The sequence below is a fragment of the Moraxella canis genome (assembly GCF_002014965.1).
Classification (GTDB): Bacteria; Pseudomonadota; Gammaproteobacteria; order Pseudomonadales; family Moraxellaceae; genus Moraxella; species Moraxella canis.
Genome location: NZ_MUXT01000008.1, coordinates 317,704 through 428,677, shown reverse-complemented (window position 1 = coordinate 428,677; position 110,974 = coordinate 317,704). Strand labels below are relative to the sequence as shown.

Annotated in this window: 105 protein-coding genes, 5 tRNA genes and 2 pseudogenes (1 of these 112 cut by a window edge); 68 read left to right on the top strand and 44 right to left on the bottom strand. The window is 44.6% G+C overall.

The window, feature by feature from the left end; translation table 11 throughout:
* Positions 1-2,557: GA-like domain-containing protein (locus tag B0180_RS10170; protein WP_167366936.1), on the top strand; the 2,557-nt coding region annotated here is incomplete at its 5' end.
* Between the two features lie 618 nt (positions 2,558-3,175).
* Here B0180_RS10170 and B0180_RS08110 read toward each other — a convergent pair.
* Positions 3,176-4,084 (bottom strand): LysR family transcriptional regulator, encoded by a 909-nt coding sequence (locus B0180_RS08110; protein ID WP_078256457.1) that lies wholly within the window; start codon positions 4,082-4,084, stop codon positions 3,176-3,178.
* A 174-nt stretch (positions 4,085-4,258) separates the two neighbouring features.
* Between B0180_RS08110 and B0180_RS08105 the strand changes: the two genes are divergently transcribed.
* The 5 genes from B0180_RS08105 to B0180_RS08085 all read left to right on the top strand — a co-directional run bounded on the left by B0180_RS08105 (position 4,259) and on the right by B0180_RS08085 (position 9,052).
* Entirely contained in the window at positions 4,259-4,669 is a 411-nt protein-coding gene (locus tag B0180_RS08105) for a DoxX family protein (protein ID WP_078256456.1), read from the top strand.
* Between the two features lie 291 nt (positions 4,670-4,960).
* A complete protein-coding gene (locus B0180_RS08100) occupies positions 4,961-5,506 on the top strand; it encodes an NADPH-dependent FMN reductase (RefSeq protein WP_078256455.1) in 546 nt (181 codons plus the stop codon).
* A 1-nt stretch (position 5,507) separates the two neighbouring features.
* On the top strand, positions 5,508-6,239 hold the full coding sequence (locus B0180_RS08095) for a YoaK family protein (protein WP_078256454.1): 732 nt from the start codon (positions 5,508-5,510) through the stop codon (positions 6,237-6,239).
* A gap of 368 nt (positions 6,240-6,607) precedes the next feature.
* Complete coding sequence (gene ycaC, locus B0180_RS08090; RefSeq protein ID WP_078256453.1) at positions 6,608-7,267, top strand: isochorismate family cysteine hydrolase YcaC; 660 nt, start codon at positions 6,608-6,610, stop codon at positions 7,265-7,267.
* Positions 7,268-7,426: 159 nt separating this feature from the next.
* Positions 7,427-9,052 carry a mechanosensitive ion channel family protein gene (locus tag B0180_RS08085; RefSeq protein ID WP_078256479.1) on the top strand — a complete coding sequence of 542 codons (1,626 nt, stop codon included), beginning with the start codon at positions 7,427-7,429 and terminating at the stop codon, positions 9,050-9,052.
* Between the two features lie 226 nt (positions 9,053-9,278).
* Here B0180_RS08085 and B0180_RS08080 read toward each other — a convergent pair whose 3' ends face one another.
* On the bottom strand, positions 9,279-10,676 hold the full coding sequence (locus B0180_RS08080) for an MFS transporter (RefSeq protein ID WP_078256452.1): 1,398 nt from the start codon (positions 10,674-10,676) through the stop codon (positions 9,279-9,281).
* Between the two features lie 17 nt (positions 10,677-10,693).
* The gene (locus B0180_RS08075; RefSeq protein WP_078256451.1) at positions 10,694-11,890 is read right to left on the bottom strand and encodes a M20 aminoacylase family protein; all 1,197 of its coding nucleotides are present in this window, start codon (positions 11,888-11,890) and stop codon (positions 10,694-10,696) included.
* 343 nt (positions 11,891-12,233) lie between these two features.
* Between B0180_RS08075 and B0180_RS08070 the strand changes: the two genes are divergently transcribed.
* Together B0180_RS08070 and dusA are read left to right on the top strand one after the other, a co-directional pair.
* Complete coding sequence (locus B0180_RS08070; protein WP_078256450.1) at positions 12,234-13,034, top strand: TatD family hydrolase; 801 nt, start codon at positions 12,234-12,236, stop codon at positions 13,032-13,034.
* A gap of 8 nt (positions 13,035-13,042) precedes the next feature.
* Positions 13,043-14,008 carry a tRNA dihydrouridine(20/20a) synthase DusA gene (gene dusA / locus B0180_RS08065; RefSeq protein WP_078256449.1) on the top strand — a complete coding sequence of 322 codons (966 nt, stop codon included), beginning with the start codon at positions 13,043-13,045 and terminating at the stop codon, positions 14,006-14,008.
* A 31-nt stretch (positions 14,009-14,039) separates the two neighbouring features.
* On the opposite strand, the gene B0180_RS08060 is transcribed toward dusA, so the two are convergent.
* Positions 14,040-14,807 (bottom strand): CPBP family intramembrane glutamic endopeptidase, encoded by a 768-nt coding sequence (locus B0180_RS08060; protein WP_078256448.1) that lies wholly within the window; start codon positions 14,805-14,807, stop codon positions 14,040-14,042.
* Between the two features lie 3 nt (positions 14,808-14,810).
* Positions 14,811-15,701, bottom strand: a complete 891-nt coding sequence (locus tag B0180_RS08055; protein WP_078256447.1) for an alpha/beta fold hydrolase — start codon at positions 15,699-15,701, stop codon at positions 14,811-14,813.
* A 266-nt stretch (positions 15,702-15,967) separates the two neighbouring features.
* Between B0180_RS08055 and glmM the strand changes: the two genes are divergently transcribed.
* The 19 genes from glmM to B0180_RS07960 all read left to right on the top strand — a co-directional run bounded on the left by glmM (position 15,968) and on the right by B0180_RS07960 (position 37,031).
* Positions 15,968-17,323 carry a phosphoglucosamine mutase gene (gene glmM, locus B0180_RS08050; RefSeq protein ID WP_078256446.1) on the top strand — a complete coding sequence of 452 codons (1,356 nt, stop codon included), beginning with the start codon at positions 15,968-15,970 and terminating at the stop codon, positions 17,321-17,323.
* Between the two features lie 54 nt (positions 17,324-17,377).
* Positions 17,378-18,013, top strand: a complete 636-nt coding sequence (gene pdxH / locus B0180_RS08045; protein ID WP_078256445.1) for a pyridoxamine 5'-phosphate oxidase — start codon at positions 17,378-17,380, stop codon at positions 18,011-18,013.
* Positions 18,014-18,358: 345 nt separating this feature from the next.
* On the top strand, positions 18,359-19,027 hold the full coding sequence (gene lolA / locus B0180_RS08040) for an outer membrane lipoprotein periplasmic chaperone LolA (protein ID WP_208609392.1): 669 nt from the start codon (positions 18,359-18,361) through the stop codon (positions 19,025-19,027).
* A 114-nt stretch (positions 19,028-19,141) separates the two neighbouring features.
* Positions 19,142-19,789: a DUF305 domain-containing protein gene (locus tag B0180_RS08035; protein WP_167366935.1), complete on the top strand. Its 648-nt coding sequence runs from the start codon at positions 19,142-19,144 to the stop codon at positions 19,787-19,789.
* Positions 19,790-19,916: 127 nt separating this feature from the next.
* Positions 19,917-20,129: a heavy-metal-associated domain-containing protein gene (locus tag B0180_RS08030; protein WP_078256443.1), complete on the top strand. Its 213-nt coding sequence runs from the start codon at positions 19,917-19,919 to the stop codon at positions 20,127-20,129.
* A gap of 179 nt (positions 20,130-20,308) precedes the next feature.
* On the top strand, positions 20,309-20,902 hold the full coding sequence (gene ndhC / locus B0180_RS08025; protein ID WP_049236135.1) for an NADH-quinone oxidoreductase subunit A: 594 nt from the start codon (positions 20,309-20,311) through the stop codon (positions 20,900-20,902).
* 202 nt (positions 20,903-21,104) lie between these two features.
* Positions 21,105-21,776, top strand: coding sequence for a NuoB/complex I 20 kDa subunit family protein (locus B0180_RS08020; RefSeq protein WP_049236134.1), 672 nt, complete (start codon positions 21,105-21,107; stop codon positions 21,774-21,776).
* A gap of 97 nt (positions 21,777-21,873) precedes the next feature.
* Positions 21,874-23,622 (top strand): NADH-quinone oxidoreductase subunit C/D, encoded by a 1,749-nt coding sequence (nuoC, locus tag B0180_RS08015; RefSeq protein ID WP_078256442.1) that lies wholly within the window; start codon positions 21,874-21,876, stop codon positions 23,620-23,622.
* A 2-nt stretch (positions 23,623-23,624) separates the two neighbouring features.
* Positions 23,625-24,200 (top strand): LysE family translocator, encoded by a 576-nt coding sequence (locus tag B0180_RS08010; RefSeq protein WP_078256441.1) that lies wholly within the window; start codon positions 23,625-23,627, stop codon positions 24,198-24,200.
* Between the two features lie 146 nt (positions 24,201-24,346).
* A complete protein-coding gene (gene nuoE, locus B0180_RS08005) occupies positions 24,347-24,856 on the top strand; it encodes an NADH-quinone oxidoreductase subunit NuoE (protein WP_049236297.1) in 510 nt (169 codons plus the stop codon).
* A gap of 11 nt (positions 24,857-24,867) precedes the next feature.
* Positions 24,868-26,280, top strand: coding sequence for an NADH-ubiquinone oxidoreductase-F iron-sulfur binding region domain-containing protein (locus tag B0180_RS08000; RefSeq protein WP_078256477.1), 1,413 nt, complete (start codon positions 24,868-24,870; stop codon positions 26,278-26,280).
* On the top strand, positions 26,280-29,324 hold the full coding sequence (nuoG, locus tag B0180_RS07995) for an NADH-quinone oxidoreductase subunit NuoG (RefSeq protein ID WP_078256440.1): 3,045 nt from the start codon (positions 26,280-26,282) through the stop codon (positions 29,322-29,324). The genes B0180_RS08000 and nuoG overlap by 1 nt, the downstream gene beginning before the upstream one ends.
* A complete protein-coding gene (gene nuoH / locus B0180_RS07990; RefSeq protein ID WP_078256439.1) occupies positions 29,324-30,355 on the top strand; it encodes an NADH-quinone oxidoreductase subunit NuoH in 1,032 nt (343 codons plus the stop codon). The genes nuoG and nuoH overlap by 1 nt, the downstream gene beginning before the upstream one ends.
* Positions 30,356-30,367: 12 nt before the next feature.
* Positions 30,368-30,916, top strand: coding sequence for an NADH-quinone oxidoreductase subunit NuoI (nuoI, locus tag B0180_RS07985; RefSeq protein ID WP_049236127.1), 549 nt, complete (start codon positions 30,368-30,370; stop codon positions 30,914-30,916).
* Positions 30,913-31,554, top strand: a complete 642-nt coding sequence (nuoJ, locus tag B0180_RS07980) for an NADH-quinone oxidoreductase subunit J (protein ID WP_078256438.1) — start codon at positions 30,913-30,915, stop codon at positions 31,552-31,554. The genes nuoI and nuoJ overlap by 4 nt, the downstream gene beginning before the upstream one ends.
* Positions 31,554-31,916, top strand: coding sequence for an NADH-quinone oxidoreductase subunit NuoK (gene nuoK / locus B0180_RS07975; protein ID WP_114800442.1), 363 nt, complete (start codon positions 31,554-31,556; stop codon positions 31,914-31,916). Before nuoJ ends, nuoK begins: the two co-directional genes overlap by 1 nt.
* A gap of 3 nt (positions 31,917-31,919) precedes the next feature.
* Positions 31,920-33,791, top strand: coding sequence for an NADH-quinone oxidoreductase subunit L (nuoL, locus tag B0180_RS07970; protein ID WP_078256437.1), 1,872 nt, complete (start codon positions 31,920-31,922; stop codon positions 33,789-33,791).
* A gap of 1 nt (position 33,792) precedes the next feature.
* Positions 33,793-35,550 (top strand): NADH-quinone oxidoreductase subunit M, encoded by a 1,758-nt coding sequence (gene nuoM, locus B0180_RS07965; protein ID WP_078256436.1) that lies wholly within the window; start codon positions 33,793-33,795, stop codon positions 35,548-35,550.
* 2 nt (positions 35,551-35,552) lie between these two features.
* Entirely contained in the window at positions 35,553-37,031 is a 1,479-nt protein-coding gene (locus tag B0180_RS07960) for an NADH-quinone oxidoreductase subunit N (RefSeq protein WP_078256435.1), read from the top strand.
* A gap of 147 nt (positions 37,032-37,178) precedes the next feature.
* Here the strand turns inward: B0180_RS07960 and B0180_RS07955 are convergent, their stop codons facing one another.
* Positions 37,179-37,928, bottom strand: coding sequence for a glutathione peroxidase (locus tag B0180_RS07955; RefSeq protein ID WP_078256434.1), 750 nt, complete (start codon positions 37,926-37,928; stop codon positions 37,179-37,181).
* Between the two features lie 221 nt (positions 37,929-38,149).
* On the opposite strand from B0180_RS07955, the gene B0180_RS07950 reads away from it, so the two are divergent.
* Positions 38,150-38,959 carry a ferredoxin--NADP reductase gene (locus B0180_RS07950; protein WP_078256433.1) on the top strand — a complete coding sequence of 270 codons (810 nt, stop codon included), beginning with the start codon at positions 38,150-38,152 and terminating at the stop codon, positions 38,957-38,959.
* A gap of 76 nt (positions 38,960-39,035) precedes the next feature.
* Here B0180_RS07950 and B0180_RS07945 read toward each other — a convergent pair whose 3' ends face one another.
* From B0180_RS07945 to B0180_RS07935, 3 genes are all read right to left on the bottom strand, one after another.
* Positions 39,036-39,395: an AzlD domain-containing protein gene (locus tag B0180_RS07945; protein ID WP_078256432.1), complete on the bottom strand. Its 360-nt coding sequence runs from the start codon at positions 39,393-39,395 to the stop codon at positions 39,036-39,038.
* Positions 39,396-39,403: 8 nt separating this feature from the next.
* Positions 39,404-40,093 (bottom strand): AzlC family ABC transporter permease, encoded by a 690-nt coding sequence (locus B0180_RS07940; protein WP_049236113.1) that lies wholly within the window; start codon positions 40,091-40,093, stop codon positions 39,404-39,406.
* A gap of 93 nt (positions 40,094-40,186) precedes the next feature.
* A complete protein-coding gene (locus tag B0180_RS07935; RefSeq protein WP_420866060.1) occupies positions 40,187-40,480 on the bottom strand; it encodes an ArsR/SmtB family transcription factor in 294 nt (97 codons plus the stop codon).
* Positions 40,481-40,608: 128 nt separating this feature from the next.
* Between B0180_RS07935 and B0180_RS07930 the strand changes: the two genes are divergently transcribed.
* The gene (locus B0180_RS07930; protein ID WP_078256430.1) at positions 40,609-41,019 is read left to right on the top strand and encodes a YeeE/YedE family protein; all 411 of its coding nucleotides are present in this window, start codon (positions 40,609-40,611) and stop codon (positions 41,017-41,019) included.
* 13 nt (positions 41,020-41,032) lie between these two features.
* Entirely contained in the window at positions 41,033-41,458 is a 426-nt protein-coding gene (locus tag B0180_RS07925) for a YeeE/YedE family protein (RefSeq protein WP_078256476.1), read from the top strand.
* Between the two features lie 92 nt (positions 41,459-41,550).
* On the opposite strand, the gene B0180_RS07920 is transcribed toward B0180_RS07925, so the two are convergent.
* The 13 genes from B0180_RS07920 to B0180_RS07860 form a co-directional block, all read right to left on the bottom strand.
* A complete protein-coding gene (locus B0180_RS07920; protein ID WP_078256429.1) occupies positions 41,551-42,249 on the bottom strand; it encodes a VIT1/CCC1 transporter family protein in 699 nt (232 codons plus the stop codon).
* A 143-nt stretch (positions 42,250-42,392) separates the two neighbouring features.
* Positions 42,393-44,120 carry an arginine--tRNA ligase gene (argS, locus tag B0180_RS07915; RefSeq protein WP_078256428.1) on the bottom strand — a complete coding sequence of 576 codons (1,728 nt, stop codon included), beginning with the start codon at positions 44,118-44,120 and terminating at the stop codon, positions 42,393-42,395.
* Positions 44,121-44,318: 198 nt separating this feature from the next.
* Positions 44,319-44,409: transfer RNA gene (locus B0180_RS07910), tRNA-Ser, on the bottom strand.
* Between the two features lie 26 nt (positions 44,410-44,435).
* Positions 44,436-44,526 (bottom strand) — tRNA-Ser (locus tag B0180_RS07905).
* A 156-nt stretch (positions 44,527-44,682) separates the two neighbouring features.
* On the bottom strand, positions 44,683-45,444 hold the full coding sequence (locus B0180_RS07900) for a YdcF family protein (RefSeq protein WP_078256427.1): 762 nt from the start codon (positions 45,442-45,444) through the stop codon (positions 44,683-44,685).
* Positions 45,428-46,504 (bottom strand): UDP-N-acetylmuramate dehydrogenase, encoded by a 1,077-nt coding sequence (gene murB, locus B0180_RS07895; RefSeq protein WP_078256426.1) that lies wholly within the window; start codon positions 46,502-46,504, stop codon positions 45,428-45,430. Before murB ends, B0180_RS07900 begins: the two co-directional genes overlap by 17 nt.
* 49 nt (positions 46,505-46,553) lie before the next feature.
* A complete protein-coding gene (locus tag B0180_RS07890) occupies positions 46,554-47,030 on the bottom strand; it encodes a low molecular weight protein-tyrosine-phosphatase (protein WP_078256425.1) in 477 nt (158 codons plus the stop codon).
* Between the two features lie 5 nt (positions 47,031-47,035).
* Positions 47,036-47,437 (bottom strand): RNA-binding S4 domain-containing protein, encoded by a 402-nt coding sequence (locus B0180_RS07885; RefSeq protein ID WP_078256424.1) that lies wholly within the window; start codon positions 47,435-47,437, stop codon positions 47,036-47,038.
* Between the two features lie 248 nt (positions 47,438-47,685).
* The gene (locus B0180_RS07880; RefSeq protein WP_078256423.1) at positions 47,686-48,069 is read right to left on the bottom strand and encodes an ASCH domain-containing protein; all 384 of its coding nucleotides are present in this window, start codon (positions 48,067-48,069) and stop codon (positions 47,686-47,688) included.
* Positions 48,066-49,061 carry a DNA cytosine methyltransferase gene (locus B0180_RS07875; protein WP_078256422.1) on the bottom strand — a complete coding sequence of 332 codons (996 nt, stop codon included), beginning with the start codon at positions 49,059-49,061 and terminating at the stop codon, positions 48,066-48,068. Before B0180_RS07875 ends, B0180_RS07880 begins: the two co-directional genes overlap by 4 nt.
* Positions 49,058-49,906 (bottom strand): NgoPII family restriction endonuclease, encoded by an 849-nt coding sequence (locus tag B0180_RS07870; RefSeq protein WP_078256421.1) that lies wholly within the window; start codon positions 49,904-49,906, stop codon positions 49,058-49,060. Before B0180_RS07870 ends, B0180_RS07875 begins: the two co-directional genes overlap by 4 nt.
* Positions 49,907-49,910: 4 nt before the next feature.
* Positions 49,911-51,455 (bottom strand): threonine ammonia-lyase, biosynthetic, encoded by a 1,545-nt coding sequence (ilvA, locus tag B0180_RS07865; RefSeq protein ID WP_078256420.1) that lies wholly within the window; start codon positions 51,453-51,455, stop codon positions 49,911-49,913.
* 112 nt (positions 51,456-51,567) lie between these two features.
* On the bottom strand, positions 51,568-52,317 hold the full coding sequence (locus B0180_RS07860) for a YebC/PmpR family DNA-binding transcriptional regulator (protein ID WP_078256419.1): 750 nt from the start codon (positions 52,315-52,317) through the stop codon (positions 51,568-51,570).
* 280 nt (positions 52,318-52,597) lie between these two features.
* On the opposite strand from B0180_RS07860, the gene B0180_RS07855 reads away from it, so the two are divergent.
* Both B0180_RS07855 and B0180_RS07850 read left to right on the top strand, forming a co-directional pair.
* Entirely contained in the window at positions 52,598-53,257 is a 660-nt protein-coding gene (locus B0180_RS07855; RefSeq protein WP_078256418.1) for a 2OG-Fe dioxygenase family protein, read from the top strand.
* A gap of 63 nt (positions 53,258-53,320) precedes the next feature.
* Positions 53,321-54,568, top strand: a complete 1,248-nt coding sequence (locus tag B0180_RS07850) for an aminotransferase class V-fold PLP-dependent enzyme (protein ID WP_078256417.1) — start codon at positions 53,321-53,323, stop codon at positions 54,566-54,568.
* A 116-nt stretch (positions 54,569-54,684) separates the two neighbouring features.
* On the opposite strand, the gene rimO is transcribed toward B0180_RS07850, so the two are convergent.
* The 4 genes from rimO to B0180_RS07830 all read right to left on the bottom strand — a co-directional run bounded on the left by rimO (position 54,685) and on the right by B0180_RS07830 (position 57,276).
* The gene (gene rimO, locus B0180_RS07845) at positions 54,685-56,187 is read right to left on the bottom strand and encodes a 30S ribosomal protein S12 methylthiotransferase RimO (RefSeq protein ID WP_233424957.1); all 1,503 of its coding nucleotides are present in this window, start codon (positions 56,185-56,187) and stop codon (positions 54,685-54,687) included.
* A 202-nt stretch (positions 56,188-56,389) separates the two neighbouring features.
* Positions 56,390-56,466: transfer RNA gene (locus B0180_RS07840), tRNA-Asp, on the bottom strand.
* A gap of 4 nt (positions 56,467-56,470) precedes the next feature.
* A tRNA-Val gene (locus B0180_RS07835) sits at positions 56,471-56,546 on the bottom strand.
* 247 nt (positions 56,547-56,793) lie between these two features.
* Complete coding sequence (locus tag B0180_RS07830; RefSeq protein WP_078256416.1) at positions 56,794-57,276, bottom strand: glutathione peroxidase; 483 nt, start codon at positions 57,274-57,276, stop codon at positions 56,794-56,796.
* A gap of 249 nt (positions 57,277-57,525) precedes the next feature.
* On the opposite strand from B0180_RS07830, the gene B0180_RS07825 reads away from it, so the two are divergent.
* From B0180_RS07825 to B0180_RS07800, 6 genes are all read left to right on the top strand, one after another.
* The gene (locus B0180_RS07825; protein WP_078256415.1) at positions 57,526-58,866 is read left to right on the top strand and encodes a short-chain fatty acid transporter; all 1,341 of its coding nucleotides are present in this window, start codon (positions 57,526-57,528) and stop codon (positions 58,864-58,866) included.
* Positions 58,867-58,918: 52 nt separating this feature from the next.
* Positions 58,919-59,620 (top strand): CoA transferase subunit A, encoded by a 702-nt coding sequence (locus B0180_RS07820; protein WP_078256414.1) that lies wholly within the window; start codon positions 58,919-58,921, stop codon positions 59,618-59,620.
* A gap of 30 nt (positions 59,621-59,650) precedes the next feature.
* Positions 59,651-60,280 carry a CoA transferase subunit B gene (locus tag B0180_RS07815; RefSeq protein ID WP_078256413.1) on the top strand — a complete coding sequence of 210 codons (630 nt, stop codon included), beginning with the start codon at positions 59,651-59,653 and terminating at the stop codon, positions 60,278-60,280.
* Positions 60,281-60,326: 46 nt separating this feature from the next.
* Complete coding sequence (locus tag B0180_RS07810) at positions 60,327-61,508, top strand: acetyl-CoA C-acetyltransferase (protein ID WP_078256412.1); 1,182 nt, start codon at positions 60,327-60,329, stop codon at positions 61,506-61,508.
* A gap of 116 nt (positions 61,509-61,624) precedes the next feature.
* Positions 61,625-63,067: a tRNA uracil 4-sulfurtransferase ThiI gene (gene thiI, locus B0180_RS07805; protein WP_078256411.1), complete on the top strand. Its 1,443-nt coding sequence runs from the start codon at positions 61,625-61,627 to the stop codon at positions 63,065-63,067.
* Positions 63,068-63,123: 56 nt separating this feature from the next.
* Positions 63,124-63,199: transfer RNA gene (locus B0180_RS07800), tRNA-Gly, on the top strand.
* A gap of 277 nt (positions 63,200-63,476) precedes the next feature.
* On the opposite strand, the gene B0180_RS07795 is transcribed toward B0180_RS07800, so the two are convergent.
* On the bottom strand, positions 63,477-63,698 hold the full coding sequence (locus tag B0180_RS07795) for a helix-turn-helix domain-containing protein (RefSeq protein WP_049237014.1): 222 nt from the start codon (positions 63,696-63,698) through the stop codon (positions 63,477-63,479).
* A 181-nt stretch (positions 63,699-63,879) separates the two neighbouring features.
* Here B0180_RS07795 and B0180_RS07790 point away from each other — a divergent pair, with 181 nt between their 5' ends.
* The 6 genes from B0180_RS07790 (at position 63,880) to B0180_RS07765 (ending at position 68,050) form a co-directional block, all read left to right on the top strand.
* The gene (locus B0180_RS07790) at positions 63,880-64,095 is read left to right on the top strand and encodes a hypothetical protein (RefSeq protein ID WP_049237017.1); all 216 of its coding nucleotides are present in this window, start codon (positions 63,880-63,882) and stop codon (positions 64,093-64,095) included.
* Positions 64,096-64,111: 16 nt separating this feature from the next.
* Positions 64,112-65,305 (top strand): Arm DNA-binding domain-containing protein, encoded by a 1,194-nt coding sequence (locus B0180_RS07785; RefSeq protein WP_078256410.1) that lies wholly within the window; start codon positions 64,112-64,114, stop codon positions 65,303-65,305.
* Positions 65,306-65,315: 10 nt separating this feature from the next.
* A complete protein-coding gene (locus B0180_RS07780; RefSeq protein WP_078256409.1) occupies positions 65,316-65,609 on the top strand; it encodes a hypothetical protein in 294 nt (97 codons plus the stop codon).
* Between the two features lie 134 nt (positions 65,610-65,743).
* Positions 65,744-66,358 carry a LexA family protein gene (locus B0180_RS07775; protein ID WP_205276531.1) on the top strand — a complete coding sequence of 205 codons (615 nt, stop codon included), beginning with the start codon at positions 65,744-65,746 and terminating at the stop codon, positions 66,356-66,358.
* Positions 66,358-67,614, top strand: coding sequence for a Y-family DNA polymerase (locus B0180_RS07770; protein ID WP_078256407.1), 1,257 nt, complete (start codon positions 66,358-66,360; stop codon positions 67,612-67,614). Before B0180_RS07775 ends, B0180_RS07770 begins: the two co-directional genes overlap by 1 nt.
* Positions 67,615-67,705: 91 nt before the next feature.
* Positions 67,706-68,050, top strand: coding sequence for a hypothetical protein (locus B0180_RS07765; protein ID WP_078256406.1), 345 nt, complete (start codon positions 67,706-67,708; stop codon positions 68,048-68,050).
* Here the strand turns inward: B0180_RS07765 and B0180_RS07760 are convergent.
* A pseudogene (locus tag B0180_RS07760) lies at positions 68,031-68,250 on the bottom strand (IS1 family transposase); the annotation flags it as partial. The gene B0180_RS07765 and the pseudogene B0180_RS07760 sit on opposite strands and share 20 nt — an antisense overlap.
* A 53-nt stretch (positions 68,251-68,303) precedes the next feature.
* On the opposite strand from B0180_RS07760, the pseudogene B0180_RS07755 reads away from it, so the two are divergent.
* The 3 genes and pseudogenes from B0180_RS07755 (at position 68,304) to B0180_RS07745 (ending at position 71,118) form a co-directional block, all read left to right on the top strand.
* Positions 68,304-68,959, top strand: a pseudogene (locus B0180_RS07755) (IS1595 family transposase).
* Positions 68,960-69,133: 174 nt separating this feature from the next.
* On the top strand, positions 69,134-70,132 hold the full coding sequence (locus B0180_RS07750; protein ID WP_078256404.1) for a glycosyltransferase family 4 protein: 999 nt from the start codon (positions 69,134-69,136) through the stop codon (positions 70,130-70,132).
* Between the two features lie 2 nt (positions 70,133-70,134).
* Positions 70,135-71,118: a glycosyltransferase family 4 protein gene (locus B0180_RS07745; RefSeq protein ID WP_078256403.1), complete on the top strand. Its 984-nt coding sequence runs from the start codon at positions 70,135-70,137 to the stop codon at positions 71,116-71,118.
* Between the two features lie 21 nt (positions 71,119-71,139).
* Here the strand turns inward: B0180_RS07745 and B0180_RS07740 are convergent, their stop codons facing one another.
* Genes B0180_RS07740 through B0180_RS07725 form a run of 4 tightly spaced genes read right to left on the bottom strand, consistent with a single transcriptional unit; the run spans position 71,140 to position 74,258 of the window.
* Positions 71,140-71,901 carry a glycosyltransferase family 25 protein gene (locus tag B0180_RS07740; RefSeq protein ID WP_078256402.1) on the bottom strand — a complete coding sequence of 254 codons (762 nt, stop codon included), beginning with the start codon at positions 71,899-71,901 and terminating at the stop codon, positions 71,140-71,142.
* Between the two features lie 8 nt (positions 71,902-71,909).
* Positions 71,910-72,188, bottom strand: coding sequence for a hypothetical protein (locus B0180_RS07735; protein ID WP_143821296.1), 279 nt, complete (start codon positions 72,186-72,188; stop codon positions 71,910-71,912).
* A 58-nt stretch (positions 72,189-72,246) separates the two neighbouring features.
* Complete coding sequence (locus B0180_RS07730) at positions 72,247-72,663, bottom strand: glycosyltransferase family 25 protein (RefSeq protein ID WP_078256400.1); 417 nt, start codon at positions 72,661-72,663, stop codon at positions 72,247-72,249.
* Entirely contained in the window at positions 72,663-74,258 is a 1,596-nt protein-coding gene (locus B0180_RS07725; protein WP_078256399.1) for a glycosyltransferase family 2 protein, read from the bottom strand. Before B0180_RS07725 ends, B0180_RS07730 begins: the two co-directional genes overlap by 1 nt.
* A 130-nt stretch (positions 74,259-74,388) precedes the next feature.
* Between B0180_RS07725 and B0180_RS07720 the strand changes: the two genes are divergently transcribed.
* From B0180_RS07720 to B0180_RS07705, 4 genes are all read left to right on the top strand, one after another.
* On the top strand, positions 74,389-74,904 hold the full coding sequence (locus B0180_RS07720; RefSeq protein ID WP_078256398.1) for a hypothetical protein: 516 nt from the start codon (positions 74,389-74,391) through the stop codon (positions 74,902-74,904).
* A 29-nt stretch (positions 74,905-74,933) separates the two neighbouring features.
* Entirely contained in the window at positions 74,934-75,239 is a 306-nt protein-coding gene (locus tag B0180_RS07715) for a hypothetical protein (RefSeq protein WP_078256397.1), read from the top strand.
* A gap of 428 nt (positions 75,240-75,667) precedes the next feature.
* A complete protein-coding gene (gene glnA, locus B0180_RS07710) occupies positions 75,668-77,077 on the top strand; it encodes a type I glutamate--ammonia ligase (protein ID WP_049237657.1) in 1,410 nt (469 codons plus the stop codon).
* 179 nt (positions 77,078-77,256) lie between these two features.
* Entirely contained in the window at positions 77,257-78,558 is a 1,302-nt protein-coding gene (locus tag B0180_RS07705; protein WP_078256396.1) for an FAD-dependent oxidoreductase, read from the top strand.
* Positions 78,559-78,585: 27 nt separating this feature from the next.
* Here the strand turns inward: B0180_RS07705 and B0180_RS07700 are convergent, their stop codons facing one another.
* The gene (locus B0180_RS07700) at positions 78,586-79,500 is read right to left on the bottom strand and encodes a LysO family transporter (protein ID WP_078256395.1); all 915 of its coding nucleotides are present in this window, start codon (positions 79,498-79,500) and stop codon (positions 78,586-78,588) included.
* A 224-nt stretch (positions 79,501-79,724) separates the two neighbouring features.
* Here B0180_RS07700 and rpiA point away from each other — a divergent pair, with 224 nt between their 5' ends.
* A complete protein-coding gene (gene rpiA, locus B0180_RS07695) occupies positions 79,725-80,390 on the top strand; it encodes a ribose-5-phosphate isomerase RpiA (RefSeq protein WP_078256394.1) in 666 nt (221 codons plus the stop codon).
* 48 nt (positions 80,391-80,438) lie between these two features.
* Here rpiA and B0180_RS07690 read toward each other — a convergent pair whose 3' ends face one another.
* The 3 genes from B0180_RS07690 to folE form a co-directional block, all read right to left on the bottom strand.
* Positions 80,439-81,968: an MFS transporter gene (locus tag B0180_RS07690; RefSeq protein ID WP_078256393.1), complete on the bottom strand. Its 1,530-nt coding sequence runs from the start codon at positions 81,966-81,968 to the stop codon at positions 80,439-80,441.
* Positions 81,969-82,244: 276 nt separating this feature from the next.
* Positions 82,245-83,873 carry a phospholipase D family protein gene (locus tag B0180_RS07685; protein ID WP_078256392.1) on the bottom strand — a complete coding sequence of 543 codons (1,629 nt, stop codon included), beginning with the start codon at positions 83,871-83,873 and terminating at the stop codon, positions 82,245-82,247.
* A 168-nt stretch (positions 83,874-84,041) separates the two neighbouring features.
* Positions 84,042-84,647 (bottom strand): GTP cyclohydrolase I FolE, encoded by a 606-nt coding sequence (folE, locus tag B0180_RS07680; protein WP_078256391.1) that lies wholly within the window; start codon positions 84,645-84,647, stop codon positions 84,042-84,044.
* A 210-nt stretch (positions 84,648-84,857) separates the two neighbouring features.
* Between folE and B0180_RS07675 the strand changes: the two genes are divergently transcribed.
* From B0180_RS07675 to B0180_RS07655, 5 genes are all read left to right on the top strand, one after another.
* Positions 84,858-85,679, top strand: a complete 822-nt coding sequence (locus B0180_RS07675) for an enoyl-ACP reductase FabI (protein ID WP_078256390.1) — start codon at positions 84,858-84,860, stop codon at positions 85,677-85,679.
* A gap of 124 nt (positions 85,680-85,803) precedes the next feature.
* Positions 85,804-86,484 (top strand): ribulose-phosphate 3-epimerase, encoded by a 681-nt coding sequence (gene rpe, locus B0180_RS07670; protein ID WP_078256389.1) that lies wholly within the window; start codon positions 85,804-85,806, stop codon positions 86,482-86,484.
* Positions 86,481-86,837, top strand: coding sequence for a hypothetical protein (locus B0180_RS07665; RefSeq protein WP_078256388.1), 357 nt, complete (start codon positions 86,481-86,483; stop codon positions 86,835-86,837). The genes rpe and B0180_RS07665 overlap by 4 nt, the downstream gene beginning before the upstream one ends.
* Complete coding sequence (locus B0180_RS07660; RefSeq protein ID WP_078256387.1) at positions 86,837-87,139, top strand: hypothetical protein; 303 nt, start codon at positions 86,837-86,839, stop codon at positions 87,137-87,139. The genes B0180_RS07665 and B0180_RS07660 overlap by 1 nt, the downstream gene beginning before the upstream one ends.
* A gap of 67 nt (positions 87,140-87,206) precedes the next feature.
* Positions 87,207-87,893: a hypothetical protein gene (locus tag B0180_RS07655; protein ID WP_078256474.1), complete on the top strand. Its 687-nt coding sequence runs from the start codon at positions 87,207-87,209 to the stop codon at positions 87,891-87,893.
* A gap of 87 nt (positions 87,894-87,980) precedes the next feature.
* Here the strand turns inward: B0180_RS07655 and B0180_RS07650 are convergent, their stop codons facing one another.
* On the bottom strand, positions 87,981-88,574 hold the full coding sequence (locus B0180_RS07650) for a 5-formyltetrahydrofolate cyclo-ligase (protein ID WP_078256386.1): 594 nt from the start codon (positions 88,572-88,574) through the stop codon (positions 87,981-87,983).
* A gap of 156 nt (positions 88,575-88,730) precedes the next feature.
* On the opposite strand from B0180_RS07650, the gene fumC reads away from it, so the two are divergent.
* The 3 genes from fumC to B0180_RS07635 all read left to right on the top strand — a co-directional run bounded on the left by fumC (position 88,731) and on the right by B0180_RS07635 (position 93,706).
* Entirely contained in the window at positions 88,731-90,119 is a 1,389-nt protein-coding gene (fumC, locus tag B0180_RS07645) for a class II fumarate hydratase (RefSeq protein WP_078256385.1), read from the top strand.
* A 106-nt stretch (positions 90,120-90,225) separates the two neighbouring features.
* Complete coding sequence (gene cydD, locus B0180_RS07640) at positions 90,226-91,989, top strand: thiol reductant ABC exporter subunit CydD (protein ID WP_078256384.1); 1,764 nt, start codon at positions 90,226-90,228, stop codon at positions 91,987-91,989.
* Complete coding sequence (locus tag B0180_RS07635; RefSeq protein WP_078256473.1) at positions 91,976-93,706, top strand: amino acid ABC transporter ATP-binding/permease protein; 1,731 nt, start codon at positions 91,976-91,978, stop codon at positions 93,704-93,706. Before cydD ends, B0180_RS07635 begins: the two co-directional genes overlap by 14 nt.
* Before the next feature lie 4 nt (positions 93,707-93,710).
* Here B0180_RS07635 and B0180_RS07630 read toward each other — a convergent pair whose 3' ends face one another.
* Positions 93,711-94,871: a glycosyltransferase gene (locus B0180_RS07630; RefSeq protein ID WP_078256383.1), complete on the bottom strand. Its 1,161-nt coding sequence runs from the start codon at positions 94,869-94,871 to the stop codon at positions 93,711-93,713.
* Between the two features lie 19 nt (positions 94,872-94,890).
* Positions 94,891-95,391, bottom strand: coding sequence for a peroxiredoxin (locus tag B0180_RS07625; protein WP_078256382.1), 501 nt, complete (start codon positions 95,389-95,391; stop codon positions 94,891-94,893).
* A gap of 276 nt (positions 95,392-95,667) precedes the next feature.
* Between B0180_RS07625 and B0180_RS07620 the strand changes: the two genes are divergently transcribed.
* Positions 95,668-96,981, top strand: a complete 1,314-nt coding sequence (locus tag B0180_RS07620) for an NCS2 family permease (RefSeq protein WP_049237640.1) — start codon at positions 95,668-95,670, stop codon at positions 96,979-96,981.
* 60 nt (positions 96,982-97,041) lie between these two features.
* Here the strand turns inward: B0180_RS07620 and B0180_RS07615 are convergent, their stop codons facing one another.
* Positions 97,042-97,629, bottom strand: coding sequence for a TetR/AcrR family transcriptional regulator (locus tag B0180_RS07615; RefSeq protein ID WP_078256381.1), 588 nt, complete (start codon positions 97,627-97,629; stop codon positions 97,042-97,044).
* 230 nt (positions 97,630-97,859) lie between these two features.
* Between B0180_RS07615 and gpmI the strand changes: the two genes are divergently transcribed.
* Together gpmI and B0180_RS07605 are read left to right on the top strand one after the other, a co-directional pair.
* A complete protein-coding gene (gene gpmI, locus B0180_RS07610) occupies positions 97,860-99,425 on the top strand; it encodes a 2,3-bisphosphoglycerate-independent phosphoglycerate mutase (RefSeq protein WP_078256472.1) in 1,566 nt (521 codons plus the stop codon).
* Between the two features lie 21 nt (positions 99,426-99,446).
* On the top strand, positions 99,447-100,712 hold the full coding sequence (locus B0180_RS07605; protein WP_078256380.1) for a S41 family peptidase: 1,266 nt from the start codon (positions 99,447-99,449) through the stop codon (positions 100,710-100,712).
* A gap of 75 nt (positions 100,713-100,787) precedes the next feature.
* Here the strand turns inward: B0180_RS07605 and B0180_RS07600 are convergent, their stop codons facing one another.
* Positions 100,788-101,429 carry a response regulator gene (locus B0180_RS07600; RefSeq protein WP_078256379.1) on the bottom strand — a complete coding sequence of 214 codons (642 nt, stop codon included), beginning with the start codon at positions 101,427-101,429 and terminating at the stop codon, positions 100,788-100,790.
* Positions 101,430-101,592: 163 nt separating this feature from the next.
* The gene (rpsT, locus tag B0180_RS07595; protein WP_003657959.1) at positions 101,593-101,859 is read right to left on the bottom strand and encodes a 30S ribosomal protein S20; all 267 of its coding nucleotides are present in this window, start codon (positions 101,857-101,859) and stop codon (positions 101,593-101,595) included.
* 278 nt (positions 101,860-102,137) lie between these two features.
* Between rpsT and B0180_RS07590 the strand changes: the two genes are divergently transcribed.
* The 4 genes from B0180_RS07590 (at position 102,138) to B0180_RS07575 (ending at position 106,778) form a co-directional block, all read left to right on the top strand.
* Positions 102,138-102,839, top strand: a complete 702-nt coding sequence (locus B0180_RS07590) for an NAD-dependent epimerase/dehydratase family protein (RefSeq protein WP_078256378.1) — start codon at positions 102,138-102,140, stop codon at positions 102,837-102,839.
* 264 nt (positions 102,840-103,103) lie between these two features.
* The gene (gene gyrA, locus B0180_RS07585; protein ID WP_078256377.1) at positions 103,104-105,803 is read left to right on the top strand and encodes a DNA gyrase subunit A; all 2,700 of its coding nucleotides are present in this window, start codon (positions 103,104-103,106) and stop codon (positions 105,801-105,803) included.
* 45 nt (positions 105,804-105,848) lie between these two features.
* Positions 105,849-106,556: a glutathione S-transferase gene (locus tag B0180_RS07580; protein ID WP_078256376.1), complete on the top strand. Its 708-nt coding sequence runs from the start codon at positions 105,849-105,851 to the stop codon at positions 106,554-106,556.
* A gap of 27 nt (positions 106,557-106,583) precedes the next feature.
* Positions 106,584-106,778, top strand: coding sequence for a hypothetical protein (locus B0180_RS07575; protein WP_078256471.1), 195 nt, complete (start codon positions 106,584-106,586; stop codon positions 106,776-106,778).
* Between the two features lie 37 nt (positions 106,779-106,815).
* Here the strand turns inward: B0180_RS07575 and B0180_RS07570 are convergent, their stop codons facing one another.
* The gene (locus tag B0180_RS07570) at positions 106,816-108,897 is read right to left on the bottom strand and encodes a DNA primase (RefSeq protein WP_078256375.1); all 2,082 of its coding nucleotides are present in this window, start codon (positions 108,895-108,897) and stop codon (positions 106,816-106,818) included.
* A gap of 77 nt (positions 108,898-108,974) precedes the next feature.
* Positions 108,975-110,045 carry an outer membrane protein assembly factor BamD gene (locus B0180_RS07565; RefSeq protein WP_078256374.1) on the bottom strand — a complete coding sequence of 357 codons (1,071 nt, stop codon included), beginning with the start codon at positions 110,043-110,045 and terminating at the stop codon, positions 108,975-108,977.
* A 241-nt stretch (positions 110,046-110,286) separates the two neighbouring features.
* Here B0180_RS07565 and B0180_RS07560 point away from each other — a divergent pair, with 241 nt between their 5' ends.
* Positions 110,287-110,974, top strand: the 5' portion of a protein-coding gene (locus tag B0180_RS07560; protein ID WP_078256373.1) for an RluA family pseudouridine synthase. Its footprint extends 377 nt past the window's final position; the window shows 688 of its 1,065 coding nt (coding positions 1-688); the start codon lies at positions 110,287-110,289; the stop codon falls past the right edge of the window.

Here is a 110,974-nt window from a genome sequence, read left to right as displayed (position 1 = left end):
CAACGATCGAAACGACAACGACATCGTCGATACGTTTGAAAAAGCCATAATTGATGAAATTTTGAGATATATTACAATTGGTCAAACTGCTCAAAAAAGTGCTCAAGCACATTTTGAAAAAATGTGGAGTGATGGCATTATCAGTCAAGATGAGACCCTATATATAGTGAAGCGTAATGTTGCAATTAAAGCTGCGACCGATGGTGCTAATGTTTTGCTTAAGCAGCTACCCGATAATGCTGAGAGTAATGGTGAGACCAAACAAAGCTTGCAAGAGAAAGTTAATGCTATTAATACGGTTGAAATACCTAAAGTCAATGACATTAATAATGATCGTAAGCTTGATACGCCTAAGGTGATATCACTTACCATTGATGCAGATAAAAATGCTAATAGACGCTTGGATTCACCTGAATGGTTAGCTTCAAAAGGCAAGACAAGCGTAACCATTAATTTGAGCAATGATGTGGGCCCTGGTGATCGCATTAGTTATCAAGTTGGTTCATCTGATATCGTTTCACGCAAATTGAGTTTAGATGAGATTGAAACTAAGAGAATTGTGATTTCCAATGTTGCCTTACCTGACCAAGAAGGTGGTGTACTGAAGGTTTGGGCGCACATTGATGTTAGCGATCGAACAGGTGTTAAGCTTGATAAACAGCCCATAGAGACCTCTATCATGTATGATATGGTGTCTAGCGCACCTGTTGGAAAAGATCAATTAGTGGAAACTATAGAGGATAGTGCATATCAATTTAGCCGTAATAGCTTTACTCTTGGTATGACTGATCCCATGGATTTTTATCCAAATAACTTTACAGGTATCACTATCGATTCTTTGGTGACTAGTGGCGAGTTATTCTTGGATAAAAATGGCGATGGTGTATTCAATCATACTGATACCCTTGTGCGTATTGGAGATGTCATTGCCTCTAGTGATTTAGCACAATTGACATATATCAGTGGTCAAAACTTTTCGGGTAAAGATTCATTTACCTTTAAAGTAATGGATGATGGCATCACCTCAAATGGTGGTTCTAATATTGCAGACAAAGCTAACACTATGTATATCAACATCAGCCCAAAAGTCGAAGCGAATACTAGCTTTACAATAGGCTCAAAGCTAATCAATGATGGCTCAGGTCAGGCTAATCCTAAAGGCACAGGTTGGTGGCAGACTGCGTATCAAATCACTCCTAAAGGCACACGTATAGAAAGTCAGGGTATCAAAGATCATGCTAAGATTGAAGACATTATTGAATCTTTCTTGCGAGGATCTGATACGCCTGTCAGAAATGAACAAGTGATGAGTGTAGAGCCGCAGTTATCGGGCTATAATTTTAATGCTAATAATTTTACAGTAACAAAAACTGGAGGTAATGCCAGCCTAAGCGATCTTGCCAAAAAACATTCTATTAATTCAGCGGGTGTTGAATCAGGTCAGGGTCAAAAGACCTCTGGTTTAGTTTACCTTAAAGAAGGTCAAACAGTAGTGTTTAGATATTTTGCTGATGATCATTTCCAAATTAATTTGGGGGGTAAGGTTGTAGTGCAAGACAAAGAGGCGTGGAATGGTACTCAGTCGAATGGCTACTTAGTTCAAGAATCTGGTTATTATACTGTAGAGATGTTTGTATATAATCGAACTAACGGAAACGGAACAGGTCAAGTTGGTGCTCAAGTTGTTGAGATGTCATTAGATAATGGCAGGACTTTTAAGAAAATCAGTACTGAGAATTTTGATTTATATAAGAATGCTGTCGACTTATTCAGTGACAACCACTTTATTAATCCTAAATTCAAACAAGCTGAGGGAGCAACAAATGACGGATACTATACTGCGCATCAATATACCAACATTGGTTATATTGACAATAAGACTCAAAAATCCAATGCCATTCAGTTGTCATTTAGTGTGCAATCAAATGATCGAGACGGTAGCGAGCAACTGGCTAATATGAAATTGTCCTTTGATAAAATAATCAATAAAGGCGTTGTATTATCCGATGGACTCCTATCCTATACTTTCAAAGGTAATGTGGGCGAAGAGATTGATGTTATGGGTTGGAATTTGGACAATCTAACTTTGGGTGCAGGAGTTAATGCTGGTGCTTATCAAGCGATCCTTAAAACTACCTGGCAAGACAGTGCCGAGCTTTATGATTGGAATGCTCAAACGCATTCCGTGATCGGTTCTAAAGATGTCATCGACACCAAAGAGATGCGCGACGCTTTTGATGTCAAGATTTATAACCCAGTCATTGATTTGGGGAATCGTGGCAATGAGATACAAATCACGTTGCAGGACTTGATAGACAATACCAGTTTAAATAAGCTATATATTACAGGTGGTAAAAGCGACACAGTTGACTTGGGTCGTAATGGCACACTGGGTAATCCTAGCAGTGGAGAATTATTTAAAGATTCTGAAAAATCAGGTTCTTGGCGTAAAGGTGTAGTGATTACAGATGAGTTTGGTGTTAAGTTCGATACTTATACGCATGATAACAATCGAGATGAAATCTTATATATCCAACAAGGTATTACAGTAATATAAACAATATTATTGAGTTATTTTTTGGGATAGTTTAATAAGATGAAATAAAAAATCGCTCATTATGGATAATGGGCGGTTTTTTATTAAGTTTTTAATTTGCAGCAAATATCATGTCAAGCATTAACCAACTGGCAATCACAGTTGGTTAGCAACGTTTATGTTTTGCTTGAGTGCTTTTAAGCTCTACTTTCATTCTGTCTAGTTCTTTCTTTATTTTATAAGTAATAAAAGAAAGAATGTAAATAATAAAAGCCATTAATATTAAAAGTTTCATGATATTATTCGCCTTGTTTTGATCAATATGATCATTATTTGCTTTTAGCTGTCTAGCGAAACAAGTAATATAACCAATAGTAACTAAAAAGTATCTTGATTTAAGCTTGAGTGATGCGTAGCAACAGATCTTTTAAGCACCGTTTGCTAATTTGTTCTCTTGCAAGCAAATTGTCGCGCCAAAGTTGGCTTGGAGATACTCTAAAAGATCAGCCGATTGATGATGGTGATTTTCGCATCAACCGCACTGTTAGACTTTGGCTTTCCTATCGAAAATCGCCAAAATGTATATATATGAGCATCTGATTGGTTGTTAATTCTAATATAATGGTTAAAGCACAATCATTATTCAATCTTATCCCAATACGGATCATCACCAAGCTCATCAATGATAAAATCAATAAACGAGCGGCAGCGCTGCGATAAGTGTCGATTTTGGGGATAGACCGCATAGGCGTTCAAGGAAGGTAGCTCATAGTCAGTCATCACAGGGATTAGCGCGCCTGATGCGATGGTTTGATAGGTCAAAAAGGTCGGCAAAAAAGCAATGCCATAACCCTTACACGCCATCTTGACCAAAAAATCACCATTATTTGCTTTAATTTTTGAGCTAAAATCAATGTGATGACTGTGCCCATGCCGATCCATCAGCTGTAAGCTGCTTTGTTTGCCCAAGCCATATTGCAAAAACTCATGCTGACCAAGCTCATCAATGGTTTTGGGCATGCCATGCTCTTGGATATAGGCGGGACTTGCACACAGGGCATAGCGGATCTTAGTCAAGCGTCTGGCTTGATAACTTGAGTTTTTAAGCTCACCAATACGAATCGCCAGCTCATAGCCTTCTTCGACCAAATCCACATGACGATCCGAAAAATCCAGCTCAAAATCTAAATAGGGGTGGCGTTTGGCATAATTATCAATGATATCGCTCAGATGCATCAAGCCAAATGATAATGGCGTGGTGATTCTGAGCGTACCTTCGATGCGGGCTTTGATGCCGCTGATTTGCTCATTTAAAATTTCTACATCGCCCAAAATATTGCGTGCTTGATCATAATAATGCCGACCTTGATCCGTCAGCGCCGAGCTGCGCGTATTACGGCTGATGAGCTGAACATTCAGGCGGCTTTCTAAGTCCTTGAGCCGCCGACTGAGTGCTGATTTTGCCATATTAAGCTGCTCTGAAGCCTTGGTAATGCTGCCTGCTTCGACGATGCGCACAAACAGCGCCATATCTTCTAATTGACCCATGTTGATACCCGATTTTTGATGCTTAATTGATCCAAAAAAAACTGTGCTAAATTTTATTGTTCTAAAATTAACAACTATAATTTGCAAATATGGGGGTTTACACAGCTTTAATCAACAATTAAAATACGCCCCACAACATTCAATCATTATATAAAACTTTTTAAGGAATTCATTATGAATCAAGTACAAAACTTCAGCGCACCGATCGGTCGTCTATTGTTGGTTGCCATCTTTATCTACTCAGGTATCGGCAAAATTAGCGGCTATGAAGCCACTCAAGGCTACATGGAGATGATGGGCGTGCCAGGCATCATGTTGCCACTGGTGATCATTTTGGAAGTATTGGGCGGTATCGCGATTTTGGTGGGCTTTAAGGCACGCTGGGTTGCGTTATTATTCGCAGGCTTTAGCATCCTATCGGCGCTAATCTTCCACCCATTTGGCGATCCTGAGCAACAAAATGACTTCATGAAAAATATTGCGATGGCAGGTGGCTTTTTGATGATCTTTGCGCACGGTCCTGGAGCGTTTTCATTTGATGAAGGCAAAGATGGTACTCGTCTACAGCATCATAACAGAGTTTAATCTTGGTATGCATCACGCCATCTTATGATTGGATTGGCGTGATCAGCCTAACTGGATGAACTGTGTCAAAGGTTTGCTTATTGGTTGAATGTGCGTGGCACAGGATTGATAAGCAAGCCTTTTTATTTTTTTGGGTTTTGATGGCATAATTTTTTGATTCTTGGTGGCGCTAAAGCATCTGTAAGCTGTGCTTTTTGTTATATCTCTTGTTGCATTTTGTATCAAATATCGCTTCAAAAGCATGTTAGAATAAGGTTTTTGATTTTATTTGATAAAAATTTTGGAGATCTTATGATAAAACCAGTGAAGCTTTCGGTGATTATTGGTAGCCTGCGCGAAAATTCAATCAATCGAATTTTTGCCAATTATATCAGTCAGCAGCTGCCCGATCATGTCACTGTTGAGGAGATCGTCATTCATGATCTGCCGCTGTATAACCAAGATTATGATCAACAATCCATCGAAAGCTATGATAGAGTGCGTCAGCAGATCCAAGCATCTGATGCCATTTTGATTGTCACGCCAGAGCATAATCGCACTTTGCCTGCGGCACTTAAAAATGTCATCGATATCGCTTCACGCCCACATGGTCAAAGCGTCTGGGCTGCCAAAAAAGTCGCTGTGGTGACAGCAGTACCAGGCACTTATGGTGGTAGAGAGTGTGGCATCGATGTGCGAAAAGTGATGCAGTCACTGTCCGCCAAAGTCATGATCACGCCTGAAGTGTATCTTAGCCGTGCCACCGAAAGTATCGAAGAAGGGCAGGTGACAAGCGACAGAACCAAAGAGTTTTTGGATGCATTTGCTGAAGCATTGGTTGAATTTATAGGGGGATAACATGAGTCAAAACGTCGAAGACAGTAAAGACGAAAGTAAAAAAATTGTAAAGCCAAGTGGAGGGTTTTGGAAGCGCTATGAAGCGTCGATTTTATTGACCTTGGTTGGTGGTGCGATTGATACCATTGGTTTTATTGCGCTGCTTGGCTTTTTTACCAACCACGTTACAGGAAACTTGGTGATGGCAGGTGCAGGCATTGTCAAAAGTGGCGATGACTTGTGGATTAAGCTTGGTGCTTTGCCAGTATTTATCTTGACTGTGGTGCTCACCAAGCGCTATATCGCTGTCAGACCAGCGGATAAGCCCATCTTAAGCGAGCTTTTATTTGCCGAAGTGCTGTTTTTGAGCGCATTTATGGCGGCGGCGCTGATCTTAGGTCCGTTTGAAGTGCGCGGTGCGTGGGAAGTAGGTATTACAGGATTTTTAGGTTTGATGGCGTTTGCGATTCGTAATACCGCGGGCAAAACCATCATGGGTAAAGTGCGCCCAACATTATTGATGACAGGTAACACCACACAGCTTGGGATTGATTTGTCAGATTACATTTTTAACCGCACGCAGTGTAATATGGAAAGCCTAAAATACAGCGCGGCGGTGGTGTTTACCTTTGCGTTTGGTGCGCTGATTGGTACGCTTTTATATTTGGCGATTGATTTTTGGTCTATTGGACCGTTCATTTTGCCAGTACTGTATTTGGCATTCAAAGCGCGCGACAAAGACTATCTATCTTGATGACTTGATGGTCAGCCAGTGTTGAGTTTAAGGACGCCATTTGGTGTCCTTTTATTCATAAAGTATTAATATTAACTAATCAATAAACTCTCAATTATTACCAAATTCTTAAAGGGCATACAAAGCCCAACGCTCATAAAGATCGCGCATACAAAAATTACAAAGCGCTTACTAAAAGTTCACCAAACTAATAAAGTGAATCCCAAGAACGGTGTTATCCTAAACCCAGTATCAACTGTTAATCACTTTTAGATCGCTATTCATGGACTTGGATCAGTCTAAAAATGCTAAACAGTAAATTCATTCAATGAGCGCATTGATACTGGGGAAATTGAACTCATTACGATAACTCATCAAAGGATAATGTTATGTTTAAATCTAAAAAACCAGACCTAAAAACGGATGACAATCTATATAATCGCCTTTCGGTAGATGACGCAGTCGTTTTATTTGTTGACCATCAAACTGGTCTGCAGACTCTATGCCGTGATATGCCAGCCAACGAATTTAAAAATAACGTACTTGCTTTGGCTAAAATCACCAAATATTTCAATTTACCAGCCATTATGACCACAAGCTTTGAAGAAGGTCCAAACGGTCCCTTGTTCCCAGAGCTTAAAGAAATGTTCAAAGATGCTGATTATATCGCACGCCCTGGTCAGATTAATGCTTGGGATAACGAAGACTTTGTTAAAGCCATTAAAAAAACTGGTCGTAAGCAGCTAGTTATTGCAGGTATCGTGACCGAAGTGTGCGTTGCATTCCCAGTATTATCTGCGCTTAAGCAAGGTTATGAAGTATTTGTAATCACCGATGCTTCAGGTACATTTAATGACATCAGCCGCAATGCCGCTTGGCTACGCATGCAGCAAGAAGGCGCGCAGCTACTGACTTGGTTTGCGATGGCAAATGAGCTACGCCGTGACTGGCGCGAAGACATGGAAGGCTACACACAGCTATTCTATGAAATCAGCACCGAGTATTCACCGCTTATCGATAGCTATAATGCTGTTAAAGATGCGAAATAAGCATCAAATTAAAATTTTAATTAAATTATAACATTCATTTAATCATGGTTTGGGTAAGGCAGTTACCCAAACCATACTTTTTTCTAATCATCCTTCAGATTATAATACCCTCTAAATCATATTTGATAAGACTCCACAATGGTGAATGGCGCTGCGACAATGGCTGATAAAATGGTTGATAAATTATCCTTGATGATCATTGGTGTGATGCTGTCATTGGTCATGACGGTCATGCCAAGTCATGCCACTACCGCCAAGCTATTATCAAACACTCAAGAAAAACCCGCTGAGATTTCCGTTGACAGCTTCGGGCGTGAGACGCCACGCGGCACGGTGCAAGGGCTTTTGCGCGCGATCGCGTCAGAAGACTACGAGCTTGCCGCCAACTATTTGGACGGACGATATTTAGCAAGCACCAAAACGCCCAACCGTGAAGTTGTTGAGCATTTGGTGATCGCACTGGATGCAGGGGGTAAGCTGTATCAAGACCTGCAAATTAGTGGCGTCAGCGAGGGCGATCTGTCTGATAATCTGCCAAGCGATATTGATAAAGTTGGCGAGCTTCGGCTGATGAACGACAACATCGATATTTTGCTCAATCGGCGTGTAAGCGAGGATGGCATGGTGTTTTGGCAAGTGTCATCGCAGACTTTGGCGGCATTACCCGAAAAGACCATCCACGCCCAAACCCTATCAGAGCGGCTCAAATTATCACAGCCAGGCACGCATAGCCAAACCAAGCATTGGCTTGAATTGGTGTCTCTTGGCATCTTGGTGATCGGGCTATATTTGGCGATCAATTTGGTGGTGTGGATGCTGTATTGGGTGAGTAAGTGGCTGTACACCACCATCCGTAAAAAGCGATTTCGGATTACGCCTAGTGTGATCATGCCGCTGTCTTTGGTATTTTTGGCGATGATCTTGCCTGAGGTGATGGTGCGCGTGGGCGTGCCTTTGACACTGCGCAGCTCATTTGGTCGCATCAAGGATATTGTGGCTTGGGGCGCAACGGCTTGGCTGATGCTACGCTTGCTTGACAGTGTATTTCGCCGTGCCGAAGCCAATTCACTCAAGCGCGGGCGTCCCGAACAAGTTTCGATTTTAAATCTACTTAGAAAAGTTGCCAAAGCCTTTATGGTGATCTTGGCGATCATTTTGATTTTTGGAAATCTTGGATTTGATTTGACCACAGGGATCGCAGCCTTAGGTGTCGGTGGTTTGGCACTTGCATTTGGCGCCCAAAAAACCATCGAAAATCTCATAGGCTCGGTCGTCGTGGTCGCTGACCGTCCTGTCCATGTGGGTGATTATTGTAAATTTGGCACCTATGAAGGCACGGTGATTGACATTGGCATCCGCTCAACGCGTATTCGCACGCTTAATCGTACCGTGGTTACCGTACCAAATGGCGAGTTTTCATCATTACAAATTGAGAACTTTACCGCAAGGGATATGTTTTATTTTTTGCATAATTTATTTATCAAGCGCACAGCGAGCCTGGCGGAAATTGAGCGTGCGGTGACTGATTTGCAAGCGTTTTTGGCAGCGCATCGATTGACGAATTATGAATGGAATCAAGTTTGGATCAAAGAGCTGCGCCAAGACTGCTATGTGATTGAGATGCGTGCTTATATCGATGCTGATGGTGCGCAGGATTTTTATGCCAAGCAAACCTTGCTGATTTTGGAAGTTCTAAAATTCTTGGAGGATTATCACATTGAGCATGCCATGCCATCGCAAGCCATCACCATCACCAAAAACAACAAGAACAAGACAGGTTTTTAAATGAACAAATCGAATTATAATTTATTTAAGAATAAGTACCTTAATTATATGTGATACTCTATTGGTTAGACTGTAACGATGGCTTTATATTTACTTAAGAATCATGGGGTTGGGCATTTAGATCAAACCAATGGACCATTCAAGATTGATATCAGCCCTTCCCGCTATTCAACAGGACATATCATTATGTCCTGTTTTTTATGTATTGTTATGAGTGAATAAAAGCTTAAACTGCGCAATATCCACTCTTAGAAGCCCTTGGAATTACTATTAGAACGGCTAAAGTTGCTAAAAATCCAAATAAAAACATTGTATAAAGGGCGTATTGTGCCGCTAAATGGACATCAACATCTCTAAACATACTAAAAATAGTGGCACCAGTTGCGATGCCGAAAGATGCACCAAGGGCGCTCGCCATCTTAAAGACGCCGGCGGCAATACCTGCTTTATTTAGAGGCACATTCACCATTGCACAATCAGCTGCAGGCGTTGAATAACAGCCTAGGCCAAAGCCAAGCACTGCAAATGAAACGAATACCCACCACATATAAGTTTCGTGAGACAAAAAGGTCATGGATAGCCCTAGAGCACCGAGTGCTGCCATTGAAGTGCCAAGCCACATTGGTGTTTTATAACCCAATTTTTGAAGTAATTTTTCACTAACACGAATCATGATAATGACCATGGTAACGAAACCTAAGGATTTTACCCCTGCTTGAAATGAGCTAAGTCCATGACCTTTTTGTAAATAAGTATTGACAATAATGATTGTACCTGCCGTGCAGTTTAAGAAAAAGTTTGACAAACAGGCGCCACTATAGCCTCGACTTTTAAATAAAGAAAAATCCAAAAAGGCTTGATGTTTTAATCGCATTTCTGTACGGAAAAATATCACACCCATAATTAATGTTGTAATTAGCATCAATATACTAAAGCTGTGTGTTAAGCCTAATTTAAATCCTTTGGTAATGAGTAAGTTTAAAGCCAATAGCCCCAATACGCAACTGAACAAGCCTACATAGTCATAGCGCGTAGTATTGACATCGTTGGATTTACTCTCCGGAGTACCTTTAATCAATAACACGCCTATCACTGAAATTAGAATAGATAATAAAAATATACTTTTCCAGCCCATGCTTGTAGCAATAGCGCCACCCACAAAAGAAGATAAACCAGAACCACCAAATGAACCAATAGACCAAAAACTAAACGCGCGCTGCCTTTCAGAGCCCTGGTAATAATTTTTAATAATGGATAAAGTAGCTGGCATAATGCATGCAGAAGATAAACCTTGCAAAACTCGTCCAATCCCAAAGTTGAATACGTTTGTACTAAAATATAACACCAAACAGGCCATGATGTTTAATGCGAAACCAATATAAGTTAAACGCATTCTACCAAAACGATCAGCCAAACTTCCCATTAGAATAATAAAACAGCCAGAAAACAAGGAACCTAAGCTGATCACTGCATTGAGAGAAGTGTCACTCATGTTTAAATCTTGCTGGATAGAAGGTACAACATTAAACATTGACTGATAAAACAACCAAAATGTTAATACGCCAAGTACCATGCCGGCCAACAACTTGTCGTTGCCATGAAATGTTGAAGTATTTGTTGCCATAAAATCCCTTTTTATAATTATTTCAAGTAATTTTCTACTAAATTACAAAAATAAGCACCTGCTGGAGCAATGATATCATCATTGAAATCGTATGCAGGATTATGCACCATGTATGCATCTGGCCCTCCGCCGTTGCCAATAAGGCAATAGCTTCCATTAAGATTTGCTTCTAGCATAAAAGCAAAATCTTCGCTACCCATCAGAGGTAAAATATCTGTATGGACTTTATCTGCTCCAACCAGACCCTGTGCGACTTTTATTGCAAATTCGGTTGCATCTTTACCATTTATCAGGGGCGGGCAATTATTAATATGCTCAATGTGAGCGGTGGCACCAAAACTTTTTGCTTGATAGTTGGTTACTTCATCAATTCGCTCTAACACCCTTTTTCTAACATTAGTATCTAAAGTACGGACGCTTAATTTTAACAACGCACTATCGTTGACAACATTTGGAGCATTACCGGAACTTAACTGTCCTACGGTGATTACGGCTTGCTCAAGCGGACCAACATTGCGAGATACGATGCTTTGTAGGGCTACGACAAGATAGCATGCTATTACTGTTGCATCAATCCCATGCTCGGGCACTGCACCATGACTACCAGTGCCTTTAATATGAATGTGTAAAGTATCAGAAGATGCCATCATCGGTCCTGGCTTAAAATAAAATTCACCTGTTTTTAAACGTGGCATATTATGCATTGAAAAAATTACATCGCAGGGGAATCTATCAAACAATCCGTCCTCTAACATGACTTTTCCGCCATACAAGAACTCTTCAGCAGGTTGAAAAATTAGATGAACTGTGCCATTAAAATTTTTGGTTTTAGCAAGTTGTTTGGCGCAGGCTAATAAAATGGTACTATGTCCATCATGACCGCAGCCATGGAATTTTCCTGCCACTTGACTTTGATAGGTTTTATTGGTGTTTTCTTGAATAGGGAGTGCATCCATGTCTGCACGTAAACCAATTGCTTTATTACTATCCCCATTTTTTAACGTGGCTACAATACCAGTTTTGGCAAGACCACGATGTACAGCGTAGCCCCACTGGGTTAGCAGATCAGCAATCAGATCTGATGTTTGCTTTTCTTCAAATCCTAACTCAGGATTTTTATGGATGGTGTGGCGAATATTACAAAAAAAATCATGATCTTTTTTAATAGATATAGAGTGTTCATGATTAGTAAAAATGGGATTTGTTAGTGACATACCTGTTCCTCTTTAACTTCCTTATAAATTAGTTTAAAAAAATAAAAATTAATCTATCTATTAATATAGTAGCTTAACGGGGTTTATAGATTTAAACTCAAAAAAATTTTAAATCAACGTTCGCTAGCTGTCAACTATATTGCAATAGTTATTTATACCTCTTAAACGATTTTGCAGATAACATCGCGAATAATTATCGATTTAATATTGTCAAAATGATGTACTTGATAATTGTGCTATAATAGCCGCTCTATTATCGTAATTATCCAAATCGTATAGTGATTTAACTGCTTTTTTTTAATCTGCCAAATTATAAAAGTTATTTAAAATTTAAGAGACATCCATGTACACAGACAGCCACGCGCACTTAACTTATCTTAAGCTTGATAAACATGCTCATGAGCCCGACAATCTGCTCAAAGCCATGTATGATGCGGGGGTCAGTCGTACGATGGCGATCATGTGTCAGCTGTCTGAATACGATGACATCCGCGCTTGGGTGGATCGCTCATCGGCTCAGATGACGCCTGATATTGGCATGAGTGTGGGGATTCATCCTTGTCAAGATGAAGGTATGCTGGCCGGCATCACTCCTGATGCGCTGCTGTCGCTTGATAATGAAAAAGTTTGGGCATTTGGCGAGACGGGGCTTGATTATTATTGGGATAGCGATAAACAATCTGCCCAAAAACACAGTTTCGCTGCGCATATCCACGCCGGTAAAATCGCCAAAAAACCCATCATCGTGCACACGCGCAGTGCCTATGATGATACACTTGATGTACTAGCAGCTGAGCGCTGCGAGCATGGGATTATCCACTGCTTTACCGAAGATTATGCCTTTGCTAAGCGCGCCTTGGACATGGGGCTGTATATTTCGTTGTCTGGGATTGTCAGTTTTAATAAATCACAAGCACTCAGAGATGTCGCCGCTAAGCTGCCTTTAGATAGGGTCCTGATTGAGACGGACAGCCCATATTTGGCACCTGTACCGAAGCGTGGACGAGATAATGAGCCAACTTTTGTGCCTTATGTGGCTGAAGCCTTATCCAAAGTTTATCAAAAACCTGCCGAAGAGATTGGTCAAATCACAAGCGCTAATTTTGTGAATTTGGTCAATCAATACAAAACCATTATCCAGTAATTTAGCTTATGATGACCAATAAACGCATCAGCCTTGCGCCGATGATTGATTACACCACGATGGATTTTAGAGCGTTTGCCAGGCTTTTTAATCCTTATATATATCTGTACACCGAAATGATCAGTACAAGCGCGATCTTGAAAGGCGATGCCGCTCATGTGCTCAGATGCCACGGCAGTGAAAACCCTGTTGTCCTACAGCTGGGCGGCTCAAACCCTGACGAGATGGCAAAAGCGGTGGCTGTCGCTGAGCAAATCGGCGCTTATGATGAATATAATATCAATGTCGGCTGCCCTTCGGATAGGGTTCAGCATAATAAAATTGGCGCCTGCCTGATGGCAGAGCCGCAGACAGTAGCTGACATGGTGTGCGCCATGAAAAATCACACGGATAAGCCTGTCACTGCCAAACATCGTATCGGCATCGATCATTTTGACAGTTATGAGTTTATGCGCGATTTTGTAGAGACCGTGGCTGAAGCAGGTTGCACTCATTTTATTGCTCATGCGCGCATCGCTTGGCTACAAGGACTTTCTCCCAAACAAAACCGTGAAATCCCACCGCTGAGATACGAGGACGTGTATCGGCTCAAGCAAGAATTTCCTGAGCTGACCATTGAGATTAATGGCGGTATTGATCATTTGGCTGCCATTCGCGAGCATTTGACGCAGGTTGATGGTGTGATGGTGGGGCGCGCGTTTTATCATAATCCGTATCTGATGGCAGAATGTCATCACCTGTGGGGCAGTCAGCCGCCAAGTCGCCGTCAGGTTTTTGAAAATCTTATGGTATATCTCAAGCAGCGCGCTGATGAAGGTGCAAATCTTGCGACAGTGACGCGTCATTATTTGGGATTATTTCAAGGATTGAGCGGCGCGCGGCGCTGGCGTCAGGACTTAAGCGGTAAATCTTCGCTCACGCTTGATGAGATTTATCAGGCAGGTGAGCGAGTTTTGTCCCAAAATGATCAATAATGTGTTTATAACTGACACTATCAAAAATCCGCTAAGTAAAAATCATCAACAGCAGCACCAAGCTGTTATTGACGCTGTGCAGTAACATGGGGGCAAAAACTGACTGAGTGCGGATGCGTGCGTAGCATAACGCCAGCGAAATTGCCACCATCATGATCAGATCGATATAGTTATATTGAAAATGTAATATCGCAAAAATGCCACTGGATAACAGACTGATGGCGATTTGAATGGATTGCGGATGCGTGAAAAAGGGGCTAAACATATCTTCGCCCAAGCGCCAAAATAGACCGCGGCAAATGAGCTCTTCATAGACAGGTGCGCAGATGAGCACAAGCAGCGCAAATAGCCACATCGGCGTGCTTTGATCCACCAGCTGTGCTGCGTCCATTGATGGAGCAGGCTTGAGCCAATCGCTCAGCTGTGCAACCACCCAGCTTGATAACGCGATGCTTGCCAAGAGTACTGCAAGCGCCCCCAAAAATGACCTGAGACGCATCGGCTCAAAGCCAAAATAATGCCGCCAAAATTTGACAGCTTGAGTTTGGTCATTGGTCAATTGCCTGATGCGCAAGTATTGCCAAATCAAAATCAGCCATGCCAACGACACCGCTGTCAGCACCAGTGACATGATGGTCAAGGTATTGTCAGCGGTAAAAGACGCCACCGACGAATCGGCAATCATTTTGAGTAAAAAATACCACCCATTTTGAAAAACAAAAATACTGCCAACCACAGCAACGATCAAAAAGATGGCTGTGATTGGCGTATATCTTGGCAGCGGCTGAGAGTTGGGCATGATTTACAGCTGATCGATGATGGTGTTTAGGATATCTTCGGCAGTTTGCTCGGGATGCTCAAGTGGAAACATGTGCGAACCTGCGACATAGCACACAGGAATGTCAAACTTTTTATAAGCATCTTGGTATGAGCCGATTTTGGTGAAATGGCTGTCTTGACCTGCAATCAAAGTCATCGGCTTGGTCGCCGAGATCGATTTTAGCCAATACAATGAAGGAATGGTACGAAAAATCGACACTTCCACAGACTTTGGAATGCTTAGCGTGTATTTACCATCAGCGGTCGGCTCAAAGCCGTATTGAATGTAATTATTAAAACTGCGCTCATCAAAAGGGGCAAACAGTGCTTTTTGTCGTAAAGATTGATACGCATCTTCTCGGCTGTCATAGGTATCTTTACGGCGTTTAGATTTATGGGCAGGCGATAATCTATCAATCAGCCGATGGCGAAATTTGGGGATGCGCCCAATTTGCCGATCAATCAATTTGGCAAGATGATAAGACAGCGCATTACGCGTGGTGATCAAAGATGGATCTAATAAAATCGCTTGACTGATCGGCTTGGGATTGGCAAGTAATGTCTGCATGGTCGTCATCGCACCCACCGAGTGCCCAACCGCCACCAATGTCGGCACGCCATGCTCGCGGCAGGCATCATCGATGCTATCACCCACTTGGCGCGTCAGGCTTTGCCAGTGATTATCGACTGGATAGCTGGGATGTGTGCCTAGTTTATCGATTGACACGATGGTAAAGTGTTCGGCAAGTTTATCAAGCATCGGCTGATAAGTCGGCGTAGGGACACCGTTGGCATGCACAAAATGTAGGACAGGTTTGCCAGTTTTTATAGATTTGGGCAATTGATCTAGCTGATTAATATTGGCGATTGTCATATCATTATCCTAAAACAGTTATCAAAAAATGACTCAATATTCAATTTATAAAGCATACATGACTTTGGGTCAATTTGCTAGCGCTTGTTTTGTGATCTTATTTGTCAAATAGACGACAAATTCACCCAGTTGTCATCATTCATTTTCTTTTTGAATGTGCTATAATTTTATGGATGATGGCTATAGTCATCATAAAGACAAGGGGCGTCAAGACTGCGTTAGGTAAGCGGCATCGGCGCTATAATACATTGTGATAAGGATTGATGATGAGCTATTTTGGTACAGATGGTATTCGAGGGGAGTTTGGAGTTTTTCCAATTACCCCGGATTTTTTGCTGCGCTTGGGTTTTGGTGCGGGGCGAGTTTTGGTTGAAAAATCACCAAATAAGCGCCCAAGCGTATTGATCGGCAAGGATACGCGTCTGTCAGGCTATGTCATCGAAGCGGCACTGCAGGCGGGCTTTAATGCGGCGGGCGTTGATGTTTATATGCTTGGACCATTGCCCACGCCTGCGATTGCGCATTTGGTCAAAAGCTTCCATGCCGACATGGGCGTGGTGATCTCAGCGTCGCATAATCCGTACCAAGATAATGGTGTGAAATTCTTCAGTCATGAAGGCAAAAAAATCTCTGACGATATGCAAAATGCCATCAATGCCGAACTTGATAACTTGGTCGGTGATACGGATGCTCGCATGGCGCGCTTGGCAGGCATTAAATCAGACGCCATCGGCAAAAATCACCGTGTCGCCGATGCCAAAGGCAGATATATCGAATACTGTAAAGGCAGTTTCCCTTATCATTTTAATTTATCCCATCTAAAAATCGTCGTCGATTGTGCTAATGGCGCAGGCTACAGCGCAGCACCTCGAGTACTCAAAGAGCTTGGCGCACAAGTCATCGCCATTCATAATACCCCTGATGGCGTCAATATCAATGATCATTGTGGCTCGACGCATCCTGAAGTCATTCAAGCGGCGGTGCGTGAGCATGGCGCAGATGTGGGCATTGCATTGGATGGCGATGGCGATCGCATTATCATGACCGATGAGCAAGGTAATATCGTGGATGGGGACGGGATCTTATATATACTTGCCAAGCATCTTAAGCCTGCAGGCGTGGTTGGCACTTTGATGAGTAATGTGGCGCTTGAGCTGGCTTTGGCTGATCAGGGGATAGATTTTCATCGTGCCAAAGTGGGCGATCGCTATGTCATGCAAGACTTAGAAGAGCGCGGCTGGTCCATCGGCGGTGAGCCATCGGGGCATATTTTATGTTTGGATAAAAGCCGTACAGGGGATGCGATTGTGGCAGGCTTACAGGTGCTCAGCTGCATGGCAGAAACAGGCAAGGCGCTCAGCGAATTGATCCAAGGGTACACGCCATTTCCCCAAAAGCTGATCAATGTGCGCCTATCTCAAATGAGCGACCCTTATGCCAATGAAGAACTCAAAGCCATCTTCGATGAAGCAGAAAAATCACTTTTGGGTCAAGGGCGCTTGCTGATCCGCAAGTCAGGCACCGAGCCTGTCATCCGTGTGATGGTTGAGCACCAAGACGAAAGTAGCTGCCAAACCTTAGCAGAAAAATTAGCCGCAGAAGTCAAGCGCGTACTGACTTAATAACTGATGAAATCGTGACGATGTGTCACTTTATTATATCTTAGGAGACCGATTGTGGATTTGACAGATCATAGACAATCCTACGAAAAACATAGTTTGGCTGATGCAGGGCTGCCAAATGATCCATTTGATTTGTTTCGAGCGTGGTTTGATGAAGCGGTCGATGCCAAGCTGCCCGAACCTTATGCGATGAGTTTGGCAACATGCGGCGCGGATGGTCGCCCAAGTGTTCGTATTGTGCTGATGCGTGAGCTGACTGATCAAGGCGTGGTGTTTTATACCAATTATGACAGTGCCAAGGGTCAAGATCTTGCCGATAATCCCAATGCTGAAGTGCTGTTTTTTTGGCAAGGGCTTGAGCGCCAAGTCCGTTTAGGCGGTCAAATGAAAAAGATTTCTAGCGAAAAATCTGCGGCTTATTTTGCCAAGCGCCCACGCGAAAGCCAGTTGGGTGCTTGGGTGAGTCAGCCCCAAAGTGGCGTGGTGGATAGCCGCCAAACCATGGAAGATAAGTTTGTAGAACTTGATCAGCGTTTTGGCGAATCTGTACCGCACCCAAGCTTTTGGGGTGGGTATGAGCTGATCGTTGATCGCGCTGAATTTTGGCAAGGGCGTCTTGGGCGTATGCACGACCGCATGACATACACCAAACACGGTGAGTCTTGGCAAATTCAGCGTCTTTTGCCATAAGCCAGTTTGATATTTTAGCCTGTCAAAATCACAAATTTTGGCAGGCTTTTGCTTAAAATGACAAAATTTTTGCATGAATTTTGAGTAATTTAAATCAATTTTGTCAAAATGATGCCATCAGAATGTCATGATTTGTTACAAATACAGCATTCTTCATGATTTTGGGCAACTTTTGTGCTCAAATCTGCCAATTTTCAAGTGGGCAGTAACAATCAGGTGCGTTCCTTTGCATTTTTTATGTAGATTGCAACACGGTAATTTGGCAAAATGCATCAAACATTCATGAGCAACTTAAATTTTAGATCAATGACGCGTTTTTTGTCATTTAATTTATGAGGGAAAATTATGACGACTTCAACCATCAAAGCTATGGCGATCAAAGCACTTATAGCAGCGGCAACGGTGACGGCTGCCACAGTGCCTATGGCACTGGCAACCACCGCTCACGCTGCGGCAGCTTCTCAGCAAACCGCTGCCAAAAATTTAAATAATCAGCTTGTGGGCATTCGCTCAATGACAGCGAATTTTAGCCAAACCACAAAAGCAGGCAACAAGACCACCAATTTTACAGGCTCTATGAGTGTTCAGCGCCAAAATCAGTTCCGCTGGGAAACCAAATCACCAGCCGAGCAGCTGATTGTGGCTAATGGCAGCACCATGTGGATTTATGATAAAGATTTGCAGCAAGCCACCCGCCAGTCGGTCAGCAATCAAGTGGGCGAGACTCCAGCGCTGCTGCTGTCAGGCGATCCTAGCCAAATTAGCCAAAACTTTAATGTCAGCCAGCCTAATGCCAATAAAAATTACTTCGTATTGACGCCCAAATCAAGTAGCGCCAATTTCAAAAGCTTGTCTTTGAGCTTTAATGGTGGTCGTCCTGTGATGATGGTGCTTCATGATGCTATCGGTCAGACCACCACCATTCGCTTTAGCAACATTTCTTTGAATAAAAAATTGGCGGCAGCGCAGTTTAATTTTACACCGCCAAACGGTGTCGATGTCATCAGCCAGTAATCTGTATGACTATGAGCATCAGGCGCTTATGATGCGTCTGATGCTCATAGCGATCCTAGATCGGCGGTGGGGTGTATCACTATGATCAATCAGCGATCAAAATGTAAGCAAACTGTGATCAAAGCTGTAAAGTATCTATTCATTGGCTCTGTGATGGCAGGCGGTCTCACTGGCTGTAGCCAAACTGATGAGCCATCTGGTACCATCAAGCAGTCACGCCCCAACAAATTTAGCGATGACTACCACCAAAGCTATGCTCAAATCATCCAAGAGTTGGGGCAGACTATCCAAAACCAAAGCCTTAGTACTGACATTAACCATCAGTTTGTCAGCACCATGCTCAATCATCAGCAAGCTGCCGTCATGATGGCGTATGTTCAGCTTAAATTTGGGTCGGATAAGCAAGCACTAAATATCGCTCAGCGTAGCATAGACATACAACAAGCACAAATGGCATGGATGAGACAGTGGCTCGCCAATGATGCCCTGACGCATGAGCGGACTGAGCAGTCACCACATTTGGCTTTTAATGGCTATGAATCTTATGATACCCAAACGCTGATAACAGCCGCCAACTCCCAAACGGCGGATAAAGTGTTTATTCATCTGATGCAGATGCATCAGCTGCAAGCCATTCATATGGCTGAGCAAGCGCTCGAGATGGGGCTGGATGCAGAAGTCGCCGCCTTGGCAGAAGATATTATCATCACTCAAACGACCGAATTAAAAGCCCTGCAAAATTGGCTACATGATGCTGACTGAATTTTATAAGACTAAAATTTTTAAACTCAAGCGAAAAAATAGACGCTTGGGTTTTTATTTTGCTTAAGGCTGATATGACAACTGTGTTATACTTTGATGACTTTTTAGTACAGGATAAGGATGCGCTATGAAAAAAAATGAGATCCAGATCGAGGGTATGACTTGTAGCGGCTGTGTCAGCAGCGTCCAAAAAGCTTTGCAAGCGGTGGCTGGCGTGGAGGCGATCTCTGTTAGCCTTGAAGATGGCTTGGCAGTGGTGGTATATGATGAGTCAGCCTGTGATGCCGAAGCGATCATTGAGGCGATCGAAGAGGCGGGTTTTGACGCGCAGGTGGTTTAGCCCAACCATGCTACTTTAGAATGTTTGGATGACTTTTTTACATAGTATTTGCTAAAAAAATCATACCATAATAATTTGAAATAATTTCTTGGGATAAATTCATTGCTAAAATGATGTAATTTTGTAAAGTGTGTTATAATACCGCCATTTTACAAAATTGAGATCACATAGAGGTGATTATGTTAGCCAATTGGTCAGCGATTGCATTTTTGCTAGCCGCCGTAGGGCTGGTTGTTTTTATGTTGGTAGTGCCACGTCTCCTTGGCGGGCGTTCATCAGGGTCTCAAAAGCAAGAAACCTTTGAAGCAGGGGTGGTGTCTGCTGGTTCGGCGCGCATTCGTTTATCTGCTAAATTCTATTTGGTCGCCATTTTCTTTGTCATTTTTGATTTAGAAGCATTGTTCTTATATGCTTATGCAGTCAGTGTGCGCGAAGTGAATTGGTATGGATTTACCGCGGCGGCAATCTTCATTGCCATTCTGTTTGTCGGTCTGATCTATGAGCTGCGTTTGGGCGCGATGAATTGGGCACCTGCCGATAAGCGTCAGAAAAAACCACGCATCCTAAGCCGTCCTGATAACTTTGATTTGGCTGCCATTACAGCTTTTAATGGTATCGATGAGCTGCATACCGATCCTACTGGCAAAGTCCCTGCCCAATCTTCAGGACGCATCAATGTTTCTAATGACATTGAAAAAAACAAAGCACATATGGCAAATATCGACCATATCAACACCACAGGTCGCGTCACCACCCAAGATTTTAACTCATAATAACACTGTCAATTTATTGACAGTGTTATTGGCATGGATGATTTTTGACTGATAAGGAAGCGCTGATGACAATAACAGGGTACAATATTGATTGGCTATCTGCCATGCTTGCCATCACCTTTATGATAAATGGTCATTTGGCTGAATCCAAAAAACCAAATGCTAAAATAATGCCAGTTTGTTAACCAGCAAGATTAAGACTATGAAATACACTCTCACCAAGCCAAATCAAAATACTGAGCAATATCCACAACAAAGCCGTGAGATCATCGATGACATCACGCAAGCTGAAGTGGATAAAAATGTCTTTATGGCGAAGCTGTCTGATTTGACGCATGCCGCGGCTAATTGGGGGCGCAAAAACTCCTTATGGCCGTTTAACTTTGGTACCAGCTGCTGTTATGTAGAATATGCCACAACCTTGACGGGTGTGCATGATTTATCGCGTTTTGGTGCGGAAGTGATTCGTGCATCACCGCGTCAAGCGGATGTGATGATTGTGGCGGGAACGTGTTTTGTTAAGATGGCACCTGTTATTCTCAGACTTTATGAGCAAATGCTAGAACCCAAATGGGTCATCTCCATGGGGGCGTGTGCCAACTCAGGCGGTATGTATGACATTTATTCGGTGGTGCAGGGCGTGGATAAGATTTTGCCTGTGGACGTTTATATCCCCGGCTGTCCGCCGCGCCCTGAAGCGGTCATTCAGGCATTGATGCTGCTCCAAGATTCTATCACGCATGAACGCCGCCCGCTGGGCATTCATCTGGATGAACAAGGCATCATCCAGCCTGTGATGACACCTGAACGAGACCGTAAAATGGCTGACCGCATCGCTACGGTGAATCTGCGTAGCCAAGATGATGCGTTTTAAGCGGCTTTAATTAACGTCATCACTTATCTATGGCTGAGTAAATAAAAATTTCAAAAACGCGTAAATTTTTATACTTTTAAAAAATTGGTAAATACGAATGAGCATAAATCACACTCACGATTTTGGCGTGTTGGAAGAATTGACCGCAAAAAACCACGCTTATATCACACAGGCTACGGCGGACGGCATTCCCACCATTTGGGTTGAACCGAGTGTGGTTTTGGATGTGCTATTAACGCTGCGCACGCTGCCCAAGCCTTTTGTGATGTTGGTGGATTTATCCGCTATGGATGAGCGTTTGCGTCAGCACCGCCATGGTTTGCCTGACAGTGATTTTACCGTCTTTTATCATCTGATGAGCTTGGAGCGAAACTCTGACATTCGTGTCAAAGTCGCCTTAAAAGAAGGTGAGTATATTCCAAGTGCGACCAAAATTTATCCCAATGCCAACTGGTATGAGCGAGAAGTGTGGGACATGTTTGGGGTGGTGTTTGACGGACACCCGCATTTGACACGCATTTTATTGCCTAAATACTGGGAAGGGCATCCTTTGCGTAAAGAATACCACGCACGCGCCACTGAATTTACGCCGTATTTTTTGAACACCGCCAAACAGCAATTTGAACAAGAAAACTTACGCTTTGTGCCCGAAGAGTGGGGCATGAAACGCTCTGGGCGTGATGAAGACTTTATGTTCCTAAACATCGGACCTAACCACCCGTCCGCACACGGGGCGTTTCGTTTGGTGTTGCAGTTAGACGGCGAAGAAATCATTGACTGCATTCCTGATATTGGCTACCACCACCGTGGGGCGGAAAAAATGGCGGAGCGTCAGACGTGGCATTCGTTCATTCCTTATACCGACCGCATTGACTATTTGGGCGGCGTGATGAATGAGCTGCCCTACATCATGGCGGTGGAAAAATTGGCAGGCATTACCACTCCTGAGCGAGCGAATGTCATTCGTATCATGATGAGTGAGTTTTTTAGGATTACCAATAACTTGCTTTATTGGGGAACGTTCATCCAAGACGCAGGCGGTATGACGCCAGTGTTTTATATGTTTGCCGACCGTCAAAAGGCGTATGATGTCATTGAAGCGGTTACGGGCTATCGTATGCACCCAGCGTGGTTTAGAATTGGTGGGACGGCACATGATTTGCCCAATGGTTGGGAGCGTTTGGTGCGTGAGTTTTTGGACTGGATGCCAAAACGCATTGATGAATACTATAAAGCCACGATGACCAACACCGTCTTAAAAGGACGCACGCAAGCGGTCGCCCAATATGATGCCAAACAGGCTTTGGCGTGGGGAGTTACTGGGGCGGGTCTGCGAGCTACTGGCATTGACTTTGATTTACGTAAGGCTCGTCCATATTTGGGCTATGAAAACTTTGACTTTGAGATTCCGGTGTTCTATAACGGTGATGCTTATGATAGATGTTTGGTGAAGATAGAAGAGATTCGCCAAAGCTTGCGTATCATTGAGCAGTGTCTAAATAATATGCCAAGCGGAGCGTACAAAGCAGAGCATCCCTTGGCAGTACCACCACCAAAAGACCGCACACTACAAGACATCGAAACGCTTATCAACCACTTTGTGTCCGTATCATGGGGTCCCGTGATGCCTGCTGGTGAGTCGGCGTGTATGGTAGAAGGCGTCAAAGGGCTAAACAGCTACTATGTCACGTCCGATAACTCAACCATGAGCTATCGTACACGTATCCGTACGCCGACTTTTGCTCATTTGCAGCAGATGCCTAGCGTTATCAATGGTTCGCTAGTGTCCGATGCGATTATTTATTTGGCGAGTATTGATATTGTCATGGCAGATTGTGATAGGTAGACGTGATTGATGTTGTTGTACTGCTTGGCTTTATAAGTTCAGTGGTGCTATTTTTATCCACGCCAGGTCCTGTAACTGTCATGGTGGCAAACAACAGCTCAAAACAAGGATTTTTGGCGGGCGTTTTGACGATTGCAGGGACAAATGCGGCATCTTTGGTGCTTATTGCCATATCGTTTTTGGTCTTGTATGGAGTGTTGGTTGTTAGTGAAACGATGTTGACATGGTTTGGTTTGTTTGGTGCTTTGTATTTGCCGTATTTTGCCTTACAAGTGATTAAAGACAGTTTTTATGCCACATCCTTATCATTGGATAAAGCACAGACCAATAAAAAGCTGTTAGCGGTTTATTTTAAACAAGGGTTTTTGGTAGGAATAAGCAATCCCAAAGACGTGCTATTTTTTATGGCGTTTTTCCCATTATTTTTTGGCATCAGTGAAAATATCAGCCTTGCCATGATGATATTAACTTTAACATGGGTAATATTAGATTATGGTATTTTGTCATTATATGGTGTGATATTTGCTAAGATAAAAATCCGACCTTTATTGCTTGGGTGGGAAGAGTATCAGGGCTGATATTACTATGCGTGGCGGTGTTTGGTGTATATAAGACAGTTGTTTTGTTGGCAAATTAGTTGGTCAGTTTGACTGTGGTTATCAAAATCAAGTTTTGATGTATAAAATTTAAAAATTTAGGCGATAAGCAAACAATGGTGCTGTAGATGAAAATTGTAACCGATAAAACCCCCAAAGTAGATGTCAATGCCATCTTAACGGCGGAAGAAATTGCAGGAATTGATGAGTACATTCATCATTATCCACAGCCACGTGCAGCGGTGCTCGATGCGCTAAAGCTAGTCCAAAAGCGTAACGGCTGGGTCGATGACGCCCAAGTCGCCGCCATCGCCAATATGCTGTCTATCGCTGTGACGGATGTGGAGGGCGTGGCGACATTTTTTAACCGCATCTATCGCAGCCCAGTGGGTCGCCATGTGATTTTGATTTGTGATTCGATTGCGTGTTATTTGACGGGTTATGAGGCTTTGTCGGACGAATTTAAACGCACCTTGGGCATTGACTTTGGGCAGACAACCCCTGATGGCAGATTTACCTTGCTGCCGATTTGCTGCTTGGGTAATTGCGATAAAGGCACCAGTATTTTGATTGATGAAGATACTTATGGGTCGGTCACACCACAGGATGTGCCATTGTTATTGGAGCAATATCTATGACAACCAACATGATGAGCGTGGCAGAACAGATACAGGCGCGCAAAGAAGGGCTTGCCCCAAGTCAGCTCAATCGTCAGCGCATACCGATCTATGGCGTGGGCTTGGCAGAAGGTCAAGAGCCGACTTGTGAGACTCATCCCTTGACTTGGCGTTTATTTCATCAAAATGCTGTCTTAAAGTTGGCTGATTATTTGGCATTAAAAGGTTTTGATGGTCTAAAAATTGCCCTAAGCAAAACCCCCAAAGAAGTGGGCGAGATGATCAAAAATGCCAATGTGCGTGGCCGCGGCGGGGCAGGATTTAACGCAGGCTTGAAATGGACGTTTATGACGCCACCAGATGGAGGCGTGCGTTATTTGATTTGTAATGCTGACGAGATGGAACCTGGCACATTCAAAGACCGCCTATTGATGGAGCGCTTGCCATTTCAGCTGATCGAGGGGATGCTGATCAGTGCCTATGCCATCGGTGCGTCGGTGGGTTATATCTTTATTCGTGGTGAATACATCTTGGCAGCCAAGCGACTTGAAGCAGCAATCAAAGAGCTGCATGAGCATGGCTTGATGGGTGAGGGCATTTTAGGCAGCCAGTTTAATTTTGAGCTGCATGTGCATACAGGGGCGGGGCGATATATTTGCGGTGAAGAGACAGCGCTCATCAACTGCCTAGAAGGTCGCCGTGCCAACCCGCGCACCAAGCCGCCATTTCCCCAAGTCTCGGGAGCGTGGGGCAGACCCACAGTCGTCAATAATGTTGAGACGCTCAATAATATGTCAGCGATTATGATCAATGGCGTGGATTGGTATTTGAATCTACCAAAAGCCAAAGGCAAGTCTGACACTCCGGGCACCAAAATCATGGGCGTCTCAGGACGAGTCAAAGATGCAGGGCTTTGGGAAGTGCCTTTTGGCTACACCGCAAGAGAGCTGATCGAATTGGCAGGCGGTATGCAAGAGGGGCTGAAGCTTAAAGCATGGCTACCAGGTGGCGCCAGTACGGACTTTTTGACCGCAAGCGATGAGCATTTGGATTTGGTGATGGATTTTGAACCGATCATGAAAGCAGGCTCGCGCCTTGGTACTTGCTTGATGATGGTGGTGGACGAAACCCAGGATATGGTGAGTTTATCAAAAAATCTGCAACAGTTCTTTCAGCGTGAAAGCTGCGGCTGGTGTACGCCATGCCGTGATGGCTTACCTTGGGGCGTGAAGATGCTAGATGCTATCGATAAAGGCGAAGGCAGACCTGAAGATATCGATAAACTGTCTGAGCTGACGCGCGATTTGTGGATTGGTAAGACATTTTGTGCGCACGCGCCAGGGGCGATGGAGCCTTTGATGAGTGCATTAAAATATTTCCGTCATGAATTTGACAATAAGATTAATTCAGCCGAAATCTCGGTGGATGCAGTGGGGAGCGAGTGATGGCAGTCATTCATATTGATGGTAAGACGGTCGAGGTTGATAGCGCCGATAACCTATTACAAGCTTGTTTGTCGCTTGGCATTGATATTCCTTATTTTTGTTATCATCCTGCTTTGGGTTCTGTGGGATCGTGCCGTCAGTGTGCAGTCAAGCAATACAACAGTGCTGAAGACTATGAAGCAGGGCGTGGACGATTGGTGATGAGCTGCATGGTTGCGCCCACCAATGATATGTACATCTCTGTCAATGATGAAGAAGCCAAAGGGTTTCGTAAGCGCATTGTTGAATATTTGATGACCAACCACCCCCACGATTGCCCAACTTGTGAAGAAGGGGGTCATTGCCACTTGCAAGACATGACCTATATGTCAGGGCATCGTGAGCGCCGCTATCGCTTCACCAAGCGAACGCATCATAACCAAGATTTAGGCCCGTTTATCAATCATGAAATGAACCGCTGTATCGCCTGCTATCGCTGCGTACGTTTTTATAAAGACTATGCCGGCGGTGAAGATATGGGCGTGTATGCGTCAAATAATCGCGTCTATTTTGGTCGTGAAGCAGACGGTCAATTTGAAAGTGAGTTTAGCGGTAACTTAACTGAAGTTTGCCCAACAGGTGTATTCACCGATAAGACCCATTCTGATCGCTATAATCGCAAGTGGGATATGCAGTACGCGCCCAGTGTCTGTCATGGCTGCTCCACCGGCTGTAACATCTCAGCAGGCGAGCGCTACGGCGAGCTTCGTCGTATCGAGAACCGCTATAATCATGACGTGAATGGTTACTTTTTATGCGATCGCGGACGCTTTGGCTATGGCTATGTCAACCGAGCAGATCGACCTATCCGCCCTTATCAAAACACTCCGTCAGGGAGAGTTGAGCTGAGCGCCGATGCGGCACTTGATCGTGTCCTTGAAATCATTCAAGACAAAAAAGTCATCGGTATCGGCAGTATCCACACCAGCCTTGAAAATAATTTTGCACTCAAAAAACTGGTGGGTGATGCGCGATATAGCACCGGTCAGACGATGGCGATGCAGTCTTTGACGGATCAGGCGGTTCAGCTTTTGCGTAACCAAGATATTTATAATCCTTCTGTGGCTCAAATTGAGCAGGCGGATGCGGTATTAATTTTGGGTGAAGACATCACTCAAACGTCAGCCCGTGTGGCATTGTCCGTACGCCAAGCAGCAAAAAATCAAGCCAAAGCCATGGCAACTGCCTTGCGCACAGATCATTGGCTTGCCGAACCAGTTAAGCGTATCGGGCAAACTGAGTATAGCCCCATCTATGTGGTGGATGTGGTCGATACCAAACTGGACGATATCGCCAAAGTCTCTGTCGTGGCAACCATCGAAGATGTGGCAAGATTGGGCTATTTGGTGGGTGAAATCATCGAAAGCTTTGATGTGCATTTGGATAATCTTCAAAAGCCCCAAATCGCCGCTGACGCTCAGATGCTTGAGCTTGCTTATCAAATCGCTGTGGATTTGGTCTCTGCCAATCAGCCGCTGATCATCTCTGGTGTTTCATTACAATCACCGCAAGTCATTGATGCTGCCGGCTTTGTTTCTCAAGCTTTAAGCAATAAACGCCGCGCCATCAAAAAAACTAACGCTGATGAATTGGCGGCATATGAGCAAGCTCATGCAGCAGATATGCCAAGTCACGACCCGCAGCTGGCAGCGAAGCCTGAACATCCTGACACTCAAACCGATAAGGTCGAGCAAGCACAAATCAGCCAGCCGCAGCCTAAGGCGCTTGATGAGCATTTTACACCGATTGCAGCGATTTATTTGGCATTGCCTGCCGCTAATAGTGTCGGCTTGTCGCTGCTTGGCGGTAGATCAATCGAAGAGGTTTTGGCAGAAGATTTTGATGTGCTAATCGTGCTTGAGAACGATCTAAGCCAAAGCGTTGGCATTAATGTACTGGAGAAAATCGCAGATAAAACGGTGATCGCTTTAGATCATCAAAGCTATCCATGGCATGACCAAGCTGCCATGGTGCTATCTTCTGCCAGCTTTGCAGAAGCAGATGGTACTTTGATCTCGGCAGAAGGTCGAGCACAGCGCTTCTTCCAAGTTTATGATAAAAAATATTATGAGCCGACCAGTGACATCAAAGAAGGCTGGAGATGGCTGTATGCGCTGGCTTATGAGTCTGGTAAGACTGCCAGTGCGGCACATTTGGACGAAGTGATTGCTGATATCGTGGCACATCACGATGATTTGGCGCTGATTCAAGAGGCTGCACCAGCAGCGGACTATCGCATTACGGGTCTGAAGATCGCGCGTGAGCCGCGTCGCTACTCTGGTCGTACAGCACTGCGCGCACCTTTATCGGTTCATGAGCCGATGCAGCCAAAAGATCTCGATACCGCTTTGACATTTTCGATGGAAGGATATGTTGGCACTCAAACCAATCCTGCCAGCATTCCATTTGCTTGGGCAGCAGGCTGGAACTCGCCGCAGGCATGGAATAAATATCAAGATAAAGTGGGCGGAAAGCTCAAAGGTGGTGATGTGGGCGTGCGCTTATTTGATCATTTGCCCAAAACCACCCAAAGCTATACTTCGTCGCGCTCAATGATCCAAGATGTCCCAAATACCAGTGTCTTTAACGGCGTGGTGCGACTTGTTCCAATTCATAATCTATTTAGTGCCAGTGCGATGACAAGCCGTAGCCTAATTGTCGCCAATCAAATAAAACCGACTGGTTGGTATGTTAATAAAGAAGACGCTGATCTTTGGCAGGTTCGCGCAGGGGATTTGTTGGCGATCGATTCGGTCTATGGGGAAATTGTCCTACCTGTTATTATCAGTGAATACATTCCTGATGGATGTATTGGCTATGGTGCAGGCGTCGTGCCGCTGAGCCCTAGAGTGCCAACAAAAATTAAGCGAGCAGACTCAGTGGCAGAGATTTTTGAGCCAAGCTATGTGTCAAGCCTAAAAAATCTTTCAAAGACATATCGTAGTCCTTTATTTAAGGCGAGTGAAACACCGGTGCGCGTCACCCCAGTCATGGAGAGCGTGTGATGACGATTCGTATTATCCCAGAGATGCCCTCATTTTTAACCAATACGATGAGCTTTGATGTTTGGTCATTGGTATTTTTGGTGGTGCAGGCACTGGTCATTTTTCTTGGCTTGGTGATGGTTGCTGCTTTAATGATCGTCTATGAGCGCCGTATGCTTGCGCTTTGGCAAGATCGCTATGGTCCAAACCGTGTCGGCTGGCAAGGGTCGCTGCAGCTGGTAGCGGATATGTTAAAAATTTTCTTTAAAGAGGATTGGACGCCTGAGTTTGCCGATAAAAAGATCTTTACATTGGCACCTGCCATTGCCATGTTTACTGCTTTGGCAAGTTTCGCCATCATTCCATTATCCCCAACCTTAGGGGCGGCAGATTGGAATATTGGTATTTTATTTTTCTTTGCCATGGCAGGCTTGGCGGTGTATGCAGTGATGTTTGGCGGATGGGCTTCTGCCAATAAATTTTCGTTGCTTGGCGGTCTTCGATCGTCTGCCCAAACCATCAGTTATGAAGTTTTTCTTGGACTATCCTTAATGGGCGTGGTGGCAATGGCAGGGTCATTTAACCTGCGTGAGATTGTCGAAGCCCAAACCGTGGTTTGGAATGTGATCCCTCAGTTTTTTGGTTTTTTGACCTTTGTGGTTGCAGGGGTTGCAGTGACGCATCGCCATCCTTTTGATCAGCCAGAAGCAGAGCAAGAACTTGCCGAAGGTTATCATGTGGAATATTCTGGCATGAAGTTTGGCATGTTCTTTATTGGCGAGTATGTTAATGTGGTCGTCATTTCAGCACTCATGACTTGCTTGTTCTTTGGGGGTTGGCTTGCGCCTTTTGGGCTTGAGATACCTTTTATTCCACCGGTGATTTGGTTTATGGTCAAGACATTATTTTTTATGACCTTGTTTGTTTTGGCTCGTGGTTCTTTGATGCGTCCACGCTATGATCAGGTGATGAATTTTGGCTGGAAAGTCTGTCTGCCGGTAACATTGGTGAATTTGCTTGTGACGGCTGCCGTCATACTTTCCGTACAATAAGGATGTGATATCATGCTTTCAACTCTAAAAAATACGGCAGTTGGCATCGCTAGTATCGTCCGTTCAATGTGGATGGTCAATACCCATGCGCTCAGACCACGCGACACGATTTTATACCCTGAACAGCCGGTACCAGTACCGCCGCGTTTTCGTGGACGGATTATCTTGACGCGTGATCCTGATGGTGATGAGCGCTGTGTTGCTTGTAACTTATGCGCAGTTGCCTGCCCGGTAGGCTGTATCAGTTTACAAAAAGCAGAGCGCGAAGATGGACGCTGGTATCCTGAATTTTTCCGAATTAATTTTAGCCGCTGCGTGTTTTGTGGCATGTGTGAAGAAGCTTGCCCGACAACCGCCATTCAGCTGACACCTGATTTTGAGCTTGGTGAGTATAACCGCCAAAATCTGGTGTATGAAAAAGAGCATTTACTGATCTCAGGTCCCGGCAAATATCCTGATTATAACTATTATCGAGTAACAGGGATGGCGACCGAAAATCAACCCAAAGGGTCGCATCAAAATGAAGCGGCACCGGTTGATGTGCGGAGTTTATTACCATGATGAATGTATTATTACAATGGCTCAGCGATGCCAATGTGGTTGGCTTTTATGCGCTGGCAGCAGTGGCTGTATTTGCCAGTTTTAGGGTGGTGACACACGCCAATCCTGTCCATGCCATTTTATCGATGATTGTATCGCTTTTAGCGGTGGCAGGAATTTTCTTTATTTTGGGTGCGCCTTTTGCAGGCGTTCTTGAAGTCATTGTTTATGCTGGCGCGATTTTGGTGCTGTTTGTCTTTGTGATCATGATGCTTAATCTGGGCACGGACATGAGCGAAGAAAAAACTTGGCTTAGCTCAAGCGCTTGGGCGACGCCTGTGTGCTTGACACTGATTATTGGTGGGGTGCTGACGGCATTTATTTTGAGCTCTCCAACTGCAGCAGTGTCGTTGTCCGGCAATACCATTGACCCCAAGCAGGTTGGTATCAGCTTATTTACCCAATATGTGTTATTGGTGGAAGTAGCAGCATTTTTATTGCTTGGAGCGTTGGTTGCGGCATATCATTTGGGCAAAAAAGCGCTTGATGATGAGAATTTTAGCCACTACCAAGAGTCAGAAGATGGTGCTCATGCAGCCAATCATCAGCCAGATGGTCCCGTATTTACAGACCATACAAAGCGCAAAGGGGGTTTTTGATGACCATAGCAGCAGTTAATGAAGCAAGCGCTCAAGCGGGCGTGGCATTGGCAGGCTTGGGCATCCCTGCTTCACATGCGCTGATTTTATCGGCATTACTTTTTGCCATCGGTTTGGCGGGTGTGATGGCTCGTCGCAACATTTTATTTATGTTGATGAGTCTTGAGATTATGATGAACTCTGCCGCCTTAGCATTTGTAGTCGGCGGCAATATGTGGGGCAGTGCTGATGGTCAAATCATGTTTATTTTTGTGCTGACACTGGCGGCAGCTGAGGCGGCGATTGGACTGGCGATTTTGCTCCAATTCTATCACCGCTTTAGAAATCTCGATGTCAATCAAGCCAATAAGTTAAAGGGGTAAGATATGAGTATGCTGATGTGGACTTTTATTTGCCCACTCATTGGATTTTTAATTTTAGCTAGCTTGCGCGATCGCCTTTCTCAACTGGCGGCGACCATCGTGGGTGTCGGCTCGATGCTGCTATCAGCCATTGCAGCCGCCATAGCATCTGTGGATTATTTACAAAACTATTCAGGACAGGTGGTTAATATTCCTTTGTGGACATGGCTAAAAGTGGGTGAATTTGCGCCGGCGTTTGGTTTGTCGTTTGATGGCTTGACTCTAACGATGACAGGCATCATCACTGGCGTTGGCTTTTTGATTCATCTGTTCGCTTCTTGGTACATGGACGGCGAGGCAGGATTTGCCAGATTTTTTAGTTATCTGAATTTATTCGTTGCAAGTATGTTATTGCTGATACAGGCGGATAATTTATTGCTACTTTATCTTGGCTGGGAAGGCGTAGGTATTTGTTCGTATCTTTTGATTGGATTTTATTTTCATGAGCGTGCCAATGGACGTGCCGCCATTAAAGCATTTACAGTGACGCGCGTTGGTGATGTCTTCTTGGCGATTGGTCTGTTTATATTATTCCGTGAATTTGGCACGCTAACGATCAGCGAAATCATCACGCGTGCCCCAGAGATGTTTGGTGTCAATAACCCAAACTTGGTGCTGGCTGCGATGATGCTTGTTGGTGGTGCTTGGGGTAAATCAGCTCAAATCCCATTACACACTTGGCTTGCTGATGCGATGGCAGGTCCTACGCCTGTATCTGCGCTCATTCACGCTGCGACTATGGTAACAGCAGGGGTGTATTTGATCGCTCGCATGCATCCTGTGTTTATCTTAACACCTGAAATTTTACTGTACTGGGTGGGCGGCGTTGGTGCTATCTCAATGCTGGTGGCTGGATTTTGTGCGTTAGCACAAACAGACATCAAGCGTATTTTGGCTTATTCAACTATGAGTCAGCTGGGATATATGTTTATTGCTTTGGGCGTTGGTGCATGGCAAGCTGCCATTTTCCATCTGATGACGCATGCGTTTTTTAAGGCGCTGCTGTTCTTGGCCTCTGGCGCGGTGATTTTATCAGTACATCACGAGCAAAACATCTTTAAGATGGGCGGACTGGCAAAGAAAATTCCTTTGGTGTTTGCCTGCTTTGTCGTCGGTGGTGGCGCACTGGTAGCACTGCCTTGGGTGACTGTCGGCTTTTATTCTAAAGAAGCGATTCTTTGGGAAGCTTATGCCAGTGGCTATCAGACCTTATTTTGGGCAGGTGTCTTTGGCGCGTTTTTGACTTCTGTTTATACTTTCCGCTTGATATGGATCACCTTTTTTGGTGAAGAAAAAACCCATGCTGAAAAACTCTCAGGCATCTCCTATTGGCTACCTTTATCTGTATTATTGGTGCTCTCAACAGGTATCGGCGCGATGATCATGCCGCCATTGAATGATGTGCTGCCGCTGGGCGCAGGTCAGCTGCTTGAGCAAGCAGGTAATGCAGATGCCAAACATACCGCTGAATATATCGCAATGGCATTTATGGCGGCAGGTTTGGCGCTAGGCGTGGTGTTATATGCGCTTAATCAAGGCAGACTGCTTAACAGTTTCAAACAAACTCGTCTAGGCGGTGCGCTGTATCATTGGTGTTATCATGGTTTGGGTTTTGATGCTTTGTATGACATTGTTTTTGTTAAGCCATTTTTAGGCATTGCCAAGATCTTGAAATCCGATCCGATTGATCGCCTGATTAATATCTTACCTCTGGGCGCATCATTGGGTAATAAATTAACAACAAAAACTCAAACTGGGCTTTTGCGCACTCATGCCATCGGCTTTGGTGCAGGTCTGGCGGTTATTTTAATCTTAGCATTGATGGTGGTGGTGTAACATGGCATTAGAACAAAACTGGATACTGCCAGCATTGATCGCAATTCCATTTATTGCAGGCTTATTATGCTGGTTAATTGAAAAAGTCAGTGATCGATTGCCGCGCTGGATTGCGCTGATCGGCATGATCATTACTTTTGCATTGACTTTGGTGCTGTGGCAGCAAGGAAATTTTAATACGCTACTGGTGACAGATGCGCCTGTCAGTGGCGAGACCTTACCTTGGGCGGCGCAGTTTATCCTGCCATGGATTCCAAGTTTTGGCATTAAATTTCATTTGGCTATGGATGGCTTGTCTTTGCTGATGATTGCTCTGACGGCGTTTTTAGGTATCATGGCGGTGGGCTGTTCGTGGGGTGAAATTCAGCGCCGCGTCGGATTTTTTCATCTTAATTTGCTGTGGTCACTAGGCGGCGTGATTGGCGTATTTTTAGCCATTGATTTGTTTTTATTTTTCTTCTTTTGGGAATTGATGCTGCTGCCGATCTACTTTTTGATCGCGCTGTGGGGGCATAATGCTACAGGTGGTAAGACCAAAGAATATGCAGCTACCAAATTCTTCATTTATACACAAGCCTCAGGCTTGATTATGCTGATTGGCATTTTATTGCTGGTCATCATTCATTTTAGCCATACTGGGGTGCTAAGTTTTGATTATCATGACCTCTTGGGTGTAGATCTGGGTGGTTGGGAATACATCATCATGCTTTGCTTCTTTATTGGTTTCGCTGTTAAGCTGCCAGTCTTCCCTTTGCATGGCTGGCTGCCAGATGCGCACGCCCAGGCGCCCACGGCAGGCTCGGTAGACTTGGCTGGGATTTTGATTAAGACTGCGGCGTTTGGCTTGTTGCGCTTTGTGATTCCACTGTTCCCAAATGCTTCGGCAGAATTTGCGCCGGTGGCGATCACTTTGGGTATGGTCGGTGTATTTTATGGCGCATTTTTGGCGTTTGCGCAGACGGATATTAAGCGTCTATTGGCTTATACCAGCGTATCGCACATGGGCTTTGTCGTTTTGGCAATCTATGATGGCAGTCTGATTTCGTTACAGGGACTCATGGTGCAGATGATTGCGCATGGTCTTTCAAGTGCGGCGCTATTCATCATGGCGGGTCAATTATACGAGCGCCTGCATACGCGTGACATGACTTTGATGGGCGGTATGTGGGGTCAATTTCGCTATATTGCACCGCTGCTCATGTTCTTTAGCGCGGCATTGTTAGGCATACCTGGTACGGGTAACTTTATCGGTGAGATTTTGATTTTGATTGGTTCTTTTGCCAAACATCCGATCTTTGTTACGCTTGCCACAGCAAGCCTTGTGATGGCAGGTTTGTATTCTTTGATTATGATTTATCGTGCATTATTCGGTCAAAATACCACGCTTGAATTGGTGAAACAAAATCATGGCACGCTAAAAGATTTGGGCAAGCGTGAATTGGCGCTGCTGCTTTCTTTGGCGATTGGATTGGTGTGGCTTGGCTTGTATCCTCAGCCTGTCATGGATAAATCTGAAGGATCGATGCAGTGGATCGCAAGTGCTTATGCCCATGATGTGACCATGGTGACTGAGCCTAGGCATGGCATTCGCCTAATTGAAGGGAATATGGGCGATTATATGCACGCCCATCACCATGAGCTGCATGGCCAAGGGTATGACGCTGGTCTGCATCATCATGAAGGGTCTGACCATCATCACGATCATGATCACGCAGATCATGAGCACCACCACGATCACCAAACCAAGCAGGGAGAATAATCATGAATCCTATGATTTTTGAATCTATTTTATCGATACTGCCTGCTGTGGTGGTGGCGCTCACTGCACTCATTGTGATGATTGCCATTGCTGTCAAGCGCTCTCATTTTTGGACAGCAACGCTCAGCGTCTCAGGTCTGAACATTGCCTTGCTGGCAGTTGTCGCTCAAGCGTTAGGCTTGGTACCTGCAGGTGCATCTTTTGGTGGGCTGTTTGTCTTTGATGGCTTTGCGATTTTTAATATGGGCGTGATTTTGATCGCAGCGCTGGCTTGTTGTACATTGGCCTATGGCTATTTTGAGACATTAAAAGATCATAAAGATGAGCTGTATTTGCTCATGCTGATCTCTACCTTAGGGGCGATGCTGATGACAGGCGCAGAGCATTTGGCGGCGTTTTTTATGTCGCTTGAGCTACTGTCTGTGCCGATGTATGGCATGTTAGCATATACTTTCTTGCGCTCTAGATCGCTTGAGTCAGGTTTAAAATATCTGATCATGTCCGCCACAGCTTCCGCGACGTTACTCATGGGAATGGCGCTGATCTTTGCTGATACAGGTGCTTTATTCTTCAAAGATTTGGCAAGAAATCTTTTGGTTGGCAATTTGTCTAGCTTGAGTGTGGTTGGGGCGGTGATGATGTTGGCAGCTGTGGCATTTAAATTATCAGCAGCGCCATTTCATTCATGGGTATCAGATGTCTATGAAGGCGCGCCAGCACCGATTGCTGCTTTTTTAGCAAGTGTAAGTAAAGTAGCTATGATGGCGCTTGCACTCAGATTCTTTGTGGGTAGTATGTCCACCGCCATGCCAGCTTTTGATATGATTTTGGTTGTTGTCATTGTTTTGTCCATTTTGTTGGGTAACTTGCTGGCAATTCGTCAAAATAACATCAAGCGTATGCTTGCATATTCTTCGATTGCGCACATTGGCTATGCTTTGATTGCACTTTTATCGATCGGTGCGGGCAGCTTGCCTTTGGTGAGTATGTACATGGCGGTTTATGCGCTGACATCGATTGGGGCGTTTGGGGTAATCACTCTTATGTCAAGCCCATACCGTGAGCGCGGACGCACTTCTATCAGTGGCGAAGCTGACGATCTGCGTTTTTATCAAGGATTATTTTGGCGCCGTCCTGTGCTAACGGCGGTATTGACTGTGATGCTGCTGTCTTTGGCAGGTATTCCGCTGACGGCAGGATTTATTACCAAATTTACCATGTTCTTTGCAGCTGTACAAGGCGTACGCTTTTGGGCAGCCGGCATGATTATTTTGGGTAGCGCCATTGGCCTATATTATTATTTGCGCGTTTTGGTCAATTTGTACCAAAAACCTAAAGCCAACCTTGAGTTCGATGCGCATCAGCATTGGGGTATAAAGGCAGGTGGAGTGATGGTGATGATTATCACTGCACTGATCGTTGTCTTTGGTGTGCTACCCGAAGCGATGATGCAAATGGCTGCCAGAGCTGTGATGCTATAAGTGATCTGAGTATCATAAAGATAAATAAGCGCCCAAATGGGTGCTTATTTATAGGGGTGTATCAGTCTTAATCATATCACTGGCAGTTAAAGATCAAATAAAAAAAAGAGCTTAGTTGTAAGCTCTTTTTATCGTATCGTCAGAAAATTAAACGGCGCAGTCATCACTTGCCAAATAAGTTTCAAGCTCTTCAGAACCGCCGATGTGTTTGCCTCCGATAAAGACTTGCGGAACGGTCTCACGACCAGTAATGGCGCGAACACTTGTCATACTAGCATCTCGGCCAAGTACCACTTCTTCATAAGCGACGCCACGAGACTTCAGAGCTTCTTTAGCTTTGGCACAAAAAGCACAGCCTGGCTTGGTGATGATGGTCACTGAAGGCTTGTCTTCCCAGTCAGGATTTAAGAATTTAATCATGGTATCGGCATCAGAAACTTCAAATGGGTCACCGTCTTTTTCTGGCTCATCAAAGATTTTGACAATCACGCCATCATCAACTAGCATTGAATAACGCCATGAACGCTTACCAAAGCCCAAATCCTCTTTGCCTACCAAGCGACCCATACCCTCGGTAAATTCACCATTCCCATCTGGGATCAAAGTAATTTTATCGCTTTCTTGGTCAGCTGCCCAAGCATTCATCACAAAGGTGTCATTCACCGAGACACATAAAATATCATCAACGCCCAATTTTTTGAATTCACCTGCCAATTCATTATAGCGCGGTAGATGCGTCGATGAGCATGTCGGCGTAAACGCACCCGGCAATGAAAAAACCACTACTTTCTTGCCACCAAAAAGCTCATCAGTGCTAACATTCACCCACTGATCACCTTGGCGCGTACGAAATACAGCGTTTGGGACTTTTTGCCCTGTCATGTCTTTAAAAGCCATACAATTTCCTTTAACAGTTGTGATAAAAATCTATACTGCTGATCTATATGGGGATGTTGATCAATTTTTCAAGCGGTGATTTTAAGGTGGTTTTTGGCGTCTGATGGGGGCGTGATGATTTGACTAAAGCTGAATTATCGGTCAAAATACACGATGAAACGGCTGATGTCTGTGATGAAGATGACATTGGTCATTAAGATTAAAACTATAAAGAGACACTTATGAGTGATGACAAAGCAGTGGCATTGACGGTGCTATCAAAGACAGTTTGGTCGCCCAATTTGTTTAGTTTTACGACGACCAGACCTGAGGGTTTTCGGTTTGAGGCAGGGCAATTTGTACGGTTGGGGCTGCGTGCAGATGAGCTGATTTATTATCAAGATCAGCCCAAATCTGAGGAGCTGACCCCGATTTTTCGTGCATATTCCGTGGTATCGTCTCCTTATGATGAGTCACTTGAATTTTTTTCGGTGGTGGTGCCGGATGGGGAGTTTACTTCGCAGCTTCAATATTTGCAAGCAGGTGATCAACTATATCTGAACACCACGCCATTTGGATTTTTGACGCTATCGCGCTATCAAGAACCGACCCCAAAAACATTGTGGCTGTTAGCAACTGGAACGGGGCTTGCACCATTTTTATCCATTTTACAAGATTTGTATGCTTGGGAGCATTATGATGACATTGTGCTGGTGTACAGTGCGCGTACCCAAAGCGAATTGGCGTATCAAGACAAAATCCGATCATTAGAAGCAAGCTTTGGGGGATTGGTCGATGATCCTGCTCGTTTTCACTATATATCCATCGTGACGCGTGAAAAAATCGCTGGCTGCTTGTCTGAGCGTATTCCTAGCTTAATTCATAATGGTGAGCTTGCCAAGGCAGCCAGTGTTTCGCTCGACAACCAAGCGCATGTCATGCTGTGCGGTAATCCACAAATGGTTGAAGACACCAAAGAAGCGCTCAAAGCACAAGGGCTTAGCATGAATCGCCGTGGTGTCGGCAATATTGCGGTAGAAAACTATTGGTAAATACTTGCGCTCTTGGCTTGATTGGGTTGTATTGATGTTTGGTAACAAGTGGCTTTTATCTTTAAAACTTTTATCATTAAAATAGCCACTTTTCGATACCCACACCCACCAAAAATCCCGCCATGCCGATGATGACGCTCATGCCAGTATTGATGCCTTTGATGGTAGCAATCATGGTCACTACGATACCCAAAATACTGGCGATGAGTGGGCTATTATCCGCAGACTCTGTAAAAAATGGCATGGCAAGTACCACAGTCATGCCAATAATAATTGCGCCGCCCAAGGGGGCAAAAGGCGAGTTCTCAGCCGTAAAAAAGCGAATGATGGCGGAATCATCAGGCAGTAAAAATGGTAAAGATCGTGAAAGGGCGGTCAAGATCGCCATACAGACAACCGCTATCAGCAGCGTATAAAACCCAGATTCATTGAGCATAGTTTGACTTAATAATTCAATAATTTAACTAATAAAAAATGCGCTAGAACGCCACCAAATCCTGCCACAAGCAGTGCAATTTCGCTATGATCAGCAGACACACACAGCGCTGCAATGACTGCTGCAATGATCAAAGCAGGGCGAAATCTAGGTTCGCTGACATAGGCGTGTGTGGATAATGAAACAAATAACGCCACAAAAGCAAAATTCATCGTGGCACTCATCACCGGATAGTCTGCCAATAATTTGCCGCCAAAAACACCGATGATGGTACCGCCCCACCAAGACACCCACGATACGACAGCCAGTCCAATCAGCCAAGGCTTTTGATTGTCAATACCTTTTAATTTTGCCATGGCGGTGGCAAAGACTTCGTCTGTGATTAGCGGAGCAATCCAAATCATGCCATCACTTGATCTAAGATGACGCTTCATCAAGGGCGCGTACAGCAGGTGACGACTGTCAAGTAAAGCACATAAGCCTACCACGGCAAGCACGCTTGCGCCGCTCATGATCGAGGCGAATAATAAAAACTGACTGGCACCGGCATAAATGAAGACACTCATCGCAATGATGATCCAAGTTGGGAAGCCGGCAGCCGTTGTCGCCATACCAAAAGCAATCGCCACCGGAATGTAGCCTAAAGCAACAGGCAGTCCCGATTGGCAGCCCTTGATAAAAGCTTGGGAGTTATTCATAACTAAGACAATTCAAAATATTTAAACAATCAACTAAATCAATCAGATAAGATGATCAATTCATAACGCTATCGTTGATTTTATTTGATGGTATTAAGGCTGACAATATAGCTCATGCAAAGAACCGATAAGGTGCATGACTTTATCATCTGCAAGCTGATAATAGACAAATTTGCCTTGTTTTTTGGTGCTAAGTAGCCCGCTTTGACGCAAAATACCCAGTTGCTGCGATAAGGTGGGCTGCAAGATATTGGTCAGCGCCGCGATCTCACCGACATTCAAAGCCTGCCTTTCAAGCACACAAACGATCTTTAATCTATCGGGGTTGGCAAGCAGCTTTAGTACAGAAACAGCCTTAGGCAGCTGTGTAAAATTTATGTCGCTCAAAGCAGCCTCTCTTTCATATTTTTTTCCATAAAAAATCTTGCCCATCCTAGCATAATCAGCAAAAAATTTCTATTAATATATAAAAATATATATTATAATAATATAAATTATAAAACAGTGAGCATTGTATGAATGATTACGTATCGGCGCTGATGGGCGGTGTGTTGATCGGCATTGCCTCCGTAGGTTATCTTTATAGCACAGGTAGAATCGTGGGCATCAGTGGCATGATGGCGACTTTACCTAAAACCAAAGCCTCTCCTACTTTGCTCTTCTTGATCGGTATTGCTTTGGCTGCCCTGATGGCTCGAGCGTTTGGTTTGGTGGATTTGGGTGAGATTAGGCTGACTGCGCCTGCTTGGCTGCTGGGCGTTGCAGGTATATTCGTTGGAATTGGCACACGATTAGGCTCAGGCTGTACGAGCGGGCATGGTATCTGTGGCATGGCTCGGCTGTCGCGCCGCTCTATGGCTGCGACTGCGACTTTTTTGCTGACGGGGATTATAACGGTTGCTGTGATGCGATATTTACGAGGCTGATATGACGACTAAAATAAAAAATATCTGTGCGCTGATTTTTGGGATGGTATTTGGGGCAGGGCTGTTGTTGTCAGGTATGGCAAATCCTGCCAAAGTGATTGGTTTTTTGGATATTTTTGGTGAGTGGGATCCAAGCTTGGCATTGGTCATGCTGGGGGCGATTGGTGTTGCCATCATTCCTTTTCAGCTTGCCGTGCATCATTCACGGACATATCATGATGCTAAGTTTGATTTACCTACCGCCGCACACATTGATAAAGCGCTTATTGTTGGCGCTGCCATATTTGGCGTCGGTTGGGGCTTGGTGGGTATTTGTCCTGCGCCAGTTTTATCACTAATCGGCTTGGGTAAATTTCAGGTGCTGTATTTTATGATTCCTATGATGATGGCGATGCTTGGCTTTGATTGGTTTAAGGATGCTAAGCGTAGTAAATTTTAAATCAATCACGATTTTGCTAACGCAGATACATTAAACATAAACATCATGACCGATGCTGATCAATGTTAGCTCATGTCAAATTTATAGGCTCATCAAGCCATAGTCACATCAAAAAGCTGACCGATAAGCTGAGTGGCTGCCAAGGCTATCACGCCCCAGATGATAATGCGAATGACAGCAGGCAAGGGTTTGGCACCGCCGAGGCGTGCTGATAAATATCCCAGTGCTGCCAGTCCAATCAGCGTCGTCGCCCATAAGGCACCGATCAGCACCTCATGCGAGGCAAGATACACGCACAAGACAGGTAATATCGCCCCAGCGATAAAAGATAAGCCAGATGCGATGGCTGCTTGGAGCGGATTGGCTGCGGTCTCGTCATTGAGCCCAATTTCATCACGAGCGTGCGCCTCAAGTGCGTTATGCTCCGTCAAGGCGATCGCAACTTTCTTAGCAAGCTTGGCATCAAGACCGCGCCGCTTATAAATCTCGGTGAGCTCCATAAGCTCTCTTTCGGGATTATGGGTAAGTTCATGCTGCTCTTTGAGTAGGTCTGCTTGCTCGGTATCCGACTGTGAGGAAACCGATACATATTCACCCGCCGCCATACTGATGGCGCCAGCGATGAGCGATGCCATGCCAGTCAGAATCAAAGTTTGGGTTTGTGTTCCTGCTGCTGCCACGCCCATCAATAAGCTTGCGGTGCTGATCAAGCCATCATTGGCGCCAAGCACAGTTGCGCGCAGCCAATTGTTGCGATTACTAAAATGCGGCTCATGATGAACGCTATACATATCACACCTTGGATGTCAACCGATTGATCAATATTGTAGCACAAAATATCGCCAAAACAGTAAAGGCAGCAGGCAATCATGAATGCTAAGATGGCTTGTGCTAAAAATCACCCCCTGAAGATATCAGGGGATGAAAACGCGCTTTACATTTTTTCTACGGTCTTAATGCCAAGCAAATCAAGACCTTGTTTTAAGGTTTTGGCGGTAAGCGCAGCAAGCAGCAGGCGAGAAGCCTTGATCTCATCATCAACACTTAGGATTGGGCAGGCTTCATAAAAACTTGAGAAAATGCCCGCCAATTCAAACAGGTATTGGCACAATAGATGTGGCAGACCGTCTTTGGCAACCAATAACAGCACTTCTTCAAATTGAAGCAGCTTGACCGCCAAGGCTCGCTCTTTATCTTCGCTGATTACGATCTCACCACTGATGGCTGCCATATCAAGCCCTGCACGCGCAAAAATCGAGCGAACGCGCGTATGGGCATATTGCATATAAGGTGCGGTATTGCCCTCAAATGACAACATATTATCCCAATCAAACACATAGTCAGTGTTACGATTTTTGGAAAGGTCAGAATATTTGACCGCACCAATAGCAACTGCCTCGACCACAGCCTGCTTTTCTTCGGCGCTAAGATCGGGATTTTTTTGGTCAATTAAAGCGGTCGCGCGCTCGATCGCCTCATCAAGCAGATCGGCAAGCTTCACTGTGCCGCCTGTGCGTGTTTTGAAAGGTTTGCCATCTTTACCAAGCATCATACCAAAGGTAAAATGCTCCATGATAAATTCATCAGGCACAAATCCCGCTTTACGTGTGATCAGCCATGCTTGCTGAGCGTGCAGGGTTTGGCGCGCATCGGTGAACAAGATCACGCGGTCGGCGTGAAGCGTCTGATAGCGGTAAGTTGCCGCGGCGATGTCGGTGGTCGTGTAAAGATAGCCACCATCCTTTTTTTGGATGATGACGCCCATCGGATCGCCTTCTTTATTTTTAAATTCATCCAAAAAGACCACCACGGCGCCGTCATCTTCGACCGCCAAGCCTTTGTCTTTGAGTGCTTGAACGATCTTGGGAAGCATTGGATTATATAGGCTTTCACCCATGGTATCGTCACGCGTTAAGGTGACATTCAGGCGGTCATAGGTGCGCTGACATTGCGCCATGGTGATGTCCACAAGCTTTCGCCACATTGCCAAGCAATACTCATCACCGCTTTGGAGCTTGACCACATAATGACGCGACTTTTCAGCAAAGGCTTCATCGCTGTCATAGGCTTGTTTTGCCGCGCGATAAAACGCCTCTAAATCAGATAAATCCAAATCCTTGGCATCATCATTTTCTACCTTTTCAAGATAAGCAATCAGCATACCAAACTGCGTGCCCCAGTCGCCCACATGGTTGGCGCGGATGACGGTATTACCCAAAAACTCAAGCGTACGCACGACGCTGTCACCGATGATGGTTGAGCGCAGATGACCGACATGCATCTCTTTGGCGACATTTGGAGAAGAATAATCAACCACCACAGTGTCAGTTTGGGCAGCAGTTACACCCAAAGCGCTGCTGATGTTGGCTTGATTGGCATGGGCAGATATCCACTCATTTTTTAAGAAAATATTAATAAATCCAGGACCTGCAATCTCAAGCTTATCGGCGATATCGTCAATGCTTAAATGATCAAGCACCTTTTGGGCAAATTCTCGCGGATTCATACCCAGTTTTTTGGCAGCACCCATGATGCCATTGGCTTGATAGTCCCCAAATTGTGCTTTATTGGATTGACGCACCAATGCCTCAACCTCGCTGCCTGCGCCGGCTGCGATCATCGCCTCTTTAATTTTAGTGTTTAAAATTGCTTGAATGTTCATCGATTGCCTATGGATAAATTATAAAAGTGGAAAATTCTGATCAAATAAACCGATAATTTTAGCAAATTTTCTATAAAAAATCTTGATTAATTGGCAAATAATGCCACGGCATCTTTGGTATTTTAATTCATCTAAGTGAGCCTAAATACTCTCAAAAATAAAAATCGCCTTATCTATAAGATAAGGCGATTTGAATAATGGCGGAAGCTGAGAGATTCGAACTCTCGGTGGGCTATGAACCCACGCCGGTTTTCAAGACCGGTGCATTCAACCGCTCTGCCAAGCTTCCGTAAGCGGTGTGTCAATAAAAAAATATGGCGGAAGCTGAGAGATTCGAACTCTCGGTGGGCTATGAACCCACGCCGGTTTTCAAGACCGGTGCATTCAACCGCTCTGCCAAGCTTCCAATGCGTCGTATTATAGACGAATTTTTTACAAATGCAAGGATTTTTTATAAAAATTGGCACAATTTTGTCATATTTGAGCACTGATCGCGAATTGTAGGCTGTCATCATGCTAAGATTTTTATGACAAATTAATCCAAGCGGTTATAAAAAAGCGGTTATAAAAATAATTTGGGCTGACGGCGAGGGGTGCTGATCTCTTCGATGCTGATCTCATCGGTGGTGCGACAATTGGTTTGGGGAATGGCAATGTCTCGCGCCAGCGCTGCCAGTTCATAGATGGTGCGGCGCGTATGGATCAAATTGTCTTTAGGATTTTGCCAACTGGTACTGATGGCAAGAGGTGCAGGTGCAGGTATGGTAGCGATGCCCGCTTTGGCAAATTGGCGACGCGCTCGAGCCATATGATAGCGATCTGTCACCAAATACACTGTCGTTGGTAGCTCGTGATAGCTGAGTAATTTGGCGGTAAAAACGGCATTTTCGCAAGTATTCATACTGGCGTTTTCGTTAATGATCACTGCCTTAGCCTTGCCGATGTGCTCAATCAAATAGTCGCGCAGCCATGGCGATTCAGCCCCACTGGTAATAATGCTCAAAGGATGCGTCTCATGTAGGCGAATGGTGGCATCTGCACGGCTTTGGGTGAAGTGGTTTAGACTGATTGCGCCAGTTGGGTTTTTGGTCAATCCACCACCGAGCACGACGATGCTTTTGGCTTCATCTTGGACGGCAGGTAGGGTGAGGGCAGAATACAGATTGAGCAGACCGCCGCCAACATTAGCAAACATAGGCGTCAAAGCGCTCGCTGCACCGATAATAATCACAGCGCCACCCAGTGCAATGACTTTTAAGACTTTTGATGCCATGCGCCGTAAGGCGGAAGCCGGCTTTTTTGGTCTGTTAATTGTAGCTGCCATCAGCATTGATCCAGACAGGTTCACGCACTAAGGTGATGCCAAATTTTTGATAAACCGCAGCGATAATGACATCGGCTGCAGCTTTGATGTCCTCTTGGGTGGCACTCAGCGGTGCATGATTGGTCAAAACAAGCGCTTGTTTGGTGTGGGTTAATATTGGTGGCACGCCTTGACCTTTGAGCCCGGCTTGGTCAATCAGCCATCCTGCAGGCACTTTAACCGAAGCATTCGTGACAGGATAACAGGGTAAAGTTGGATAATCCATACACAGTCTTTGATAATGCTCTACCGAGATGATCGGATTTTGAAAAAAAGAGCCGCAGTTGGCCAAAACTTTTGGGTCGGGCAGTTTGCTTTGACGGATGGCGATGACCGCATGATATACATCTGTGGTGGTGATGGCAGTCCGGCCCTCATTATTTGCCAGCTGTTTTGCATATGTATGCAGATCGCCATAGCTACTTAGAATGCGTGTTGGGTCTTTGTGTAATCGAAGTGTCACCGCACAAATTAAGTAGCGATTTGGTTCATCTTTAAAAATGCTGTGGCGATAGCTAAAAGCGCAGTCTTGCTTGGGCAGCTGTTTAAATCGCTTGGTTGCCCACTCATATGCCTGCACACCCACCAAGGCATCTTCAAGCTGCACACCATAAGCGCCGATATTCTGGACAGGGGCGGCGCCGACAAGCCCTGGAATTAGGGCTAGATTTTCAAGCCCGTACCAGCCTTTATGAACACAGTCGGTCACCAAATCATGAAAATTTTCACCTGCTTGCACCTCTAAGATGATTTCTTTGTCATCTTCAAACAGTACACGCTTGCCCATCATACGAGGCAAAACCACGGTAGCATGAAGCCTGCTTGGCAACAAAACATTACTGCCACCTGATAGCACAAACCAAGTCTGATCCAGCTTAAGTGTTGGTAACGCGGCTTTATCGTGAATCACCACCGCTGAATCTGCAACAGAAGACAGCGCCATGGTATTCATCGAAGACAGGTCATAATTTTGGTAAGTATCAAGCATGTCATGTGTCGAATGGTGGGAAATGGATTGCATTATAGCGGTAGCAGGCTTGGCAAGTCAATCAGTCGCAGGCGAAGCGTGATCAATCAAGCTGCCATTTAGCGATATGCTGATCGGCAATGCGCTGAAGATGGGCGTACATTTGCTTAAAGTCTTGCTCATCGCCATAATAAGGGTCGGCGACCGACTGACCGGTAGGATCAAATAAATCAAGCTGTGCCACCGCTCGACCATCAGCATGCATGATGGCAGTTTTTTGAAGGGTTTGTAAGTCTGATAAATTGGTCTCATCCATCGCAAAGATCAGCTCAAACTCATAAAAATCTTCCCAAGAAACTTGGCGTGCGCGCAGTTTGTCCAACTCAAAACCAAGCGACTGACCAATGACAATGGCGCGTGGATCGGGGGGATTGCCGATGTGATAGCCCGCCGTCCCTGCTGAATCCAAATGGATATCAGGGACAAGCTGAGTCAGTTTGGTGCGCATCACAGCTTCAGCGGATGGGCTTCGGCAGATATTACCCAAACAAACAAAAAGAATCGATCGTGGTGTGGTCATAGTCATTACCAATGATGTTTGAATTTATTTAATTCTCGGCGCTGCTTTTTGTCAGGTCGGCTGTCTGGACGCGCCAAATTCATTAGCTTTCGTTGTTCAGCCATAAAAGCACGCTGAGTTTTACTTTCGTCAGTTTCTTCATACAGGGTCGCTGCAAGGGTGGCATTACCGCGATTTTCGGACAATGCCTTGACGATGATTGTTTTTTCTTCAAGGCGTGTGGCATGTCCTTGGCGAACGGTGAGCGTATCGCCGACTTGCAGCTCTTTGCTGACTTTGATTTTGGCACCGTTCATATGCACTTTGCCAGATTCGATGGCTTCTTTGGCAAGGCTACGAGTACGGAAAAATCGTGCCGCCCACAGCCATTTATCGGCGCGCACTCGAGTTAAACCGTGTTCTGTCATGGGTATATTACCAATTTATAGCGATGTTTTAAGCCTGTCGTTTGCATGGATTCTTTTGAAGTTTTATACACCCAACTTTTGGGCAAAGCTTGTTTGCGCAGCCTTTGCCTTGATGGGTGGGATTGATGGACGTTGAGCGTCTGAGTTTAAATCGTTAATGCTGCAGCTGTCATACCGCCAACTTACTCCTGTTTACTCTATATAATCAGCTTCACTGACAGCTTAAAATGATGAGCTTGGCGACCAAGTCATAAAATCTCAATCACAGTAAATTCTTCAAAAATTAGCCACATTGTATCATCAAAGATACCAAATCGCTCAAAAAATCGTTGATGCTCTGCTCGCCAATACGCCAACGATAAATCACCTTCGCCTTCTTTTTGGGCAAGAGCTTCATCCACTTCGTTAAAGCGAATGATAAACTGCGCGGTATTTTGGATAATGCAAGCAGGCATATTTTGCCCATCGGTGATGACTTGTAGGCTGCCCACAGGCGGTAGTGGCTCTGCTAAGTGCCAATCTAAAGCCGTACAAGTAGCGGTTTTTTTGCCATCCAACACAAGCTTTAATAGCGCATCCGCCATCTGGGGAGTGTCGCCAAATGACCACTGGGGTAGGGTGGTATAATTCATGGGTTTGATAATTGATCTTTAATCGCAATTGCAATTTCGTAAGCTAAATTAACTGGCACAGCATTTCCAATCATTTTATATCCATCATTGACATTTTGATAAATAAATTTAAAATCATCTGGAAAACCTTGCACTCTAGCAACTTCTCTGACGGTCATTCTTCGGTATAAATGTTCCTTGCCAACAACAAAACGGCAATCATTTGTGCCGTACTTTTCCATTTTTGGTGCTTGTGGGTGCAGTTGGCATTGACGACCTGATGCCTGCACCGTAAAGCCTTGTTCATGCCATGCTTTGACACGATTTCGGCTCATGTAAATAGGTGAGAAACTACCAATAAAATACTCATTATTATTAATAGCATTTGGATTTTTTTGGTTTTTGTCAAGTGCTGGAATAGCAGTGTCTTGCAAATCCCAAATAATGTCTTTTAGTGTGATTTTTTTGTCATCTTCTATTGTTGAACCAACAGGAAATTGAAAGTCTATATTAAGGTCTTTGCGAAAACCAATATAAAAAACACGCTTTCTTTCTTGTGCAACGCCATAGTTTTTAGCATTTACCATATTAACAGTTACATTATAACCGCATTCATCAAACATTTTTAAGATATTTTGAACAGCGTCCGAGTGTCTGTTGGCAAGCATACCACTAACATTCTCTGCCAAAAAGAATTTTGGCTGTTTGTTTTTTAAAATACGGATATAGTCATAAAATAACTGGCCACGAGCATCATTAATGCCACGCAAAGCACCAGCTTCTGACCAAGATTGACAAGGCGGTCCACCGATAATTCCATCAATATCATTTGGGAAATCTTCTTCTGGTATATTGCGAATATCGCTTTCAATAAGCTTGGTATTGGGGTGATTGGCTTTAAAGGTTGCCCAAATGCTTTTGTCATATTCGTTAGCAACAGATATTTCAAATCCTGCCTTTTCAAATCCCAAATCAAGACCACCGCAACCGCTAAATAAACTAATAATTTTCATACTTTAAAACTAATTAACTTGGCTAATTTTAATTGGGCTGGATTGTTGGGATTTTTAATGTAAACATCTTGAATGTTAAACCCATCAACATGACTAATTAAATTTTCAATTAAAAAAGTATTATTAAATGACTGATATTTTTCTTGATTAATAATACAGGCAAAATTAAAAGATTTGGTAAAATCTCTTTGGTAAATATAATCAAAAACCTTAAAGGGGCTAGTAATAGACCACATACCACGGACACGCAAATCGGTAATCCCCAAGGGATCAACTTTTTTGACCTTTGCTAGTTCATTAGTTGATGTAAATTCAATATCAGGTATGGTTTGAATACCTGTGGATATTGCTTGGCGTATTCTTTCGTAAGTACTGGGGTCTGCACAATAGTCTTCACCGTACACCATGAATAAGCTGTGTAGAGTTTGGCTTTTTGGAACTACACCAACAATATATAAAATGTCTTTTTGTGTCCAATTTTCTTCGCATTGGCGACATGCTTGGGTGATTAGCGGTGAATTAGCAAAGAGCTTATTTTTTGGATAAGAGCTGTTTAAGGCTAAAGTAGCATCCTTGCTAGTAACCTTTTTCACTTCGATGGCATCGCCACTTCTTAGGATGATGTCGGGTGGGTTATTTTGGTTGCCCAAATAGCTAAATACCTGAGATAAGCGAAATAGCCTTTCTTGCTCATTGTCTATATGTGCGGTATTGGCAAAAATATCTTTCACCCATTCTTCCAATGCCCCGCCCATTTGATTGGCACGATTTAGCCCATGCGAACTGCGATTAAGTTCGCTAGAAAAACCTGTTACGACATTAAAGATTGCATTAATAATATTCATAATATCACTTCAAAAACAGCCGATAGCCCACATTGTCCGTCAGGCTTTGACACTCGTAGCCGATGTCGGTGAGCGCATCCAAAATTTGACGACTGCTACCCTTAGAGGCTTGTAAACCCACCATGATACGACCTTCGGCAGCGCCATGATTGCGATAGTGGAATAAAGTGATGTTAAAATCTTGTCCCAGTTTTTCCAAAAAGTTTAACAGCGCACCCGGACGCTCAGGGAAAATCACGCGGAACAGCTGCTCGTCTTCGATGCGCGCATGACCACCGATGAGATAGCGAATGTGGGTTTTGGCAGCCTCATCATCAGTCAAGTCGTGAGCATCGTAATCGGCATCGCTTAATAAGTCCATGATGGTGGCGCGCTCTTTTTGACCTTCTTTGAGCCCCACGCCCACAAACACATGTGCCGCAGCTTCTGGATGAGAAGCATCGACACGATAATTAAACTCGGTGATGTTACGCCCTTGGAGTGTGCGACAAAAATCCAAAAATGCCCCAGTGCGTTCAGGCACAGCCACCGCAAAAATCGCTTCTTTTTGTTCACCAATTTCGGTGCGCTCGGCGATATAGCGCAAGCGATCGAAGTTCATATTTGCGCCTGAGATGATGGCGACGCAGTTTTTGTCGGTGATGCCGTTGGTTTGGATGAATTTTTTCATGCCTGCCACAGACAATGCGCCCGCCGTCTCAACGATGGAGCGATTTTCTTCAAAGATATCTTTGATGGCAGCGCAAATTTCATCGTTAGTACAAGTCACCACTTCAGGCTCAATCACCGCACCTGAGCCATCGGATTTTGACAGTTTGGCGACTTCAAAAGGCTTCTCGCCAATCTGTGCGACCGCTACACCATCGGCAAATAGTGAGACTTGTGGCAAGCGTACTCGCTCGCCTGCAGCTAGGGCGGCTTTTAGACAAGCGGCACCTTCAGGCTCAACGGCGATAACTTTGATGTGTGGTGCGACATCGCCAAGATAAGCGGCAATGCCTGCGACCAGTCCGCCACCACCGCACGCCACAAACACATAATCTATCTCACGCCACTGCTGTGTCAGCTCAAGCCCAATTGTCCCTTGTCCTGCAATCACCAGCTCATCATCATAAGGCGCGATATAAGTCATGCCGTCAGTTTCGGCTTTGTGCATCGCAAAGCGGTTGGCTTCATCAAAACTGTCGCCATGCAGATGAACCGTACCGCCAAAGGATTTGACCGCTTGGACTTTGATGTCAGGTGTCGTAGTTGGCATGACGATCAAATTGTCAATGCCTAAGCGGCTGGCAGAATACGCCACACCTTGGGCATGGTTGCCTGCCGATGCACAGATGATGCCTTTTTGTTTTTGGGCGTCGGATAACTGGCTGATTTTATTATATGCGCCGCGCAATTTAAAGCTAAACACAGGCTGAAGATCTTCGCGCTTTAGGCGAATGTTGTTATCAAATCTTGTAGAAAGCTTGGCGGCAGGCTCAAGTGGTGTGCGGATGGCAACATCATAAACGGTGGCTTGCAAGATGGCGCGAACATAAGGGGTGAGCATACAATTTCCTTGTTATTCTACAAAATTAATACAGTTAGGCTTAGACTTATGGTGAATCACTCATGACTTTGATAATAAAAAACAAGATTGGCTAAGCCAATCTTGTCGATCATCAAGCATTAAGCTGTGCCATGACATCATCACTAAAATTAACATTAGTATAGACTTCTTGGACATCGTCCAAATCTTCTAGCATATCGATCATTTTAAGTACTTTTTGGGCATCGTCAATGTTATCAATATCGGCTGTGGTGGAAGGCGACATGGTCACTTCCATGCTGTCAGGGGTGAGTCCAGCAGCTGTCAGTGCATCGACGACCGCACCAAATTCTGCTGGTGATGTGATGACCAATAAGCTTTCGCCATCATTTTCGATATCGTCAGCGCCAGCTTCTAACGCTGCTTCCATCACGCTGTCTTCTAAGCTTAAATCATGAAACACAATTTCGCCGCGCTTACTAAATAAATATGCCACTGACCCACTCGTGCCAAGATTGCCGCCATTTTTACTAAACGCATGACGCACTTCGCCAACAGTACGATTGACATTATCGGTCATGGTCTCGACGATGACTGCCACGCCGCCGACGCCATAGCCTTCGTAAGTGATTTCTTCCATGTTGTCATTATCGCCGCCACCTGCACCGCGTTCGATGGCGCGTTTGATGACATCTTTTGTCATGTTGGCGGCATTGGCTTTTTCAAGTACGGCTCTTAGGCGGGGGTTGTTGGCAGGATCTGGGTCACCTGACTTGGCAGCAGAGACAATCTCACGGATGATCTTGGTGAAGATTTTGCCTTTTGCCGCGTCTTGCTTAGCCTTGCGATGTTTGATATTTGCCCATTTACTGTGACCTGCCATAATGCACCTTTGCTAAAATAATCAAAAATATAAAGTGAAATGATGTTATCAAAAGGTTTGGATCATTTCCAAATCTCTGACGGATCCAATCACATAATCAAAGAAAGTTAAAAAGATAAATTTTAGCAAATTTTTAAGGCTTTGATAAGTCTAAAAAATCACAAATATTTTTAAGAGCGACAGCCGCTGAATTGATAACTTATTTTTTGGTTGAAGATAAAATAAAGTTGTGATAATCTTTGCTTGAGCATTCCCACTAGGCAAATCAAGGAAGTTTATCATGCCAACTCAAACCCTGCTGATGCATCTTGGCGCACTACAGCCTGACTCTGTGATCAGCCTTCGCCCATCTTTTGACGAATTAACACCCAGCCGCTATAAAGATGGCGAATATCGCCTGCGTCGATACTCCAAAATCAGCTTTGATCATGGTAGGGTTTCTGTGCTGCCCACCGAAGCCTTCATACAATCAGGTGATATTAATGAATTTCAAGGGGATGTGGTGCGCATCTATGACAATTTGAGCGATCAAGCGCTGCACAGTGAAGGCATGGCACAGATTTGCCAAAGTTTTGTTGATGCGTGTGAGTTGCCCAGTGTGTGCCAAATTGAAATTCATCAAATGCGCATCATCGCCAAACAAGACAGCGCTCCTGCCGAGTCAGCGCCTGAAGGTATTCATCAAGATGGCTTTGACTATGTGGGCGTTTTCACCATTCAAAGATACAATCAATCAGGCGGTGAGCTGATGATTTGGCGTGATAAACAGTCGCCAAAGCCTGTCAGCACCTTAACGCCTAAGGCTGGCGAATATTGCATCGTCAATGATCGTACGCTGTGGCACAGCGCGTCTGCTGTGACTGTGGGCGATCAAGATCAGGTTGGTTATTGGGATTTGCTTGTGTTAACAGCGAATAATCCAAATCTTTCATCTGATTGATCACTGGACTGGTTTATACAGCGTTCTGTTGTCTTATCTTATATGTTGTCTTAGGGAAAAGTTATGCTTCAAGATCGATTGTCTGACATTCGCCGTCAGTTTGCGGCATTCAATTATGCCAACGAAAATGGGGATTTGCCCATCTATTTTGATGGACCTGGCGGCTCTCAGGTGCCTGACTGCGTCACTCAAGCGATGATGGATTATCTTAGGCATGGTAATAGTAATATGGGTAGCTATCATCATGCCGGCGTGCAGACGATGTCGATGAATCAACAAGCAAGAACGCAGGCGGCGATTTGGCTGGGTGCCGATGCTGATGAGATCGTGTTTGGGCAAAATGCAACCAGTTTGATGTTCATGATATCTCGTGTGGTTGCTGCCACTTGGCAGGCGGGTGATAATGTCGTTGTCAGCAGCTTAGATCACTACTCTCAAGTCTCTGCATGGCAGCTGGCAGCGATGGAGCGTGGTGTTGAAGTTCGGATGATCCCGTTGAACGCCAATCACGATGATATCGATTATCAGGCGGCTGAGTCCATGATTGATGAGCGCACTCGTCTGGTGGCGGTTGGCTTGGCGTCTAATTTGATTGGTACGATCATTGATATCAAGCAGCTATCAAAAACCGTCCAGTCGGTAGGTGCTTGGCTTAGTATCGATGCTGTCCATGCGGCGGTGCACATGCCCATTGATGTCAAAGCACTGGGGGCTGATTTATTATTTGCATCGGCTTATAAAATTGGGGGTCCGCATTTGGGCATGATGTTTGCGCGCCGTGAGATTTTACAAGCATTAACCCCTTATAAAGTGGCGCCTGCCACCAATAAGCCGCCGATGTCATACGAACAAGGCACGCAGTCTTTTGAGTCGCAGGCGGGCTTTATCGCCATGATGCGCTACTGGGCGAGCTTATCGGGAGCGGATGAGCTCACCCCCGACAGCAAAGCAAACAGTTATGACTTGGTGAGCGCCTATGAGCAGCAGCAAAGCCAATATATTTTGGATAAATTTGGTCAGCGCCCATTTTTGAAGCTGTATGGTAAGCCAAGCGCAGAAGGGCGAACGCCGACTTTTGCGTTCAATATCATCAAAGATGGCAGTATTCAAAGTGGTACAGCGCTCAGTCGATTTTTGGGCAAGCAAAATATCGCGCTTGGCTATGGTAATTTTTATGCTCAAGCCTTAGCAGAAGCGCTAAGCCCAACAGGATCAGTGCTTAGAATGGGCTGCCTGCATTATACGACCTTTGATGAGATTGATCGATTGTTTGCGGCGATCGATATGGGTGTGGATCAAGCGTATCGATAAAGAGGGCAGGGAAGACCGGCGATCAAGTCTGGCAAGCACATTATCGACACTGCTAGACTTGATGTCTCATAAGCATAAATGGGCTGATACCCGATAGATTTTGGGTGTTTGTGTGCTTATGCCGACCCAAAGCTTGCAAACAAGTCGTATTCGCTTGCTTCATCAATCACCACGCTGAGCATATCTCCTGCCTTGACTGTGGCATCGATATTATCCACATACACATGACCGTCAATTTCGGGCGCATCAGCATAGCTTCGGCAGATGGCGATATTTTCTTCGGTGTCGATCTCATCCACCAACACGACCAACGTTTTACCCACTTTTTCAGCAAGTTTTTCTGCACTGATCTTTTGCTGAAGTGCCATCAGGCGCTCATAGCGTGCGTGCTTGATCTCTTCGGGCACAGGATTGGGCAGATCATTGGCGACCGCGCCTTCGACTTCTGAATAAGTAAAGCAGCCCACACGATCTAAGCGAGCCTTGGTAAGCCAATCAAGCAGATATTCAAAATCTTCATCGGTTTCGCCAGGAAAGCCGACCACGAAAGTTGAGCGAATCACGATATCTGGGCAAATGGCGCGCCATGCTTGGATGCGCTCAAGGGTGTTCTCGCTCATGGCAGGGCGTTTCATAGCCTTTAGGACGCTGGGGCTTGCGTGCTGAAAAGGAATGTCAAGATAAGGCAGTAAGCCCCCCGTGCCACCAAAAGCCGCCATGCTGTCTGCCATGATTTGGACCACGGCATCCACATGTGGGTATGGATACACATAATGCAGCCGCACCCAGATCCCAAGCTTTGCCATCGCCTGACACATGTCGTAGAATTTTGACTTAAGCGGCTGACCTTCCCAAAACGAGGTTTTATATTTTAAATCCACACCATAAGCGGAGGTGTCTTGAGAGATGACCAAAAGCTCTTTGACGCCAGATTTTTTGAGCGCGGCAGCTTCTTTCATGACACTGTCTATCGGGCGACTGACCAAATCGCCGCGCAGTGATGGAATGATACAAAAAGTACAGCGATGATTACAGCCTTCAGAGATTTTTAAATAAGCGTAGTGCTTGGGTGTCAGCTTGATGCCAGCTTCATTGATCAGGTCGATCTTTGGATCGTAGTGCTTGGGTTTTACTGGCTTTGGCACATGATGATTGACCGCCGAGACCACCTCTTCATAAGCGTGGGCGCCTGTGACCGCCAGAACAGCAGGATGCATGGTGCGGATTTTGTCAGCATCTTTACCCAAGCAGCCGGTCACGATCACCTTGCCATTTTGGTTGATTGCCTCACCAATGGCATCTAGTGATTCTTGCACCGCTGATTCAATAAAGCCGCACGTATTAACTACCACCAAATCAGCACCGGCATAATCCTTGGCGACCTGATAGCCTTCGCGAGACAGCTCAGTGATGATGCGCTCGCTATCAACCAGTGCCTTTGGGCATCCCAAAGACACAAAGCCGATTTTGGGTGCTTCACCTTGATGGCTCAAGCCAGCTTCTGCCGCCTGCTCAATGCTGCGGTTTTGGTTATGGTTGGCTTTATGATGATAGGCAGGCTGATTGGCTTGCGCATCTTGGCTTTTGGTTTTTGGATCAAATACAATTGGGCTTGACATAGTTGGCTCGGATGATACTGGCAAAGTTAAATGGCTGATAATAGATTATATTTTAGCATATTTGCCCCAGTGGGGTGATAGTAAACATGAACGGCAGTCATACAATCGTCATGTAAAATGGGTACAATAACCAAAGAAAAAATCCCCAAGCCAGGGGAGACTTGGGGAGAAAGTGAAAAGCTTATAAAAGCTACACTAAAAATGGCGCAGCGGACGGGGCTCGAACCCGCGACCCCCGGCGTGACAGGCCGGTATTCTAACCAACTGAACTACCGCTGCAATATGGTGGGTGGTAACGGGATCGAACCGCTGACCCTCTGCTTGTAAGGCAGATGCTCTACCAACTGAGCTAACCACCCTAAAATGTGTTTTTTCTTTAAACAGTTTACTGTGTTTAAGAAAAAGATTCGATACGGTGTCAAGGTATCAACATTTTAAGTTCTTAAACGACTTAGTGAGTGATGTCTCACTGTGTTCGTTCGTTGTGGTGCGTATTATATAGAATTTCACAGCAGTGTCAAATGCTTTTTGGGTGAAATTACCTGATATTTTGGATAAAGTTTATAAGTGATTGATATTTAATGAGTTATTTTTTTCATCATTTGGTCATATTTTTAGCGCTTTTTCGATGTCGGCGGTCAAGCTTTCAGGTTTGGTAATGGGTGCATAGCGCTTGATGACTTGACCATCTCGCCCAATGAGAAATTTGGTAAAATTCCATTTGATGGCATCACCAAACACACCGCCTTGTTGAGATTTTAGCCACTGAAATAACGGATGGGCATTGTCACCATTGACTTTGATTTGATCCATCATCAAAAACTGAGCGCCATAATGCCGCTGACAAAACTCGCCAATCGCCGCACCAGTGTTGGGTTCTTGATTACCAAACTGATTGCAAGCAAAGCCAATAATGACAAGCCCTTGGGCGTGATAGCGATCGTGCAGCGCCTGTAGAGCTGCAAACTGAGGGGTAAATCCGCACTGGCTTGCCGTATTGACAATCAATAAAACCTTGCCCTTAAAACGACTCAAATTCACTTGCTGACCTGTCAGATCAGTTGCGCTAAAGTCATAGACGCTTGTCATCATCTTTCCTTGTTGACACGGTTTGATTTAAAAATCCTGATCTTTAGCTTAACACAAACTGATCTTAGATGGTATTAATGGATGACTTGACAAATTTTGTGCGAAATTTTTTTAAGTGCACACTTGTCAAAGGATGTGAATTGCGATACAGTTAGGTTTGAATTTTAGACATCAGCGTTCATTAATTGCTGTTAGGCGAATAAATCCAAGGGTTGTAAGATTTATTGGCTATTATCAAAGGATCTGATCATGTTTCGCATACTCACTGACCTATCAGTTAAAATGGTGAAAAGCTATCTGCCATCGCCATTTGTCTTTTGTATCATACTTACCTTGGCGGTCTATGTCGCCGCGCTGATTTTTACCAACCAAACCGTATTTGAAGCTGCCAAGTTTTGGGGTGATGGGCTTTGGTCATTGCTCGGATTTTCAATGCAAATGGCGCTGATTTTGGTGACAGGGCATGTGCTTGCCAAGGCGCCTGTGATTGGTCGGCTGCTAGATGACATCGCTGCCAAAGTCAAAAGCCCCAAGCAAGCCATCATCACAGTGACGGTGGTGGCGCTGATGGGCTGCTGGATAAATTGGGGCTTTGGGCTGATTGTTGGCGCGGTGTTTGCCAAATCTTTGGCACGCCAAGTCAAAGGTGTGGATTATCCGCTGCTGGTGGCGTCTGCTTATTCAGGATTTTTGATTTGGCATGGTGGCTTATCAGGGTCGATTCCGCTGGCGTTGGCGACGGAAGGTGCTGACTTGGTCAGACTGTCTGGTGAGACCATCACTGCTGCTATTCCAGTCAGCCAAACATTGTTTTCACCATTAAACCTTGCCATCGTAGCGGGGCTATTTATTGGCTTGCCCATCATTAATATGCTGATGCTGCCAAAAACGCCCATCATCGCAGATCCTGCCAAGCTCCAAGAGCCAGCGCCTGAGATGCCTTTGCGTGATACACCCGCCCAAAAACTTGATGATAATCGGTTCATTGCGCTCATCATCGTGGGCATTGCAGCGGTATATTTATTTGGACATTTTGCCGCCAATGGATTTAATTTGGCGCTAAATATTGTCATTGGACTGTTTTTGTTTGCAGGGCTATTTGCGCATGGGACGCCTGAGCGCTACAGCCGTGCCATCGAAGACAGCGCCCGCGGCATCGCTGGGATTGTCTTGTTATTCCCATTTTATGGCGGCATCATGGGTTTGATGATGGGGGCAAGCGAGGGCGGCAGCTCGCTGGCAGGGCAGATCAGTAATGCCTTTGTGGCGATGTCTAATGAAACCACTTTTCCGATTTTGGCATTTTTGAGTGCAGGATTGGTCAATGTCTTTGTACCATCAGGTGGCGGACAGTGGGCGGTTCAAGGTCCGATCATGCTACCAGCTGGCGCTGAGCTTGGGGTGTCGCCAGTGACGACAGCGATGGCGATCGCTTGGGGAGATGCTTGGACGAACATGATCCAGCCATTTTGGGCGCTGCCATTGCTTGGCATTGTCGGTCTTGATGCGCGTGCGATCATGGGCTATTGCTTGATGGCGCTGGGTTATTCGGGCATTTTGATTTGTGGATTATTTATTATTTTTGGATAATGTAACTGTTAATTAATTGGGTCAATTCTGGCTTTATTTTAGGGAGTAAATGATGAGCAATAAAGTATATCAAGACGCCACCTCAGCGTTGGCAGATATTGTTAAGGACGATCAAACAATCGCTGTCGGCGGGTTTGGCTTATGCGGCATTCCAGAGCAGCTGATTGTGGCACTGCGCGACACAGGCGTCAAGGGTTTGACCTGTATTAGCAATAATGCTGGCGTCGATGATTTTGGATTGGGATTATTATTACAAACTCGTCAAGTCAAAAAAATGATCGCCTCTTATGTGGGTGAAAATAAAGAGTTTGAGCGGCAATTTTTATCAGGCGAGCTGGAGGTTGAGCTGACGCCGCAAGGCACTTTGGCAGAAAAGCTGCGCGCAGGCGGGGCGGGCATTCCTGCGTTTTTCACCAAAACGGGTGTAGGCACACAAGTCGCTGAAGGCAAGGAAGTTAGACAGTTTGATGGTGAAGACTATGTCATGGAGCGCTCACTGGTCGCTGATGTGGCACTGGTCAAGGCATGGAAAGCGGACAAAGCGGGCAATTTGGTATTTCGAAAAACCGCACGTAATTTCAATCCTGATATCGCCACTGCAGGCAAAATCACTGTGGTAGAAGTCGAAGAGTTGGTAGAAGTCGGTGAGATTGATCCAGACAGGGTACACTTGCCTGGGATTTATGTACATCGCATCATTGTCAATGCCAATCCAGAAAAACGCATTGAGCAGCGCACCACTCGCAGCGCATAAATTATAGTATTATCATAAAGGAGAATAGTCATGGCGTGGAATCGTGAACAAATGGCGCAGCGAGCTGCCCAAGAGCTGCAAGATGGTTTTTATGTCAATCTTGGCATTGGGCTGCCGACTTTGGTTGCCAATTATATCCCAGAGGGCGTCAATGTGATGCTACAATCTGAAAATGGTTTGCTTGGCATCGGCGCCTTTCCTACCGAAGACGAAATCGATGCCGACTTGATTAACGCAGGTAAGCAGACCGTCACCGCACAGACTGGCGCAAGTTTTTTTGGCAGCTCGCAGTCGTTTGCGATGATTCGTGGTGGTAAGGTGAACTTGGCAATCCTAGGGGCGATGGAAGTCAGCGAGCAGGGCGATTTGGCAAACTGGATGATCCCTGGTAAGATGGTCAAGGGCATGGGCGGCGCCATGGATTTGGTCGCTGGCGTGCAGCGTGTCATTGTGCTGATGGAGCATACCGCCAAAGATGGGTCATTTAAGATCAAGCCGGCTTGCGATTTACCATTAACTGGTCAAAAGGTAGTGCATCGCATCATCACAGATTTGGCGGTCTTGGATGTCACTGACAGTGGTCTTAAATTGGTTGAGCTGGCAGATGGTGTCAGCTTTGATGAATTACAGAGCAAAACTGGTGTGACGATCGCTCAGTGATTGATAAAATTTATATCATAATACATGAAATGATAAGGGGATAATTATGACAGATTCGGTCGTGATTGTGGCTGCCAAGCGTACGGCAGTGGGGTCTTTTTTGGGGTCGTTATCAAGCTTGCCTGCGCCTAAGCTTGGGGCGGCTGTGATCAGTGATTTATTAGCTGAAACAGGTGTGTCACCTGAGGCGGTGAGTGAAGTGATCATGGGAAATGTGCTCACCACAGGCGTGGGTCAAAACCCAGCACGCCAAGCAGCGATGTTTGCCCAGTTGCCAGTACAAATCCCAGCAACAACAGTGAATGTTGTGTGCGGTTCTGGACTTAAGGCGGTGCAGATGGGCGTGCAGGCGATTTTGTGCGGCGATGCTGATATTGTGATCGCTGGTGGTCAAGAGTCGATGAGCCAAAGCCCACATTTTGTGCATTTAAGAGATGGCATCAAGATGGGTAATGGCTCGCTCACTGACAGCATGATTGCTGATGGCTTGACCGATGTGTATCATGGCTATCACATGGGCATTACCGCTGAAAATATCGCTGAACGGCTACAGATCACTCGTGATGCTCAAGATGAATTTGCGTTGGCATCTCAGCAAAAAGCCGCCGCCGCTCAAGCCGCCGGTAAATTTGACAGTCAAATCACTGCCGTGAGTGTCCCACAGCGTAAAGGCGACCCGATTATCGTAGATCAAGATGAGTACATCAAGCCTAATACCACTTTGGAGGGACTTGCTAAGCTGCGCACCGCCTTTAAAAAAGATGGCACGGTGACGGCTGGCAGCGCTTCGGGCATTAATGATGGCGCGGCGGCGGTCATGCTCATGAAACAAAGCCGAGCCAAGGAGCTTGGTTTGCCGATACTTGCCAAGGTCGTCTCGTATGCAGCCACTGGTATTGAGCCTGAAGTCATGGGTCTAGGTCCGGTGTCAGCTGTCCAAAAAACGCTGGATAAAGCCGGCTGGACGGTTGATGATGTTGACTTATACGAAGCCAATGAAGCCTTTGCTGCACAGGCGCTTGGCGTATCATGCCAGCTTGAGCTGCCAAACGAGCGCGTCAACGTCAATGGCGGCGCCATCGCCATCGGTCATCCGATTGGCGCTTCAGGCTGCCGTATTTTGGTGACTTTGATTCATGAGATGATCGCAAGTAACAAATCTAAGGGCGTTGCTACTTTATGCGTGGGCGGCGGTATGGGGCTTGCTTTGGCGATTGAACGCGAATAATTGCTTGATTGATAAAATCACGCTCTGCATAGGGTGTGATTTTTTTTGCGTTTTTGTAAATATCATAAATGATAAAAATGGTGTAAAATAGCCGATTTTTATCAGTCAGCATCGTTATGAAATTTATCATCAAGCTTTTTCCTGAAATCATCATGAAAAGCGACTCGGTTCGCAAGCGTTTTGTCAAAATTTTATTTTATAACATCAAATCAGCGCTGCGCCACTTCGATGAAAAAGTGGTGGTGACTCGCCATTGGGATTTTATTGAAGTCAAGACAAATCAAGATAAGCATCTGCAGATTCGTGAGGCGCTTCAGTGCATTTCAGGCATTCATCATTTTTTGGAAGTTGATGAAAAAAAGTACCAAGATTTGCATGATATTTTTGAATATGTTTATTTAGATTATAAAGATAAACTGATCGATAAGTCCTTTTGTGTGCGCGTGAAGCGGCGCGGCAAGACCGAATTTGACTCGATGCAGGCGGCGAGCTATATCGGCGGCGGCTTAAATCAGCGTATAGATAGTGCTTATGTCAAGCTTAAAAATCCTGAGGTTACCGTCGCCATTGAGATTGAAAATGACAAAGTGTTTTTGGTCAAAGGGCGCTTTGAAGGTCTTGGCGGATTTCCGATGGGCACCCAAGAAGATGTCTTGTCGCTGATTTCAGGTGGCTTTGATTCGGGTGTCTCAAGCTATATGTTCATGCGCCGTGGTAGCCGCGTCCATTATTGTTTTTTTAATTTGGGCGGGCAAGGGCATGAACTGGGCGTCAAACAAATGGCGTATCATCTGTGGTCTCGATATTCGCTGTCGCACAAGGTGAATTTTGTGACGGTGAATTTTGAGCCTGTTGTAGCTGAGATCCTAAAGACTGTTGATGATGGTCAGATGGGGGTCATTTTAAAGCGTATGATGGTCAAAGCCGCCAGTCAGATTGCCAAGCAAATGAAAATCCAAGCACTGGTCACAGGCGAGGCATTGGGTCAGGTGGCGAGCCAAACACTGACCAATCTGCGCTTGATTGATCAAGCGTCATCTGCGCTGATTTTGCGTCCATTAATTACCGAAGATAAAGAAGCCATTATAAAAACCGCAGAAAAAATTGGCACCTTTGATATCGCCAAATCCATGCCTGAATACTGTGGTGTCATCTCAAAGTCACCGACCGCTAAAGCTTCTGAATTTAAGATTTTGGAGCAAGAATCACGGTTTGATTTTGAAATTTTAAATCACGCCATCCAAAGTGCGCAGGTTCTTGACATTCGCCGCTTGGATATGAGTGATGCGCCAATCATGCCCAAAGTGGTTGATCATGTTCGGTCAGGCGAGGTGGTGCTAGATATCCGCGCGCCTGATGAGGCTTGTGATGCACCGCTCACTGTCAATGCGCCAGTGATTTGTTTGCCATTTTATAAGCTGGGCTTGCAGTTTGCCAAACTTGATGACACCAAAACTTATCTTTTGTATTGCCAACAAGGCGTGATGAGTCGGTTGCAGGCAGGGCAGCTGCTATCTCAAGGGTATAATAATGTCAAAGTGCTCAAATTAAATGCATAAAAAATGCTGAAAATGCTTGACACCCAATAAAATTGCGATATAATATGCCACACAAAGCGGGAATAGCTCAGTTGGTAGAGCACAACCTTGCCAAGGTTGGGGTCGCGAGTTCGAATCTCGTTTCCCGCTCCAAATTTTAAAAAGCTCAAATCGAAAGATTTGGGATTTTTTGTTGTTTAAAATCAAGGGTTTGTGTGGCTGCTTATCTTTATTGTTGTGTGATCACTTTTAATAAGTTGGGCACATGCAAATTTCTGTGTGCCCAAATTGTGCCTATAATGTGCCCATTGACTCTCTTTCAATAAGTTAAAATATTGGAAAAATTACCCCAACTCAATTTTAAGCAGCAAGCTGCATTATTAAGTCAAAATACACATCGATTGATTATAAGCCAGGCTTTGACCTAAACCTATTTTGATTGCGACAAATCATCAGGCTTGTATTCAAGCAAATCCCCAACCTGCACTTCCAAAAAGCGACATAGTTTATCAAGCGTCTCAAAATCGATACGTGATGAGTCGTCGTTATATAACTTATGCAACGTCGTCTTGCTCATCCCAGTCGCCCTGACAACATCAGCCACTCGAAGTCTTTTTTCTGCCAAAATTACTGGAAAACGATTAATAATCATAAAATTACCTTTTTTATGGTAAAAAAGATTTACTTTGTGGTAATTATCATGTATATTACGCACATAAGGTAAAAATTACCATCTAAATGGTAAAAAATACAACCTTATACAGAGATGCTATCTGTTATGATGCAAATAGCTAATGATAGTTGAACTAAATCACATGATAAAGGTAATCATTATGACACAAACCTACCTCACCACTCAAGAGCTTTCGCAGATGATTAAATATGATGAGCGTACTATTCGCAATCAGTTGAAGGATTCTGTATTGATTGAAGGCATTCATTACTTCAGACCATTTGGTGGTCGCAAGATCTTGTATATTTGGGAACAAATTGAAAAAGATATGCGTACCAGCATTATGGGTAGTATTAATGGTATGGCACTACAGTAAAAAAAGGAGGCTGTATATGGCATCAATCAGAACCAGAAAAGGCAGTAGTTTGCTTTTTGTTGATTTTCGATATCTGGGCAAACGCTGCCGAGAAACAACCAATCTGACTGACACACCAGCAAATCGTAAAAAGCTTGCTAAGGTGCTTGAGAAGATGGAAGCGGAGATTTTATTGGGCAGTTTTCGTTATGAGCAGTATTTCCCAAAGAGTGATAAAGCTGCCTATTTTAATGCACTCAATGACCGACGATTGAGCTTACAAAGTGAGACGCCGTTATTTAAAGAGTTTGTAGAACCTTGGTTTGAAGAAAGGCAGATTGAATGGCGTCAAACTTATCAGGAGAAAATTACGATTATCTTAAACAAGTATTTATTGCCTAAGTTTGCAAATCGGGCTTTATTTATGATTGAAAAGTCGGATGTCTTGGCATTTCGTAGTTCCCTCGCCAAAGTGACCTACAACAATACCAAGAACACCCTGTCTGCAGCCAGAATCAACGCGATTATGACCACATTGACTATGATACTAAAAGAAGCGTCAAAACGCTATAACTTTGACAATCCTTGTGAAGATATTAAGCAATTAAAGACGCCAAAATCACAGATTGAGCCGTTTAGCATTGATGAAGTGTGGCAATTCATCCATGGTGTGCGAGATGATTATAAAAACTACTATATCGTCCGATTCTTTACAGGTATGCGCACCAGCGAAATTGATGGATTAACTTGGGAGCATGTGGATTTTGAACGCAAAGAAATCCGTATCAGACAAGCCTTAGTTAATGGTGTGATGAGTGAGCCTAAGACAATAGAATCCAATCGAGAGATTGTCATGTCACCCTTTGTCTATGAAGCTCTAAAAGCACAGTATCAGGTGAGCTATGGTAAATCCAAATTTGTCTTTTGTTCGCACACAGGAGAGCCGCTTGACTATCACAATGTCAATCGTCGTATTTGGCACCCAACCCTAAAAAATCTTGGATTAAAGCCAAGAAGCGCCTATCAAACCAGGCATACGGCTGTGACATTGTGGCTATCAGCAGGAGAAGCACCTGAATGGATTGCACGGCAAATGGGTCATGTTAATACCATGATGCTATTTAAAGTATATAGCCGTTATGTACCGAACGCCACCCGCCGTGATGGCAGTGCTTTTGAGGCCATGCTTTTTAACACCCAATCTGAATATGATCATCAAACTCACTTTTAAGGAAAACAAAATGCAAACAGTATTCGCTTGTGATAGCCAAGACTTATCTTCAATGAGTGATATGCAACTGGCAAATAGACTGACCAAAGAATTGATTGTCGATTTAAACATTCAAGAAGGGTATGGATTATGTTACTTTTTAAACGTAAGTCCTTGCTATTATAACTATTTGGCAGTTTGGAGATGGGTGATGGCATGGGTGGAGAGCGACAATGCTCAAGCATTCAGCGCTGGCAGCTATGACGATGTGTATCATGAGATACGTGCTGATTTTATTAAACAATTCCCAGTAAGGTCACTTTAAGAGCCATCATTAATGGCTTTAGTTAAAACAAATACCGTTTGTAAAGATGCAAGCGGTATTTTTATAAAGAAGACTTTACAAAGCCTATTAAATACAGTAAAATCTTGAAAATGTTACTTTTTCAGGATGGCGACATGAGTAATTATGGCGGCAAGCGTCCAAACAGTGGGCGCAAACCACACCCAATGGGCGAAACCGTGGTCAAGCGTGTGCCTAAAGGACTGATACCGATTGTCGATACGCTCATAAAAACCCACCAAAAACCGTTGAATGGCGTCATCAAAACCCTTGCTTGTATGCCTTTTGATGCTCAGCATATCGATCCTAAGGCAGATGTGATCCAAATACCCCTTGCCTTAGAGCGCATTCCGGCAGGTTTTGCGTCACCGGCTGAAGGCTATGCTGAAGATTATATTGATCTTAATGAGTACTTAGTACGCAATCGTTCAGCAACCATTATCGTGCGCTGTGGTGGCGACTCCATGCTTGATGCTGGCATTGCCAAAGGCGATCTGTTGGTGATTGATCGCAGTGTGACCCCCAGTCACCGTGATATCGTCATGGCAGACTTAGGTGCCCAATATACCATCAAGCGATTACATTTTTTAAAGCAAGGTGGTGTGGAGCTGCATTCAGAAAATAGCAGCAGCCAAGCAAACTATCCAAATTACACCTTTGGCGAGGGCGATGAGCTTGCCATTGTAGGTGTGGTGATGCATGTTTTAAAAGACATGAGAGTCAAGCACTGATGTATGCGTTGATTGATGGCAATAGCTTTTATTGCTCTTGTGAGCGTGCATTCAATCCCATGCTTAAAAACAAAGCTGTTGTGGTGTTATCTAATAACGACGGCTGTGTGGTGGCACGCACCGCAGAAGCCAAAGCCCTTGGCATTAAGATGGGTGTGCCATATTTTCAAATCAAAGAGTTGGTTCATACAGGTCAAGTGATCGCCTTTTCAAGTAATTATGAGCTGTATGGCGACATCTCAAAGCGCATGATGACAACCATCAAAAGCTTGGTGCCTGCCACTGAGATTTACTCCATTGATGAATGTTTTGCTGATTTAACAGGCATCAGCCAAGCCAAGTTACACACTTTGGGCAAAGAGATTAAAAATAGGGTTTGGCAATGGGTAGGTATTCCAACCTGTGTTGGCATCGCACCAACCAAAACATTGGCAAAGTTTTGTAATCATTTGGCCAAAAAACATGCGCAATTTGCTGGAGTGGTGGTTTGGACGGATTGGTCAAAGGAGGTTCAAACCAGGGCGTTAGCCAGTGAGCCAGTTGCCCAAATATGGGGCATTGGTCAGCAAACCGCCAAAAAATTACAAGCCTTAGGAGTGATCACGGCGTTAGACTTTGCCAATCTTGACCTGCAGACACTCAAACATCATTTTAATGTTGTCACTCAAAGAACATGGCAAGAAATCAATGGCAAACCTTGTGCAGCTCTTGAGATTGAAGAAGCCAAAAAGCACATCATCAGAAGCCGAAGCTTTGCCAAAACCATCACGGATTTGATGCCCTTGCAAGCCGCCATCAGCCATCATATCAGTGCTGGCGCCAAAAAGCTGCGTGAGCAAAACACCAAAGCCCATCTACTTGGTGTATTCATTAAAACCAGCCCCTTTGATCAAAACCGTCACTATAACGGCTTTAAATGTGTGACCCTCTCACAGGGCAGCTGTGATGATTTGGTGCTTAACAAACTGGCGCAGCATCTACTCAAACAGATTTATCAGCCAGGATTTGGATATAAAAAATGTGGCATTGAGCTTGGTGGCATTGAGTCGATCAGCCGCCATCAGTTTGATCTGTTTGGTGCATCAGATGACCATAACCCCCAACTGATGCAAGTGCTAGACTGCATCAACCACACTTACGGCAAAGGCACACTCAAACTTGCGACCGAAACCCTGTCTGATGACTGGCAGATGAGCCGCACAATGATGAGTCAGCGATTTACCACCAGATTGGATGAGGCGCTCACGGTGATTTGAGCGATAAATATTGATGGTGAATAAAATTTGCACCAACAGCTGATCGCCTAGCAGATATACGGTAATTTTGTATAATAATCGTCCAAATGCCATGAAATGGGATATTAAACAATTACGTGATGAGCAAACTTTGCTACAGCCAATTCATGAAAAGTATCTATTCGATGCAAATTTATTTAGATGGTTTTCCAACCAAATGACGGATAGTGAAAATCGTAAATACACAGGAAAGCTTATTAAAGAAGAGCAAACCCAATCTGGTGGAATAGATATATTGGATAAAAGTTCAAGAATCAAGAATTGGATATGGTTGCAAACTTCTAGGATATACCGAGCAACAGGGGCACAAGCCATGAGAGCTAAAGCTCTATTTTTTAAAACATTATTTTTAGGCTATGGTTCAAAAAGTATGCTCACTAGACCCAGCCATAATTGATATAGTGAAACAATAAATCAAACGCTTTAAAATGGTTAGACAACTTCTTTGAAAAAACAGCAAGTTTTCCTAAAAACTCGCCGAAACCTGTGTCTAAATCGGTTGTTATTACCTTCAATATCAACCGTATAGCGTTTACCTATCTTTTGAAAATCCAAATCAAAAGCAGTTAAAAAACTATCCCAATTATCACAGCAAATATAACCAAAATCATGGGGCTGTATTAGAATAACTCTCATGTTATACTAGTTTTATGAAGATAACCCATTGTAAACTCAGTAAAAAAGTACAAAAAAGACTGCTTGAATCTTTTTTGTACTTGAAGTGACTGCTCGTTCGGCAGCTGATTTGCTTGGTATTCAGCATAATGCAGCAGCTTTATTCTATCACAAAATCAGACTTGTGATAGAATACCATCTTGATCTTAAGGCTAAAGAATTGTTTGATGGCGAAATAGAGCTTGATGAAAGCTATTTTGGTGGCATTGGCAAAGGCAAGCGTGGTCGCAGAGCTGGTGGTCAAACAGCTGTCTTCGGTCTTTTAAAACGCAACGGTAAAGTCTTTGTGGTTGTGGTTAAAGACACCAAGACTAACACACCAATGCCTATCATCACAAGCAAAATCAAGCCTGACAGTGTTGTTTATACAGATTGCTATAAAAGCTACAATGCTCTTGATGTTTCTGATTTTAAGCATTTTAGAATTAACCATTCCAAAGAATTTGCAAAAGACCATAATCACATCAATGGCATTGAAAACTTTTGGTCGCAAGCCAAGCGTGTTTTAAGAAAGTACAATGGCATTGACAAGAAACACTTTCATCTTTTTATCAAAGAATGTGAGTGTCGTTTTAACTATGGTACACCCTCTAATCAGCTTAAAGTATTGAGAAGATGGTGTGGGATTTAGGCTAATCTAGTACAGCTCCTTAATTTAAGTTTGATTTAATTGCTATGATATACCTTTATAAACAGACAAATCAAGCCAAGCTATCAAAGGCGGTCGGCTAAGATTTCATCATAGTCTTTTATACATAAATATGCTAATATTGGTTACAATTTATTCACCCTGTCAAGAAATATTATGAAAATTCTTCATGTGCTACTTACTCGTATGCCCATCCCACCGACTAAGTATGGCGGCACTGAGCGTGTCGTGTGGGCTTTGTATTTGGGTCAAAAAGCATTGGGGCATGAGGTCAAATTTCTGACGAAATACGCCAACAATCACCCAGATGCCTTGGTTTTTGATCCAAAGCTTAGCCTTGAAGAGCAGGTAGAAGGTTGGGCAGATATCATTCATTTTCACTTTCTGTATCGCGGTGAGATCGCCACGCCCTTTGTTTGCACCACTCACAATCAACAAGTCACGCCTGCTACATTTCCAAAGAATACCATTTTTTTGGGCAAATTACACGCTGAGCGTAGCGGTGGTCAGGCGTATGTGTACAATGGACTATACTGGCCAGACTATGGAGAGCCCAACCTAGGCAAGCCTCAAAATTATGTGCATTTTTTGGCAAATGCTAAATATAAAGACAAAAACCTCAAAGACAGTGTTGAGATAGCTCACCGTTCTAATAAGCAGCTGCATGTAATAGGCAGTAAGCGCTATTCCTTAAAATGGGCGACTCACGGCAGATATCAGCCATATTTTTATTGGGGTAATGAAATTACTTTTCATGGCATGCTGGGCGGCGAGAAGAAAAATCAAGTGATCAAAAATTCCAGTGCATTGCTTTTTCCTGTGCTTAATTATGAAGCCTTTGGGCTTGCAATGATTGAAAGCTTATATCTGGGATGTCCTGTGGTTGGCAGCCACTGTGGTTCGGTGCCAGAGCTGATCATTCCTGAAGTTGGCGTTAGCACAAATAAAAAGTCGGTGTTGATTGAGGCAATCGCCAATATTGATCAATACAATCGAAAAACTTGCCATGAATATGCCAAAGAGACGTTCAATCACTTGCGCATGAGTCAAGAATATTTAAACTATTATGAAAAAGTGTTAGATGGTGAATCGCTACATGCCAACGAGCCTGCGGTCACAAAAAATTTACCTTATGACTTTGAGTTAGATGAATAACTATGAAAATATTACACGTGCTACTCACTCAGCTGCCCATACCGCCCAATGACTATGGCGGCACCGAACGTGTCTTATGGGCGTTATATCAAGGGCAAAAAGCGCTTGGACATGACGTCAAATTTTTAACCAAACACAATGGCAATCATCCGGATGGACTGCTTTATGATGACGCACAGCCTTTAGAGACTCAAATACAAGGCTGGGCAGATATCATTCATTTTCATTTCCCTTATGATGGGGATATCAAGACCCCTTATGTGTGTACCGAGCACAGCAACAGCGAAACGCCAAGACAGTTTAATATCAACACCATTTATCTGTCAAAAAAACATGCCGATAATAATACCGCCACATGCTATGTGCACAATGGATTATTTTGGCCAGATTATGGCGAGCCAAACTTGACGTCGCCGAAGCATTATATGCATTTCTTGGCAAAAGCATCATGGCGCATCAAAAACTTGCAAGGCACAGTACGAATTGCCAAAGGAGCGGGTATGCCGCTGCAGGTGCTGGGGGGTCATCGGTTTAATATCCGCCGTAATCCTTACTTTTATTTATCAAATAAGCTGAATTTTCATGGCATGGTGGGCGGTCAACAAAAAAACGACCTAATCGCCAACTCTAAAGGCTTGATTTTTCCTGTCTTATGGCACGAGCCTTTCGGGCTTGCAGTGATTGAAAGTTTATATTTGGGCTGTCCGGTGTTTGCCACGCCATTTGGGGCGATGCCTGACATCGTCAGCCAAGAAGTCGGGGTATTATCAGATAGCTATGCCGTTTTGACCGAAGCTGTTAAGGATGTGGCACGATTTGACCGAAGAGCATGTCATGAGCATGCCAAGTCTCATTTTAGCCATATGGCGATGTCTAAGGCTTATCTGGACTGCTATGAGCGTGTGCTTGCAGGCGAGAGTCTAAATCCATCACGACCCGTTTCAAAACCAAACATCAAAGCCCGTCAAAAAATGTCAGACGAATAAATTTGATGACTGTCATCTAAATCAGCGAAATGGGACAGTGATATAAAAAAAGCGTTTTCCAAAACTTCTATAAAATCGTTTGGCGGTTTTATTTAGTTTGGTAGGCAATGAGTCTTTGGCATGATAAACAGACTTATGATTTTTTCTATCTTGCTCCAGCTGACTGGCTAAATTTTGTGCCTGACTGTCTGGTTGCTGACACAGCGCAGGGCATAACTGCAGCACCTTACCCTTAGACAGATAAGCACCAAACATAACATGGTCAATGGCATAACACTCATATTCATCAATGCTTTTAATAAATTGTAGCAGCTGCTGGGCGCCTGACCGACTGAGAATATAGCCAGCGGCGCCGACGTGGGTGCTTTTTAGGGGGTTAAGCGTTCTTTCGCCATAGTGATGGATGCTGTTACCAATATGAACCAATTCATGCCAAGTTTCAAGTTTGATAATATCAAATTCAAAATCCAGCCAATCATCTTTGATGAAACGAGCTGCATCATCACCCAAAAATACGTCATCTTCAAAAATTGCCATATAATCTAAATTTTCATCAATCATTTGCTGCCAAAGAGCTGCATGGCTTAAAAAGCAGGCTTTTTCGCCGTCGGTGAGTCTTTGATTATTGATGATTGGCATTGAAAGCTTGTGGGAGTACTTGGCAATATCTGCAGGCGTCACCGCATCAAAAAACTCAAATTCGATGCCTTGTTTACCAAATTCTGCCTGAATATGGTCTCGTCTTTCTTTGGCGTGGCTTAGGCTGATGATATAGGTTTTCATAGATACGGTCACTCAAAAGATACGGTCTTAAAAAATGTACGCTTGCCGATGCTGCGATATAACTTATTAATATAACGAGTGGCTGTTCTATGCTTTTTCTTCTTTGGGGCGATTTCATCGCGCCCTTGCTTGATCACGCTTGCAAGTTTTGTGGGATTTAGACGGTCAGCTTGTACACACAAAGCAGGTACAAGCTGATATGCTTTTATACTTTTTAAATTGGCATCAAACATTACATGATCTACAGCATAATAGTCTTGGCTTGACAGAGAGCGAAGATGGGTCAAAAAAAGCGTGCACCAGAATTTGAGAGTAGGTAACCTGCTGTACCAGTGTGTAGCGTCTTTAATAAATGTAGCATTCTACCCCCCCCAATTGATAATTGGTCGATCTGGTATGAGTAAGCTCTAGATATGTTTCAAGCTTAATCACATCAAAATCGGATATAAAAGGCGATGATGTTAAGACCAAATTTGCCTCGCGACCCAAGCATACATCATCTTCAAATACTGCTAGATAATCCAAATTCTCATCAATCATTTTCTGCCAAAGAAGTGCATGACTTAATAAGCACGCTTTTTCACCATCTGACAAGGTGTTATTATAATGTAAAGATAAACCAAGCTGTTGGCAAACCGCAAGCGTATCCGCAGGCGTCACCGCATCAAAAAACTCAAATTCGATGCCTTGTTTACCAAATTCTGCCTGAATATGGTCTCGGCGTTCTTTGGCGTGGCTTAGGCTGATGACGTAAGTTTTCATCAATTCTCCTGATTCATCTGCCAAAGCATGATGTATTTATCTAAGGTGTAGCCCATGGATGCCGCCGCTAAGATATAGCCGTATGCACCACCACTAAAATCAGCTCTAAGCACGTATTCACGCAAAAATGACACCAGCGAGCGACCGATTATCCCAAATAGGCTCACTTGCTTGCCTTTGGCGTGTTTTTCTTGCGCCCAATCATGGCTATAACGAATGTTCTTTACCAAAAAATGATGTAAATCATCATTGGTGATGTGGGGTAAGTAGCCATCTAAAACTTGGCTTGGCACACCTTGTTGGTCTAAGGATTCGTGTACGTTTAGGTCGCTGTACTCAAACTTACGGGCATATAAGCGAGCCAATTTATCGGTATACCAACGGCGTGGCTGAACTTCCACCCCGCAAAACGTATTGACCCGAGCCACACTAAATACTTTATCGGTTTGTACAGGCAGGCTGAGTACCTTGGCGATAGACTCGCGCAGCGTCTGGTCAAGTCGTTCGTCGGCATCAAGCACCAGCACATAGTCGCCTGTGGCATGGCTTTGGGCAAGCTGTCTTTGTTTACCAAAGCCTTGCCAATCGGTATTGACATACCATTTTGCCCCAAAGCTTTCGGCGATTTGGCGAGTGTTATCGGAGCTGCCACTGTCTAAGATGATGATTTCATCAACGATATCATGCACCGTATCTAGACATGCTTTGAGATGTTTGCTTTCGTTTTTACAAATCATCACCAGCGAGAGTGTCGATTTTTTTTGTGAAAGGTCAATGGGCTGTAAGTTTTTTGTCATCGCCACAGAATTTAAAAATGCCTGCTTGGCTTGATTGTGGCTTAAATCATAAAGACAGGCGTATTTATTAAATGTGTACTGGCTAAATAATAAAGAATAAATCAGTCCATAACGCCCCTGCAAAAATCGTCCATCAATCACATATTGCTTGACAAATGCCCACAAAGGATTAAGTACGACTTTGTAAAATTTGCCTGTTTTGCCTTGGGTGTGGCGGTCATCTGCCCATGCTTTGGCATAGTCTAGACGTTTTTCTAACCAAAATTTTGGCGTGGGTGCGGTGTGGTGTTCTAAAAATCCGTCCAGTTTTGCGGTGTTTGCCCCAGTCAAAACAACGGACTCGTGCACCAAATTATTGTCATAACCAAAGTGTTTGGGATAAAGTCGCCAATGGGCTTTCACGCCCCACAAAGCATTGTCAATTTGATGTCCAAACACAAAATCAAGCCGTTTGATGCCATAGACTGTATTGGCAGGGGGATTTTTAATGGCTTGTAAGATGCTGTTTTTGAGCGTGGGCGTGACCACTTCATCAGCATCAAGGGCTAAAATCCACTCGCCTGTGGCATGGCTTTGGGCAAGCTGTCTTTGTTTACCAAAGCCTTGCCAGTCGGTATTCACAAACCATTCTGCCCCAAAGCTTTCGGCGATATCACGGCTGTTATCGGTGCTGCCACTGTCTAAGATGATGATTTCATCAGCAAATTCAGCCACGCTTGGCAACGATAATGCCAAATTATGAGCTTCATTTTTGACGATCATGACGACAGAAAGACGATAGGGCTTGGCTGCATTCATTATGATAAACTTAATAAAAATAAAAGCTTATTTTACTGAACTTTATCGTGGTTTTCCAGTATTTTAAACCTAGTCAAAATCAAGATTTCAAAGTACAATAGCGTAAATATATGACTGTCTTGGAAAGTTGATGAAATTTTTAGTTTTTGCAAGTGCATTGAGTGCAGCGATGATGGTGACTGCGTGTGGTGATAAACCGACTGAACAAGCTTCGGTCAGTGCCCCTGAAGCTGACATTCAGCAGACGACTTATGTGGGCTGTTACACCATTGACAAGGACACGCCTGCCAGTATTCAGATCAGCTTAAAAGATGGCAAATATGTGATGCAGATGAAAGAAGATGAAAGCAAAGCCCAAGTTTGGGATGAGCCTGAGCCTCTGACTGTGCTTGCCAAATCAGATGGTTGGAAATATTTTTCTACCAATTCTATCAATCTGTCTATGAGCGATGTGGCAGGCGAGATCATCGCAAGACCAGATGAAGTCTTGGCGATTGCCAAGCTGCATGAGACCAGCGCCAATACCAATCCGATGCTTGACAGTCACTACGCTGTGTCATTGATGGGGGCGGTTAACACCATTTATCAAGTGGCATGCGATGATAAGCGCATCAGCTTAACATCAGAGTTTCATCAAAATAAATAACCACTTATTTGAGTATAAGGAAAATCGGCATGGGATTTTTGGGCTATCTGTTGATGGGTGCGATCGTTTATACCATTGGCTTTTTTATCAATCTAAAGCTATTACATCCTAAGCGTCAAGCTGGCGAGATCACTTCTGTCAAACATCCGACCATCATTGGCTATTTGGTGGGGTGCTTTATTGTGATGCTTGGCGTGTCGGCGCTTTTGGGGAGATTTGTGCTGCATCATGAAGGGATTGATTGGGCATTTATTGGGGTGAATAGTTTGGTGGCGACCGTTGTTTTTTATTTTGGTCTCAATCCTGATACGACCAAGATGAATTTGCCTGACTGATTTGGCGAAATTTGGGTCATGATCGCGCTTTTGGAGCGCGATTTTTTTATGCTCATTAAACAGATAAGATATTATCAATATATAATAATAAAAACAGATTATATTATCATAAATATTTATAAATTAATTAATAATAAAAATATATATTTAATTTAATTAATATTATAAAAATTTCATAAAAATATGATAAAATATAAATATAATAAAATCATATGTTTATATTTTATAATAGTAAAATATTTATTATTTATTTTTATAAATAATAAATATTTTTATATTTATTATTTATATTTATAATATGATTTTTGCTGGGTTTTTGTCTTTACCTTTACCCAAAAAAAGCGTATGATAACTGACAAGCCAATCACTGACAGCGCGTAAAGTCGGTGAGCTTAACTGAAAATTTCATAAAAAAGCAGGAGTGTATTATGTCAAACAAGTTATTTGATCTGATCGAATCATCGGGTGCTAAGTGGGTTGATTTTCGTTTTACTGACACGCATGGCAAGGAGCTGCATTTGACTTTTCCAGCGTCTACCGTGGATGAAGACACGCTAGAAGATGGTAAAATGTTTGACGGCTCATCGGTGGCAGGCTGGAAGGGCATCGAGTCATCGGATATGATTTTGCTTCCTGATTCTGAGACAGCGTATTTAGATCCATTTTATGAAGCGCCAACAGTGGTCGTGACTTGTGATGTGATCGAGCCTGCAACCTTACAAGGTTATGAAAAAGACCCACGCTCAATCGCACGCCGCGCGGAAACTTATTTAAAATCAACAGGCATCGGTGATACTGCATTTTTTGGTCCTGAGCCTGAATTTTTTGTGTTTGATGATGTTAAATGGGATATTGACCCATCAGGCGCTCGCAACACCATCACTTCTGAAGCGGCATCTTGGTCATCAATCAAAGAGTACCAATGGGGCAATAATGGTCATCGTCCAGCGGTGAAAGGTGGCTATGCTGTGAGTGCACCGATTGACCATTATCATGACATGCGCGCCGTCATGTGCGAGCGCATCGAAGACATCATGGGTGAAGGTCGTGTGGAAGTGCATCATCATGAAGTGGCTTCATGTCAGCTTGAAATTGGCGTGTCTTTTAATACTTTGGTCAAAAAAGCAGACGAAGTACAGCAATTTAAATATGTGGTGCAAAATGTTGCCAATCAATTTGGTAAATCCGCAACCTTTATGCCAAAACCAATCGTTGGTGATAACGGCTCTGGGATGCATGTCCACATGTCGATCTCAAAAGATGGCGTCAATACTTTTTCTGGTGATGAGTACGCTGGTCTATCGACGACCGCGCTACACTTCATTGGCGGTATCATCAAACATGCACGTGCGCTAAACGCGATCACCAACCCAACAGTCAATAGCTATAAGCGCTTGGTACCACATTTTGAAGCGCCGATTAAATTAGCATATTCAGCATCGAACCGCTCAGCGTCTATTCGTATTCCGCATGTGTCTAGTCCAAAAGCGGTGCGTATCGAAGCGCGTTTCCCAGATCCAGCAGCTAACCCATATCTGTGCTTTGCTGCCCTACTGATGGCAGGGATTGATGGCATTGAAAATAAAGTTGATCCAGGTGAGGCAGCGGATAAGAACCTGTATGATTTACCACCAGAAGAAGAGGCATTGATCCCAACTGTGGCAGAGAATCTAGAAGCTGCCTTAAAAGCCCTAAAAGAAGATCATGCTTTCTTATTAAAAGGTGATGTGTTTAGTAAAGATATGATCGATGCTTATATCGACCTAAAAATGCAAGAAGTGCACAAAATGAACGAAGCGGTACATCCACTTGAGTTTGATTTGTATTATCGCTGCTAATGCCAGTCCGTCAGCTGACGGATATCAATCAAGTTGAAACAAGTCCCAAGGCAGGTGGAACCCTTGGGGCTTGTTTCTTTATGGGTTAATTGTACGACAAGCCTATCAGCACCAAATTTTCCCTGAAAAATAAGCATAGATGCGGTAAAATGATACATATTTTACCGCATCTTATTATTATGACTGTTCAAAATCATCCATCAGGCGAGCTGCCAATTTCAGTGACTGATCCAAACTCCCAAGCCAAGCATTATGATGTTGCTATTATTGGTGCTGGCACTGTGGGCATGCTCTGTGCCATCTTACTTGCCCAAAGAGGCTATCAGGTCATTATTTTGGATAATAAGCCTGCCCCTAGCCAGGCGTCTTTTGATCTTAGGCTGGCTCAGCGAGATGCTAGAGTATACGCGCTCAATCGTAGCAGTATAGATTTATTCAAAAGTGCCGATGTATGGGATGGCATCACCAGACGTGCTGACTATGACCAAATGCGCGTGTGGGCGCGAGATGATTTTGGTGAGCTGATTTTTGAAGATGAACGAGCTTTTGAAAATATCATGCTTGGCTCCATGGTTGAGCCTTCGGTGTTGGATGAGGCACTGTGGCGCCGCGCCCAAGCGTGTGACAATTTAACTTTAAAATACGAGATTAGCTTGGCGGCTCATGGCATGGCTTTTGATGAGATGTCTGACGGTGTGTGCATACGTTATCAAGCCGATAATCAAGCTAAAATGGTAAAAGCCAAGCTGCTGCTCGGGGCAGACGGTCGCGCGTCTTTGGTGCGCCGAGAAATGGGGATTGGGATTGATAAGCTTGATTACCACCAAAAAGCCATCTGCTGCGCTATCCGAACCGATCAGCCGCATGATAATACAGCGCGTCAAGTGATGCTACCAACAGGCACTTTGGCACTATTGCCCATCGCTGATCTCAATCAACAGGATCAAGGGCGGTGGCAGTCGATCGTATGGACCTTGCCTGAGCAGATCGCAGAGGCATATTTGAGCGACTACCATCAAAATCCTAAGAGTCTCATAGATAGGCTGGCGTTAGCAAGTGGTTATGTGCTTGGGGATATTCATGAGGTGCAGTCGGTTGCTAGTTTTCCACTGTCTGCGCAAAGTGCCAAACGCTATCATAAGGGCTTGATAGCGCTGATGGGCGATGCCGCGCATGGGGTGCATCCATTAGCAGGGCAGGGGCTGAATTTGGGCTTATCCGATGTGAAGGCGCTGATTACATTGATAGATGAGTACCGCACCAAAAATTTACCCTTAAGCGCACGTTTATTGGGTGATTATGAACGTGCGGTCAAAGGGCATAATTCGGTGATGATGCACAGCTTTTCTATGATTAATTTTGCTTATGCGTCGGCGCTTAGCGACATTCCTATGATACGCTATGCGCGCAGTGAGATTGTCAAGGCAATTTCCAAGTCGCCATCGGTGATGCGCCTGCTGATCGAGCGAGCCAATCGCTAAGCGGCTGGGCTTGGTGTACCTGACAGGTTACCCAAATGAGCTAAATAGCACCATCAGCACAGGCGAGACGATATTAGTAATAAATCCAAAACTGATGACCATGGGCATGATGTGGGTACCACCTGCCTGCAAGATGGTCGGCAATGTAAAATCAAGACTGGTCACACCGCCTAAGCCGACGCCTGCGGAAGTAGAGTAGCGCATGACCCACGGAATAAAAATCAAGGCTATCACTTCGCGAGCCAGATCATTGAGCAGGGCGACGCTGCCCCATACCGCCCCATAAGCATCTGTCATAATCGTGCCTGAAAGTGAGTACCAGCCATACCCAGACGCCAAAGCCAAACCCTGCATGAGCGTGACTTCATCAAATAGCAGTGCAAACACTGCCCCTGATAAGGTCGTGCATAGCATAAATATGGCGCTTATTTTTAAGCCCTGTTTATTCACCAAAGCCTGCTTTAAGGTAATGCCTGAGCCTTTTAGGCTGACACCCACCAAAAATAATAACGCCATTAACAGCACGGTCGTAGTCTTATCAGGTGGTATCAACTGGGCTGGCAAAAACTTGGCAACGACGAACCCGATCGCTAGGCAGATCAGCTGCACCAAACTGCCCCTTAGGCTGATTTTTGGTTTGTTGGTTAAAGATGCCTGATTTTTAGGCTGATTTTTTAGCGAATATTTATCAAATATGCCAAGACTGATCAGCCCAGCCCCGATCGTTAGCACGACCAATGTACTCAGATATTTGGCAATATCACCAACTTTTTGTGCTAAGTCTTCCACCAATCCTAGCTCAATACCAATCACAATCAAAATCAAATATACCAAATAATTGAGCGCCCGCTCGCTGGCAGCGACCCTTTTTTGTGATGTGGGCAGTGCAAACCCAACAAACATTGGGCTTAGAATCAGCAATAGTGTGATGATGCCTTGCATCCAATCCCCCAAATTTATCAAAGCAAAAATAAACCGGCATTGTAACATTTTCGTCAATCATTTTGGCGATTATCCACCGTATTTTGATTAATCCCCATGTTAATGTGATTTTGGGTATAAAATGGGCGGTTGAGAATCGGTGAAAATGCTTGGATTGGTAAAAAGTGGTTTAGTTTTTGGCGACTTTGGCGTAAAATTAAGTAAATTTTTATTGGGGAAATACGATGACCGCAACCGATCCAAAACTTGCTCAAAAACAAGCCGCTGCCAAAGCTGCATTAAGCCATATCGAAGATGGTATGATTTTGGGCGTGGGTACAGGCAGTACAGTCAATTGCTTGATCGAGCTGCTACCGCAAGTGCGCATCAAAGGTGCAGTGACCAGCTCTCAAGTCACCGAAGATAAATTAAAAGCTTTGGGTATCGAGATTTATGATTTGAATCAAGTGGGGGTTTTGGATCTGTACATTGATGGCGCTGATGAGATTGACGCACAGGGCAATATGATCAAGGGTGGCGGCGGCGCACTGACGCGCGAAAAAATCGTCGCGGCTGCTTCAAAGCGCTTTATTTGTATGGTAGATGACTCAAAAATCGTCGATAAACTGGGCAGATTTCCTGTTGCGATCGAAGTTTTACCTCAGGCGCGCTCTTATGTAGCGCGTGAGTTGGTGGCGATGGGCGGCGATCCTGTGTATCGCGAAGGATTTGTAACTGATTATGGCAATGTCATCTTAGATACATATGACCTTGACATCACCGATGCGGCTAAGATGGAGGCTGTCTTAAATAATATTGTAGGCGTGGTCTGTCATGGCGTATTTGCAGCGCAGTCGGCGCATCTGATGCTAAAAGCCAGTGACCAAGGTGTGGAAACTGTTAACTTTTAATGATCATTCATAAAAACACCGCATGGTCTGAGCCATGCGGTGTTTTTTTTAGCGACTCATATCAAAGTCGGTGCGAGGAATGTAGTAGATATAAAAACTCATGAACATCATCAGCAGTGATAGTGAGACGATAAAAATCACGGGGGCAAAAGCTGCATAAACTGAGGCTGAATTCAGAACAAAAGGCAACAAACCACCGACAAGTGCGATAACAACATTATGGATGACACCGACAATTGTTAAGCGAATCTTAACAGAAAATAAGCGCACAACAATCGAAGGAATAGCGCCAATGATGCCTGAAGCAAACCCAAACAGGGCAAAGAATATCAAAGCATAGTCACCGCCATCACGCAGATGATTGAAAAACAAAGCCGCTTGCATTGCTAAAAATAAGCTACCAAAAGTCAGTACAATCCCAGGATTGAGCCTATCCACCAAGACACCGAATATCAGGCAGCCAATTGCCATAAATAAAATCGCAAGCAAATTACCAAACCACAAAACAGTTTCAGAAACTCGGAAGCTGTCATCAACCAAATCCGTCAATAAAATTGGGGTAAAGATTAATAAGCTTACCACAATACTGACCAAAATCACGGCAGTCACAATGCTGACGAGCATATTTTTATTGCAAATAATTTGAAAAAATGACACCGATGATTTGGCAAAGCTGGTCAATTTTGAGGCAAAGCGCATCACTGGTGCGACTGCGCGCTGATCTATTCCGCTGATTTTGGGTGGCGGCGTCATTGAGTTTGAATTTGCGTTGTCATGCGGCAGCGTCGTATCTTGAGAAAGCTCAAATTCAGTTGTAGGCAGATCGTTAATCTGCTGTATTTGTGAGTCAGTCAAGGTGGACAGACCCACGGTACTGAGCATTGAGTCGTTCTCATGATTTGATGGCGTTTGAGATTGCGCCGCTAAGAAAATGGGCGTCTCTTGCAGATATCTGTATGACGCCAAGATCAATACCAAGCTTAATAGACCACCACAAATAAATGGAATGCGCCAACCAAAGCTCATCATCTGTCCCAAAGTCAATGCGCCATCTAGCCAGTTAATTAATACAATCAAAGCAATCAAAGACAGTGTGCAGCCTGATAAGACCGTACCGCAACCTGCGCCCATAAAGCGCGTTGGCAGATGTTCGGTGACATACACCCAAACGCTTGGCATGATGCCACCAATGGCAAGACTTTGGATCACTCGGGCGATAATAAAGAGAACAGGCGCGATTAAGCCAATTTGGCTATACTGTGGCAATAGCCCAATTAATAAAGTAAATACCGCCACACCCAGTATGCTGATAAACAGTGCAGGCTTGCGACCTTTGGTGTCGCCATAGCGCCCAATCAGCAGTCCACCTAAGGGTCTGGCAATATAGCCTGCCGCAAATAGCCCAAATAGCTGAAGACGAGAAAGCCATGTGTGCTCTGTATCGCCAAAAAAAATGTTTAGCAATAAGTCAGATAAGTATAAAAAAATCGCAAAGTCAAAAAAAGCCACACCGGCGATGAGACTTGCAATGATAATGGCACTGAAATGGCGCTGACTGAGTAGTTGGCTGGCTGGCATGATATTCTTCTCGCTAAATACTGATCAAACAGCACGTTTGACAGCACAAAGTATAAATAATACCTTGCAAATCTGATGCTTTAAGCGTCACCGGCGGCATCAAAAATAGCAAAAGTAGACACGCTGAGCGTCCATAAAGCGTTCAGTGCTCAAGGGTATTTTACAAATAAAACCTACAAAACACCAGTGTTATTTATACAATTTAGAACCAAACATCCATTTAAATAAGGTATTTTAACACATTCTGTAATAAAGGTCGTTACTTGATAAGTCAGATTAAAGTAGCCAATCTATCGGCATCAATCCAGCCAACCAGATGATAATGCGATCTTTATGATCCATGTGCGGCTCACTCTCTAAAATGACTGGCTTGCCATTTTCGGTGGTGTGCCAATTGATATTGCCTTGGGAGTCAAGTTTTAGTTCGTAGGCTTGATGGCTAATGGCTTCGCTATTGCTTAGGGCGTTGTGCAGCTGATCTGCCAATTTGCCATCTTTAATAAGTACGCCAAGCTCGGTATTGATATTAGCTGAGCGTGGATCGACATTATATGAGCCAATGAATACCTGATCATCATCCACCGCAAAGGCTTTGGCATGTAGGCTGGTGGTACTGTGCTGGCGTGTACGCCAAAAACGATTTTCATTGGCTTGGACGCTTTGGGCGCTAGACTTGATTTCAAAAAGTCGCACGCCTGCCGCCAGTAGCTGTTTTCGCCAGTGCGCATAGCCTGCATGCACAATACCGACATCGGTGGCATCAAATGAATTGGTCAAAATATTCACCTCGACCCCCATTTTGGCAAGTGCGGTCAGAGTCTCTACACCGTCCTTAGTGGGGACAAAATAAGATGAAATGATGCTAAGTTTTTTACTTGGCTGACCCAATCGCGCTTGCAGCTGCGACACCAAAAAATCATTAGGCTCTGAGCGACCGTTTAGTTTGACGACATTGTCTACCATCAAATCAATCTGCGTCCAAAAAAATGGCACTTGACGAGTCAGCAAGTCTTGTCCGATGGTCGAATTTTGCATGGCTTGACGATAAGTGCGCAGCTCTCGCTCGGCATCTGAACTGTCTTTGATTTTTTCAAGCTCATCAAATACCACAGGTTTGATGCCGTTAGCGTCGTCTTTGTTGTCATGCTTGACGAGCGTTTCGATATCAAAGGATAATGATGACGCCCAATATGTCTCAAAGCTTTCCGTGATTTTACCGACGACATGACCGACCAACATCACATCCAAATCAGCAAAATTATTGACCGGTGCATTATTTAGGTATTCATTACCAATATTGCGACCGCCTATGACGCTGATTTTATTATCAAATGTCATGCTTTTATTGTGCATCCGTCGATTGCTGCGTACAGGATGTAACACATAGTTTAAGCTGCGAACACCGCGATAATTCATTGGATTGATTAATCTGACGGCAATATTTGGATGCTCTGAAATGCGTAGAAGTAGCTGATCAAGTTCAGGTGAGCTATTAAAATCATCAAGCAGCAATCGGACAATCACGCCGCGATCGGCAGCTTCCCACAGATCTTTGAGCATCAGCTGACCGGCTTCATCGTTGTGCCAAATGTAGTATTGAATATCGATGGATTGGTTTGCCATGTCTGTCAGGGTGCTGCGCGCCGCAAAAGCGTTAGCCCCTGTTGCAATCGGATAGTATCCTGATTGATGGGGGTGGTTGTGGCTTTGGGCGTTGATGGCTGAGATAAGCCCGCCTGAGCTGCCGCCATCTTTGACCATTTGATGACGCTCTTGGACCTGTTTGGTTAATGCTAAGCTTTTTGGCAAGTGGGGCGTCTCGGGCAAACTTTTGCAGCCAACAAGGAGTGTTAGCATGACACTAGGGATGCCGATAATAAACACAGAGCGAAAATAATGAATCATGAATCAAAAAAGGCTGTCAATTTGCTTTATCATAGCAAATTTATCCCAAAAAAGAAGTGATTTATCAAAATTAATCAAATAAAAAACCTTCTCTTCAGAGGATTTAGGTGAGAAGGTTTGGATCGCTGGTTTGTTTGGTCAAGCCTAAGGCTCAAGCTTCAACCAAATTTAACCAAAAGCGGGCGCTCGGCGAGGGATGGCATCCAAAAATTCACGGCGGGCATCATGATTGGAGGTAAATTCGCCCAACATACTGGTGGTGCGTGTGGTGGACTGCTGCTTGCCGACACCACGCATCATCATACACATATGACTGGCATCCATGATGACTGCCACGCCACGGCAACCTGTCAGCTCCTCAATGGCACTGGCGACTTGCTTGGTCAAGTTTTCTTGAATTTGTAGGCGACGAGCATACATATCAACGATGCGCGCTACTTTGGAGAGTCCCAATACCTTGCCATCTGGCAGATAGCCCACATGGGCAACGCCATAAAAAGGCAGCAGATGATGTTCGCACAGCGAATAAAATTCGATATTTTGTACCAAAACCAGTTCAGGGTTGTCAGAATCAAAGACAGCGTTATTAGCCACAGTTGCCAAGTCCTGATGATAGCCACGAGTCAGATAACCAAACGCCTTGGCAGCACGCATCGGCGTGTCAATCAGCCCATCACGGGTCAAATCTTCTCCTGCTGAGGAGATGATTTGGGCATAATGCTTAGACAGGGTTTCGTAATCGTGGATGAAGTTCACGGTATCAGAATTTGACATGATTTTAAGCGTCTATTAAAAAAATGCATAGCTTACCATAAAATGACGATTGATTTAACAAAAAACTTATTTTTTCATCACTTTTTGGGTATTTACTAATGATTTAGACGATTTGGTGATTGATATTAAGTTTACATTTGTACTAATTTTATCCCACATTCTAAAATTCCATGCTATAATGGCAAAAATTTCTATCAAAAGGATAAAGTCATGCTACTAAAAGGTCAGCGTTTTGTGGTGACTGGCATTGCCAGTAAATTATCAATTGCTTGGGCGATCGCTGAGAGTCTGCATCGTGAGGGGGCGGAGCTGATTTTGACCTATCCTAATGACAAGATCAAAAAGCGTGTGGATATGGCGGCAGAAGCGTTTGGCGCGGTGGCGGTGATTGAGTGTGATGTTGGTTCAGATGAGTCGATTCAAGCCTGTTTTGATGAAGTCGCCAAGCATTGGGGGGCAGGTGACGATAAAGGGATCAATGGCATCGTGCATGCCATCGGCTTTGCGCCGGCTGATCAGCTTGACGGCGATTTTACAAATGCGACAACTCGTGAGGGTAGCCAAATCGCCCATGATATTTCAAGCTACAGTTTTGTGGCACTTGCCAAAGCAGGGCGTGAATTGCTTGCTGCGCGCCAAGGCTCTTTGTTAACTTTGACTTATGAAGGCAGTATTTCTGTATTACCAAATTATAATGTGATGGGCATGGCCAAAGCAAGCTTGGAAGCTTCGGTACGCTATTTGGCATCATCACTGGGTGCAGAGGGCATCCGTGTTAATGCCATCAGCGCAGGCCCTATCCGAACGCTTGCCGCCAGTGGGATCAAGTCTTTCCGCCGTATGCTTGATGTCAGCGAAAAAATCGCCCCACTTCAGCGCAATGTCAGCCAAGAAGAGGTGGGTAACGCTGCACTGTTTTTGCTATCACCTTGGGCAAGTGGCATTACTGGTGAGATTTTGTTTGTGGATGCAGGCTTTAACACCGTTGCCATCAGCGAACAGATCATGATGATGGCAGGCGACAGCGAATAAACTGACCTTAAGCGCTTTTAACAAAGTTAAATATGGGTCAAATCGTGTCAATGGTATCAAACATTGGCACAAAAATCCGATTTTTGGTATGATACGCCATACCATTAAATTATCGAGAGTGATTATGACCCAGCCTTTTTTGATTGCCCCATCAATTTTGTCTGCTGATTTTGCACGGCTTGGAGAGGATGTTAAACAGGTTCTTGAAGCTGGTGCGGATGTTGTGCATTTTGATGTGATGGACAACCACTATGTGCCGAATTTGACTTTTGGTTCGATGATTTGTCAAGCATTGAAGGACTATGGCATCCGTGCGCCCATTGACGTGCATTTGATGGTCAAGCCAGTTGATGGCATGATTGAGCAGTTTTTGAAGGCAGGCGCTGACATTATCACCTTTCACCCCGAAGCCAGCGAGCACATAGACAGAAGTCTTCAGCTGATCAAAGATGGCGGCGCCAAATGTGGTTTGGTTTTTAACCCTGCGACGCCTTTATATTATTTGGATCATACTTTAGATAAAGTGGATCAGATTTTGCTGATGAGCGTAAACCCAGGTTTTGGCGGTCAAAAGTTCATTGATGCGACACTGGATAAATTGGCAACGGTGCGTCAAATGATTGATGATAGCGGTCGAGACATTCGCCTGGAAGTTGACGGCGGTGTGAATGTGGCAAATATTCGCGCCATTGCTGAGGCGGGCGCTGATATGTTCGTGGCAGGATCGGCGATTTTTAATCAGCCTGATTATAAGGCTGTGATTGATTCCATGCGTGATGAGCTGTCAAAGGTGAATCGATCATGACCACACCGCACCATCAAGCCCCATCTACGCATCATAACGCCTCAAAGCCTAATAAAAAACCTGCTGGCGTCGTACCCATGGGTTTTACCATAGGACTGTGTTTGGCAAGCTTGATACTGAGCTTAGCAGGCTATGGATTTCGATTGATGTTTGGCGATGAGCTGTCTGTGGTATTGCGTCATGCTGCTGTCGTTGTCCCTGTATTTGTGATCGGTATTCCACTGATAACTTGGCTTGGCGCGACTGGGCTTAATAAACTGGGTAAAACCAATATCCATCCTAGAAATGCTTGGACTTTTGGTTGGCTGCTGTCGACGGTGGCGCTGTTATCCATCATGGGGGTGTATAGCTGATGCTCTCTAAGCTGATCCCTGACGCCATCACGCCAAAAGACATTCCCAAAGGCTTGATTTTATTGCTCATCGTGGCTTGCTTGCTGGTGGGTTTATCGGGGCTTCGATATGGCGGCTTGGAAGGGTGGCTGCATGTTTTTGAAAATTGGCTTGTGGCTTTGGTGATGATTCCTGCCTTGACCGCGCTGATCTCGATGCCGCTAAAGTGGCGCGATGATACTTTTGATGTGCGCATGGCTTATTATTTAGGTATGTTTGTTGCGCTGTTATTTATGTTGGCAAAGCTGCGCTACTGGCGATGACTTGAAAACTGTTCAAATGATGCCATATACCAAGATAGACGAAAATAATGATGAGATGGCAATCATAATGACAAATCAAATTTCACAAACCATTGAAAATTGGCAAACGATGAGCATTGCAGAATGTTTATCGTTTGTTGATGATTTGATATTCCATGCCTCTGACGAAGAAGAAACGTTAGCGATTTTGCATGAGCTGTTTTTTCAAGAAGTCAATGGGCGCGGTGATGAGACGCTGATTGATGCGCTGGCTTCAGCCATTTCTCAGTTTATGGATCCTGCCACCGTCGAAGAGCTTGCACGGCAGGTAGAGCAGACACTGGGCGTGGATTTATCCAAATTATCAAAGCTTGCGCGTGGTCAGCGATCACAGGCGCAGGAATCTGATGGTGAGCCCGTGAAGTGGCGTAAGCGTCAGCAGCAGGATGAAGAAGGCTTGGATGCCAATGAGAGTGCCGAACAGTCGCAGCGCGCCACCAAATCAAAATCAAGAAAGTCCAAAGAAGAGTTTGTCCAAGAAACTTTGCTTGAGTTTATAGAAGAGCCTTCAGGGGCTATGATCTTGCGTGAAGTAGGTAATGATGAGCCTTTGGTAAGCATTGCTTTTTCAGATCAAGTCAAAGACATGCTTGGCGCGGACGCTAGGGTGGTTGGACAAGCGATGATCCATGCTGCCATCGCAAGCGTGGTGCAGCGACAAAGTAATTTTTGGCACGCGCATGTGTATGACGAAGAACCGGCGCATTACAGCTGATAGATTTTGGATTCATTAAGAGGTTAAATACGGTGTATTTACCTCTTTTTATTTTGGTTGTTTGCGGTAAATTATGATGATTTATTATTATAGCCGTATCAGCCTTTGATCGGTGATGATAAGATCTACCGACATATCCCAAGGCTGCTTGGGCAACTGATCGACAACTTGAAACTCATAACACCAAGCGATTTTTAGGCAGTTTTTGGTCTTGGCAAATGTGCGGTCGTAGTAGCCACCGCCCATCCCAAGGCGCACACCCTCAAGATCAACCGCCACCAAAGGACAGATGATGGCATCCATATGATTGGCGGACAGTGTCAGTCTTGACACAGGTTCGTACATGCCCAAGCGATGCTTTTTTAAGGGTGTTTTACTGATCGACCCCATGATTGGGGCGAATTTTAGGGGTTTATTTGGTGTGGTGATGGGTAGATAAGCCTGATAACCAAGCTTTTGGCAAAACTTGGTAATGACAAAGGTTGGCAGCTCGCCAAACCCATCCAAATAAACCCCAATGTTAGCATTCTTTGGTAAGAGCGGGATCAGTTTATATAAGAATCTGGCGGCCAAGAAAGCGGATTGGCAGCGCTTGGATTGGCTAAGCGATCGTCTTTGAGCGCGCATGCGTTTGCGCAAATCCATGGGGGAAAAATCAGCGTGGCAATCGGTCTTGGTCATCGTGTTTATATTTAGTAATGATTATTATTTGCTATTGAATCAAAAAGGAACTGATGGTATGCTAAACCTGATCATCATTTCATTTAGTAAAGTAGCGAAGATGAGCACACAGATCCATCTTAAGCTGCTTTTATCAAAAAATCAATGGAGTAAATTATGACAACACGTATCGAAAAAGATACCATGGGGGAAATTGCCGTACCTGCTGAGGCTTATTGGGGCGCCCAAACTGAACGCAGCCGCCAAAATTTTCGTATTGGCGGTGAAAGACTGCCTGAGCCTTTGATCCATGCGATGGCTACGGTTAAAAAAGCAGCCGCCATCACCAATGCTGAACTCGGTCGCATCACTGATGAGCAATCGCAGCTGATTGTACAGGCGTGTGATGAGGTTTTGGCAGGCAAGCTTAATGATCAATTTCCGCTTGTGGTGTGGCAAACTGGCTCAGGCACCCAGTCTAATATGAACATGAATGAAGTCATCGCCAATCGCGCTAATGAAATTGCTGGTAATCCCAAGGGTAGCTACCAGCCCATCCATCCTAACGATCATGTCAATCATGCCCAATCAACCAACGACAGCTTTCCGACCGCCATTCGAGTGGCTGCTGCTCTACAGATGAATCAGAAGCTTGTGCCAGCGATCAAAAATTTGCGTCAAACACTGGCACAAAAATCAGCTGATTTTGATGATATCATTAAGATTGGGCGTACGCATTTGCAAGATGCCACCCCGCTGACTTTGGGTCAAGAGTTCAGCGGCTATGTCATGCAGCTGGATTATGCTTTGGTGCGTATCGAGGCGGCATTGAATGGTCTTTGTCAGTTGCCACTAGGCGGCACAGCGGTAGGGACAGGGCTGAACAGCCATCCTGATTATGCCGTAAAAGTAGCCAAAACTTTGGCAGAACTGACCAGTCTTGACTTTATCACAGCCCCTAATAAATTTGAGGCTTTGGCAGCGCGCGATGCTGAAGTGTTTGCTTCAGGGGCGCTAAAAACTTTGGCAGCAAGTCTGAATAAAATTGCCAATGATGTCCGCTGGCTGGCATCAGGTCCACGCTGCGGTCTGGGCGAGCTGAGCATTCCTGAAAATGAGCCTGGCTCATCCATCATGCCTGGTAAAGTCAATCCAACCCAGTGCGAGGCGATGACGATGGTCGTCACCCAAGTCTTTGGCAATGACACGACCATCTCAATGGCGGGCGCTTCTGGGAATTTTGAATTAAACGTTTATATGCCTGTGATCGGATATAATTTATTACAGTCAATTCGCCTATTAACGGACGCCATGAATAGCTTTAATGAGCATTGCGCGGTAGGGATTGAGCCAATCCGTGAAAAAATTGACCATTATTTACATCATTCTTTGATGTTGGTTACGGCGCTTAATCGTCATATCGGCTATGAAAATGCCGCCAAAGTCGCCAAAACCGCTTTCAAAAACAATCAGTCTCTAAAACAGACTGCCGCCGAGCTTAACTTATTGACCGAAGCGGAATTTGATGAGCTTGTGCGTCCAGAGCAGATGGTCGCACCCAAATAAGCCTTGGATGCTCAGACACCGCCAGTGATTTGGCGGTGTTTTTGGTTGAAAAAAAGCTGTAATTTGGCGATAATAGCCCATTTATCCATCATCATATGCCATCATCATGACCACCACACAAGCCCATCTTAAAAAACCAAAAAAGCCACGGCGTTCACAAGCCGATATCGCCGCTAATCAGTTTTTAAAGTCTGTTTTTCGCCCTGCAAAAAAGCAGCTGACTTTGGCGTGGCTTTGTGATGTGGTCAGCTTGCTATTATTTATGGTGCAGGCGTGGATTTTGGTGATGATTTTTGATGGTTGGCTTTTGCCATTCATTCCGACATTATCCCAGCATCAAGCGATGGCGATTGAGGCTTTGGGGGTGTATTTGGCGGCTTTATTTGCGGTGATGGTGCTGCGCGCATTGATTGGTTATGCCAAAGATGTGTTGCTAACGCGCATCGGCGTGCAGGCTGCCAGTGAGGTGCGTCAGCGGTTATTAATGAAGTTGGGTGAAATGGGCCCTGCCAGACGATTTTTTGGCTCTGATGGTGCATTGGCAAGTAAGATCATTGATGAGCCTGAGCACCTGATCGGTTATGCCCGTTTTGAGATTCAAAAGCGTACCGCGGTGAGCACCCCCATCTTATTGGCAATTTGTGTCAGCTTTTTTAGCAAAATGTCGGCAGTCATTTTATTGGCGACGGCGCCACTGGTGCCAATTTTTATGGCAATGATTGGTGTGGCAACAGCTCGTAAAAGTCGTGAACAGATGGATGCGATGGCACAGCTTGGTGGGCGATTTTTTGATTGGATACGCGGTGTGAATACATTATCGCGTCTGGGCGCGGTTGATATCGCTGTGGCAGATATTGATATCAGTAGCGACAATTACCGCAAAAAAACCATGGCGGTGCTACGCATTGCGTTTTTGAATAGTGCGGTGCTTGAGTTTTTATCAGCTCTATCCATTGCGCTTGTGGCGGTTTATTTGGGTTTTGGATTGATTGGAATTTTACCTTGGCAATCTGGTGTTGTCATGACCACTTACAGTTCAGCTTTGATGATTTTATTATTGGTGCCTGAGTTTTATGCGCCGCTTCGCCGCTTGGGCGCTGAGTATCATGTCAAGGGTCAAGCGGTCGGCGCCGCCAAGGAGATGGTGGGCATACTTGATTTTAAAAATAGCAAAACCGAGCTTCGCCAGGTGGATTTGGTAGGACAAGTGGGATTTTGTTTCAGGCAAGTGGCTGCCTTTGGTGATGATGGGCGAGTGAGATTGGCTCCGACGACACTTCAGTTTGAAGCAGGCAAATCAACATTATTGAAAGGAGAAAGTGGCGCTGGTAAATCGACGCTTCTACAGATATTATTGGGATTTGGGCAATATACTGGCGTGGTCGAGGTATATGATGATCAGGGGCGGTATCGCTATGATACGCTAGATATGGCGTATCTTAGACGGCAATTTGGTTATTTGGCACAAATGCCAGCGCTGTTACCCATCAGTATTCGCGATAATTTGATATTAGCGAAATCTGATGCGACTGATGATGAGCTGGTTAATGTATTGGATGCGGTTGGTTTGTGGTCTTTGATCCGAGATTTGCCCGAGCAGATGGATACCATACTTGGTGAGCGGGGCGGTGGCTTGTCAGGTGGGCAGGCGCATCGACTTGCCATTGCGCAGCTTCTACTTCAAGATGCCAAAGTATGGCTGCTTGATGAGCCGACGGAGCATCTAGATAGCGAGACTGCCTTGGTGATAAAAGATTTATTAAAACGCTTATCAGCGGAGCGGACGGTCATCTGGATCACTCATGATCAGAGCGCTGATATCACCTTTGATGATGTCCATCATTTGGGAGCTTATGATGAAACCAAATAAACCATTTAGGCTTCATGAACTCATCAGTACCCAAATTTGGGTATGGATCTTGGCTTGGCTCTTAGGACTTGTGACTGTTTGGTCGGTCTTGGGCTTATCGATGGTTTCAGGATGGTTTGTGACCATGTCAGCTGTGGCAGGCTTAGTTGCAGTAGGCACTCATACGTTTAATTATATGATGCCGGCAGCCATCATTCGTACCTTTGCCATTGCGCGCACCTTATCTCGCTATGGTGATTTGATGGTATCGCATCATGCTGTCTTTGGGCTTTTAAAGGATTTGCGCGTTAGATTTTTTGGTGCTTGGGCAAATTTAGATTATAAAGCTCGCAATCTTCAAGGGCAATCCAGCAGCCAAAAAATGCATCGCCTTGTCAAAGACATTGATGTTTTGGATGAATTTGTTTTACGCTTTATATCGCCTTGGATGATGGCAATCGGTGCGGCGCTTTTGGTGGCTGGCGTGACGATGCTACTGTTGCCTAGAGCATGGTTTGGGCTGGTGCCGATTGGCTTGGCGATATTAATTGCTGTTTTGGTGGTATATCGCGGCATTGATTTGGCGCATCGCGAGAGCGCGCTACTTGAAACTCGTAAATCCAAGCTGCTAGACACCTTGCCTGCGCTGACATCTTTGCTGATTTGGCATCGCTGGGAGACGCACATACACCAGCTGAGCGATTTGGATGCTCAGCAGACCAAAATTACCTTGTCATCACATCGTCTGCGCCGAATCGGTATCTTGGGAGTGCAAGTGGCGCTGGCACTGGCAGCGGTGTTGATGCTTTGGGGGATGGGCGAGTTTTTTGGACAGGCTGACATCATTGCTTTTAGCGTTCAGACATTGAATGATTATCCGATGATAAGTTCGGCAGTGGCGCTGGCGGTATTTTTAGGTTTGATGGGGCTGGGTGAATTTATCCAAAACTTAATTGCTGAGCCATTGGCTTTGGGGCGCAGTCAGGTCGCTAAGCAGCGGCTGAACGAGATGCTTGGTAGCCAAAGTGATACCCCTAAAGTCAATCTTGATCAAATTGTCAATCAGCATGACAATTTGACTTTGCAGCTTGATCATGCCGTTGTGAGAGCGCCAAAAGCCATCATCAGCGCTCACATTCATCATGCCAAGATCAGCTCTGATACACCTTGCTTGATTGTAGGTCCTTCAGGTTCTGGCAAATCCACTTTGTTGCATACGCTTGCCCAAGAACATGATCTGATCTCAGGCGATATTTGGTTATGCACTAACGCCAAGCGCTATCCTTGGCAGTCAGTTGATTTTGGTCAATCGCTTGGATTTTTAGGGCAGGTAGTTGATATTTTTGATCAAACGCTTGCGGATAATCTGCGCTTAGGTAAGCCAAATGCGACTGATGATGAGCTTATAGCGGTTCTTAAGAAAGTCAATTTATTAACTTGGCTAAATAATCAACCTAAAGGTCTGGCAACTCGTCTTGGAGAATATGGTATGGCTGTGTCGGGTGGGCAGGCGCGGCGTATCGCCTTGGCTCGGCTTTTATTGACGCCAAAAGCGGTCATGATGCTAGATGAGCCTTTTGCAGGCTTAGACCCAGAGACGCGCCGCGAAGTATGGTCAAGCCTGATTGATGCCCAAAAATCCGGTGATATCGGTCTATTATTAATCTGCACCCACCAGCTGTGGCAGGAGATGGGCGAGGTTCAGGTCATCAGAATCGAAGGTGAGGGTCAAATTTAAGTTATCACTCTGTGCTTTGATTGACTAAGTCTTGATAAACTTGAATCGTATTATCGACCATGTCATCAATTTCGTAAGCGTGCGTCATGGCGGGCGGGATTGGGTTTGATAATAAAAACTTAACACTTTTGCACAGCATGATCGCGGTTTGTTCTTTGACCAGTCCTTGGGGGTATAGGTCTCCTAGAATATCAGCAAAAGCACCTTTGGCCCAACCAATCACGGGCGTCCCCAAGTGAATGGCTTGAAGCGATGTCATGCCAATACTCTCAGGTCGATTAGCAAGCGCCAGTACGATATTGGCTGACGACAGCCATTCACGCATGTCGGGTGGATTTTTACCGACAAAAGACACGCGATCCTGCAGACCCAAAGTGTGTAGCCGCTGGACAAAATCCTCATAAAACACACACTGATGAATGCGCGTCGTAGGATCGTCATCCATGATAATTGCGTGAATTTTTGGAAATTTTTCTTGTAAATTTCCTAAAATATCGATCAGCCATTCTTGACCGTATTCTGGACCGATCGGTGTTGGAAAAACCAACCATTTTTTGTGTTCAAGCTCAGGAAATTGAGCAAAGGTTTGATGCAGCCAATGCACGGATGAGTGATGGCGATACGGATATTTTCGGACATCTACCCCGCGCGGCACACAAATGATATCAGGCAACTTGATGGATTTATCGATTTTTTCTGGTTTTATTTTTTCAAAAATTTTATTAAAATGTTTATCAATACTTCTGGATGCGCTGATCAGCAAATCGGCATTAAACAGTGCTTTTGAATAAGAATTTAAAGGATAAAACCCATATAAGCTTGAAATAATTTTGGGTCTTTTGTCATTTGCAAAAGGGCGCAGCGCCCAATACAGCACCCAAGCAGGCGTGCGAGAATGCACATGAATGATATCGGGCTGATGTGTTTCAATGATCCGCCGAAGCGTGAAGGTGTGCATGAGTGCCCACCAGCTTTTTTTGGGCATGGGCAGACGGTAATATGTTGCGCCATCACGCACAAGCCGCACAACAAGCTCGCTATCGGTTGGTGCACTGCCAATGATAATGGACTCATGACCAGCCTTGATGAGCGCATGAGAAATGGGATAAATGCCGCGTTCGGACTCATCGTGCTTGAGCGAAGATGACAGCTGAAGAACTTTCATACACTGATCATCTGATGCGTCAATGAGCCTGATTTTCAATAAAATCTAAAATTTTATCAACATGCTCTTTGGCTTTGACATTACGAAAACTGCCAATCATCTCACCGTTTTTGTTATACACAAAGGTAGAGCGCACCACGCCAAGATGAGTTTTACCGTACATCATTTTTTCTTTGATGACGTCATAGTGTTGGCACAGTTTTTCGTCGGTATCACTGATCAAATCAATAGATAAAGCTTTTTTATTGATGAAATTTTGATGAGATTTGACGCCATCTCGTGATACGCCAAGAATGCAAAATCCTAAGGATTCAAGCTTGGCTTTGTGTTCGCTAAAATCTATCGCCTGAATAGAGCAGCCTTGCGTGTTATCTTTGGGATAAAAATACAAAATTAGACCTTGATTGCTTTGTTTGAGTAGTTCATCAAGTTGCACCGAAGTGGCTTCTTGGGTATCGGCTGCCACCATGACCAACTCAAAACTTGGTAGTGCGATAGTTTCATTAGAATTTTTTAGCATTGATTATCTCGATATCTTTTTTAATCATGGAAATTTATGTGGTATCTATTTTAACAAAATTTATCCACCAAAGAACATCTTTATTCAGCATAATCGCTTACAGATCACCAATTCTTTCTAAAATGCATCAATTTGCAAATTTTTAGCAAATTTTTGTTTGGCATCATAATGACTTTGCGGTAAAATTACACTTTTTTATTTTAGTTATAGGCAGATTGCCTTGCCATTTCGCTTAACACTTAATTAAGACTTTAGCGATTATTATCTGGATAGAATATGTCTTTATCATCATATTTAAAAATTAATGAGCGCGGCTCGTCCGTGCGTCAAGAGGTCATTGCTGGCTTGACGACTTTTTTGGCGATGGTTTATTCGGTCATCGTGGTGCCAAATATGTTGTCGGCAGCTGGATTTCCTGCTGAATCAGTTTTTATTGCGACATGCTTGGTGGCGGGTCTTGGTTCGATATTAATTGGGCTTTGGGCAAATGTGCCGATGGCGATTGGCTGTGCAATTTCATTGACGGCGTTCACCGCGTTTAGCTTGGTGCTTGGGCAAGGTGTGAGCATCCCTGTGGCGCTAGGTGCAATTTTTTTGATGGGTGTGGTTTTTACCCTAATTTCGGTGACGGGCGTGCGTGCGTGGATTTTACGCAATTTACCTGAATCGATTGCGCATGGCGCAGGCATTGGTATCGGACTGTTTTTGCTACTGATTGCTGCCAATGGCGTGGGTTTGGTTATCAAAAATGACGCAGGCTTGCCTGTGACGATGGGTGAGTTTATGTCGCTGCCTGTGATTTTATCACTGGTGGGGCTGGCGGCGATTATTGGTCTTGAGCGCCTGCGTATCAAAGGTAGTATCTTGTGGGTGATCATTGCCATTACGATTATTGGGCTGATTTTTGATCCTGAAGTGAAATCAGATGGCGCCATTTTAAAAGTTCCAAGCTTTGGCGCGGATTCTTTATTTATGCAAATGGATGTCATGGGTGCGCTGAATGCTGCGATTTTACCAGTGGTGTTTGCCTTGGTGATGACGGCGATCTTTGATGCGACAGGCACCATTCGCGCCGTTGCAGGTCAGGCTAATCTACTGGATAAAGACGGTCAAATCATCAATGGTGGTCGTGCCCTGACGTCAGATTCGGTCAGTAGCTTGTTTTCGGGTATTTTTGGGACGGCGCCTGCTGCGGTGTATATTGAATCTGCTGCTGGTACGGCAGTGGGTGGTAAGACTGGCTTGACAGCGATCGTGGTTGGTGTGCTGTTTTTACTGATGCTATTTTTTCAGCCATTGGCATTTTTGGTGCCAAGCTATGCTACCGCGCCTGCACTGATGTATGTTGGACTTTTGATGCTAAGCAATGTCTCAAAACTTGATTTTGAAGATTTTGTAGGGGCGATGAGCGGGCTGATCTGTGCGGTGTTCATCGTTTTGACTGCCAATATCGTTACAGGCATCATGCTTGGCTTTGGTGCGTTGGTACTTGGGCGGGTGATTTCTGGTGAATTTAATAAGCTTAATATTGGCACTGTGATTATCGCTGTCGTTCTTGTGGCATTTTATGCGCTGGGCTATGCCATTTGATACTAAGCGCCTAAATAAAACCCTGTCAAAGTTGGCAGGGTTTTTTGTGCGAGCTTTGTGCTAAATCAGACTGGCTAAGGTCTCATAAATCTCCTGCTGTTTGGTTCGGTCGGATTTTAGCTCACTGTCAAGCTGAGCACCTTCGATGGCATAGCGCACCACTTGATGTCGTGCATGACTGTCAGTGGCGGCGAACTGCTTTTGTTTTTGAGCCATCCAGTTTTGCCATATTCCAAACATGGTGGGATCAGCATGAATGGCTTTTAAAAGCCCAGACCAGTTACTATTTAGTCCAATTTCAGGATTTTGAAAAATCACTTGCAAATATGCTTTGGTAAACCGCCCCTGGTCATTACCCAGTTTATCAGTGATGGATAAAATTGCGGTATTGAGCTGAGCGATATAAAGCCCCACCACGCCATTTAACAGCTCTTCTTTATTCTTAAAGTGATGAAATAGCCCGCCTTTACTGGTACCTGCCGCGTCCGCGACTTTTTGCATGGATAAATTCGCCACGCCGTCACTGATCATCAAATGCTTGGCTGCCATGATTAATTCATGTTTGAGCTGTTCAGGTTTATTTTTTCGTTTGGCGCTGGATGCGTCAGCGTGAAGATCGCTTTCGCTGACAAATAAAGTGTCATTCATATAATAAATTATCCTAAACTAAAAATTGATTGACAAAACTTATCTGTGATAAAGATAAGTAACAGTAAAAATAAATAAAACCAACTGGTCGGTATTTTATAAAAACCTATGAGAATTTGCAAGAAAAGATGCAGCGCTAGGATGAATTTTATTTCTCAGCGGGTAAGGATGATTTGCCAAAAATTATGCTACAATACGATGTATTTATATCAGTTTATTTGGAGCTTGCGATGTCAAATCAGAAAAAAATTCCCCATGTGTTGATGATTTTGGATGGCGTTGGTCATCGTGAAGAGACCAAAGATAATGCCGTCGCGGCAGCCAATACACCAAACTTAGATGCTTTGCTTGTCAGCTGTCCCAATGGACTGATTTCTGGTTCTGGCATGGATGTGGGATTGCCAGAAGGTCAGTTTGGTAACTCTGAAGTGGGGCATATGAATCTGGGGGCAGGACGTATTTTGTTCCAAGATTCAACTCGAATTATGAATGAGATTGAGTCAGGGGAATTTTTTAATAATTCGGCATTGACGAATGCTGTTCAAGCCACGCTTAACAATGAAGGCGCAGTGCATATTTTAGGGCTTTTGTCTGATGGCGGTGTGCATGCGCACATTGATCACATCAAGGCGGCGGCTAAGCTTGCTTTATCTCAAGGTGCTCTACAGGTATATGTGCATGCGTTTTTAGATGGTCGTGATACACCGCCACAGTCTGCTGAGAGTTATGTTGCTGATCTTGAAGATTATTTTGCTCAGATTAATCAAGAGTTTGAGGGCGATGCTAAAATTGCCAGTGTCATCGGTCGATTCTATGCCATGGATCGCGATAAGCGCTGGGATCGTGTGGAATCTTGTTATGAGCTATTAACTGAAGGTAAATCGGTCAGAACAGCAAAGAATGCCCTAGATGCTATCAAGCAAGCGTATGCTGCAGGGGAGACGGATGAATTTGTTGCTGCAACCTTCATCGAAGAAGATGGTATTATCTGTGATAATGATGGCGTGATTTTCATGAATTTCCGTGCTGACCGCGCACGCGAAATCAGCTTGGCATTTGTAGATGCTGATTTTGATGGTTTTGATCGCCATATTGTGCCTGAGTTATCAGCATTTGTTATGCTGACCAAATATTCAGATGAGCTTGAAAATAATCCCAAAACTGACATCGCTTATCATCCGACAAGTCTGGCGAACACCTTGGGTGAATATTTACAAAATGCAAACAAAACTCAGCTTAGAATCGCCGAAACCGAAAAATACGCGCATGTGACCTTTTTCTTTAGCGGTGGTCGGGAGGAGTTGTACGAGGGCGAAGATCGCATTTTGGTGAACAGTCCAGATGTCAAAACGTATGACTTAAAGCCTGAAATGAGCGCCTTTGAGGTGACCGAGAAATTAAATGATGCCATCGACTCAGGTAAATATGATGTGCTGATCGTCAATTATGCCAATGGTGACATGGTCGGGCATTCGGGCGTGTTTGATGCAGCGGTTAAGGCAGTAGAGGCGGTGGATCAGTGTATTGGCGAGGTGGTTAAGCATGTTCGCGACAATGGCGGTCATCTACTGATCACTGCTGATCATGGTAACTGTGAGCAGATGCAGGACTATCAAAGTGGTCAGGTGCACACGCAGCACACCACAGAGCTGGTGCCTTTTATTTATGTTGGTGACAAAAAGGCTGCTGTGCGTAGCGGTGGCAAGCTGTGCGATGTCTCGCCAACTCTGCTGGATCTGATGGGGCTAGACAAGCCAAGTCAGATGACTGGAGAGAGTTTGTTGGTTTCTGAGTAATTAGACAAAAAAAGGTTTGGTATGCGATTTTCGGCATTAATAACGGCTGTGTTGATTGGTGTGATAAGCTTAAATACAAGCGCATTTGCCAATCCACAAACTTCTGATACTCAAGCAGATGCAAATGAATTGACGGATGCGCCTGCTTTGGATGCTTTGGATGTAGCGCCAAATCATTTGTATGGGATTGATGGCTTGCATTCTGGGCGAGTGCCTTTGAATACCATCAGTCCCACCACACTTAAAACTTTTGTGCAAGCAGTTGATTTGATGCGCCGTGAGTACATCGAGCCTGTAGATGATGAGATGTTGTTTTATCACGCCATCCATGGGATGCTAAATCGCGTGGATCGTAATGCCGAATTTCTGGATGCTAAAGCCTTTGCCAGTCTTAGCTCATTTACTACAGGTAATGTGGCAGGCGTGGGTTTAAAGGCAGTTTGGAAAAACCAAGATGCGCATTGGGTGGTCACTGAAGTGACTGCCGATAGCCCCGCCAAAACTGCCGGTATTAATGTTGGGGATTATTTGCATCAAATTGGCGATATCAAGCTCAACCAATCCCAAACTGAAAATGACATAGCTCAGCTGTTAAGCGGTATTGCAGGCTCAAGTGTTGATATCACTTATTCCAGAGCAGGTCGATCCAAGCAATCGGCAAATGTCATCCGTAACCAAGCTCAAAAAAGCACCATTGAAGTGTTTGTTCAAAACGGCATTGCTATCATCAAACTGCCTGTATTTCAAAACAACACGCGCCAAGAGATCATTGATCATCTTGCCTTAGTAGGAGGGCAGGTTCAGGGCGTGGTGATTGATTTGCGAAACAACCCTGGTGGCGTGCTTGATTCAGCGGCTGAAGTGGCTTCCTTATTTATGCGAAAGCAAGTGGTGACCCAAGTCCAAAACCGAAATGGCATAGAAAGGGTGATTGAGACGCACGGCTCACCTGTGCTAGAATCCATGCCAGTCATTATTTTACAAAACCGCTATTCGGCATCAGCAGCTGAAGTGCTTGCAAGCGCACTGCAAACACATGGGCGTGCGCTGATCGTCGGTGAGACCAGCTATGGTAAAGGTTCGGTGCAATCGGTGATTCCTTTGGGGAATAATCAAGGCATCAAGATGACTACCGCGCATTATCTAACGCCTGATGGCAAAAAGATCGATAAAATCGGCGTGGTGCCCGACGTAAGCTTTAAGCCTTCTTCTAGCGAGGCACAAGATGATGAATGGCTGCGCTTAAGCTTGGATTTGATGGAGCAAGCAAAAGCAAATCAAAGCTGATTTAAGGCAAAATCGCAATCAAAAGATCAATGAATTGGCTGTTTTGATTGCGATATTTTTGTATTTGATTGCTGATTAATGAGCTTGAATCAGCCCATGTCGGATGGCAAGGTGCGTAAGCTTAACATCGCTATCTACACCCAGTTTTTCAAAAATACGATAACGGTAAGTGTTCACTGTCTTGGCGCTCACAAACAGCTGATCGGCGATCTGCTGCGTACTTTGGCAGTTGACAACCATCATGGCAACCTGTTTTTCGCGCTCAGATAGGGCGTCAAAGGGCGATTCTTTTTGTTCGCCAAGCACTGTCTCGGCAAGCTGCTCAGCAACATCATGGCTAAAATAACGCGATCCTGCGTGCACTTTTTTAATGGCGCGGATCATCTCATCTAGCGGCGTTCCTTTGGTGATATACCCGTTAACGCCTGCCTTCAAAAGCATGGAAGGGTATGGCTGAGTTGTCAAGCTTGAGACAGCAAGCACTTTGATGGTTGGATTAAATTGCTTGATGCGTCGAGTGGCTTCCACACCATCGATATTCGGCATATTAACATCCAATAAAACAACATCAGGGCTTAGCTCACGCACTTGCATGACTGCACTGTCGCCATCAACTGCTTCACCGATGACCTCAATGCTCGGATCATCATCAAGCATCCGAGTAATGCCCATTCTTACCAAATCATGGTCATCTGCGACCAAAACTTTAATACTCATCAAACGCCTATACTATTTATTGATAAGAATATTGTAACAAGAATTTAGGTTCATGTCGCCATTTTATTCAAAAATAATGCATCAATGGGTTTTGGCTGATCGCATCATTTGGGATATAAAAAAGAGCCCAAGACAACTTGGACTCTGTGATGCTGAGCAACTATTAGCCTTTTAGAGCTTTGATTGCAGCATTCAAACGGCTCTTATGACGAGCAGCTTTATTTTTGTGGATGATGCCTTTGTCAGCCATACGGTCAATGACTGGTACAGCTTTGTTGTAGGCTTCAGTTGCAAGCTCATAAGATTTTGCTTCGATTGCAGAATTTACGCGCTTGATGTAAGTACGCACCATAGAGCGCTGAGATGCATTGTGCTGACGACGCTTGGTGTTTTGACGAGCGCGTTTACGAGCTTGTGCAGAGTTTGCCATAGGATAAATCCTTAAAAAATTGAAATGATAAATTGTAAAAAGTGGGGCAATGTGCTTGAGGAGACGCATTGCTTGGACAATATAACGGCGTATCATACCAAAATCTTGACAATCTCACAATATGTAAATAAAAATTTTCTTAGTCTATCGATTGACTGATGCAGTGGTTGATTTTTTTGATGGATTTTGTGCTAGAATAATAAATTCAAAAATCAGCACTTGGCGCAATCGATTGATTGCTTGAATATAATGCGTATATTTAGCGTGAGTGAAAATTGATGAAAACCAAAGCAATCTTAATCGGTGGTTCGAGTCGAGTGGGTGAGGCGCTTGCCCAAGAGCTTGCGCTGATCTATGAGTCGGTAATATTGATCACGCGCACACAGCCACGCGCCATGAGTGCGAATATGCAAGTCTATCATGTGGCGGATTTTCGGGCACTGGCATCGACCATTGAGGCGATGGCGATTGGTGCTGATACAGATGCTTTTAGTTGTCTTGGTGTCTCAAAACAGCAAGTGCCAAGCCATGATGAGTTTTATCAAGTTAATGTGTTGTACAATCTAGAATTTGCCAAAGCCTGCAAACAAAAGGGCGTACAGCAGTTTTATTTTTTATCCAAAGATGGTGCCGATGCGCCTAACCATGACGATGAGCTGACAGCCAAGGCGGATGTAGAGTACTATTTGCGCACGCTGAGTTTTGATACATTGGCAATTTTTCGGCTGCATCGCTTAACCTTGCCCAAGCAGCGCCTGAGCCTAAAAAGCCTTGGTAACCAAGCGCTCAATGGCGCATTATACGTGCTCACCTCTAAAAACAAACGTGCGCTTGAGCCTAAACAAGTCGCTGCTTGTATGGCGCTGACCGCCTATGAGCATAATCATCAGCCGCAGCTGCGCACGCCAAATCAAGCAACCATCATCACGCATGAGCAGATGCTCAAAAGCTTGATTCGCCCTAATAAAAAATCCAAATAACCAAATCCCAAGCCAAAGATAGATATCTGATGTGTCATCAAGCGTGATATTGCTGAATTATGCGGCTAGATTTGCGATGTTGATTGGTCAAGATAAGATTTGATTTAACCAAGATAAAAATCAGCGACAACCCACATTAACCTACATTTTTTGGGCATTTTGTGCTAAAATAATGCGTTGTTTTTAAGGTATTTATGCATGGTTTTGGCGATGAGATCGTTGCCATAGGCTATGTGAATTAATCGTTTGTAGCAAGGATTATTTATGAGTGACTCGGTCAGTCCGATTGGCATCGTCGAAGAATTAAAGCGTTCGTATTTGGATTATGCGATGAGCGTCATTGTTTCGCGTGCGCTGCCTGATGTGCGTGATGGACTTAAGCCTGTTCACCGCCGTATTTTATACGCCATGCATGAGCTTGGAAATGATTATAATAAAAAATATCTCAAATCGGCGCGTGTCGTTGGTGATGTGATTGGTAAATACCATCCGCATGGCGATACCGCGGTTTATGATGCCATTGTGCGTATGGCGCAGGATTTTAGTTTGCGTTATATGTTGGTGAATGGTCAGGGTAACTTTGGTTCTATGGATGGTGACCCACCAGCGGCGATGCGTTATACAGAAATGAAAATGCAGAAGCTGACGCACAAAATGCTTGCCGATCTTGATAAAGATACCGTTGATTGGGAAGATAACTACGACGGCTCTATGAAAATGCCAAGCGTATTGCCGGCGCGTATTCCAAATTTGTTGGTTAATGGTGCGGCAGGGATTGCCGTAGGTATGGCAACTAACATGGCGCCGCATAATCTGACAGAAGTACTGAATGCTTGCTTGGCATATGCCGAAGATCCAAATATTTCAAGTGATGAGCTGATTACGCACATTTCAGGACCTGATTTCCCAACGGGCGGCATCATCCATGGCAGAAGCGGCATCATCGATGCTTATCGTACTGGCAAAGGTCGTCTGCACATTCGTGGTCGCTATCATATCGAATCAATGGGCGATAGCGGTGCAAACAAAGACCGTGAGCGCATCATTTTTACAGAAATTCCTTATCAAGTCAATAAAGCCAATCTAATCAAGCACATCGCCGATTTGGTGAATACCAAAAAAATCGAAGGCATCACGGAGATCCGAGATGAGTCGGATAAAGAAGGCGTGCGCGTGGCGATTGATTTGCGCCGAGGCGAAAATGCCGAAGTAATGGTTAATAACTTATTTAACCAAACGCCGCTTGAGACGAGCTTTAGTATTAATATGGTGGCATTGGATAATGGTCAGCCCAAGCTTATGACACTGCGCGACTTGGTGGCAGCGTTCATTCGCCACCGCCAAGAAGTGGTGACGCGCCGTACGATTTTTGAGCTTAACAAAGCGTTGGCGCGCGGGCATTTGCTTGAGGGCTTAACCATTGCCCTTGCTAATATTGATGATGTGCTTGAGACCATCAAGCAGTCAGCCAACCGCAGCGAAGCACGCGAAAATTTGCTTGCTAAGACTTGGCATTCAGCCGGTGTGGTCAAAATGCTTGAAGCGGCGGGCGCTGATTCTATTCGCCCTGAGATCATTGATGGCGAGGATCTTAAAGCACCGTATGGCTTGATTGAGAACAAAACTCGCTATCGTCTGTCACCTGATCAGGTGAACGCCATTTTGGATATGCAGCTACATCGTTTAACTGGTCTTGAACAGGATAAATTGACGGGCGAATATCAAGAAATTTTAGGCGAGATTGCACGGTTAAATCTGATTTTAAATGATTTTGATGTGCTGATGGGCGTAGTGCGCACAGAGCTGATTGAGATTCGTGATGAATTTGGAGATGCCCGTAAAACTGACATCGTCGATGCTCGCCATGACTTTAATCGTGAGGATCTGATCCCTGAGCAGACGGTTGTTTTGACAGTTTCTCACACAGGATATGCCAAGACTCAGCCGATCAGCGACTATCAAGCCCAAAAACGCGGCGGTAAAGGGCGCTCAGCGACTGCCATGAAAGAAGATGATGTGATTGAGCATTTGTTGGTGACCAGTACGCACGCCCATATTCTGTGCTTTACAAATACAGGTCGCGTTTTTAGATTACGCGGATTTGAGATCCCAATCGCCAGTCGCGGCTCAAAGGGTCGTCCTTTGGTGAATTTGATCAATCTTGAGTCTGATGAGTCGGTCACAGCGATTTTGCCTGTAGATGACCTAAAAGACGAAAACAGCTTTGTGTTCTTTGCAACAGCATCAGGGACAGTGAAGCGCGTGGCTTTGTCACAATTTGCCAATCTGCGTGCGGGTGGTTTGCGCGCGATTGATTTGGCAGAAGGCGATACCCTGATTGGTGTTGCAATCACCGATGGCGAACAAGAGATCATGCTATTTAGTAATGAAGGCAAAGCCATCCGCTTTAAAGAAGATAGTATCCGTGCGATGAGCCGAGTTGCCAAAGGCGTTCGCGGTATGCGCGTGAATTTGCTTGCGACAACTGATGAAGAAGAGCTCTTGGATGAAGATACTGATGAGGTCAGTGATGATTTTGCGGTGAGCCGAGTGGTATCTTTGGTGGTCGCGCCCAAACAAGGTGAGATTTTATGTGCTTGCGAAAACGGCTTTGGTAAACGCACGCCGATCGATGATTACCCAACCAAAGGTCGTGGCGGCAAAGGGGTGATTGCGATCAAAACTTCTGAGCGTAACGGGCAGCTGGTTAAGGCGATCGCAGTTACTGGTGAAGAAGATGTTATTTTGATTTCGGATAAAGGCACTTTGGTGCGCACGCCTGTGGCTCAGATTGCGACCGCTGGTCGTAATGCGCAAGGTGTTAAACTGATTCGCATTGCCGATGAAGAGGTGTTGGTTGGCATGGCGTGCGTCGAACATGTCGATGAAGATGATATCGATGCGTCAGAAGAAACAGCCGATTTGGCTGAAGTGGTGCAGCAGGCGCCTGAGTCTATTCAATGAATTTTCAGCCAAGCTGATTTGCTTGGCTTCTTGGGATGGTGAATCATGTTGCACTTATATCATTTAAATAAATCTCGCTCTTTTAGAGTGGTTTGGCTGCTTGAGGAGCTCAAATTGGCTTACGGCTTGGAGTATCAGCTGCATCTGATTGAGCGTGATCGAAAAACTGCCTTGGCACCCAATAGTCTTGAACAGATTCACCCCATGGGGAAGGCGCCGATTTTAATAGATGATAGCCTGCCTAAGGGCGAACAAGTTTTGGCAGAGTCTGCACTGATTTTATCTTATCTATTAAAGGCGTATGATTCAGAGGCGCGCTTTTATCCTGCCGCAGCCGACCCAAAAACACAAGCCACTGACAAAGCATGGCGTGATTATACATTTTGGATGCATTTTGCTGAAGGTTCACTGATGCCGCCTTTGGTGATGGGGCTGATTTTGGATAAGTCGATCCAAAAGTCGCCATGGTTTGCCAGACCTGTGCTAAATAAGTTTAGATCTGGTATCCATCAAATCATTTTGGATAAGAATTTGACGAATGCTTTAAAGATGCTGGAGGCGTCGTTGGCTGATAAGTCGTATTTGGCAGGGCAGTTTAGCGCAGCTGACATACAGATGTATCTGGCGGTGTATGGCGCGCGCTTGCGTGGCTTGGTGCCACAAACGCATACCAATACACATGCTTGGCTTGCTGATTGCGAAAGTCGTCAAGGTTTTAAATATGCTGTTTCTTTGGCAGGCCCACCGTTGTAAGCGGGCATAATCAAGGAGCTGATGGCGATGCAAAAGAACAAACCAGTGATTTTACAAAACAGTGGTGTCAAGGTATTGGTGGGCGTGCTATGTGTATTGAGCTTTGTGGCAGGGTATTTTGCCCATCAATCGCGCCAAATGAATTATTGTAAATCTATCAATCAAGTACCTGACATCCAAAGTGGTATTGTCATTTGCCAAATCACTGACGCAAAGACTTAATTTAAAAAAGTGTGGCGCGCCTTTGGTAGGATTTGGGTTATTTGGTCAAAATTTCTGCCAATTTTGATTTGTTATGGACGTTATCCCAATGGATCAACGCCTGCAAGCGTCTTTTATAAACTTCTGATAAAATCAAATTTTTACTGTCGTTTTGCTGCTTGAGCAGAATGTCTTTTAAGGCGGTGCAAATCAGCCCATAAAATACTGGCGTGATGGCTTGTAGATCTTGATTGCACCAAGATTGTATAAATCTTTGCCAGTGCAGCTGTATTTGACTTTTATTGACATCGCTCAAGGCAGCGATGATGAAATACGCACAGCTTTGAGCCGTTTCGGCGCTATCTTGTAGGATTTCATCGGGTAATGTGCTGATGGTCGCGATGATTTCATCTAATAATGGACTTTTAAAACTTGCCCAATTTGGCAGCTTAGGTAAGTCAATTTCTTGACGCTCAAGGTGATTTGATAATGGGATGTGTGCCTGCGGCATACCTGAATGCTCGATCACAAATGCCAAAGGATCGGATTTGAGCAAAATGGGGGTATGGATCAGATGCAGTCCGATTTCGGTGATTGCATCAGCTTCATCGCGGCGACTATAATTGATTAAATCAACCTTTGGACTAAACCGTCCTTCTTTGCCCACCGCTTTTAATTTTTGATAAATATCGCTATTTAGCCACCATTTTAAGCTAGAGCCTTTTGGCAGCAGTTCGGTCAACTGCCTAAGTGTCGCCATGGCTTGTGCCTTAGATTCAGGACGCGTCAGGTCGTATTGACTTGCCAAAACACCATAAATATAATCCGACAGACTCACCGCGCTTTCGATGGCATCACGCATCGCAGCTGCGCCATGAGATTTTAGGTAAGTGTCAGGATCATGATTATCGGGCAAAGTCAAAAACTTAAGCTCACGACCATCACTTAAGACAGGTGCAGCAATTTCTAGTGTGCGCCATGCTGCTCGCTGCCCTGCGCTATCACCATCAAAACATAAGGTAAGCTGATTGTTATAGCGTAAAAGTCGCTCGATTTGCTTTTCGTTAGCGGCGGTACCCATAGGCGCTACCGCCCCATAAATCCCTGCTTGGTATAAGGCGATGACATCCATATAGCCTTCAACCAGTAAGTAGTCTTTGGCTTTTTGTCTGCGCGATTCATACAGACCATACAAAATGTGCTGCTTTTGAAAAACTGGCGATTCGCTTGAGTTGATATATTTTGGATTTTCATCCCCTAGGCTTCGCCCTGCAAAACCCACAACGCGCCCTTGGTTATCGCGAATGGGAAAAATCACCCGATGACGCAGCAGGCAAAACGTCCTTCCGTTGCCCTTGGAGGATTCTCGAACCAAGCCTAATATTTTCAAGCCTTCGATATCTTGGGGGAAGACTTGTTCAAGGTGCTGCCAACCTTCGGGTGCATATCCTAGACCAAAGGTTTGGATGGTCTCTTCGCTAAGACCACGATCTAAAAAATACTGTTTTGCAAAAGCAAAGCTGCCGAGCATAAACTGATAGTAGTCATGCACTGCATCTAATAGCGTGTACAAATCGCCTTGTGCTTCGCTTGGCGGCTGAGCTAAGACGGGCGCTTGAGTGTCATAAGGTTCGTTGTAACTGAGTTGATGGGCATCATCTAAACCAAAATAAGTATCGTATGCCGACAAATCATTTGTCCAGTCGGTCGTCGGTGATGGGAGTGTGTCAGGCTGCTGCTCGGCAGTATGTTGGGCGATGTTCGGAGATGGCGAAGATTGAGTGGGTGGCTTGGCACCCTGAGTCTTGGTGGTTTTTTTGTATTTGAATTTTTTTTGATAAGCGTCATCTTTGGGCAGCTCGATGCCCGTTTGTTCGGACAAGTATTTGACCGATTCAATAAAGCTCATCCGCTCAAATTCTTTTAAAAAAGTGATCGGATTGCCCTTGGCATGACAGCCAAAGCAATAATATAAGTTGGTCTCAGGATTGACATAAAACGATGGCGTTTTTTCACCATGAAAGGGGCAACAGCCTTTGTACTCGCGGCCTGCTGCTTTGAGCGTGGTATGTTTGCCAATCATCCCCACCAAGTCAGCTTGGCTATTGAGCTGCTCGATGATGGACTCGGGGATATTCATGTCCGAAATTCCGATCGATTCAATAAAAACAGGCGGCCATACACCGCCTGAAATTATAACTTACTTAAACACTGGCATCAGCGCGGTACTTCATTCAGATGCCCAGCTTCTGCCTCTGCAGCTGGCAGATCCAAACTGATGGCAGGACGACGACTTGTGCCGCCAGCCGCAGGAATGTCTTCTGGCACTTGAGTCATGGCTGGTAGGCTGATGGCGCCTGCTTGACTGATGATTTGGGTGCGTGTTGCGCCATTATATTGACCTTGATAGCTGTCAAGGTTTTCGCTTGCACGACCCAAACGCCCGAAGCTTAGAGCTGATAATACCTTCTGTGTACGTGTCTTGGCACCCGTATCATTTAGGCGCACTGAGCCATCTTGATTGAGATATTGCGGATAGTTAATTTGCAGCAGCTGCTTGTACTGGTTGGCAGTCTCGGTCAAGCCAAGTTCTTGATTGGTATAAGCCAAGATGGCGATGGCTTCGGGTACACCTGTGGACTGTGGATAATATTGAAATACCCACTTAGCTCGGTTAGCGGCAGCGACCATCGCATCACGTTTGACATACCAACGCGCCGCCACCAATTCGTGCTCAGCAAAGTCATTATAAATCGCAATCATGCGCTGGGCGGCATCGGCAGCATATGGACTGTTTGGATAGTTGTTAAGCAGGCGTTGAAAATCTTGAAAAGCTAGGCGTAGATAGGTCACATCACGCTGAGACTGATCAAATCTAAATAAACGCGAAGCTTTGGGAGCACCGCCCATATGAGTAACACCTTGCACATACAGCGCATAGTCCACCGAGCGACTATTTGGATATAGGCGAATAAATTCTTCTGTGCTTTGAAGAACTGCTTCAAAATCATTGGCTCTGTATTGAGCATAAATCAGATCTAGCAGTGCTTGCTGTGCGTATCGACCTGTCGGATAAAAGGTTCGGATATTATTCAGCGCTTCGATGGCGCTGCGATTCTGGTTTTTATCAAGTGCTTCACTGGCTTCTTGGTAATATGCAGCATCTGTTTTTTCAGCCGTCTCTACGGTATCAGCCTTGCGGTCAAACAGTCTGTTCACGCTTTGGCAGCCTGTAACAGTCAAAGTAGCTGCCATCATGGCGGCAATCAGCTTGGTTTGTGATTTCATAGGGACTCTCATGAATTGGTCTAAATTTGGGCTAGTTTAGCATGTTTTTATGGGTCTGACAATGAATGTCTATCGGCTGCAAATACACAAAATCCGCCAAAAACAGCGCTCAAATAATGAGACTTAATTGTTAATATAAAAGATAAGCCAAAACGCGCAGAGTGCAGATATATCGGTCGGCTGTCTTATCAAATTTGACAAAATGTGCTAAAGTGATCGAAATTTATTTTTGAGTTTTATTATGAATCACGATGAACTGATAGATGACTTGGCAGATCAGGCGCCTAACTATGTCACAGACGCTGATGGCGACGCCGATGATCTGATCGATACAGATGAAGCACCTGCCCAAACATCTGCCCAAATTCATCTGACGCATACTGTCGGCGCTGAACAGGTGGGCGTTAGGCTTGATAAGCTATGCGCGGAAGTCTTTGGGGAGTTTTCACGCGCAAATCTAAAAAAATTCATCGATGAGGGTCAATTGACGGTCAATGGCGAGGTGGTTAAGCCAAAATATGCGGTCAAGGCGGGCGATATCTTAAAGCTAGAAGCGATCCAAGATTCTCACTCAGAGGATTTGCCTGAAAATATTGACATTGATATCATTTATGAAGATGAGGCGGTCATCGTCATTAATAAGCCTGCGGGCATGGTGGTGCATCCCGGCGCTGGTAATCGTACGGGCACTTTGGTCAATGCGCTACTGTATCATTTTCCGAATCAGGCGCATTTGCCGCGAGCAGGATTGGTTCATCGCATTGATAAAGACACGACGGGGCTGCTTGTCGTTGCGCGCACAAAATCAGCTCAGCTGTCTTTGATTGATCAGCTAAAGGACAAAAGCGTGTACCGCCATTACCAATGCATCGCTTTGGGTGCGGTGCATGAAGTGCTTCGGCATGCTCAAATTGATGCGCCCATTGGTC

Coding starts and splice junctions, on each gene's coding strand:
- B0180_RS08110 (WP_078256457.1), bottom strand. CDS start 4,084: ATGGGTCAATTAGAAGATATGGCGCTGTTTGTGCGCATCGTCGAAGCA.
- B0180_RS08105 (WP_078256456.1), top strand. CDS start 4,259: ATGAATCAAGTACAAAACTTCAGCGCACCGATCGGTCGTCTATTGTTG.
- B0180_RS08100 (WP_078256455.1), top strand. CDS start 4,961: ATGATAAAACCAGTGAAGCTTTCGGTGATTATTGGTAGCCTGCGCGAA.
- B0180_RS08095 (WP_078256454.1), top strand. CDS start 5,508: ATGAGTCAAAACGTCGAAGACAGTAAAGACGAAAGTAAAAAAATTGTA.
- ycaC (WP_078256453.1), top strand. CDS start 6,608: ATGTTTAAATCTAAAAAACCAGACCTAAAAACGGATGACAATCTATAT.
- B0180_RS08085 (WP_078256479.1), top strand. CDS start 7,427: ATGGCTGATAAAATGGTTGATAAATTATCCTTGATGATCATTGGTGTG.
- B0180_RS08080 (WP_078256452.1), bottom strand. CDS start 10,676: ATGGCAACAAATACTTCAACATTTCATGGCAACGACAAGTTGTTGGCC.
- B0180_RS08075 (WP_078256451.1), bottom strand. CDS start 11,890: ATGTCACTAACAAATCCCATTTTTACTAATCATGAACACTCTATATCT.
- B0180_RS08070 (WP_078256450.1), top strand. CDS start 12,234: ATGTACACAGACAGCCACGCGCACTTAACTTATCTTAAGCTTGATAAA.
- dusA (WP_078256449.1), top strand. CDS start 13,043: ATGATGACCAATAAACGCATCAGCCTTGCGCCGATGATTGATTACACC.
- B0180_RS08060 (WP_078256448.1), bottom strand. CDS start 14,807: ATGCCCAACTCTCAGCCGCTGCCAAGATATACGCCAATCACAGCCATC.
- B0180_RS08055 (WP_078256447.1), bottom strand. CDS start 15,701: ATGACAATCGCCAATATTAATCAGCTAGATCAATTGCCCAAATCTATA.
- glmM (WP_078256446.1), top strand. CDS start 15,968: ATGAGCTATTTTGGTACAGATGGTATTCGAGGGGAGTTTGGAGTTTTT.
- lolA (WP_208609392.1), top strand. CDS start 18,359: ATGACGACTTCAACCATCAAAGCTATGGCGATCAAAGCACTTATAGCA.
- B0180_RS08030 (WP_078256443.1), top strand. CDS start 19,917: ATGAAAAAAAATGAGATCCAGATCGAGGGTATGACTTGTAGCGGCTGT.
- ndhC (WP_049236135.1), top strand. CDS start 20,309: ATGTTAGCCAATTGGTCAGCGATTGCATTTTTGCTAGCCGCCGTAGGG.
- B0180_RS08020 (WP_049236134.1), top strand. CDS start 21,105: ATGAAATACACTCTCACCAAGCCAAATCAAAATACTGAGCAATATCCA.
- nuoC (WP_078256442.1), top strand. CDS start 21,874: ATGAGCATAAATCACACTCACGATTTTGGCGTGTTGGAAGAATTGACC.
- nuoE (WP_049236297.1), top strand. CDS start 24,347: ATGAAAATTGTAACCGATAAAACCCCCAAAGTAGATGTCAATGCCATC.
- B0180_RS08000 (WP_078256477.1), top strand. CDS start 24,868: ATGAGCGTGGCAGAACAGATACAGGCGCGCAAAGAAGGGCTTGCCCCA.
- nuoG (WP_078256440.1), top strand. CDS start 26,280: ATGGCAGTCATTCATATTGATGGTAAGACGGTCGAGGTTGATAGCGCC.
- nuoH (WP_078256439.1), top strand. CDS start 29,324: ATGACGATTCGTATTATCCCAGAGATGCCCTCATTTTTAACCAATACG.
- nuoI (WP_049236127.1), top strand. CDS start 30,368: ATGCTTTCAACTCTAAAAAATACGGCAGTTGGCATCGCTAGTATCGTC.
- nuoJ (WP_078256438.1), top strand. CDS start 30,913: ATGATGAATGTATTATTACAATGGCTCAGCGATGCCAATGTGGTTGGC.
- nuoK (WP_114800442.1), top strand. CDS start 31,554: ATGACCATAGCAGCAGTTAATGAAGCAAGCGCTCAAGCGGGCGTGGCA.
- nuoL (WP_078256437.1), top strand. CDS start 31,920: ATGAGTATGCTGATGTGGACTTTTATTTGCCCACTCATTGGATTTTTA.
- nuoM (WP_078256436.1), top strand. CDS start 33,793: ATGGCATTAGAACAAAACTGGATACTGCCAGCATTGATCGCAATTCCA.
- B0180_RS07960 (WP_078256435.1), top strand. CDS start 35,553: ATGAATCCTATGATTTTTGAATCTATTTTATCGATACTGCCTGCTGTG.
- B0180_RS07955 (WP_078256434.1), bottom strand. CDS start 37,928: ATGGCTTTTAAAGACATGACAGGGCAAAAAGTCCCAAACGCTGTATTT.
- B0180_RS07950 (WP_078256433.1), top strand. CDS start 38,150: ATGAGTGATGACAAAGCAGTGGCATTGACGGTGCTATCAAAGACAGTT.
- B0180_RS07945 (WP_078256432.1), bottom strand. CDS start 39,395: ATGCTCAATGAATCTGGGTTTTATACGCTGCTGATAGCGGTTGTCTGT.
- B0180_RS07940 (WP_049236113.1), bottom strand. CDS start 40,093: ATGAATAACTCCCAAGCTTTTATCAAGGGCTGCCAATCGGGACTGCCT.
- B0180_RS07930 (WP_078256430.1), top strand. CDS start 40,609: ATGAATGATTACGTATCGGCGCTGATGGGCGGTGTGTTGATCGGCATT.
- B0180_RS07920 (WP_078256429.1), bottom strand. CDS start 42,249: ATGTATAGCGTTCATCATGAGCCGCATTTTAGTAATCGCAACAATTGG.
- argS (WP_078256428.1), bottom strand. CDS start 44,120: ATGAACATTCAAGCAATTTTAAACACTAAAATTAAAGAGGCGATGATC.
- B0180_RS07900 (WP_078256427.1), bottom strand. CDS start 45,444: ATGGCAGCTACAATTAACAGACCAAAAAAGCCGGCTTCCGCCTTACGG.
- murB (WP_078256426.1), bottom strand. CDS start 46,504: ATGCAATCCATTTCCCACCATTCGACACATGACATGCTTGATACTTAC.
- B0180_RS07890 (WP_078256425.1), bottom strand. CDS start 47,030: ATGACCACACCACGATCGATTCTTTTTGTTTGTTTGGGTAATATCTGC.
- B0180_RS07885 (WP_078256424.1), bottom strand. CDS start 47,437: ATGACAGAACACGGTTTAACTCGAGTGCGCGCCGATAAATGGCTGTGG.
- B0180_RS07880 (WP_078256423.1), bottom strand. CDS start 48,069: ATGAATTATACCACCCTACCCCAGTGGTCATTTGGCGACACTCCCCAG.
- B0180_RS07875 (WP_078256422.1), bottom strand. CDS start 49,061: ATGAAAATTATTAGTTTATTTAGCGGTTGCGGTGGTCTTGATTTGGGA.
- B0180_RS07870 (WP_078256421.1), bottom strand. CDS start 49,906: ATGAATATTATTAATGCAATCTTTAATGTCGTAACAGGTTTTTCTAGC.
- ilvA (WP_078256420.1), bottom strand. CDS start 51,455: ATGCTCACCCCTTATGTTCGCGCCATCTTGCAAGCCACCGTTTATGAT.
- B0180_RS07860 (WP_078256419.1), bottom strand. CDS start 52,317: ATGGCAGGTCACAGTAAATGGGCAAATATCAAACATCGCAAGGCTAAG.
- B0180_RS07855 (WP_078256418.1), top strand. CDS start 52,598: ATGCCAACTCAAACCCTGCTGATGCATCTTGGCGCACTACAGCCTGAC.
- B0180_RS07850 (WP_078256417.1), top strand. CDS start 53,321: ATGCTTCAAGATCGATTGTCTGACATTCGCCGTCAGTTTGCGGCATTC.
- rimO (WP_233424957.1), bottom strand. CDS start 56,187: ATGTCAAGCCCAATTGTATTTGATCCAAAAACCAAAAGCCAAGATGCG.
- B0180_RS07830 (WP_078256416.1), bottom strand. CDS start 57,276: ATGACAAGCGTCTATGACTTTAGCGCAACTGATCTGACAGGTCAGCAA.
- B0180_RS07825 (WP_078256415.1), top strand. CDS start 57,526: ATGTTTCGCATACTCACTGACCTATCAGTTAAAATGGTGAAAAGCTAT.
- B0180_RS07820 (WP_078256414.1), top strand. CDS start 58,919: ATGAGCAATAAAGTATATCAAGACGCCACCTCAGCGTTGGCAGATATT.
- B0180_RS07815 (WP_078256413.1), top strand. CDS start 59,651: ATGGCGTGGAATCGTGAACAAATGGCGCAGCGAGCTGCCCAAGAGCTG.
- B0180_RS07810 (WP_078256412.1), top strand. CDS start 60,327: ATGACAGATTCGGTCGTGATTGTGGCTGCCAAGCGTACGGCAGTGGGG.
- thiI (WP_078256411.1), top strand. CDS start 61,625: ATGAAATTTATCATCAAGCTTTTTCCTGAAATCATCATGAAAAGCGAC.
- B0180_RS07795 (WP_049237014.1), bottom strand. CDS start 63,698: ATGATTATTAATCGTTTTCCAGTAATTTTGGCAGAAAAAAGACTTCGA.
- B0180_RS07790 (WP_049237017.1), top strand. CDS start 63,880: ATGACACAAACCTACCTCACCACTCAAGAGCTTTCGCAGATGATTAAA.
- B0180_RS07785 (WP_078256410.1), top strand. CDS start 64,112: ATGGCATCAATCAGAACCAGAAAAGGCAGTAGTTTGCTTTTTGTTGAT.
- B0180_RS07780 (WP_078256409.1), top strand. CDS start 65,316: ATGCAAACAGTATTCGCTTGTGATAGCCAAGACTTATCTTCAATGAGT.
- B0180_RS07775 (WP_205276531.1), top strand. CDS start 65,744: ATGAGTAATTATGGCGGCAAGCGTCCAAACAGTGGGCGCAAACCACAC.
- B0180_RS07770 (WP_078256407.1), top strand. CDS start 66,358: ATGTATGCGTTGATTGATGGCAATAGCTTTTATTGCTCTTGTGAGCGT.
- B0180_RS07765 (WP_078256406.1), top strand. CDS start 67,706: ATGAAATGGGATATTAAACAATTACGTGATGAGCAAACTTTGCTACAG.
- B0180_RS07750 (WP_078256404.1), top strand. CDS start 69,134: ATGAAAATTCTTCATGTGCTACTTACTCGTATGCCCATCCCACCGACT.
- B0180_RS07745 (WP_078256403.1), top strand. CDS start 70,135: ATGAAAATATTACACGTGCTACTCACTCAGCTGCCCATACCGCCCAAT.
- B0180_RS07740 (WP_078256402.1), bottom strand. CDS start 71,901: ATGAAAACCTATATCATCAGCCTAAGCCACGCCAAAGAAAGACGAGAC.
- B0180_RS07730 (WP_078256400.1), bottom strand. CDS start 72,663: ATGAAAACTTACGTCATCAGCCTAAGCCACGCCAAAGAACGCCGAGAC.
- B0180_RS07725 (WP_078256399.1), bottom strand. CDS start 74,258: ATGAATGCAGCCAAGCCCTATCGTCTTTCTGTCGTCATGATCGTCAAA.
- B0180_RS07720 (WP_078256398.1), top strand. CDS start 74,389: ATGAAATTTTTAGTTTTTGCAAGTGCATTGAGTGCAGCGATGATGGTG.
- B0180_RS07715 (WP_078256397.1), top strand. CDS start 74,934: ATGGGATTTTTGGGCTATCTGTTGATGGGTGCGATCGTTTATACCATT.
- glnA (WP_049237657.1), top strand. CDS start 75,668: ATGTCAAACAAGTTATTTGATCTGATCGAATCATCGGGTGCTAAGTGG.
- B0180_RS07705 (WP_078256396.1), top strand. CDS start 77,257: ATGACTGTTCAAAATCATCCATCAGGCGAGCTGCCAATTTCAGTGACT.
- B0180_RS07700 (WP_078256395.1), bottom strand. CDS start 79,500: ATGCAAGGCATCATCACACTATTGCTGATTCTAAGCCCAATGTTTGTT.
- rpiA (WP_078256394.1), top strand. CDS start 79,725: ATGACCGCAACCGATCCAAAACTTGCTCAAAAACAAGCCGCTGCCAAA.
- B0180_RS07690 (WP_078256393.1), bottom strand. CDS start 81,968: ATGCCAGCCAGCCAACTACTCAGTCAGCGCCATTTCAGTGCCATTATC.
- B0180_RS07685 (WP_078256392.1), bottom strand. CDS start 83,873: ATGATTCATTATTTTCGCTCTGTGTTTATTATCGGCATCCCTAGTGTC.
- folE (WP_078256391.1), bottom strand. CDS start 84,647: ATGTCAAATTCTGATACCGTGAACTTCATCCACGATTACGAAACCCTG.
- B0180_RS07675 (WP_078256390.1), top strand. CDS start 84,858: ATGCTACTAAAAGGTCAGCGTTTTGTGGTGACTGGCATTGCCAGTAAA.
- rpe (WP_078256389.1), top strand. CDS start 85,804: ATGACCCAGCCTTTTTTGATTGCCCCATCAATTTTGTCTGCTGATTTT.
- B0180_RS07665 (WP_078256388.1), top strand. CDS start 86,481: ATGACCACACCGCACCATCAAGCCCCATCTACGCATCATAACGCCTCA.
- B0180_RS07660 (WP_078256387.1), top strand. CDS start 86,837: ATGCTCTCTAAGCTGATCCCTGACGCCATCACGCCAAAAGACATTCCC.
- B0180_RS07655 (WP_078256474.1), top strand. CDS start 87,207: ATGACAAATCAAATTTCACAAACCATTGAAAATTGGCAAACGATGAGC.
- B0180_RS07650 (WP_078256386.1), bottom strand. CDS start 88,574: ATGACCAAGACCGATTGCCACGCTGATTTTTCCCCCATGGATTTGCGC.
- fumC (WP_078256385.1), top strand. CDS start 88,731: ATGACAACACGTATCGAAAAAGATACCATGGGGGAAATTGCCGTACCT.
- cydD (WP_078256384.1), top strand. CDS start 90,226: ATGACCACCACACAAGCCCATCTTAAAAAACCAAAAAAGCCACGGCGT.
- B0180_RS07635 (WP_078256473.1), top strand. CDS start 91,976: ATGAAACCAAATAAACCATTTAGGCTTCATGAACTCATCAGTACCCAA.
- B0180_RS07630 (WP_078256383.1), bottom strand. CDS start 94,871: ATGAAAGTTCTTCAGCTGTCATCTTCGCTCAAGCACGATGAGTCCGAA.
- B0180_RS07625 (WP_078256382.1), bottom strand. CDS start 95,391: ATGCTAAAAAATTCTAATGAAACTATCGCACTACCAAGTTTTGAGTTG.
- B0180_RS07620 (WP_049237640.1), top strand. CDS start 95,668: ATGTCTTTATCATCATATTTAAAAATTAATGAGCGCGGCTCGTCCGTG.
- B0180_RS07615 (WP_078256381.1), bottom strand. CDS start 97,629: ATGAATGACACTTTATTTGTCAGCGAAAGCGATCTTCACGCTGACGCA.
- gpmI (WP_078256472.1), top strand. CDS start 97,860: ATGTCAAATCAGAAAAAAATTCCCCATGTGTTGATGATTTTGGATGGC.
- B0180_RS07605 (WP_078256380.1), top strand. CDS start 99,447: ATGCGATTTTCGGCATTAATAACGGCTGTGTTGATTGGTGTGATAAGC.
- B0180_RS07600 (WP_078256379.1), bottom strand. CDS start 101,429: ATGAGTATTAAAGTTTTGGTCGCAGATGACCATGATTTGGTAAGAATG.
- rpsT (WP_003657959.1), bottom strand. CDS start 101,859: ATGGCAAACTCTGCACAAGCTCGTAAACGCGCTCGTCAAAACACCAAG.
- B0180_RS07590 (WP_078256378.1), top strand. CDS start 102,138: ATGAAAACCAAAGCAATCTTAATCGGTGGTTCGAGTCGAGTGGGTGAG.
- gyrA (WP_078256377.1), top strand. CDS start 103,104: ATGAGTGACTCGGTCAGTCCGATTGGCATCGTCGAAGAATTAAAGCGT.
- B0180_RS07580 (WP_078256376.1), top strand. CDS start 105,849: ATGTTGCACTTATATCATTTAAATAAATCTCGCTCTTTTAGAGTGGTT.
- B0180_RS07575 (WP_078256471.1), top strand. CDS start 106,584: ATGCAAAAGAACAAACCAGTGATTTTACAAAACAGTGGTGTCAAGGTA.
- B0180_RS07570 (WP_078256375.1), bottom strand. CDS start 108,897: ATGAATATCCCCGAGTCCATCATCGAGCAGCTCAATAGCCAAGCTGAC.
- B0180_RS07565 (WP_078256374.1), bottom strand. CDS start 110,045: ATGAAATCACAAACCAAGCTGATTGCCGCCATGATGGCAGCTACTTTG.